The following is a 113,230-nucleotide window of genomic DNA, read 5'->3' on the forward strand; positions in this document are numbered from 1 at the left end:
GACCATCCGCGAAGGCGATTTTCTCAGCCTGCTCGGGCCGTCCGGTTGCGGCAAGTCGACGGCGCTCAGGCTGATCGCCGGCCTGTCGACGCCGACCTCAGGCGTGCTCGACTGGGGCGGTTCGATCGACCGCTCGAACATCGGCTTCGTCTTCCAGGAGCCGACGCTGCTGCCCTGGGCCAATGTCTTCGACAATGTCTGGCTGCCGCTCAGGCTGAAAGGCGTGTCGCGCACCAAGGCAGCCCCGGCGGTGACGGAGATGCTGGCGCGCGTGCATCTGACCGGCTTTGAAAACGCCGTGCCGCGAGAGCTTTCCGGCGGCATGAAGATGCGCGTCTCGATCGCGCGCGCCATGGTGACCAAGCCGCGCATCCTGTTGATGGACGAGCCGTTTGCCGCGCTCGACGAGATCACCCGCTTCAAGCTCAACAACGATCTGCTGGAGCTGTGGCAGGACGAGCGTTTTACCGTCGTGTTCGTCACGCACAGCGTCTTCGAGAGCGTGTTCCTGTCCAATCGCGTCGTCGTCATGGCGGCGCGGCCGGGACGCGTCCATGCCGAGTTGGCCATCGATGCCGCCTATCCGCGCGACGAGGTGTTTCGGACCTCGCCCGACTATGCCGCGCTCTGCCGCCAGGCCTCGGACATTCTGGTCAACGCCATCAACACATCAGCCGGACCCCACCATGACGGCCATTGAGCAGCCTTCGCTGACGCTCGATCCGGAGGAGGCGGGCCGTGTGCGCCAGGAGCGGCTGGAGCGGATCGGCCGGTGGGTGCTGCCGCTGGCGATCATGATCCTTGCGATCTGGTTCTGGGACCGTATCTGCGTCTGGAACGAGATCCCGAAATACATCCTGCCGCGCCCGGGCGTGGTGCTGCAAACACTCTATGACGATGCCGGACTGCTGTTCTCCTCGCTGCTGGTGACGCTCAGGATCACGTTCCTTAGCCTTCTGCTCGCGGTTATCGGCGGCGTCGGGCTGGCGGTGCTGTTTGCGCAATCGAAATGGGTGGAGATGTCGTTCTTCCCCTTCGCCATCGTGCTGCAGGTGACGCCGATCGTGGCGATCTTCCCGCTGATCAACATCTATGTGAACAACCAGACGGTGAAGCTGTTGCTGTGCGCCTGGATCGTCGCCTTCTTCCCGATCCTGTCCAACACCACGCTTGGCCTCAACTCGGTCGACCGCAATCTGCGTGACATGTTCAAGCTCAACGGCGCCACACGCTGGCAGCAATTGCGCTATCTCAGGCTGCCGGCGGCGATGCCCTATTTCCTCGGCGGCCTGAAGATCGCCGGCGGCTTGTCGCTGATCGGCGCTGTCGTGGCCGAGTTCGTCGCCGGCGCGCAGGGGCAATCATCGGGGCTGGCCTCGCGGATCATCGAGGCCGGCTACCGGCTCAACGCGCCGCGCCTGTTCGCCGCGCTGATCCTGATTTCGCTGACCGGCATTTTGATCTTCCTGGTGCTGTCGCTGGTGTCGCATCTCATCCTGCGCCGCTGGCACGAGAGCGCGCTGAAGCAGGAGCGGTAAGGGGTGATGTCAGCCATCAGCATTCCGCAGGACGGGTCCTATGTCCTGGCCAACGTTCGCCTTCACCGGTCGCTGACGCCCGGTCTGGCCGCGACTTACGACAGGGACGGCTTCGCGCTGGCCGACATTGCCGTCGCCGACGGCAAGATCTCCGGCATCGTCGCGCATAAGAAAACAAAAGCGCCGGCCGGCGCCATCGACCTCGCCGGCCGTATTATCCTGCCGTGTTTTGTCGATTGCCACACCCATATCGACAAGGGCCATATCTGGCCGCGCAAACCCAATCCCGACGGCAGCTTCATGGGCGCGCTCAATGCCACAGGCGCTGACCGCGCCGCGCGCTGGAGCGCCGAGGATGTGGCGCGGCGCATGGATTTCTCGCTGCGCTCGGCTTACGCGCACGGCACCAGGGCACTGCGCACGCATCTCGACAGCGTGCCGCCGCAGGAGGAGATCTCCTGGCCGGTGTTCGAGACCATGCGCGACAAATGGCGCGGCCGCATCGAGTTGCAGGCGGCCTGCCTGCTCGGCATCGAAGGCGTGCGCGACGCAAAATGGTTCGAGCGGCTGGCCAAGCGCGTGGCCGCGGCGAAGGGCGTGCTCGGCGTCGTCACCTATATGGTGCCGGACCTCGAAGAACTGCTCGACAAGGTGTTTTCCGAGGCGATCAAGCACGGGCTCGACCTCGATTTCCACGCCGACGAGACCGACGATGTCGCTGCGATCTCGCTGAAGAAGATCGCCGAGGCCTCGCTGTGGAACGGTTTTGAGGGCAACATCCTGGTCGGACATTGCTGCTCGCTGGCGCGCCAGCCGGACCTCGACGTGCTGGACACGCTGGACAAGGTGGCCAAGGCCGGGCTTGCGGTGGTGTCGCTGCCAATGTGCAATCTCTATCTGCAGGACCGGCGCGCCGACCAGACCACGCCACGCTGGCGCGGCGTGACCTTGCTGCATGAGATGAAGGCGAGGGGCATTGCGGTCGCTGTCGCCTCCGACAACACGCGCGACCCCTTCTACGCCTATGGCGATCTCGACATGCTGGAGGTCTATCGCATGGCGACGCGCATCCTGCATTTCGACCATCCGGTTGGCGACTGGCCGCAGACCGTGGCGGCGACGCCGGCCAAGGTGATGCGGCTCGATGGCGTCGGCACGCTCACCGCCGGCGGCAGCGCCGATTTCATTCTCTTCAAAGGGCGGAGCTGGACGGAATTGCTGTCGCGGCCCGAATCGGATCGCATCGTCGTGCGCGACGGCAAGCCGATCGACCGGCACTTGCCCGACTATGCAGAGCTCGACGAACTGATGGTGGACTGATGGATGTTTCGGCGCTCAAACGCGATCTCGACGGGATAAAGCTCGACGACAATYCGGCCATCGTCCAGCAGAAGAGCCGCGACTTCTACTGGTACAGCCCGGTGCTGAAGCAGCAGCTCGACCATGTCACCGGCGACCTGATCGTGACGCCGAAGAACGAGGCCGAACTGATCCGTGTGCTCGCCGCCTGCCACCGTCATGGCGTGCCGGTGACGCCGCGCGGCAGCGGCACCGGCAATTACGGCCAGGCGATGCCGCTGTCGGGCGGCGTGGTGCTCAACCTTGCCGAGATGAATGAGATCAAGGCCATCGCGCCGGGACGCGTGGTGACCGGCCCAGGCGCCATCCTCGCCGACATCGACAGAGCGACGCGCGCGCATTCCGGCCAGGAATTGAGGCTGTCGCCATCGACCTACAACACGGCGTCGATAGGCGGCTTCATCGCCGGCGGCTCCGGCGGCGTCGGCTCGATCAATTTCGGCGGCCTGCGCGATTTCGGCAATGTGCTGCGCCTGCGCGTCGTCACCATGGAGGCCGAGCCGAAGGCACTCGAGCTCACCGGTGAGGATCTGCACAAGGTCACGCATGCCTACGGCACCAACGGCATCATCACCGAGGTCGAGATGCCGCTGACGGCGGCCTATGACTGGATCGACGTCATCGTCGGCTTCGACGCTTTCATGCCGACCGCCCGCTACGGCAATGCGCTGGCCTGTCAGGACGGCATCCTGACCAAGCTGATCACGCCGATCGCCGCCCCGGTGCCGCAGCTCTATTTCAAGCGCCACCAGAAGTTTTTCAGGGAAGGGCAAAGCATCTGCGTCGTCATGGTCGCGCGGCATGGGCTCGACGCGTTTGTCGCCTTCACCCGCCGCGCCGGTGGCGAAATCATCTTCAATGCGGCGACGGCTACCGATGACGACAAGAAGGGTCTGCCACCGGGCTTCGAGCTGGCGTGGAATCACACGACGCTCAGGGCGCTACGCGTCGATCCCGCGATCACCTATCTGCAATCGCTCTATCCGTTTCCCAACCAGCTGGCGCTGGTCGAGAAGATGGACGCGATGTTCCCGGACGAGGTTTTTTCGCATCTCGAATTCGTCCGGCTCGACGGCAACATCACCTGCTTCGGCCTGCCGCTGGTGAAATTCACCACCGAGGCGCGGCTCGACGAAATCATCCGGCTGCATGAGCAGAATGGCTGCCCGATCTTCAACCCGCACCGCTACACGCTGGAAGAGGGCGGCATGAAGCAGACCGACGAAATCCAGCTCGCCTTCAAGCGCGAGACCGATCCGCAAGGCCTGCTCAATCCCGGCAAGATGATCGCCTGGGAAAATCCGGACTATGATTATCGCTCGGGACGGACTTTTTTGTTCAAGGGGCTGCAGAGGGCCGGGTGATGAGAGGTTTGCGCCTGGCCACCCCCCTCTGGCCTGCCGGCCATCTCCCCCTCAAGGGGGGAGATTATTCGCTCCACCGCTTTCACCTGGAAGAACAGGCGCGGCGTAAAGACTGCCAATCTCCCCCCTTGAGGGGGAGATGCCCGGCAGGGCAGAGGGGGGTGCCTCGCGCTGACCTCGGCGACACTTCCCTATGAAAGTCCTCGTCCTCCATGCACATCCGGTGGAGACCAGCTTCAACGCCGGGCTGCATCGGACGATCGTCGAACGGCTGACGGCGGCGGGCCATGAGGTCGATGACTGCGATCTCTGTGCCGAGGATTTCGATCCCAGGCTGACGCGTGGGGAGCGGCTCGCCTATCACAACCCACGCAGCCCCTCAGATCCGACCGCACCCTATGTCGAACGCCTGCTCAAGGCCGAAGCGGCGGTTCTGTCATACCCTGTCTGGAACTACGGTTTCCCGGCCATCCTGAAAGGCTTCTTCGACCGCGTCTTTCTGCCCGGCGTGTCGTTCAAGCTGGTCGACGGCAAGGTGCAGCCATCGCTGCACAACATCCGCAAGCTCGCCGCCATCACCACCTACGGCGGCAGCCGGTTTCGCGCCATGCTGATGGGCGATCCGCCGCGCCGGCTGGTCAAACGGATGCTGCGGGCGACGATCAAGCCCGGCGCCTCTGTGTCCTATCTCGCGCATTATTCGATGAACCTGTCGACCAACGAGACGCGGGCGGCCTTCCTCGCCAGGGTCGCGGCCAGCATGGATAGCTTCTGATGCGCGTGCTGGTGGTATATTGCCATCCGGTGCCCGAAAGTTTTTGCGCCGCCATCCGCGACACAGCGGTCGACGTGCTGGCGCACAGAGGCTGGGAGGTGCGGCTGCTCGACCTCTATGCCGAAAAATTCGATCCGGTGATGGGAAGCGACGAGCGGCGCGCTTACAATGACCGCGCGCCGGAGGATCCGGCGCTGAAGCCGCATTTCGAGCATCTCGCCTGGGCCGAGGCGATCCTGTTCATCTATCCGACCTGGTGGTACGGCCTGCCGGCCATGCTGAAGGGCTGGCTCGACCGGGTATGGGCGACCGACGTCGCCTTCAAGCTGGGAAAGGGGCGCATCGTCTCGCTGATGACGCATGTCACCAAGGTCGGCGTCATCACCACTTGCGGTGCGCCGACCTGGTGGAGCGTCGTCGTCGGCCAACCCGGCCGCAAGACCTTGCTGCGCGGCATGCGGGCGCTATGCGCTCGCCGCTGCCGGACGTTTTTCCTGGCGCATTATCTGATGGATGCCTCGACGCCGAAGAGCCGGGCGGCGTTTCTGGCGAAGGTGCGGGCGAAGCTGGAGCGGTTTTGAAGTTAGCCTTCTTCGCCCCGTTTTCGGGGAGAAGATGCCGGCAGGCAGATGAGGGGCAGAGCGAACTTTCGAATGCTAGCGCCGCCCCTCATCCGGCCCTATCGGGCCACCTTCTCCCCGTGAAACGGGGAGAAGGAAGAGGCGCTACATCTTCGTCCGTTCCGCCTTCGGATCGTACATCGGTTTCAGCGATGCTTCCGCCGCAAACCGTTCGCCGGCGATCTCGATCTCGTAGGATGAGGCCAGCACATCCGCCTCGCTTTCGCCTTGGCAAGGCACGTAGCCGAGCCCGATCGCGCCGCCAAGATGATGGCCGTAATTGCCCGAGGTAATCGGGCCGACGATCTTGCCATCGCGCAGGATCGCTTCGTTGTGGAAGAGCAGGGGCTCTGGGTCTTTCAGCCGGAACTGCACCAGCCGGCGCGACAGGCCGGCTTCCTTTTTCTTGAGCACGGCGTCGCGGCCGATGAAGTCGCCCTTGGCGGTCTTGACCGCAAAGCCGAGGCCGGCTTCCAGCACATTGTCCTCGTCGGTGATGTCGTGGCCGAAATGGCGGAAGGCCTTTTCGATGCGGCAGGAATCGAGCGTATGCAAGCCGCAGAGCTTCAGGCCGATATCCGCGCCGGCTTCATCGATCGCCTCGAAGACGTGCGCCGCCTGATCGGTCGAGACATAGAGCTCCCAACCGAGTTCGCCGACATAGGTGACGCGGTGGGCGCGGGCGAGGCCCATGCCGATCTCGATCTCCTGGAAGGTGCCGAACGGATTGTTCTCGTTGGAGAAATCGTTGGGGCTGACCTTCTGGATCAACTTGCGCGCATCCGGGCCCATCACGCAGAGCACGCTTTCAGCCGCCGTGACATCGGTGATGACGACGAATTCTTCGCCGACATGCCGGCGCAGCCAGGCGAGATCGCGCTGCAACGTGGCGCCCGGCACGACGAGGAAGTAGGCCGTCTCCGACAGCCGCGACACCGTCAGATCGCTCTCTATGCCGCCGCGCTGGTTGAGCATCTGGGTGTAGACGATCTTGCCTGGCGCAACGTCCATGTCGTTGGCGCACAGCCTTTGCAGGAACACACAGGCATCGCGGCCTTCGACGCGGATCTTGCCGAACGAGGTCATGTCGAACAGGCCGACCTTGTTGCGGACCGCAAGATGCTCCTCGCGCTGGTTGTCGAACCAGTTCTGCCGCTTCCAGGAATAGCGGTATTCGCGCTCCTGTCCCTCGCGCGCAAACCAGTTAGCGCGCTCCCAGCCGGCGACCTCGCCGAACACGGCGCCGCGCGCCTTCAGATGCTCATGCAGCGGCGAGCGCCTGACATTCCTCGACGTCGCCATCTGCCGGTAGGGAAAATGGTCGGCATAGAGGAGGCCGAGCGTTTCGGAGACGCGCTCCTTGAGATAGCGGCGGTTCCTCTGGAACGGTTGAGCGCGGCGGATGTCGACTTCCCAGAGGTCGAAAGGCGCTTCGCCGTCATTGATCCACTGCGCCAGCGCCATGCCGGCGCCCCCGGAAGAGACGATGCCGATCGAGTTGTAGCCGGTCGCCATCCAGTAACCCCGCAGCTCCGGCGCTTCGCCGAGATAATAGCGGTCGTCGGGGGTGAAACTTTCGGGGCCGTTGAAGAAGGTATGGATGCCGGCAGTCGCCAGCATCGGCATGCGGTTGACGCCCATTTCGAGGATCGGCTCGAAATGCTCCATATCCTCGGGCAGCTGGTCGAAGCAGAAATCCTCGCGGATGCCGTCCATGCCCCAGGGCTTTGCCACAGGCTCGAAAGCGCCGAGCATCATCTTGCCAGCGTCTTCCTTGTAGTAGGCGCATTCGTCGGGAACGCGCAGCACCGGCAGACGGCCGAGACCGGTGATCGGCTCGGTGACGAGATAGAAGTGCTCGCAGGCATGCAACGGGATGGTGACGCCGTTCTGGGCGCCGAGTTCACGCGCCCACATGCCGGCGCAGTTGACGACGATGTCTGCCTCGATGGTGCCCTGGTCTTCGCCTTGCGCCCAGGAGACGCCGGTGACGCGGCCGGCCTTGGTGTGGACCTTGGTGACCTTCACATTCTCGACGATGGTGGCGCCGCGTTGGCGCGCGCCCTTGGCCAGCGCCATGGCGATGTTGGCCGGATCGCACTGGCCGTCGAGCGGCAGGTGGACTGCGCCGACGACATCGGAAACGTTGAGATGCGGATACATCTCACTGACTTCTTTGGGCGAAATCTCGCGCACGTCGACGTCGAAGGCGCGGGCGAGCGAGGCCTGCCGGTAGATCTCGTGCTTGCGCTCCTCGGTCAGCGCCACGGTGATCGAGCCGACCTGACGCATGCCGGTCCCGACTTCGGTTTCGGCCTCCAGCTTGACGTAGAGGTCGGCCGAATATTTCGCCAAGCGCGTCATGTTCTGCGACCCGCGCAGCTGGCCGATCAGGCCGGCGGCGTGCCAGGTCGTGCCCGAGGTCAGCTGCTTGCGCTCGAGCAGCACGATGTCGGTCCAGCCGAGCTTGGCCAGATGATAGGCGACCGAACAGCCGGAGACGCCGCCGCCGATGATCACGGCGCGGGCCTTTTTGGGAATGCTCTTGGTCATGCGGCCTCGCGGCGATAGCTGGATGCGAAGCGGCGCAGGCGTTTTGCGGCTTCCTGAAGCACCGGTTCGGGCTGGCAGAGGCTGATGCGGATGTGGCCGGCGGCAGCATGGCCGAAGCTGGAGCCCGGCATGACACCGACATTCTCCGCGTCGAGGAAAGCCCAGGCGAATTTCTCGTCGTCCGGCTCGACGGCCGAGATGTCGAGCATGACATACATGCCGCCCTCGGAGCCGTGCACGGTGACATTGTTCATGCCGCGCACGGCGTCGAGCATCGCGGTGCGGCGCGCCGCGTAGCGCTCGGCGATCTCCTTGACGCCGTAACGGTTCTCCAGCGCCTCGGCGCAGGCGATCGAGATGAAGGCCGGCAGGCCGTAGGTCGTCACCAGATTGAGGTTGATCAACAACGTGATCATCTCGGCCGGTCCGGTCAGCCAGCCCATGCGCCAGCCGGTCATGCCATGGCTCTTGGACATCGAGTTGATCACCAAAGTGCGCTCGGCCATGCCGGGCAGGCCGCGCGGCGAGATGTGCTCGCCACCGCCGAGCGTCCAGTAGACCTCGTCCGACAGCAGCCAGAGATCGTGCTCGCGGCAGATCTCGGCCAGCTCTTCCAGCCGCTCGCGCGAATAGACCGCACCTGTCGGGTTGTTGGGCGTGTTGATCAGGATGGCGCGGGTGTTGGGCTTGAGTGCCGCGCGGATCCTGTCGGCGCGCGGCTGGAAACCGTCCTCGGCCGGCGTCTCGACCACGGTGAAACTGGCGCCGGCGGCGCTGAACGTGTTGGGGTAGGTGGCGTAATAGGGCGCTACCACGATGGCATGATCGCCCTGGTCGAGAACGGCCTGCACCGCCGCATACAGCGCCGCCTGGCCGCCTGGCGTGGGGATCACCTGACTGGGACTTGTCTCGATGCCGCTGCAGGCGGTCGATGCCGCCGCCATCGCCCTGCGCAGGCGCGGAACGCCGGAAAGCGGTGTGTAGTGGTGGTTGCTTCCGCGCACGGCGGTCACGCAGGCTTCGATCGTCTGCGATGGCGTATCGAAATCATGGTCGCCGACCGACAGCATGATGATGTCCTGGCCGGCCTCCTTGCGGGCCCAGGCTTCGGTGTGGACCTCCCAGCCATCCTTGCCCGAAGGCACGATGCCGGAAATGCGCTTTGACGGTCTGGGCATCATTGAACTCCCGAAATCTGATAGCCGGCCTGTTCGAGCCGATCACGCAAGGCAGCGATGTGGGCCGGGCCGACTTCGCAGCATCCGCCGACGATGGTGGCGCCGGCCTCGACCCAGCCGAGCGCCTGGTCGGCATAAGCATCAGGACCAAGGTCGTGACGAGCGTGCAGCACATCGACGGTGCCGCCGTGCTTGAGCGCTTCGGTGGAGGTGAAGCCGTTGGCATAGGCGCCGACCGGGCCGCCGAGATCGATCAGCTCGGGCAGTGCCGCGGCGATCGCTTCGGGCCGACAGCAATTGACCAGCCGTGCCGCGAGCTGCAGGCCGTCGAGTGCACGCGAGGCCGTGGCGATCGCTTCGCCGCTGCGCAGGCGCGGGGTACCGTGGTCAGCCAGCGTCCATGACACCCAGACCGGCTTGCCGCTTTCCGATGCCGCCGTGACGGCTGCGCGCGCTTCATCGGCGGAAGCCATGGTTTCGCACAGAAAGAGATCGACGCCGTCCGCCTGCTCGGCAACGATGCGGCGGTAGATGTCGAGTGTGTCCTGATAGGAAATGGTCAGTGCCGGCGCATAGCTGCCGAACAGGGGCGACAGGCAGCCGGCGATGGTTGCCTCTCCGGCTTGCTCGCAAGCTTGCCTTGCGAGCTCGATGCCGCGCTTCTGCAGCGGCTTGAACAGGTCTTCTGCTCCTTCCCGCGCGAGCCGCTCCGGCGTGGCCGAATAGGTGTTGATGGTGATGACGCGGGCGCCGGCACGGATGAATTCCGCATGCAGGTCGCGCACCAGATCCGGTTCGTCGATCAGCACCCTGGCAGACCACAGCGGCGTCGGCTCGGATTTGCTGCGGCGGACCAGCTCCTGGCCCATGCCGCCATCGGTGAGGATAACAGTCTTCACGCCCGCAGCCTCTCATTCCTGGGATCCCACAGCGGTTCGTCCTTCTGCACGACCGCCTTGAAGCGGTCGCCGAAGATTTCAATCTCGATGGCAGTATCCGGTTCAGCCAGATCTGCGCGCAGCATGCCGAGCGCGATCGACTTGTCGATGCGATGGCCCCAGCCGCCCGACGTCGTCTCGCCGACGATCTTGCCGTCGTGCCACAGCGTCGACACCGAAGGCGCATCGCAATCGCCGGGGTTTTCGACCACCAGCGTGACGAAGCGCTTCTTCACGCCTTGCTGCTTTTCGTTCTGCAGGGCTGCCTTGCCGCGGAAGTCGGGCTTGTCCCATTTGACGAAGCGCTCGAGCCCGCCCTGCAGGACCGTATAGTCGGTCGACAGGTCGCCCTTCCAGGTGCGATAGCCTTTTTCGAGGCGCAGCGAATCCAGCGCATACATGCCGAACGGCTTTAGGCCGTGTTTTTGTCCCGCCGCCCAGACGGCGTGGAAGATGGCGGCGGTGTCTCCCACCTTGGTGTGGATTTCCCAGCCGAGTTCGCCGGCGAAGGATACCCGCACCAGCTTCGCCCAGCGGCCGGCGATCGTGGTTTCCTGATGCGTCAGCCAGGGTAGCAAGAGATCCGCATCGCAGACCTCGGCCAGGATCTTGCGCGAATTGGGACCGGCGAGGATTTGCGTCGAATAGTCTTCGGTCTTGTCGGTGAGGGTGAAAGTTGCGTCCTTGGGCATGCGCGACTTCAGCCATTCGAAATCGTGCCACTGCGCTACCGCCGCGGTGATCAGCGTCATCTGCTCTTCGCCATGGCGCACCACCGACATCTCGGTGACGATGCGGCCCTTGTCGTCGGCAAAATAGACGAGGCCGATGCGGCCGGGCTTGGGCACCAGGCCGGTGACCTGCAGCGCCAGCCATTCGGCTGCGCCAGGGCCATCGAGGTTGAAGCGCGAGAAGCCAGGCAGGTCCAGAATGCCGGCGGCGTCGCGTACCGCCAGGCACTCTTCGCGCACGCGGTGGTGCCATGGCCCTTCGCGGCGGAAGGTGAGCGTCGCTTCTTCCGACGTGTCGTCACCGTCTTTCGCATACCAGGTGGCGCGCTCCCAGCCATTGTAGGCATCGAACTGGGCGCCGAGCGCCTTGATGCGATCATGGATCGGCGACAGCTTGCGGTCGCGCCCCGCGGGCCAGGCATGGCGCGGGAACTGGATGGCGTATTCGTTGCCGTAGATCTCCATGCCTTTGGCGACGCTATAGTCTTGTGCGGCGGCAAAGGAGGTGAAGCGGCGCGGATCGCAGGACCACATGTCCCATTCGGTCTGGCCCTCGGTGATCCACTCGGCCAGCACCTTGCCGGCGCCGCCGCCTTGCGCGATGCCGAAAGTGAAGACGCAGGCCTCGAAAGCATTGGGAACGCCGGGCATCGGGCCGATCAGCGGGTTGCCGTCCGGCGCATAGGGGATCGGCCCGTTGATGACCTTGGAGAGGCCGGCGGTGCCGAGGATCGGCACGCGGGCGACGGCGTCGGCCAGATAATGTTCGAGACGGTCGAGATCGTCGGGGAACAGCTGGAAGGAAAAATCCTCCGGCATCGAGTCGTTGTGAGTCGCCCAATGCGCGCGGCAATTGCGCTCATAGGGGCCGAGATTCATGCCGTTCTTTTCCTGGCGCAGATAGTAGGAGGTGTCGACGTCGCGCAGCAGCGGCAGTTTCTTGCCCTGTTCCTTCGACCAGGCCATCAGTTCGGGGATTTCCTCGAACAATATGTACTGATGGCTCATCACCATCATCGGGACGTCGCGGCCGAACATCTTGCCGACTTCGGCGGCTCGGTAGCCGGCGGCGTTGACGACGATCTCGCAGCGGATCTCGCCTTGCGGGGTTACAACCACCCATTCGTCGTTCTCGCGCCGAACTCCCGTCACCGGGCAGAAGCGGACGATCTTGGCACCCATGTCGCGCGCGCCCTTGGCCAGCGCCTGCGTCAGCTGCGCCGGGTCGATGTCGCCGTCGTTCGGGTCGTAGAGCGCGCCCTTGAGATCATGCGTCTCGATGAAGGGGTAGCGGCGCTTGATCTCGTCGGTGCCGACGATGTCGATGTCCATGCCCTGGTATCGGCCCATGCCCTTGGCGCGCTGGAATTCCTGCATGCGCTCCTTGGTATGCGCGAGGCGGAGCGAGCCGGTGACGTGATAGTTCATGGGGTAGTCGACCGCGTCGGCGAGGCCGCGATAGAGCTCGGTCGAATAGCGCTGCATGTTCATAAGCGACCAGGAGGACGAGAAGGTCGGCACATTGCCGGCGGCGTGCCAGGTCGAGCCCGATGTCAGCTCGTTCTTTTCCAGGAGCACGCAGTCGGTCCAGCCCGCCTTGCAAAGGTGGTAGAGCGAGGAGGTGCCGACGACACCGCCTCCGATGATCACCACGCGTGCCGTGGTCGGCAAACCGGCCATATTAGAAACCCCTCGTTCAATAGACAGGCGGCGAAACCACCCAGATGACAACGGCCGGCTCGGTGCCGGGATTGCGCCAGCGGTACGGCTTGCGCTCGAAGCGGAAGGAATCGCCTTCAACAAGACGGTGCCAGACACCCGCTATCTCGATCTCGAAAATGCCCGAAGCGATGTAGCCTGCTTCCTCGGTCGGCCGCAGCTGTTCGCTCTTCATCTCCGCGCCCGGCGCGAAGATCGAACGCACCATCTCGAAACTACCTCCGAGATCGGGCGACAGAAGCTCCTCCACCAGGCCTGATTCGCTTGTGCCAAGCGTGCGCCGACTGCCGGCGCGCACGATCACGCCGCGCTCCTTCTCGATCGGCACGTCATGGCTGAAGAACAGGCTGAGCGGCACGCCGAACAAATCGGCGAAGGCCCTGAGGTCGCCCAGCGAAGGGATCGACAGGCCGCGCTCGACCTGGCTGACCCAGCCGACGGAGCGGCCGAGCTTCAGGGCGATCTCGGCCAGCGTCAGCCCACGCGCCTTGCGCAGCGCACGGATGTCGCTCGCCAACAGGCGCTCGTCAGGTCCCTGCAATGTTTTGGCGGTAGCTGGGGGCAAAACGCTCACTTGATGAAAAATCCGGAGTGAATTTCATGAGAGCCCACGCCCGTGAAAAAATCAAGTGGATTTTCATGAGGCCACAAGATTTGCTTGCGCGATTTTGGCGGTTCATGCAAAGGCTCGGCCACGAACGGCTGACGTGGGGGCGCCGGGTCGGCGACCAAGGTTTGGAATCTGCGCAAGGTCTTCTCTGAACGCCGTTTCGGCTTTCCGGGTATGCGCAAAGGGACGGCCATGCTGGAAAAAAACGCCCAAATCGCGCAGGACGCGGCTGTTGTCGACGAGGCGATCCTGTCGCGCCGTTCGGTGCGCGCCTTCCTGCCCGACATGGTCGATGACGAGACGATCCGCGCCATTCTCTCGGTTGCCGCGCGCGCGCCTTCGGGCACCAACATGCAGCCCTGGCGGGTCTATGTCACCAAGGGCGAGATCAAGCAGCAGATTACCGATGCCATCCTCAATTCCGGCATCCGCGCCGAAAAGGCCGATTGGGACGAGTATCGTTATTACCCCACCCAGTTCTTCGAGCCGTATCTCACCCGCCGCCGCGCCAACGGTTTTGGGCTCTATGGCGCGCTCGGCATCGGCCGCCGCGAGGTCGACAAGATGCGCGCCCAGCACGACCGCAACTTCGTCTTCTTCGACGCTCCCGTCGGCATGATCTTCACCATCGACCGGCGGCTGAACCAGGGCTCGTGGATCGATTACGGCATGTTCCTGCAAAACATCATGGTGGCGGCGCGGGGCAGGGGTCTGCACACCTGCCCACAGGCAGCCTTTGCGCCCTATCACCGGCAGATCCGGCCTGTGCTCAACATTCCCGACGAGGAGATCGTCGTCTGCGGCATGGCGCTTGGCTTTGAGGATACCTCCAAGCCTGAAAACGATTTTCGAACCGACCGCGTGCCGCTGGAAGAGTGGGTGACGTTCAGCGAATAAAGCGGGCGTCGGCCAAAGGGCTCTATTCCACGCTCAATTGCGCGCCATGGCCGCTGACATGGGCGCCGTCTTGCGGTGTCAGCTTGAGGTAGGCGATCAGTGCGCACAGCGTGATGACGCCTTCGATCACGAACAGGATGCGGAAGTCGTTGGTCACGGCAGGCCCACCGCCGGCCAGGAATGACAGCAACGCGGCAGCCAGGCCGACGCTGATCGCCACCGCCAGCTGCCACAGAATGTAATAGAGCGCGCTGAAGCGGGCGAGTTGGTCGGGTGCGATGTCGGAATAGGCGAGATTGCCGGTCGATGCCCACTGCGCCGAGCGCAGGACACCGAAGGCGAAAATATAGGCGAGCACGATCCAGACCGGTGTTGTCGCCTCTATCAAGGCGAAGCCCGCGACCATGGCCGCGACGATCGGCGTGTTGACGACCAGCACACGGCGAAAGCCGAAGCGGTTGAGCAGGCGCGGCATGAAGACACGCATGATCAGCGATCCGACCGCAGCAACGAAGGTCAGCGAGCCCGCCTGCACCGCGCTCATGCCAAAACCGAGCTGGAACATCAGCGGCAGCAGGAAGACGACGGAGCTCAGGCCGATCGTGTCCAGCCCGCCGCCAGTGAGGAAGGAGATGCGGAAGGTGCGGATGCGCAGGAGTTTCAGGTCCAGCAAGGGGTTGCGGGCACGCAGGCAGTAGAAGGAGGCAACCGTCAGGATGACGATCGCCAGCGCCAGCTCGGCCGCGATCATGCTGCCGGCGGCATCCTTTGCGGCAAGCGAGTCCATGCCGAAGACCAGCAGCACCATGCCGCTGCCGACCAGCAGGAAGCCCGGAAAATCGAACGGTGTGCGCACCGGTTTGGTAACCGTCGGAAACAGCGAGGCGGCAAGAACGGCCGCGGCCAACGCAAACGGCACGTTGATGAAGAAGATCCAGCGCCACGAAATGTAGGTGGTCAGCGCGCCGCCGACGAGCGGGCCGACCAGCGGTCCGGACTGGCCGGCGAGCGAGATATACATGTTTATCTTCAGCGTGCGGCTGCGCGGGAAGGTCGACAGGATGACGACCTGGCCGAGCGTCCCCATCAGCGCGCCGCCAAACCCTTGCAGCGCGCGGGCGCCGACCAGTGTCCAGATGTCGTTGGACAGCCCGCACAGTGCCGATGACGCCGCGAACACCAGCAAGGCGAAGCAGTAGACGTTGCGCAGGCCGAAGCGGTCGGCGGCCCAGCCGCCGAGCGGCATCGAGATGATCAGGCTGGCGACATAGACGGTAATCAGCAGGCCGAGCTGGCTCGGCGGGCGGCCGAGGCTTTCGCTGATGCCGGGCAGGGCGGTGACCACGACGTTCTGGTCGAGGCTGGTCATGAACACGCCGCAGGCGACCGTCAGCGGCAGCAAGAGCAAGGCTCTGGCCGACACATCGGCGCGATCCGTGGCGCCGGCGGATAGTTCTGCAGTCATGGGGATGTTCGAACCAAACGACGATGCCGAGCCTGAGACGGGATCTTTTTGACCCCTTGGACCGGTTGGACGGCCACTTGTGCCATCATGGGCGTCTGCAGCAGGATTCTCTAGCGGCAGAACCGGTCGGCGTTGATGCCAGAAGCCGAGGGGAAACGGCCATTTGGCCGCTTCCTTTGGTTGACGCAATTCCTGACGGAAAACCGCTTCACACTTTTCCTGGAATTGCTCTACTGCACTTCGTAGCCGACTTCCTCGCTGGCGTGACAAAGCGCCTTCCAGAACGAGCGGGCGAAGGAGCGGAAGACGTAGATATCGAATTGATCGGCGCCGGTGCGCTGGATCTGGGCGAAGACGTCGTGATGGGTGGTGGAGCGGCCGGCGCCGACAGGGAAGGCGGGCAGCGCGAAGTCGATGGCGAAGAATTTCGCCAGCACCCATTCGGCCTTCGGCCCGGCGATGCGGATCGCGGTGCGGCCATGCGACAGGTCGGTGACCGTACCGATGGCCGGGGTGACGTCCCTGGTAACGGCCACCGCCAGACCCTCGGCTTCATCGACGACCGTGAACTTTCCCGGCGCAAAGCCGAACACAGCCTTGCCATCCTTGGCGACACCGCCGCCGGCCCCATCGGGCAGAGCGAGGCCGGTGACTTTGCGGATCGCCTCGATCAGCTGCTTTTCCGCGCCCGGCCATGCGGCAAGCTGCAGGATCGAGCCCGGCCGGGTCTCGGTCAGGATGACGTCCACGCCATGCTCGAAATTGCCGTGCGAACCCGGATGGAACACCGGCTCGAGCGGCGAGAGGCGCTCCGGTAGTTGGCTTTCACGTGATTGGCGCTCAGCCATGCATGCGGCTCCCGTCCGGGTCGTAGAAATGGTTGGAGACGATCTCGACCGGTCCGAACCGCTTGCGCAGCGGATCGGAGACGAACGCGCGACTGCCATGGCGCGCCTTGCCGCCCTCGACCAGGGCCAGGGCGATATGCTTGCCCAGCGCCGGCGAATAGCAGCAGGCGGTGATGTGGCCGAGCGAATCGTGCGGATTGGCCTCGTCCAGTTCCGTCACGATATGGGCGCCGCCGTTGAGCGGCAGGTTGTCGAGCGAGACCAGGCCGACCAGCTGCAGCCGGTCGGGCGCGATCAGGCCTTCACGGTCCATCATCGCCGAGCCGATGAACGGCTTTTTCTTCGACAGCATCCAGTCGAGATGCAGGTCGCGCGCTGTGGTGCGGCCGTCGATCTCGGCGCCGGTGACGTGGCCCTTTTCGATGCGCATCGTGCCCAGCGCCTCCAGCCCGTAGGTGACCAGGCCGAACGGCTTGCCGGCTTCGACCAGCGCTTCCCAGACATGGGTGCCGTGGCCGGCGCCGGAGTAGACCTCGAAGGCCATTTCGCCGGAGAAGGACAGCCGGCAAATCATCACCGGTACGCCGGCAATCTGGCCATGCACAATGCCCATGAAGGGCAGGGCGGCGTTGTCGACCGCAGTGCCGGTGACGCAAGCGGCCAGGATGGCGCGCGCCTTCGGCCCGCCGATGGCCGCGCCCGCCCATTCGTCGGTCACCGACGTGACGTGCACCTTGAGATCCGGCCAGATGACATCGAGGAAATACTCCAGATGCTGCATCACCTTGCCGGCGTTCGCCGTGGTGGTGGTCATCAGGAAATCCTGTTCGCCCAGCCGCCATGTGGTGCCGTCGTCGAAGGCCAGCCCGTCCTCGCGCAGCATCAGCCCGTAACGGGCCTTGCCGACGGCAAGCGTGGAAAACATGTTGGTGTAGACGCGGTCGAGGAATTCAGCCGCATCCGGTCCTTGCACGGCGATCTTGCCCAGGGTCGAGACGTCGACGATGCCGGCGCTTTCGCGCGTCGCCCTGGCTTCGCGGACATAGGCCTGCTCGACCGTCTCGCCTGAAAGCCCGTAGATCATCGGCCGAAACCAGAGGCCGGCTGAATACATGGTCGCGCCGTTGGCGAGGTGCCAGTCATGCATCGGCGTCAGCCGCTCGGGCTTCAGATCGCCGAAGCGCTCGGCGGCGAGCGAGCCGATCGACACCGCCGAATAGGGCGGACGGAAGCGCGTCGTGCCGACTTCGGGGATCGGCTTGCCCAGCGCCTCGGCCATGATGGCGAGGCCTGGCACGTTGGAGTTCTTGCCCTGGTCGGTCGCCATGCCGAGCGTGGTGTAGCGCTTTAGGTGCTCGACCGAGACAAAACCTTCGCGATGCGCCAGCCGCACGTCCTCGGCGGTCACATCATGCTGGAAGTCGACGAAGCTTTTGCCTTTCGCCTTGATCTCGAACACCGGCGCCGGATCGGGGCTGCCGGGCGCTGCCTCGACGTCCGGCAAGGCTGCAGGCGCAGTCGCTCCCCCGGCCGCGGACAGGCCGGCGGCGCGGCCCTCAACGATGGCTTCGGCGGTCGAAAAGCTGCCGTTGAACGCGCCCGCACCGATCCAGCGCTGCTGCGTCGGCTTCGGGGGCAGGAAGGCCTGGCGGGCAGGGTTCCATTCAGCCCTCGCGCCGGCCTGGCTGGCGAGATGGATGGTCGGCGACCAACCGCCCGACATCAGCAGGCAATCGGCGTGGATGCTGCGGGCGTCGCCGCTGAGCAGACCGGAGTTCATGTCGAAGCGCTGCACCTTGAGGCCGGTGAGCGCCTTGCCGCCTTCGGTGGCGACCACGGCATGGCCGGAGAGGATTTCGGCTTCGGCCTCGGTGGCCAGGCTGCGCATCTCGGACGACAGTTCGGGGCGCACATCGATGATGGCGACGATGGCTGCTCCAGCCTTTTTCAGCGCCAGCGCCGAGCGATAGGCGCTGTCATTGTTGGTGAACAGCGCGATCCGTTCGCCCGGCAGCACCCCATAATCATTGGCGTAGCGCTCGCCGGCATGCGCCAGCATGACGCCCGGCCGGTCATTGCCGGGGAACACCAGCGGCCGCTCGAAAGAGCCGGTGGCGAGCACCACCGTTTTGGCGCGGATCGCCCAATAGCGATGGCGCGGTTCGCCCTTGCCGGGCGTTTCCTTGTGGTCGGTGACGCGCTCGAGCGCGGCCAGCGTGTTGCCGTCATAATACCCCCACACCGTGGTGCGCGGCAAAAGGCGGACCGTGTCGTGACCTTCGAGCTGGCTGACGGTGCGCGCCGCCCAGTCGGCGGCCGGCGCGCCGTCGATGGTCTCGCCGGACCAATTGGCCGAGCCGCCGAAACGCGGCTCCAACTCGGCCAGAATGACGCGCGCGCCCTGGTCGGCAGCCGCCTTTGCGGCCGCCAGGCCGGCCGGGCCGGAGCCGACCACCAGCACGTCGCAAAATGCGTTCATGCGTTCGTAGCGCGAAGTGTCGGCGGCTATGCCGGCCTTGCCGAGACCGGCGGCGCGGCGGATGAAATGCTCGCAGAACATCCAGAAACGGGTGCCTTTCAGCGGACCGAAGACCGGACCCATGAAGGTCTTGTAGTAGAAGCCGGCGGCCAGGATCTTGCCGCCGAGCTGGTTGACGGCGTTGACGTCCCAGGCAAGCGAGGGAAAGCGGTTCTGGCTGACGGCCACCAGCCCGTCATAGATCTCGACCATGGTCGCGGCGACATTGGGCTCGCGCACCTCGCCGCGCAGCACGGTCACGAGCGCGTTCGGCTCCTCGACGCCGGCCGACAGCAGGCCGCGCGGGCGGTGGTATTTGAACGAACGCCCGAACAGCGTGACGCCATTGGCAAGCAACGCCGAGGCCAGCGTGTCGCCGGCATGGCCGGTGTAGGGCGTGCCGTCGAAGGTGAAGCGGATGGTGCGCAGCCGGTCGATGCTGCCGCCGGTCTCGATGCGGCGCGGGCTCACGACTTGCCTCCGGCCTTGTGACGGGCGGCGGCATTGTGGTCGCCGCGCGCGAAACCGGTGCTGGAAATCTCATGCGTTACCGTGTTGCGCACCATCCTCAGATGGGTGCGGCAACCGCCGGAATGCTGCCAGATCTCATTGTGGTCGCCGGCCGGATTCAGCCGGTCGTAGACATAGGCGTTCCAAGCGTCGAGGTCCTGCGAATTGGGCTGCGGGCGCTCGCGATTGCCATCACCCTGATAGGTGAACTCGATGACGTCGCGCGGGCCGCAATAGGGACAGGTGATAAGCATTTGTTTGAACCCTAATGCAGCCGGGGCGTTGCGCCCTGGCCCTTGTCGTCGATCACGAGACCACGATGGAAGCGGTCGAGTGTGAAGGGCGCGTTGAAGTCGTGCGGCTCGTCCTTGGCGATGGTATAGGCAAAGCACCAGCCCGAGGCCGGCGTCGCCTTGAAGCCGCCATAGCACCAGCCGCAATTGAGATACATGCCTGGTAGCGGCCCGGTGGTGATGATCGGCGAGCCGTCCATCGACATGTCGCAGACACCGCCCCAGGAGCGCAGCATGCGCACGCGGGCAAGGCCGGGAAACAGCGCCAGCATCTCGCTCATCACCTCGTCGACGATGGGCAGGTTGCCGCGCTGGGCGTAGCTGTTGTAGCCGTCAATGTCGCCGCCATAGACGAGGCCGCCCTTGTCGGACTGCGACATATAGAAATGGCCCATGCCGAAGGTCAGCACCGTGTCGATGAAGGGTTTTAGCGATTCGGTGACGAAGGCCTGCAGAACATGGCTCTCGATCGGCATTCTGTCGACGCCGGCAAGCTGCATCACCCGTCCGGTGCTGCCGGCCACGGCGACTGCAACCTTCTTGCCGCGGATTTCGCCGCGCGTCGTCTGCACGCCGGTAATGCGGTCGCCGTCGCGCAGGAAGCCGGTAACCTCGCAATTTTCGATGATGTCGACGCCGCGACGGTCTGCGCCGCGCGCATAGCCCCAGGCGACAGCGTCATGGCGGGCGGTGCCCGCGCGCGGCTGCATCAGCCCGCCGACGATCGGAAAGCGCGCCGAAGCCGACACGTCCAGCGCCGGCACCAGCCGCTTGATCTCGGCGGTGCTCATCAGTTCCGCATCGACGCCGAGATGGCGCATGGCGTTGCCGCGCCTGGCGTAATCGTCGAACTGGGCCGGCGTATGGGCCAGGTTCAGGCAGCCGCGCTGCGAGAACATGACGTTGTAGTTGAGGTCGTGCGACAGGTTCTCCCACATCTTCATCGAATGTTCGTAGAAGCGGGTGTTGGAGGGCAAGAGGTAGTTGGAGCGCACCGCCGTGGTGTTGCGGCCGACATTGCCGGAACCCAGCCAGCCCTTCTCCAGCACCGCGACATTGGTGATGCCATGCTCCTTGGCCAGATAGTAGGCCGTCGACAGGCCATGGCCGCCGCCGCCGATGATGATGACATCATAGGAGGCCTTGGGGTCGGGCTTGCGCCAGGCCGGCTTCCAGTCCTGATTTCCCTTGAGCGCGTTCGTGAGAAGCGAAAGGGCTGAATATTCCGCCATTCTTCATGCCATCCTTGGTGCGATGCGGCAGACTATAGAGCAGGCGGCGGGTGCAAAGCCAAGATTGCGCCATGGCTTTTCGACTGGCCGACTCCCGCAAGGCCGTCAACCGCCATGACCCGGCCATGACTTGCCCCTTGGGATGAGCGTCTTTATCAAGGATCGCTCTAGAAGCGGCCTTTGCCGCGCGATTGAGTCGCTAGCACTATGTTTTTTCGCCTGCTCCGCCTGCTCCTGATCCTAGCGCTGGTCGTGTCCGCGCCGTCTGTCGACGCGTTGGCCCAGGCGCTGGGCCAGGGTGCTGCCGGATTGGTCACCGACCAGCAGAAGGTCATCCAGGGCCTGACCGCCAAGACCGACGATCTCGAGAAGAAATTACAGCAGGACGGCCAGGACGATGCCTCCCTCGTCGATATCCGTCTGCAGCTGGAGGATCTGTCGCGGGCGGCACTGACCAGTGCGCTGGCGTTCCGTTCGCGGCTCACCGACATCAACAATCGCATCGAAGTGCTGGGTCCGCCGCCGGCTGCGGGCCAGCCGCAGGAGCCCGACATCGTGACCGGCGAGCGCCAGGCGCTGGCATCGGAAAAGGCCGAGATCAACGCGGTCGTCGCCAGCGCTCAGAACCTGTCGATCCGCATCAGCGGGCTGATCGACAAGATCGGCAATATGCGCAGCGAGCAGTTCCGCAACTTTTTGACCAAGCGCTACGCACTGTCCGAGGCGCTGAGCTCGCAGGTGTTCTCCGACGCAAGGGACGAATACACCAACCTTTTCAGGGCGGTATCGTCGTGGCTGAGCTTTGCCTTCAAGTTCAAGTTCCAGGCGATGCTTGCCGCGACTTTCATGTCGCTGGGGCTGGCGGCGGTGCTTCTCGTGGGGGGACGCCGTCTGTTCGGGCGTATCTTCGAAGCCGATCCTTCGGTCGAGGATCCGACTTATCTCAGCCGCCTGTCGGTGGCTTTCTGGTCGACCTTGCTGCCGACGCTGGCGGTCAGCGCCTTCCTCGCCTCGACGGTCTTTCTCTACAATTATTACAATGTGCTGCGCGGCGACATCGGCGTCTTCCTAAATGCGTTGGCCGCCGTCATCGCCATAGTGTTCTGCGTCAACCGCCTGACCAATGCTGCACTGGAGCCACGGATGCCGAACTGGCGCCTGATCCAGGTCGAGACCGGCCCGGCGCGCTGGCTGGTGCGGCTGACGACGGCCATGGCGGTCGTCATCGGCGTCAATAACTTCCTGTCGATCGTCAACGACAAGATGGGCTCGCCCTTGTCGCTGACGATCGCCAGAAGTTTTGTCGCCACTGTCATCGTCGGCGTCATCCTGATCCTGATGGCGTTGCTGAGGCCGTACAAGCGAGCCGACGGCAGCTGGCGCCCGTGGCCGGTCTGGCTGCGCTATACCTGTGTCGCGCTCGGTCTGTTCACCATCATGGCGGCCTTGTTCGGCTATATCGGCCTCGCCATCTTCGTCTCGCTGCAGGTCGTGGTCACCGGCACCATCCTGCTCACCGCCTATATCGGCTTCCTGTCGGCGCGCGAGATCGGCGAGGAAGGCGGTTTCGCCGGCACCTCGATCGGGCGCTGGCTGAAGACCAACTCCAGCTATGAGGATACTGCGCTAGACCAACTCGGCCTGGTGGTCAGCGTCGCCATCAATCTGATGATCGTGCTGGTGTTCCTGCCCCTGATCCTGTTGATGTGGGGGTTCCAGCCCGGTGACATCCAGGCCTGGGGCTACAAGCTGGCGACAGGCATCACCATCGGCTCGGTGACGATTTCGGTCACCGGCATCCTCAGCGGCATCATCGTCTTCATCATCGGGTATTTCCTGACCCGCTGGTTCCAGGGCTGGCTCGACGGCTCGGTGATGGCGCGCGGCAAGGTCGACACCGGCGTGCGCAACTCGATCCGGCTGGCAGTCGGTTATGCCGGCGTCGCCATCGCCGGCCTCGTCGGCATCTCGGCGGCGGGCATCGATCTTTCCAACCTGGCGCTGGTTGCCGGCGCGCTTTCACTGGGTATCGGTTTTGGCCTGCAGAATGTCGTCTCCAACTTCGTGTCCGGCCTGATCCTGCTCGCCGAACGGCCATTCAAGGTCGGTGACTGGATCGTCGCCGGCGACACCTCAGGCACGGTCAAGAAGATCAGCGTGCGCGCCACCGAGATCGAGACCTTCCAGCGGCAATCGGTGATCCTGCCCAACTCGAACCTGATCAACAACGCCGTCGGCAACTGGACGCACCGCAACAAGCTCGGCCGTGTGGAGATCAAGGTCGGCGTCGCTTATGGCAGCGACGTCAAGCGGGTGCATGCCATCCTTCTGGAGATCGCACGCAGCCATCCGCTGGTGCTGAAGAACCCGGAACCGTTCGTGCTGTTCACCAATTTCGGGCCGGCGGCGCTCGAGTTCGAGATCCGCGTGTTCCTGGCCGATGTGCTGAACGGCGCCATCGTGCAGAACGATATCCGCTTTGCCGTGCTCGATGCTTTCGAGAGCGAGCATATCGAGATCCCTTCGACGCCACGCGCCGAAATCAAGGTCAAGCAGACCGAGGCATGGCCGCTCGACGACGACAAGATCGAAGTCGAATTCGCCGAGAAGGAGCAGGCGGAGGCCGAAGCGGCGGCCGAGAAGGCGCGCCTGGCGAAATCGGGCCGCAAGGCGCGCAAACCCGACCCCAGCTAGGGCCGGCTCCAGCCAAGGCTGCGGTCCAGCTGATCGAGCCTGTCGGCGGGGTAAGTTCGCGACAGGTGATATCGGTTCTGCTCGTCGCTGTATCCGAGGAGCTTTCCCTGCAGCCATTCCAGCTGCGGGCACCAGGCGCCGCGGTGCAAAAGCTCGATAAGCAGGCAAGACGCCTCTACTCGCCATTCTTCGCCCAGGCGGGCATAAAAATAGTAGTCGATGTCGAGCTCGGTTCCGTTCGGGCCCTTTGCCTGGAAGGTCCTGACGTGTTCGGAGAGCGTTCCATTTGCAACATGTGTTGCGAAATCCTGGTTGGCCAGGACGTCGGACTTTTCATCTCCGTCGACGCGCTCGTGGGCGAACATTGCGAAGGGCTTTTCCCCGGCAAGCATCATCGCCAGCTCACGGTTGGTGTGCAGCGGGTAGGGGTAAGGCTCGTTGCGGTTCATCTGTCCATGCGCTCCCAAACCAATTGCGGCATGAATGCGGCATTCAGTTGCGGTTCAGCTTGCATCTCATATAAGCTCACATGCAAAGGCGATAATGCCTTGCGAAATGCAACAGAGGCGGTGTGGAAACACCGATATTGCAAAATGTGGAAGTCGCTCGTCGTCGCCATCGCTCTTACCGCAGCGAGTGGCTCGGCCTTTGCCGCCAGCGCGGTCAACAAGGACGCTGAGACCCGTACGCTGATCGTGACGGAAGGCGGCGGCAAGACGGAGCTGGCGCTGGCCGCCGGCGAGACCGTGGAATTCTGCCCCAACGGCTGTTTCGTCACCTTGCCCAATGGTGACCTCGAGGCCCTGACCGGCTCGGAAACGGTCGAAATTTCGGGCGGCGTCGCCCGCATCAAGTAACATTAGCGGTAGCTCTTGTAGAGGCCGGGCAATTGCCCGGCCTTTTATTGTTCGTGGTAGCAATTGCTTAACAATGACGCGGGAAATATCGTCGTGTCTACCGGCTGCAACCAGGCGTTTTAACGTTCACTACGCCGTTCCGCCGCTATACCCTTGCGAAGACGCCGAAACACGGCGCGACGGGTTTATGAGCAGGACAGGACAGACATGGATGCGCGGTCGGACAAGAACGCAATCCCGCTTGCGGTCGACCTCGACGGCACGCTGATTGCGACCGACCTTTTGTGGGAAGGCCTGTTCATCCTTCTCAAGAAGAATCCGCTCTATATCTTCCTGGTTCCGTTCTGGCTTGCCGCCGGCCCGGCGCGGCTGAAGCAAGCCATCGCCGACCGCATCGACATCGATCCGGCCTCGCTGCCCTATCGCGAAGCGCTGCTGCAGCGCATGCGCGCCGAGCATGCCGACGGCCGCAAGATCGTGCTGGCGACAGGTACGCCACGCAAGTTCGCCGAGGCGATCGCCGCCCATCTGGGCATCTTCGACTATGTGCTGGCGACCGACGGTCCGCACAACATGACCTCGGGCCGCAAGCGCGACGCGCTCATCGCCGCCTATGGCGATGGCGGGTTCGACTATGCCGGCAACAGCCGTCACGATCTCAAGGTATTCGATGCCGCGCGCGAGGCCATCGTCGTGGCGCCGGACCGCCATGCGAAGCGCTGGCAGGCCACGCATAGCGCCGAAGTGCTGCCGGCGCCGAAAAGGACATTGAAGACATTCGTCAAGATGCTGCGGATGCATCAGTGGCTGAAGAATTCGCTGATCGCGGTGCCAATGGTGCTGTCGCACGAATACTTCAACACCAACATGATCTGGCAATGCCTGCTGGCGTTCGTCTCCTTCAGCGCGGTGGCTTCCGCCATCTACATCCTCAACGATTTCTTCGACCTTGCGCTCGACCGCAAGCACCCGACCAAACGCAACCGGCCATTCGCCAGCGGCGCGCTGTCGATCCCCTTCGGTCTCGGCGCGATGGCCGCGCTGCTGGCGATCGGTGTTGCCGCGGGGCTGCTGTTGCCGATCGAGTTCCTGGGTGTGCTCGCCGGSTACATTGTGGTGACGACAGCCTATTCGCTGTCGTTCAAGCGCATGCTTCTGGTCGACGTGCTGACGCTGGCCGGCCTCTACACGGTGCGCGTGCTGGCGGGCGCTGCGGCGACCGGCGTCGAGGTCTCGTTCTGGCTGCTCGCCTTCTCGATTTTCTTCTTCCTGTCGCTGGCTCTGGTGAAGCGCTATGTCGAACTGCGCACCACAGCCATTCCGGTGGGCGAGCGCATTGCCGGCCGCGGCTACCGCATCGAAGACCAGGACATCGTCGCCCAGGCCGGCATGGCGTCGGCCTTCTCCTCGGCGCTGGTGCTGGCGCTCTACATGGACAGCGCCGCCGTGCGCGAACTCTATCCGCATCCCTGGCTGGTCTGGCCGCTGGCGCCGATCGTGCTGTATTTGACGATGCGCGTCTGGATCCTGGCGCGCCGCGACGAGATGAACGACGATCCGGTCGTCTTCATCATCCGCGACTGGCGCAGCCAGATCATCGTGGCTATCGGCGCAGCTCTGCTGGTCGTCGGAGGCTGGTAGAGGATGGCTGGCGAACGGTTCCAGAGTTTCGGCCGCGCCACGCCGGCTGCAAAGCGAACCATCGCCGCCGATACGGCTGTCGAGCTGATGAAGAGCGGCAAGGCGAAGGCAAACAGCCTGCTCGCCTACGGCAACGGTCGCTCCTACGGCGATTCCTGCCAGAACGAGGCGGGTGCGGTCGTCGACATGCGGCCGCTGAACCGTATCGGCGCCTTCAATGCCGAGACCGGCCTGCTCGAAGCGGAAGCCGGCGTGCTGCTGTCCGACATCATTGCGCACGTCGCACCCCACGGCTTCTTTCCGGCGGTGGTTCCAGGCACACAGTTCGTCACCCTTGGCGGCGCCATCGCTAACGACGTCCACGGCAAGAACCATCATCGGCGCGGCACCTTCGGCTGCCATGTCGAATCGCTGACGCTGCTGCGTTCGGACGGGCGCACCTACACCTGCTCGGCAACCGACAACGCCCGGCTGTTTGCGGCAACGATCGGCGGCATGGGGCTGACCGGCCTGATCCTGTCGGCCTCGATCCGGTTGATGCGGGTGCCTTCGCTCGACATCGTTGAGACGGCGACGCGGTTTGCCGATCTCGGTGAATTCTTCGAATTGGCCGAGGCCGCCGACCAGGACAATGAATATGCCGTGGCCTGGATCGACCAGCTTGCCGGCGGCCATGGCCGCGGACGCGGCCTGTTGTTGTCGGGCAATCACGCCGAGCACGGCTCGCATGCGGCGTCGCGCGCCGGCTCCCGCCTTTCGGTGCCGGTCCAGCCGCCATTCAACGTCCTCAACCGGCCGTTCCTGACGGCCTTCAACGCCGCCTATCGGTGGAAGAAAGGGCGCTCGGCAGAACCGCACCAAACCGGCTATCAGGGCTTCTTCTTTCCGCTGGACGGCGTCGGTGACTGGAACCGGCTCTATGGCCCCAAAGGTCTCTACCAGCACCAGAGCGTGGTCCCGGAACATGCCGCACGCCAGACCGTGCCGGCGCTGCTCGACGCGGCGCGTCGGGCGGGGCAGGGCTCTTTCCTCACCGTGCTCAAGCGCTTCGGGTCGATCCGCTCGCCGGGTCTGCTGTCATTTCCGCGGCCCGGCTTCACACTGACGCTCGATTTCCCCAATCGCGGCGGCAGGACACTGGCACTGCTTGGCGAACTCGACCGCATCACGGTCGCAGCCGGCGGCGCGGTCAATCCCTACAAGGATGCGCGCATGAGCGCGGAGACTTTCGCCGCCTCCTTCCCGGATTGGCAGCGGCTGGAAGCGCTGCGCGATCCGGCGTTCATGTCCAGTTTCTGGCTGCGGACGGCGAAAAAACTGGAGATGCCAAGGGGACGCGTCGAGGCAGCGGAATAGGTACAATTTGAATAAATCGTGGCAATAGACCGAAAGTTCGATGGTTTACTCAAACATTGTCGTGACTTCACGAAATGTTTGCAGATTAGCGGTAGGACCGTCGCGAGCGGCGGGTGGAAAACATGAAATATATCGTCTTCATTCTGTTCACAGTCATGACCAATGCCGCGGCGCAGCTGATGCTGAAGCAAGGCATGATGTCGCTCGGCCCGATTTCGTTCGAAGGCACCAACCCGCTTCTGAAGCTCCTGCAGATCGTCTTCAGCCCTTGGGTGTTCCTCGGCCTGTGCACCTTCGTCATTTCGATGGCCTCGCATCTCTATGTGCTGTCCAAGGTCGAGCTCAGCTTTGCCTATCCGTTCCTCAGCCTTGCCTATGTCGCGGTGGCGATCTTCGCCTATTTTATCTTCCGCGAGGACCTCAACGCCTGGCGTATCGCCGGCATCGCCTTCATCTGCGTCGGCACCGTGCTGATCGCGCAAAGTGGGCGCGGGCATGAGGACCAGACGGCTTCCATCAGCCCCGACAAGACAAGCAGCAGCGGGATCGTCCAATGAGACATGTGATTTTCGGCGGTGACGGCTTCGTCGGCCGTCATCTTGCCCCGAAGCTTGTGGCCGACGGTGAAGAGGTTGTCGTTGCCGACATCGTCAAGAGCGACCTGCCGCACTACCGTTCGGTCCGCTTCGTCACCTGCGATGTGACAGATCCGGCATCGGTGGCCAAAGTCGGATTGAAGGCCGACGACATGGTCTACAATCTGTCGGCCAAGATGCTGTCGCCGATCCAGGTGCGTGCCAAGCGCCACGATTTCTTCTTCCCGGTGAATTTCCACGGCACCGAACACATCATGCAGGCGATGGACAAGGCTGGCGCGCCGAAGCTGGTCCACTACACCACCGACATGATCTACGGCCACACGGTAACCCAGCCGATGACCGAGGAGCATCCGGTCGCGCCGCTAGGCGAATATGGCTGGTCGAAGCAGAAGACCGAGGAGCTCGCCGCCGAATGGCGCAAGCGCGGCATGTCGATCTCGCTGTTTCGGCCGCGCCTGATCATCGGCCCCGGCCGTCTCGGCATATTGGAAAAACTGTTCAAGCTGATCGACTGGAACCTTCCGGTGCCGATGATCGGTTCGGGCAAGAACCCATATCAGTTCATCTCGGTGTTCGACTGCGCCGAGGCCGCTCGCGCGGCCTGGAGGGCCGGCGTGCCCAATGAGGCCTATAATCTCGGCTCGCTCAATCCGCCGCCGGTCAGGAAATTGCTCGGCGACCTGATCAAGCATGCCGGCTCGAAATCGCTGCTGATCCCGACGCCGGGCTGGGCGGTCAAGCGCACGCTCGACCTGCTCGATCTCATGAACATGCCGATCATGGATCCCGAACAATATCTGATCGCCGATGAGGAGTGYGTGCTCGATGTGTCCAAGGCCGAGCGGCAGCTCGGCTGGGTGCCGCAATATCGCGACGAGGACATGCTGATCGCCGCCTACAGCGAATACCGCGCCAAGAAGGACGGCCTTGCCGTCCGCGCCAATCATGTCCCTGCCGAATAGAATGGGACGACCAGGAGAACTCCGAGATGACCGTCATGGCCAAGCCTGAGCAGACGAACGCACGCACCATGGTCAGCGCGCCGGCGCTGTCGCCCACCACTGTTGCCAAGCCCGAACTGATCAGCGTCGAGCAGGCGAAGTCGATGGATGTCGCCCGCATGACCGACCTGTTCAAGGCGCATCTCAACCCGGGCCAGCTGCATTTCATGAAGCTGCTCGGCTTCCACAAGATCAAGATCGAACGCGCCGAGGGCATGTTCTACATCGACCAGAACGGCCGCAAGATTCTCGACTTCTTCGGCGGCTTCGGTTCGCTGGCCTTTGGCCACAACCATCCGCGCATTCTCGAGGCGCGGAAGAAATTCCAGGAAGAAAAGCGCCAGGAGATCGCCATCGCCTTCATGTCGCAATATGCGGCAGCGCTGGCGCACAACATCGCCAAATGCTCGCCCGGCGATCTCGACATGGTGTTTCTGGGCTCGTCCGGGTCGGAAGCAATGGAAGCGGCGGTCAAGCTCGCCGAGCGCGCCGCCGGCCCGAAGCGGCCAAAAATCGTCTATGCCGAGAATTCCTTCCACGGCAAGACCAAGGGTGTGCTGGGCATCACCGACGGCCAGCTCTACCGTGCCGATTTCAAGATGGCTGAGAACACGGTGCGCATTCCCTTCGCCGACATCGAAGCGGTCGAGCGCCTGTTCCGCTCCGACCCGGAGGTCGGCGTCATCGTGCTCGAAACCATCCAGGGTGGCGGCGGCATCATCCAGGCGCCTGCCGAATACTGGCAGAAGCTGCGTGCGCTGTGCGACCAGTATGGCGTGCTGTGGGTGGCCGATGAAGTGCAGTGCGGCTACGGCCGTTCCGGCCGCTTCTATGCCTTCGAACACTACGGCGTGGTGCCCGATGTGACGGCGCTCGCCAAATCGCTCGGCGCCGGCAAGGCGGCGGTCGGCGCGATGATCGCGCGGCGCGAGGTCTACATGAAGGCCTATGGCACGCCGAAGACGGCCATGATCCACGCCATGGCCACCTTCGGCGGCATGGGCGAGGCCTGCGTCACCGCGATCGAAGGCATCAACGTGCTCTATGACGAGGGGCTGATCGACAATGCCGCCTCGACCGGCGAGTACCTGCTGCAGCGGCTGCAGGCGCTGAAGGAAAAATATCCGAAGATCATCAAGGACGTGCGCGGCAAAGGCTTCATGGTCGGGCTCGAGTTCCACGACTTCTCGCAGACCTTGCCGATGGTGCTGCGGCCGATCGTCAGCGTGCTCGACGACAAGCTGAAGGGCTCGCTGTCGGGCTTCGTCGGCGCGCTGTTGCTGCGCGACTATGACATGCTCGTCGCCTTCACCGAATACAATCGCAACGTCATCCGCCTCGAGCCGCCGCTGATCTGCCAGCGCGAGCATGTCGACCGTTTCGTCGATGCCTTCGACAGCCTGCTGTCGCGGGGCATCGTGTCGATCGTGAAGGATTTCGTCAAAAGCCAAGTCCGCTAAGTCCTGAGCCTGACAATGCTGAGCAAGCCCCCCGCCGCGCAAAACACACTCGACCGGCTGACCGCAGCCGTTCTGGCGTGGGGCGAGGGGACTTATGCGCGATGGGCAGCGCCGATCGGCGCGATCGCGTTTTCGCTCTACATCCTGGTCACGGCCTTTGCCGCCTGGACGATGCCCGACACCAATTGGGACATGCTGCCCTATCTCGCCATTGCCGAGGAGGGCGCTTATCCCGATGCGCAGGCGCTGCATGACTATGCCTACAGCACGGTTCAGGCCGGCGTGTCGGCCGCCGACTACAAGGCGCTGACCGACGATGGCGGCGGCTTTCGTAGCCACATGGCGCAAAATGCCGCCGACTTCCACTCGCTGCTCGGCATGTACCGGATCAAGTTCCTCTACGCCGAGGTCCTGTCGACGATGAGCGCGGTGATGTCGCCGGTCGAGGCGATGCGGCTGCTGCAGGTCGTCTCGGTGCTGCTGTTCGGGATGATCACGCTTCTGTGGCTTCGAACCGAGGGCGCGCTGGCGTTGGCTCCGGTGGCTGGCGCGGTGCTGATCATGGCCGATTTCGGCGATGCGGCACGCGCCTCGACGCCGGATCTGTTGTGTTCTTCGCTGTTCCTCGGCGGTCTGCTTGCCTATGTGCGCGGCCGCGAGGCGGCAACCGCTATCCTGCTCTTCCTCGCCTTCATGGCGCGGCCGGACAATATTGTTTTCCTTGCCATTTTCGCGGTGCTGCTGGTGGTTTTCCGGCAGCGGGCATGGGGCGCGCTGGCCGGCTTTGCCGCGTCCTTCGTTGCCTATTTCGCCATCTCGCACTGGGCCCAGCATCCCGGCTGGTGGCCGCATCTGTGGTTCTCCAGCATCGAACAGCACTACAATATGGATGGCTTCGAGCCGCCATTTTCGGTCGCCGCCTATCTCAAGGCGTTCGCCGCGTCCGTCCTTCGCGCCATTGGGCTCAACAGCTGGGTCGGCGTCTCGGTGCTGGCGCTGGCCGGGTGGTTTGCGCTGGCCCGTGCCGGCTTCCGGCTCGATCGCCGCGCCGGCATCCTGCTGGCCGCACTGGTGCTCGGCGTGCTGGCGAAGTTCACCGTCTTTCCGATCCATGACACCCGCATCTATTTTCCCAACCTTCTGCCGCCCTTCCTGCTGCTGGTGGGTCCGGTCATGGCGCTGTGGGCGTCGGCAAACCTGAGGCGGCCCATCGACTTGCACGCCCTTCCCGGAGATAAGCCATGAGTTCTGTATCCGGTCTGGCGCGCATTGCCCTTTCGCTCGGTCTGCCCGCCGGTCTGCTCGACCGCGGGCCGGCGCTGCATGGTACCAAATTCCTGGCCAAGGCGGCGCTGAAGGCGCGGTTTGGCGGCGGGCAACCGTTCCAGATGGTCAATGTCGGCGCCTGCGATGGCGCGCTGTTCGACGACGTCACGCCATGGCTGCATCGCATCCCGCGGGCGCGGGCCGTGCTGGTCGAGCCGATCCCGTACAATCAGAAACGGCTGCGCGCCAATTACCCCGACACGGAACGCTTTATCATCGAGCCGGTGGCGGTGACGAAAACCAAGGGTACGATCACCGTGCACACTTTCGATGCCGCCGCACTCGAGGCCGGCACGCTGCCGATCGAGTTCATCGGCTGCTCGTCGGTCACCGACACCAATCTGATGTCGGGCAAGAACGCCTGGGGCGAGGCCGACGCCAATTTCAACAAGTTCGCGCCGCATCTCAGGGACATCGAGGTGCCGTCGGAAACGCTGCAGACGCTGCTCGACCGCAACGGCGTAACCCATATCGACGCCTTCCTGGTCGATTGCGAGGGCGCCGACTGGATCGTCTTCGAACAGCTCGACCTCAACCGCTACCGTCCCGGCATGATCAAGGTCGAGGTCGGCGCACTGCCGGCAGCCGAGATCGGCCAGGTCGTGGTCAAGCTGAAGACCGCGGGCTACCAGGTCGGTTTCCAGGCCGAGGACATCTGGGCCTTCGCCTGAGCCGGCCGAGGGTGCTTGACAAAACGACGTCAGCCCGCTCAACTTGAGGCATTCACCAGGGGGGTCCCGACAAGGGGCTGAGATACTGCTGGCTTTCGCAGCGCAGTGACCCGTTGAACCTGATCCAGTTCATACTGGCGTAGGGACGGTGCAAGCGCTTTGCGGGATTCCATGCCCGAGGTCCTGTTTTCGAGCAGGGCAACCAAGGCGTCTTTTCATCCTTCCGGCACAGAACTGGGTCTCCAATGCACGAGCAAAGGAGCCTCACAATGAATGCCTTTACCCCCGCCGTTTCGACGGGACCGCTGCCTGCCTCCCGCAAGATCCACAAGCCCGGTATCCTGCATCCGCACATCGCAGTGCCGATGCGCGAAATCTCTGTTCATCCGACGGCCGGCGAGCCGCCGGTCACCGTCTACGATCCATCCGGCCCCTACACGGATACGGCTGTCGAAACCAGCATCGAAAAGGGCCTTGCCCGGCATCGCCACGAATGGATCACGGCGCGTGGCGACGTCGAAGCCTATGACGGCCGCCATGTGCTGCCGGAAGACAACGGATTTGCGACCGGCGAGCGCCTGACGCCGGAATTTCTGGTTCGCAACCGACCGCTCAAAGCCAAGGCAGGCAAGGCGGTGACGCAGCTTGCCTACGCACGCGCCGGCATCATCACGCCTGAGATGGAGTTCGTCGCCATCCGCGAGAATCTCGGCCGCGAGATGCTGCGCGGCCAGTTGCAGCGCGACGGCGAAAGTTTTGGCGCTGATATCCCCGACTTCGTCACCCCGGAGTTCGTGCGCGACGAGGTGGCGCGTGGGCGGGCCATTATCCCTGCCAACATCAATCATCCTGAAAGCGAGCCGATGATCATCGGCCGCAATTTCCTGGTGAAGATCAACGCCAATATCGGCAACTCGGCGGTCACCTCCTCGATGGCCGAAGAGGTGGAAAAGATGGTGTGGGCGATCCGCTGGGGCGCCGACACGGTGATGGACCTTTCGACCGGCCGCAACATCCACAACATCCGCGAATGGATCGTGCGCAATGCGCCGGTGCCGATCGGCACGGTGCCGCTCTATCAGGCGCTCGAAAAGGTCGGTGGCATCGCCGAAGACCTGACCTGGGAGGTTTATCGCGACACGCTGATCGAGCAGGCCGAGCAGGGCGTCGACTATTTTACCATCCATGCCGGCGTGCGGTTGCACTACATCCCGCTCACCGTGAACCGGGTCACCGGCATTGTCTCGCGCGGCGGCTCGATCATGGCCAAATGGTGCCTGCACCACCACCGCGAAAGCTTCCTCTACGAGCATTTTGCGGAGATCTGCGACATCTGCCGCGCCTACGATGTGTCCTTCTCGCTCGGCGACGGCCTTCGTCCGGGCTCGATCGCCGACGCCAACGATGCCGCGCAATTCGCCGAACTGGAAACGCTCGGCGAACTGACGCAGATCGCCTGGGCCAAGGACTGCCAGGTGATGATCGAAGGCCCCGGCCACGTGCCGATGCACAAGATCAAGCAGAATATGGACAAGCAGCTCGCCGTTTGCGGCGAGGCGCCGTTCTATACGCTGGGGCCGCTGACGACCGACATCGCGCCCGGCTACGACCACATCACGTCGGGCATCGGCGCGGCGATGATCGGTTGGTTCGGCACCGCCATGCTCTGCTACGTGACGCCGAAGGAACATCTCGGCCTGCCGGACCGCAACGACGTCAAGATCGGCGTGATCACCTACAAGATCGCGGCGCACGCCGCCGATCTGGCCAAGGGCCATCCGGCGGCGAAACTCAGGGACGATGCCCTTTCCCGGGCCCGGTTCGAGTTCCGCTGGGAGGACCAGTTCAACCTGTCGCTCGATCCCGAAACCGCGCGTTCCTTCCACGACCAGACCTTGCCCAAGGAGGCGCACAAGGTGGCACATTTCTGCTCGATGTGCGGGCCGAAATTCTGCTCCATGCGGATCTCTCACGACATCCGCGCCGAGGCGCAGAAGGAAGGCATGGCCGCCATGGCGGCGAAATATCGTGCCGGAGGCGACCTCTATATGCCTGCGGATGAGACCGGCTCACCGGCAATTCCGGCAGAGGCGCCGGCGCCGTGATGAGGGTGCTGGTCAAAGGGGCCGGCGTCGCCGGCCTCACCGCCGCCTTCGAGCTCGCCGGGCGGGGCGCCAGCGTGGTCGTTGCGGAGACAAGGCAAAGCCTTGGCGGCAATGCGTCGTGGTTTGCCGGCGGCATGCTGGCGCCCTGGTGCGAGCGTGAAAGCGCCGAGCAGCCGGTTCTGGACCTTGGACGCGGCGCGGCCGACTGGTGGGAGGCGGCAACACCTGGCCAGGTGACACGGGCTGGGACACTGGTCGTCGCGTCGCCAAGCGATGCAGGTGAACTCGACCGGTTTGCCAGCCGCACGTCGGGCTACCGGCGTGTCGACGAAGACGAAATAGCGCTTCTCGAGCCGGATCTCGCTGGCCGCTTTCGCCGCGGACTGTTCTTCCCCGGCGAGACCCATCTCGACCCGCGCCAGGCGATGGTGGCACTCCATGGAAAGCTCACAGCCATGGGCGTCGAATTCCGCTTCGGCACCGATGGCGATCAGCTTTCCGGTTTCGATCGCCAGATCGATTGCAAGGGAATGGCGGCGGTCAACGACGGGCTGCGCGGCGTTCGCGGCGAGATGCTGATCCTGCGTACGCCTGACATTTCGCTGTCGCGACCGGTCCGGCTGCTTCATCCTCGCTTTCCGCTCTATCTGGTGCCACGCGCCGACCAGCGTTTCATGGTCGGCGCGACGATGATCGAAAGCCGGTCCGAAGAACCGGTTTCAGTCCGTTCGATGATTGAGTTGCTCAGTTCTGCCTGCGCCCTGCATCCGGCATTCGGCGAGGCTGGCATCATCGAGACCGGCACCGGTCTTCGTCCAGCCTTTTCAGACAATCTTCCGCGCGTCGAGGTTTTTGGAAACGCGGTCGCGATCAACGGACTGTATCGCCATGGCTTTCTTCTCGCGCCCGCTATGGCGCGGCTGGCGGCCGAACGCGTCTTCAATGACGACAAGGAGCGTGCGCATGAAACTGACCGTCAACGGCGAAGTGCTTGAGTTCGCCACCACGACGTTGGCGGGCCTGCTCGCCGCGCTCGACTATGAAGGCGACTGGCTGGCGACCGCCGTCAACAGCGAAATCGTCCACAAAGCCAACAGGGCGCAGTTCCAGTTGAGCGACGGCGACCGGATCGAAATTCTTTCACCGATGCAAGGAGGCTAGAATGTTCGAGCTTTTCGGAACAACACTGTCGTCCCGGCTGCTTCTCGGCACGGCGCAATATCCTTCGCCCGCCATCCTTGCCGAGGCGGTCAAGGCATCGGGCACGTCGGTGGTGACCGTTTCGTTGCGGCGCGAGATGGCAGGCGGCAGGGCTGGCGAGAAATTCTGGTCCCTGATCGGCTCGCTCGGTGTGAAAGTCCTGCCCAACACGGCGGGCTGCCATTCCGCCAAGGAAGCCGTCACGACGGCCAGGATGGCGCGCGAGGTCTTCGGCACCTCCTGGATCAAGCTCGAAGTGATCGGCAACCACGATACGCTGCAGCCTGACGTGTTCGGCCTGGTCGAGGCCGCGCGCATCCTGGGCGACGACGGTTTTGCGGTGTTCCCCTATACGACCGATGACCTTGTCGTCGCCGAGCGTCTGCTCGAGGCGGGCTGCAAGGTGCTGATGCCGTGGTGCGCGCCGATCGGCTCAGCCCTTGGGCCGGTCAACATTGGGGCGCTGCGCTCGATGCGCGCGCATTTCCCCGATGTTCCGTTGATCGTCGATGCGGGGCTTGGACGGCCGTCGCATGCGGCAACCGTGATGGAACTCGGTTTCGACGCGGTGCTCCTGAACACCGCGGTTGCCAAGGCGGCCGACCCGGTGGGCATGGCGCGCGCCTTCGGCAAGGCAGTCGAAGCCGGCCGCGAAGCTTTCGGTTCGGGACTGCTCGAGCCGCGCAATGTCGCCATGCCATCGACGCCGACCTTCGGCAGGGCGATTTTCTCATGAAGCTCGATCCCTTCTACCTGATCGTCGACAGCGCTGCCTGGGTCGAGCGGCTGATACCGCTCGGCGTCAGGCTGGTGCAGCTTCGCATCAAGGACATGGACGGGGGCCTGCTGCGTGCGGAAATCCGCAAGGCCAAGGCCTTGTGCGCCCGACACAACTGCCAACTCATCATCAACGACCACTGGCGCCTGGCAATCGAGGAGGGTTGCGACTTCGTCCATCTCGGCCAGGAGGATCTGCAGTCCGCCGACCTCGCACAGATACGCGCGACAGGCACACGGCTCGGACTGAGCACGCATGATCACGCCGAACTGCAAATGGCGATGGCCGCCAAACCCGACTACATTGCGCTTGGCCCCGTCTATCCGACCATCCTGAAGAAGATGAAATGGGCGCCGCAGGGGCTTGAACGGATCGGCGAATGGAAGAGCCGGGTCGCGCCCACCCCATTGGTCGCCATTGGCGGCCTCAATCCTGACCGGCTCGGCGGCGTTTTCGATGCTGGCGCCGACAGCGCCGCGGTGGTCACGGACATTACGCTCAATCCAGATCCCGAAGCGCGCGCCGGGGAATGGATTGAAAAGACGAACCGATGGCGCTGAGGCAGGAACCGCATGTGCTTGTCGTCGGCGGATCGGATTCCAGCGGCGGCGCCGGACTTGCGCGCGACATAGAGACGGTATCTTCCGTCGGTCTGCGCACCTGCCTTGCCGTCACAGCGGTAACGGTGCAGACCCACGACGCTGTCAGCGACATCCTTCATCTGCAACCCGATCTCGTCGCCGATCAAATGCGGGCGGCGTTGCAAGCCAATGAAGTTGGGGCCATCAAGATCGGCATGCTGGCAACCGCGCCGATTACCGCTGCCGTCGCCGCCGTGCTGCGTGAAAATCCATCGATACCGGCAGTGCTCGATCCGGTGATGGCTTCCACGTCGGGCCGGGCGCTTCTGGCGGCCGATGCCGTCGCTGTCATGAAGCGCGATCTGATGCCGCTTTGTCGCCTGGTCACGCCAAATCTGCTCGAACTGGCGCTGCTGGTCGGCGCCGAGCCGGCGGCGGATGAGAACGGCCTCGTGAGACAGGGCCGGGAATTGCTGGCCGCCGCCAGCGCTCAGGCTCTGCTGATCAAGGGCGGGCATGCGAAAGGGAACAGGTCGACTGACATCCTGCTGATTCCGGGCAGGGAACCGGTCCGCTTCGACATGCCGCGCCTTGGTGTAACGATGCGCGGGACGGGCTGCATGCTGGCCAGCGCGATCGCGGCGCATCTGGCGAAGGCGAGGGCGCTGGAAGACAGCGTGCGCGACGGCAAGCAACTGGTCTTCCAGGAGCTTCTCAAGGCCGGCGTCGCTCACGCGTCGCCAGGCAATGCCGGCCCGCGCCGTTCGGCCATGTAGCGGCCCGGCGAGGTCCCGAGCGCCTTCCTGAACATGGTCACGAAACTGCCTGCGCGTTCATAGCCGGTCGAGCGCCACGCTCTGGATCGAAGCGCCGGTGGCCATGCGCTGCAGCGACGCCACCCTGGTCGCGCGTGTCGCTGGCGAAGCACATCTTGGCGCGGTTGCCGCCGAAATATCCTCCCTTGCCGCCGCCGGCGCGTATTTCGTGCTGACCGGCAAGGCGCAGTCGATCCAACATCTGAGCCGCGTTTTGAAAACCGCAGGCGTCGGCTCGTCGCGGATCAAAGCCAAGGCCTATTGGGCGCCTGATAAGACCGGGCTGATTGAGCCCGGCCAAGACATTCTGCCCCGTCGTCGCTCGGCTTTTTGCCGATGTCGCAAACAGGCTTCAATAGCCCTGCCGGTCCGCCCTATAGTCCGCCCGCTTTATTCCTTTGGAGTCGCGGGCAATGGCAGAGTTTCCGAAACAGGCGAAGGTCGTTATCGTCGGCCTGGGTGGTATTGTCGGCGCATCGATCGCCCATCACCTGATCGAACGCGGCTGGACCGATATTGTCGGCATCGACAAGTCGGGCATCCCGACCGATATCGGCTCGACCGCGCACGCCTCCGACTTCTGCTACACGACCAGCCACGACTATCTCTCGGTCTGGACGACCCAGTACTCCATCGATTTCTACGAGAAGATGGGTCACTACGCCCGCATCGGCGGTCTCGAAGTCGCGCGATCAGGCGACGACACCTGGATGGAAGAGATCAAGCGCAAGCTTTCCTCCGCCAAGGCGTTCGGCACCCGCGCGCATTACGTCTCGCCCGCCGAGATCAAGGCGATGTTCCCGCTGATCGAGGAAGATCAGGTGATGGGCGGTATGTTCGATCCCGACGCCGGCCTCGTCATCCCGCGCTCGCAGACGGTTGCCGGCAAGCTTGTCGATGCTGCCGAAAAGTCCGGCAAACTCCAGGTCTTCGGCAACACGCCGGCCACTTCGCTGATCGTCGAGGGCGGCCGCATCAAGGGCGTCGTCACCCATCGCGGCACCATCATGGCCGACCATGTCGTCGTCTGCGCCGGTATCTGGGGCCGCCTCATCGCCGAAATGGTCGGCGAAGACCTGCCTGTCATGCCGGTCGACCACCCACTGACCTTCTTCGGCCCGTACAACGAGTTCGAGGGCACCGGCAAGGAAATCGGCTTCCCGCTGCTGCGCGACCAGGGCAACTCGGCCTATATGCGCGACACTGGCGACCCCAAGACCACCGAGGGCGGCCAGATCGAGTGGGGCTACTACGAGCAGACCAACCCGCGCCTCTGCCACCCGCGCGAGCTCCTGGAAAAACATGAGGCGCGCCTGTCGCCGTCGCAGCGCGACCTTGACATGGAACAGATCATGGAGCCGCTCGAGCGCGCCATGGAGCTGACGCCAATCCTTGGCGAGATCGGTTTCAACGAGAGCCACTCCTTCAACGGCCTGCTGCAGGTTTCCGCTGCCGGTGGCGCCTCTTGCGGCGAAAGCCAGAAGGTGCGCGGCCTATGGTACTGCGTCGCCATCTGGGTCAAGGACGGCCCCGGTTACGGCAAGCTGATCGCCGACTGGATGACCGACGGCCGCACCGAGATCGACCATAACTCGATCGACTATGCCCGCTTCTACCCGCACCAACTGGAAGAGAAGTTCATCGAAGGCCGTACCTTCGAGGCGGCCCAGAAGATCTATTTCCCGGCCGTTCATACCCGCGAGCCCTATGCCACCGGCCGCAACGTCAAGCGCTCGCCGTTCTACGAGCGCGAGGTCGAGCTCGGTGGTTACTTCATGGAACTCGGCGGCTGGGAGCGCGCGCATGGCTACAAGGCCAACGAGCACCTGCTGGAAAAATACGGCAACCGCGTGCCGGTGCGCGAGAACGAGTGGGACTCCAGGCACTTCTGGCGCGTCTCCAACGCCGAGCATCTGGCGATGAGCGACGATTGCGGCATCGTCAACCTTAGCCACTTCCACATGGTCGACATCGAGGGACCCGACCATGTCGAGCTCCTGGAATGGCTCTGCGCCGCCAAGATCGGCGGCGATGGCAATATCGGCAAGGGCGTGTACACCCACTTCCTCGACGACGAGGGGATGGTGCGCGCCGACTTCACCGTCTTCCGCATGGCCGACCGCTGCCGCCTGGTGAACGGTGCCGATGCCGGCCCGCGCGACTTCCACTACATGAAGCGCGTCGCCGAGGATCGTGGCCTCGACGTCACCATCACCGATACCTCGGAGAAATTTGTCACCGTTGGCATCTGGGGCCCGAACGCCCGCGAGACGCTGAAGAAGGTGGTGGCGGACCCTGATGGGCTCGACATCGAGAATTTTGCCTTCGCCGCGATCAAGCAGATCGAGATCGCGGGCAAGCCGGTCACCGCTTTCCGCATCTCCTATGTCGGCGAGCAGGGCTGGGAACTGCACATGAAATACGAAGACGGCCTTGCCGTCTGGGATGCGCTGCGCTCGACCGGCGTTATGGCCTTCGGTGTCGAGACCTATGCCAATTCGCGCCGCATGGAAAAGAGCTTGCGCCTGCAGAACGCCGACCTGCTGACCCAGTACAACCTCATCGAGGCGGACCTTGCCCGCCCGAAGGTCAAGGACGTCGATTTTCGCGGCAAGGCCAAGCATCTCGAGTACAAGGCGCGCGTGCACCAGCCCGCCATGCTGTGCACGCTCGTCATGACTGAAAACACCGACAAATCAGGCGTGAAGCGCTACCCGGTCGGAACACTGCCGGTCATGGATCCGGAGACCGGTGAAGTGCTGGTCGACGAACTCGGTCGCCGCTCCTACACGACCTCCATCGCCTTCGGCCCGACCGTCGGCAAGAACATCGCGCTGGCGTATCTTCCTCACGCTTACTGCCAGCAAGGTCGAAAGCTGAACGTCGAGTATTTCGCCGAGACATATCCGGTCGAAGTCGTCGGCATTGGCTACAAGCCGCTCTACGACCCGGAGAACCTCAAGCCGAGAAGTTGAGCGGAAGCTGCAATCGCGGAAGTATGAATGCAAAGCCCGGCTCATGGCCGGGCTTTTTGCTTTGTCGGCCGCTGATTCTCGCTTACCTTGCGGCATGTCTGCTTTTTCGCGCGCAAGACATCTCCTCTCGGGCAGCGCCGCGCTGGCGCTGGGGCTCTGGCTGGCGTCAGCAGTTGATGCCGCCGAGCCGGTCGATGTCGAGCTGGTGCTGGCCGTCGACGTCTCGCTGTCGATGTCGCCGGCCGAACTCGAAATACAGCGTCACGGCTACGCCGCGGCGCTGACGCACGACAATGTGCTGCAGGCGATTGCCGATGGCGCCTATGGCAAGGTCGCCGTCACCTATGTCGAATGGGCGGGAGCGACCACGCAGGTGGTCGTCGTGCCGTGGACGGTGATCGCCAGCCGGGCCGATGCCGAGCGGGTTGCGGCGCAGCTTTCCGCTCATCCGCCGGCCAGCGCCCGGCGCACCTCGATTTCCGGCGCGCTCGAATTCGGCAGCGATCTCTTCGCCGAAAGCGGCTTTCGGGGGACGAAGCGCGTCATCGATATTTCCGGCGACGGACCCAACAATCAGGGCGCGCCCGTCGACATCACCCGCGATGCGGTGGTCAAGCAAGGCATCATCATCAACGGCTTGCCGCTGATGACGCGCGGCGGCGGGTTTGGCGGCTACGACGTCAACAATCTCGACCGCTACTACAGCGACTGCGTTATCGGCGGGCCTGGCGCCTTCATGATCCCGGTCAATGACTGGACGCAGTTTCCCGAAGCGATCCGCCGCAAGCTGGTGCTGGAACTGGCCGGCCCTGCTTCACCGCAATGGGCCCGGGAGGAAGCCGCTCACCCGCCGGTGGTGCTGGCGCAGAACCGGCCGACCGATTGCCTGGTCGGCGAAAAAATGTGGCGCGACCGCAGCTGGATGTTCGACGCTCACTAGGCTTCAGGACAATGCGTTGCGGATCAGGCGGTCCAATGCGTCCGCCATGCGCGGCGGGGACGCGACTTCCCCGGCGTCGAGCGGGATCCTGCCAGGCGTCTTGTTGGCGTCCATCAGGTAGGTCTTGCCGTCATGCACGGCGAAGTCGAACTTGCCATAGTCGAAGCCCAGCTCTTTGCGTCGACGGCGCAGGTCGTCGGGAACAGGACAGATTTCGCTGCGAAACACCGTCGCGCCCTTGATGATGCGGTCGCGTGAGACGAAGCGACCGCAAAAATCATAGTCGCCGCAGAAGACCCAGTAGCGCAGGCCGAACCCGTCCGGCTCGATTTCAGGCAGGAACCGTTCGACCAGCAGGGCCGGGTCATCGAAAGCTGCTGGCGGCACCAGCGACGGGCTCTCGAACACCTCATACTCCTTCATCACCAGGGCGTCGGGGAACGGTGCGGGCGTTCCCGCCCGCGCGGCGCGAGCGTTTATGCGTGCTTCCGGCAGGCCGCCGCAGTTCAGGTCGCCCTTGACGATGACCGGGCCTTTCCAGCCGTCACCTTGGATCACCCTGGCGACGCTGATACGACGTTTCGAGATATCGCTTACACCGACATTGAGGCAAAGCGGGAAGCGTTGGCCATATTCGCTGTAGGCCGGTTCGACCCGCGTAGCGTCGACGTGAAGAATAGCCGCATCGCCCCTCGCACGGCTCGATGGCCCCTGGGCGATCTCCCACGAATGGCCGTGCCGGCGCAGTTCCCCGAGGATGCCGTAGATCATGTAGCTGCTTTGCGCGCGTCGGAAAATCTTGCGCTCGAGCAAGCGGTCATGCTCGTGGGTGATCACCACGATGTGCGCCATTGTGGCCCCCCGGCCGCTTCCGTTTCAGCAAGTGGTAATATAAAGCCCTGTTCCGGGGAACTACAAAAGGGGGTGATCGGCATGTCCGACCTTTGGGCACAAATCGGCAGAACGTGGGATCTGTTCAAGCCGCCGATGCGGCCGCATGCCGATGTCGTCGGCGTGCTGAGACGCGAGCTCGATACCGATGCGGCCGACCTGGCATTGCTTGGCGTCACGCCGGAATTCGCCCGGCTCGGCAGGAGCCTGGTTGCCGTCGATGCCAACCCGCATATGATCGGCGCGCTGTGGATCGGCGACGACGCCTCCAGAAAAGCGGTTGCCGGCAACTGGCTGGACCTGCCTTTGCCGGACAAGAGCCTCGACGCCATTGTCGGCGACGGCTGCCTCTCGGCGGTGACGACCGAGGCGCAGCGGCTGAAGTGCCTCGAAGAGATGGCTCGTGTGCTACGGCCCGGCGGTCGCGCCGGCATCAGGCTGTTTGCGCGACCCAAGTCTGCGGAGCCCCTCGACGCCATCAAGGCCGATGCGCTTTCCGGTCGCGTCAAGGCGCTGGCCGAGATCGTTCTTCGCATTGCCTTGTCGCTGCCGGCTGCCGCGCCGGACTACGGCTTGAAGATGTCCGCCGTGTGGGACGCCATTGTCGACATGTTTGGCGACCGGACGGCCTTGATGGCGGCGGGCGGCTGGCAGCCGGACGATTTCGGCTTCATCAACCTCTACAAGGATTCCGACACGATCTGCTGCTGGCTGGGCGAGGATCTGCATGTGGCGGAAGCGTCGCGCTACTTCGAGGATGTCCGCCTCGTTGCCAGCGGCGATTATCCGGTGGCCGAGCGGTGTCCGGTCCTTGTCGTCAGGTCGCCACGCAAGTAGCTCGAACAGATCGAGGCGCGTCCGAGAGGACGCGCCATACTGAGAAGCTTCAAGCGGCCAAGAGCTGCTTGCGGTCGACGCGCTCCTGCTGCGGCGAGCGGGCGTAGAGCTCGCGGTAGCATTTGGAGAAATGCGAGGCCGAGACGAAGCCGCAGGCGACGGCCACCTCGACCACCGGCATCGACGACTGAATCAAGAGGTGCCGGGCGCGGTCGAGGCGGATCTCGAGATAGTAGCGGGCAGGGGACCTGCCCATCTCGGTGCGGAACAGGCGCTCGATCTGTCGGCGCGACAGGTCAACATGGTCGGCGATCTCGATCAGCGACAGCGGCTCGGAGAGGTTGCCTTCCATCAGCTCGATGATGGTTAGCACCTTGGAATTCTGCACGCCGAGGCGGGCGCGCAGCGGCAGGCGCTGGCGGTCGGTCGGGCTGCGCACGCGGTCGGTCAGCACCTGTTCGCAGACGCGGTTGACCAGATTGTCGTCGAAATCGTCACCGATCAGCTTCAGCATCATGTCGAGCGCGGCCGTGCCGCCGGCGCAGGTGTAGATGTTCTGGTCGATCTCGAAGAGGTCGGCGAAGACATTGGCCTTCGGAAAAGCCTCGGAAAAGCCCGGCAGGTTTTCCCAGTGGATGGCGCAGCGCTTGTTGGAGAGCAGGCCGGCGGCGGCAAGGATATGCGCGCCGGTGCACAGGCCCCCGACGGCGACGCCTCTGTTATACTCCTCGCGCAGCCAGGCGAAGGCCGATCTGTTCTGGTAGCGCTCGACATTCACGCCGCTGCAGACGATGGCCATGTTCGGCCGGTCCGGCCCGGCCATCTTCTTGCGTTCCTCCTCAAGCGAGGTGTTGACCGCGCATTCGACGCCGTTGGAGGCGCGCACCGGCTTGCCGTCGATGCTGGCGAGGCGCCAGCGATAGGCCTCATAGCCAAGCATGCGGTTGGCCGAGCGCAGCGGGTCGAGCGCCGTCGCAAAGGCGATCATGGTGAAGTCGGGGACGAGGAAGAATACAAACGATCGCTTGATCGGATGCTTTACGGCGTTCAAGGGAACCTCACGCAGCCATGGCGCGAACAGGATGTCGCGAACAGCATAGCGACATCAGGAAAAACCATTCCTGTCAATCGGCTAGGCGGCCAACCGGCAACTAAATTTGCGACATGGGTCGCAAATGGGCAATTGTCCGGGATGACGGGCAAAGGCTGCCGCCGGAATGAGCATCGCTATCCCGCAACATCGGCTTCAGAACGAGAAACGCCGCCTCGGTCAAACCGAAGCGGCGCTGTAATCGACTTGCCGCGGCGGCAGGGAGCGCTGCGCGGCAGTCGTGATCTCAGGCGACGAAGCCGAGGCGCACCGCATTCATGGCGCCGGTCTGGCCGGGCATGGTGTTGGCAAGGCGCTGGCGCTCGAGAGCGGTCGTCAGGTTCATTTCGCGGCGGGGGAAAAGGCGGGCAAAAAGCTTCATCATCATCTCCTATCGGTTGCTCAGACGGGTCGCCTTCGCTTGATGGAGTGGGGCAGCTCGTTTGCTGACGGTGATATAGGCGTGTGTGAGCAGAAACTAAATCGCAAATGCGAAGCGCTTGAATGGAAATGCGACATCGATTGCGACATTTCTGGGCATACTGCCTAAAATTTACGATTACTTACAACGTGTTAAGCGCGACATTTAGGCGTTATGCAACTTGCACATATGCGCCATGCAGTGGCAACATGGCTCTGAAATTCATTTGAGTGCAAATAAGTTAGGGAAGGCAAGCGGGGTAAAATAGAGAAGGCCTGCCGGGCTGGTCCGCGCGGCAGGCCTTCAGCACATGGTACACAATGGTTTACTTTGCTCCAGCCCAGGATCCGACGCCATGGCGTGCACCGGTCTTGGTGTCGGCAGCTTCAGGCCAGCCGATATCCTTCTGCAGTTCGATCGGCAGCGAGCGGATCGCACGTTCGGTCTGGAAGCGGGCGCGGGCCGCGCTGAACTCGGTCGCAAGCCGACCGATGGATGACAGGATAGACATTTCATTCTCCTTTGGTTGTGGCACGTCCCGCATGAACGCGTTTCGTCGCCGGGATATTCCGCACCGAATGCAATTTTGTGTCAGGAGCTTTTCGACCCAGGGCACGTCTTGCCTTCGATGGAGTTGACTATCCTCCCAATCTGATGTTCAATCAAACGAAATGGAATGATGCTTCACATCAGAAAAATTGAAGGTCGATCCCGATGAACGCCCCACTCAATCATCCGCTTCCGTTGCTCGATCTCGACGTCTTGCGCACCTTTGTGGCCATTGCCGAGACCGGCAGCTTCACCACCGCGGCCAATGCGGTGTTCCGCACGCCGTCGGCAGTCTCCATGCAGATCAAGAAGCTCGAGGACATTCTCGGCCGCTCGGTCTTCGCGCGCGATGCGCGCTCGGTGACGCTGACCACCGATGGCGAAATGCTGCTCGGCTATGCCCGCCGGCTTCTGTCGATCAACCGCGAGGTGGTGTCCAAGTTCATCATCCCCGAGATCGTCGGCGTGGTGCGGCTCGGTTCGCCGGACGACTATGGCGAGCGCGTGCTGCCGCATGTCTTGAAGCGCTTCGCGCAATCGCATCCGTCGATCGCGGTCGACGTCACCATCGACCAAAGCAGCAATCTGCGCCGCCGCATGGACGACCGGGCGCTCGACATCACGCTGTTGACCAATTCCTACAAGACCAGCGCGCTCGGCGCCGAGGTGCTGTTGACCGAGCCGATCGTCTGGGCCGGCGCCAAGGGCGGCAGCGCGCATCTGCGCGAGCCTTTGCCGGTGTCGCTGTGGGAAGAGGGCTGCGCCTGGCGGGCCGGCGCGCTCGATGCGTTGAGCCGTGAGGGCCGCAACTACCGCATCGCCTATATGAGCGCGCACACTGCCGGCCAGCGCGCCGCCATCATGTCGGATCTCGCGGTCGCGCCGCTACCGAAGTCGTTCCTTGGCAACGACATGGTCGAGCTCTGCCCGAAGGACGGCATGCCCGATATCGGCACCTACAATCTGGCGATGGTGGTGTCGCCGGACGCCAGCGCGCCGGTCAAGGCCGTCGCCGACCATATCCGTGCGACCTTCGAACTGTTCCGCGAAACCGGGAAGTTCTGATCTATTCCGCTGCTTCGGCAGGGCGCGCCGCGAAGGCGGTTCGCGCTCTGCGCCGGGCAGTTGCGCGCCGCCTGGTGGGCTCACCTTCAAGGAAGGTGACGATGCTGTCCCTGGCGCGACGCGCCTCCGGCATCTCGATCAGTGGCCAGACGTGGAACATGCCTTCCTCGTAGACGACGTCGATATCGACGCCGGCGGCACGCGCCTTCTCGGCAAAGATCAGATTGTCGGGGCTGAGCAGGTCGTGCGAGCCAGTCAGAAGCAGGGTCTGCGGCAGCACCGAGAGGTCGCCGTAGAGCGGGCTGATATGCCAGTCGCTGCGATCGATGCCGGCGCTGTACATGCGGATCGCTTCCAGGCCGCCTGATATACCCAGCCACGGATCGTTGCGTTCCGCCTCGAACACTTCCGGGTTGGACAGCGACATGTCGAGGCCGGGTGAAATCAGCACGTGGCGCGACGGCAAGGGCAGGCCTTCTTCGGCCGCCATCATGGTCAGCACCACGGCCATGTTGCCGCCGGCGGAATCGCCCATGAAGACGATGTCTTCGGCGTCCGTCTCATCCAGCATCTGCCGGTAGACGTCGCCGACCATGCCGAACATGGCGTGGAAATCGTGTTCGGGCGCGATCGGGTAGATCGGTATGGTGATGCCGAAACCCAGCCGTTCCGCCATCTCGGCGATCAGCCCCCAATGATAGGAGGTGATCTGGAAGACAAAGGCGCCGCCATGCATGTAGAGGATGCGCCTGCGCTCGCCGGCCTTCGGCGCGATCTCGTAGACAGGAAAACCATCGACGCTGCGCTCGGTGATATGGAGACGTTCACGCAGCAATGCTGAAGGATGATGATCCTCGGTCTTGCGTGCATACGCGATCCAGCGCTGCAGGTTCTCAGGGCTGGCAAACGCCTTCTTCCGGCTGTGCCGGAGGATGAACGAAACGATGTGGCTTTTGAAACTGGGCATTCGAATACACAAGCTCGACCGCAGCCGACTAAGAGAATTCCCCCACTATTTCGAACATCGTACCTCCAGCCGAAATGTCAAGATTTTGGCCCAACGCAAGAGGGTTGTTTGATCAACCGAGTTTGCGGTTTTCCCGCAAACGGCCTCAGCGTCGGGGCAGCAGCGCGGCACGCAGCTTGATGTCGGTCGCACCCGGGACCACGCGGCGGCCCCGGCGTTTGGTCAGCAATTTGCATTTGTCGGCGAAGGTCATCAGCGGCCCGAGCCCAGGATCAGGCGCGTCAGGTTGGCCTGGGCGTCGATGCGCGGCGACACGGGCCAGCCGAGGTCCTTCTGCACTTCAGGCGGCAGGCTGTTCATGGCACGGACGGACCGGGCATGCTTGATGGCCGCACGAAAACGGCCGAGGCTGTCGAACATCGTCATTCTCCTTTGAAGCGTTGTGACGGCGCAATAGTGCGGCCCGCCTTTCGATGTCCGTTAAATGCTTCACGTCTGTATCGGACGGATTGCGCGGACACAGCGCTTCGGTTTCCAGATCGAGGCGATCTGGAAACATTTGCATACAAACGAAATTGGGAGAATTGGCGGCCGGCCTAAAGCGCGTCGCGCCTGAACGGCCTCATGCGACGCGCTTTAGATTGTTGTTTCTATGCATGTCGTTATCCCAAAACCGCTGCGCACTTTTGGGCGACATGCATTACTCGCGGCTGCGTCTTGCCGCGTGGCCTTCGCGCGAACGTCGGCGCGGGGCGGCGTCGCCGGCGACGCCATCCTCGCTGACGGTCTTGCGTGGCGGCAATTTCACCGCCGCCGACAGTTTCGGGAACGGATCGACCTTGTTCGGCAGCGCCATGGCGTAGACGAAATGCTCCTGGAATTTCGGCTCCAGCGCGGTCTCGATCTTCTCGATGTGGCTGACCGTGTCCTCGATCTCGCGGCGATAGCCGCGATTGAGCAGCGCCATGCGCGCGCCCGCACCGGCGGCGTTGCCGACGGCTGACACCTTGTCGAGGTCGCAGTCGGGGATCAGGCCAAGCACCATGGCGTATTTCGGATCGATGAAGGAGCCAAAGGCACCGGCGAAATGGATGCGGTCGACATGCTCGGTGTTCTGCTTTTCCATCAGCAGCTTGGTGCCGGCATAGAGTGCCGCCTTGGCGAGCTGGATGGCGCGCACGTCGGTCTGCGTGATGGTGATCTTGGGTTCGCCTTCCTTCAGCACATAAGAGAAGGTGCGGCCGTTGGCGGTGACGCGCGGCGAACGCTCGGCCAACGACCCGTCGACGACGCCATCTTCGGAGATGATGCCGGCGAGATACATCTCGGCGACGATCTCGATGATGCCGGAGCCGCAAATGCCAGTGACGCCGGTCGCCTGCACGCTGTCGAGGAAGCCGGGTTCGTCGGACCACAGTTCCGAACCGATGACGCGGTATTTCGGTTCCAGCGTGTCCGGGTCGATGCGCACGCGCTCGATGGCGCCGGGCGCGGCGCGCTGGCCGCCGGAGATTTCGGCGCCCTCGAAGGCCGGGCCGGTCGGAGAAGAAGCAGCCACGACCCGCGCGCGGTTGCCGAGCACGATCTCGGCATTGGTGCCGACGTCGACGATCAGCATCATCTCGTCCTGACGGTGCGGGCCTTCCGACAGCGTGACTGCTGCTGCGTCGGCGCCGACATGGCCGGCGATGCAAGGCAGCATATAGAGACGGGCGCCCTGATTGAGCTTCAGGCCGATGTCGGAGGCCTTGATGCGCACGGCACCCGAGACGGCGAGCGCGAAGGGGGCGCCGCCGAGTTCGGTCGGATCGATGCCTAGGAACAGATGGTGCATGATCGGATTGCCGACGAAGACGGAATCCAGGATGTCATTGCGCTGGACATTGCCTTCGGCGCAGACCTTGTCGACGAGGCCTGAGATCGCCTCGCGCACGGCGACCGTCATGCCTTCGCGGCCGTCCGGGTTCATCATCACATAAGAGACGCGGCTCATCAGATCCTCGCCGAAGCGGATCTGTGGGTTCGACGTCCCGGACGAAGCAGCGACGCGGCCAGACAGCAGCGACACCAGATGCATGGCGATGGTGGTCGAGCCGATGTCGCAGGCCAGCCCATAGGCCTCGTTCTTGAGGCCGGGCCACAGCGCGATGACGCGGGCGATGTCGCTTTCTGCGTCCTTGTGGATGGCGGCGGTCGCGGTCCAGTTGCCCTTGCGCAGTATGCCTTGCACCTGCGGCATCAGGTAGAAATCGAATTCGAGGTTTTTTAAGCCCCAATCCTTCATCAAGGCGATCTTCAGGCGATCGAGATCGCCGAGCGGCTTGTGCATGTCGGGTTCTTCGATTTCGACATAGCACATGCGGATCGCCGCATCGCGGGCGATGATGCGGGTGTCGGCATCCTTGCGGATGGTCTGCGCGTTGATGACCGTGTCCTGCGGCACGTCGATGACGAGGTCGCCGAGGATCTGCGCCGAGCAAGAGAGGCGGCGCCGTTCGGGCAGGCCGCGCACGCGCTCGTAGCGCTCTTCCTTGGCGCCCTTCTGCGAAATGTGGTCGTTCGACGAGACGATCTTGTGCTTGGCGAAATTGCCTTCCTGCACCTCGATCTGGCAGCGACCGCAGGTGGCGCGGCCGCCGCAGACGCTTTCGACATAGACGCCGAGTTGGCGCGCGGCATCGAGCACCGATGTGCCAACGGGAAACCGCCCGCGCTTGCCTGACGGCATGAACAGCACGAGCGGATCGGTAATGTTTGCAGGCGAGTTCACGATTGCGCGCTTATCCTCGACCCATCCGGGCTTCACGACCGCCGCGGCGGCGGCCACCGGCAGCGGCATCACCCGGCGCGTTGACGGCGGTCGGTGCGGCTACCGCCTGGCCACCTTCGGCCGGCTTGTAGTCCTTGTAGGTCCTGATCCAGTTGGTGCAGTTTTCGTCGGTGCCGTTCAGCACATTGGCGCCGCGCACGGCTTCCATTTCCTGCGGCCGCACCGGGTTCATGATGGCGCTCGTCATGCCGGCGCCGATCACCATCGGGATGAAGGCGGCGTTGATGCCGTGGCGGTGCGGCAGGCCGAACGAGATGTTGGAGAGGCCGCAGGTGGTGTTGACCTTGAGCTCTTCGCGCAGGCGGCGCAGCAGCGCAAACACCTGTCGGCCGGCATCGCCCAGCGCGCCGATCGGCATCACCAGCGGGTCGACGACGACGTCATGCGCCGGAATGCCGAAATCGGCGCAGCGCTCGACGATCTTCTTGGCGACGGCGAAGCGCACGTCCGGATCCATCGAAATGCCGGTCTCGTCATTGGAGATGGCGACGACCGGGACGTTGTACTTCTTGACCAGCGGCAGGATGGCTTCGAGCTTTTCTTCCTCGCCGGTGACGGAGTTGACCAGCGGGCGGCCCTTGGCGACCTTGAGAGCGGCCTCGATGGCGGCGGTGACGGAGGAGTCGATCGACAGCGGCAGGTCGACCAGGCCCTGGACGATCTCCAGCGTCTGCACCAGCAGGCCCGGTTCAGTCTCGTTCGGGTTGACCGAGGTGACGCCGGCATTGACGTCGAGCATGGTGGCGCCGCAGGCGGCCTGTTCCAGCGCGTCCTTGATGACGGTCTCGAAATTGCCGGCGATCATCTCGGCGGCCAGCTTCTTGCGGCCGGTCGGGTTGATGCGCTCGCCGATGACGCAGAAGGGCTGGTCGAAGCCGATGATGATCTCGCGTGTCGCCGAGGCGACGATGGTCCGGGTCATGAAGTCTCTCCGCCTGATATAAAGTGCTCTTTATATCGTCTCTGGTTTCGTTCCAGGGTCTGGTGCTCGGCCGGGCTTAGTGCGCGGTCTTTACCATGTCCACCTGCGTTTCGGTAATCTCGTCATGCAATATGTGGTCGAGCCGGTCGGCGACCATCTGGTCGTCGCGGCGGATCTCGCGTTTCCATGGCTGGCGGCCCTTCAACACACCCGATTCATCGACGATCTCGGCGACATATTCCTCCTGGCGGTAGGCCATCACATGGATGCCGGCGACGCCTGGAATTTCCTTCACTTCGTTGATGATGTCGGTGCAGAGCTGCTTGCCTTCCTTTTTCTGGTCCTGCGCGCCTTCCAGCCGCTTGATGATGGTATCCGGGATGTGGATGCCCGGCACGTTGGAGCGGATCCATTTGGCCGTCTTGGCCGAGGCCAGCGGGCCGACGCCGCACAGGATGAAGACTTTTTCCGTATGCCCCAGGTCCCGCGCCTTCTGCATGAAGGTTTTGAACATCGGCACGTCGAAGCAGTATTGCGTCTGTACGAACTGCGCGCCGGCGGCGATCTTCTTGCCGAGATGGATCGGGCGGAAATCGAAGGGCGGCGCGAAGGGATTGACGGCAGCACCGAGAAAAATCTGCGGCGGCGTCGTCAGCTTGCGGCCGGACAGGAACTTGCCGTTGTCGCGCATGATGCGGCAGGTCTCGAGCAGCGACATGGAATCGAGATCGAAGACAGGCTTGGCGCCGGGCTGATCGCCGGCCTGCACGCCGTCGCCGGTCAGGCACAGCATGTTGGCGACGCCCATCGCAGCACCACCCAGCACATCGCCCTGGATGGCGATGCGGTTCTTGTCGCGGCAGGCGATCTGCATGATCGGGGCATAACCCATGCGGGTCAAAAGCGCACAGATGCCGACCGACGACATGTGGCAGTTGGCGCCGGAAGCGTCGACGGCATTGATGGCGTCGACCCAGCCGTCGAAGATTTTCGCCCTGTTGTAGACATCTTCGGGATCGGCGCTGTCGGGCGGGTTGAGCTCGGTGGTGACGGCGAACTCGCCGCGCCGCAGCACGCGCTCCAGCCGGCCGCGGGACGAGTGGCCGGGCAGGGGATCGAGCGGCAGATGGATGCCGGCCGGGTTTTCGTCGCGCTGGCGGGCGATCATGCGGCGGCTCCAGTCTTGGGCGCCTGGGCGGCTTCGCGGGCAGTTGCGGCCTGCGCGGTGACCCGCAGCCAGGCTGAGGTTTCGCGCAGCGACTGGTCGACGGGCTTCTGCACGGTCAGGATATTGTCGCCATGCACCATATTTTTGGAGCCTTCCCAGGCCTTGACCCAGACACAAGGCATGTCGGGCTCGACCTCGCAATTGCCATTGGCGCGCACGCCGCCGCACGGGCCGTTGCGCAGCTGCTTCGGGCAGTTCATCGGGCACGACATGCCGGTCGAAGACAACACGCACTGGCCGCACATGCGGCAGTCGAACATGAAGCCCTTGACGCGCTTTTCGACGAACTTGATCGGGGCTTCAACGCGGCCATACCCGATGCCCTTCCACAGCGGATGCAGCAGCAAGAACATGTCGGCAAACCGGGAATAGAACCATTCGAGCAGGCGCGAATGGCGGATCGACCACAGCCGGACCGCAAACGAGCGCTGCACGCGCCGCTGCGGCGACACGTCGGCCGGCTTATAGTCGGATTTCGGCGCTGCCTTCTTGACCAGGGTGGCCTGGGTAACCGCCGGATTCGTTTCAGACATTTTCTTTCCCGCCCGCCTTGACCAGAGCGACCAGCCGCTCGCGGTCGTATTTTGCGTCGATGTCGCTGAAAGCCTTCTCGACCTCGGCTTCGAGATCGTCGCCGACGGGAACCGGTTCGGCCTTGCGCCATTCGGCGAGATAATCGTCGGTGCCGCCGGCGCCGGTGCGCATGGCGCACATGTCGATCGCCTCGGTGAAGCGCAGCGGCAGTTCGCGCTTGGCGTTCTGCCGGCCCTTCTTGACGATCACCTGGGCGGGTATGTCGCGCCAGTAGACGACGATCAGATCGGCCATGAAATTCTCACTCCCTGCCGAGCGCTGTGCGTCCGCTTGGACGTACGAAGGACGCTCGACCACTCTATTCAGCAGGAGCGAGCATTGCCGGATGCGCAGTGGGGCTGCTTGTTATGGGACGACGCGCGCGCATTCAAAAGCGACGCTATTGGGAGTCGCAAAAAGAAAGCCGAGATTTCGGGGAATGACCGGCTACCAAACCCGCCTGGTGAGGCCGGTCCAGAGATAGAACCAGATCGTCGGGTGGTACCATTGTTTCGACGGCAGATCTGGCTTGATGGTGGCCAGTTTGCCGTCCAGCGCATCGCGGACCGCCTCGACGCAGATGTCGCGCGAGAATGCCGCCTGGCGCAGCGCATAGCTTGAAATAGTGTCGCCGGGCCCCGGCTTACCGCGCGCCTGTTTCAGCACGCCACCGGTGTCGACGCCGGCATCGACCAGATGCACCGTGGTGCCGAAATTCTGCGCGTCGTCAGAAGCCAGCGCCCAGTAGCCGCCATTCATGCCGCGGTATTTCGGCGCGATGCCGGCGTGATAGTTGAGCACCGGACTTGATATTTTCGCCAGCGTTTGCCGGGACAAGAGCCGGCAGCCGGCAAGCAGCACAACGCCCGGCCGGATATCGGCGATCGCCTGCAGGCAATCCGGCGCGTTGGCCGAAGACACGTGGATGATCTTTTGTCCCGGCTTCGGCTCGGTCTGCAATTTCTGTTCGGCAATCAGCCGTGCTGCATGGCCGGCGAAGAAGCGTTTGCCGAGCCTGGTCAGCACCATCGTGCCGAGCTGGCCGATGGCGGAAAGCCAGCCTTGGCGGCGGGCACGGCCGAGCAGCAATTGCTTTTTGGATTCAGGGCTTTCCAGGATGACGCTGACAGGGCCGAGCCGGTCGGCGATGGCGTTGACGATGGCCCAGATGTGCGGCCCGCCTTCGGTGACGACGACGATTGCAGCATTGTTCTTGTCGGCTGAAGCCATGGCGCGCCTTCTTACCGGCGCGCACCCATCTGACGTGTGTCGCCCGGCTGAACTTTGTGCCGACGCCGGTTAAATCTTGATGACCGCGCCCGTGAGAGGCCTGTGGATCAGCGCTTCAATTCCATGATGTCGAGATGCGATTCGTAATAAGGCGCCGGGAATTCGATGCGCCATGCAGTGGCGCTGTTGCGGAAGGCATAGCCGACCTGGTCGCTTTCCGGGCCGCTGCCATAGCGCTTCGGCTTGTTGTCGTTGACATAGCCGGAACCGAGATAGATCGAGCGCTTTTCGCCGTCATCGAAGAAACGGCCGGTGGTGCGCTGCGAGCCGCTGATCTTTTCCAGCCGCCAGCCGGAGCCATCGTCCGTGACCTTGCATTTGAACCAGCCATAGATGACCAGCGGGCTGATGCCACCGACCTTGATGGTGCGGCATTGCCAGTTACCGGTCAGATCCTTGTCGGAAAAGGCGACCAGCGGCTTGGCCAGAAGTGCGTTGAGCTCGCTAACCTCGGCCGGGTCGCCGGCCTTCGCCTCCTCGAGGGCAGCTTTCCGGGTCTCGCCATATTTGTCGAGCCGCACCTTGTCGGCCGGCGTGATGATCTTCTGCACCTCGCCGTCGGCGCGAGCGGGCAGGGCGAAACAGAGGAGGCCGAGGGCGGCGAGCAGCACGCGAGGGGTCATCGGGACGTTTCCATGTTCTGATGGCTGAATCAGCCTGTTTGCCTGGGCGCACAACTTACCCGTTCGCGGCGGTCTGTCATCCGTATTGACAGCATCGCGGGTCAAGAATCGCTTCAGGCGTGTGTGGCCACCCGCGCAAGTTCGCCTGTCAGGTCGCCATAGCCGGTGGCGCGGCGCTCATAGGCGAGGCCGAGCAGTTTGGCGGCCTTCTCGGCGACCTTGTCGAGCTCCGGATCGTCGGTCTGGGCGATGTAGACCAGTTTTTCGTAGTTGCCGAAATAGTCCTTGATCAGTTCGGGATGTTTGTCGAGGCCAAGCGGCTTCATGAAGAAGGCGTCGAACTGGCGGCAGAGGAAGTCGGTCATGTAGAACGACATCATGTCGTCGTCGGCGACCTTCGCGTAGGCCTCCATGCCCTGATAGAAGGCAAAGCAGTGCGGGCCGGCCATGCGCTCGACGCCGTGCTTCTCCAGCACCCGGTCGAGCAGGCCGCCGGTGCCGCAATCGGCATAGCCGACGAAGATATGCTCATAGCCGTCCGCCTTGGCCTTCTCGATCGCCTTGTCCATCGCCGGCGCGATGCGGTCGGGGTAGAAATGAAACTCCGCCGGCAGGCAGGTGAGGTCGAGATGGTCGAGCTTGAGCTGCTCCTTGACGGCCAAAACTTCGCGCGCGATCATTCCGCAGGCGATGACCAGCAGCCTGTCGTCTTTAGTCGGTTTCGTTTTTTGGTCTCTGGTCATGGAACCCGGTCTGAGCGGCCTTCGTTGCTGTGGGGCGAATCTATCGAGAGAGGGATAAACCATCTATGAAACTGTTACGCGTTGCGCCGATCGCAATCCTTGCCTGCGCCCTGGCGCTTACGGCCTGCGCCAACACCGTCCGCGGCGTCGGCCGGGATCTCAAATCGACCGCGAAAGCTATCGACGACACCGTCACCAAACCCTGACCCGCGGACCGTCTGTACCAACATCTGGTAACAAAAAAGCCGCGCTGCAAGGCGCGGCTTTGATTCTGGCCAGACGCCTTGCTGAAGAAAATCAGGCGGAAGCGCGCACGTTGTGCTTGCGCTTCATGAAGTCCTTGGCGGTCTCGACCGCCACCGCTGCGTCGCGGCAATAGGCGTCGGCGCCGACGGCCTTGCCGAATTCCTCATTGAGCGGCGCGCCGCCGACCAGCACGACATAGTCGTCGCGAATGCCCTTTTCCTTCATCGTGTCGATGACGACCTTCATGTAGGGCATGGTGGTGGTCAAAAGCGCCGACATGCCGATGATGTCGGGCTGGTGCTGCTCGATGGCGTCGAGGTATTTCTCGACCGCATTGTTGATGCCGAGGTCGATGACGTCGAAGCCGGCGCCTTCCATCATCATGCCGACGAGGTTCTTGCCGATGTCGTGAATGTCGCCCTTGACGGTGCCGATCACCATCTTGCCCTGCTTGGGCGCGCCGGTGGCGGCGAGCAGCGGCCGCAGGATGAACATGCCGGCCTTCATGGCGTTGGCCGACAGCAGCACTTCGGGGACGAACAGGATGCCGTCGCGAAAGTCTTCGCCGACGATGCGCATGCCTTCGACCAGCGCCTCGGTCAGCACCTTGTAAGGCGCCCAGCCGCGCTCGAGCAGGATGTTGGTGCCTTCCTCGATCTCCTCCTTCAGGCCGTCATAGAGATCGTCGTGCATCTGCTGCACCAACTCGTCGTCGGAAAGCTCGGAGAGGATGATCTCGTCGTCGGACATTTTTCTCAGGCTCCTTGCCGCGCGGGATGAGATCGCGGCGGCTCAAATTTATCGCGTCAATACCTAACCCGGCGGGGGCGTGTATCCATAGCTGATTTGCGACTTCCCGCAAAAGGAAAGCGACCGCAAATCTATTGGAATTCTTGTCGATTTTGCGACAGGCGTTGGCGCTGGCGGGCCGTTTCCAATAGGGTGCATGGCTACGATCCGGGCGAGAAGCCGCGATATGCGGCCGCAAACGGTTTTTTAGGGAAAACGATCATGAGTGAGAACGCGTCAGTCGACCAGGAAGCGTCCAATGCGCGACGCGGGCGTGCGGCCAGCGGCGGCGCGGCAGCAAGGCGCGCGGCGCGCTCGGGCGGCGGACCGGGCACCCAGCTGACCTACATCAAGCGCAAGATCAATATCTATGAGGTCCTTAACGAGGAGGGCCTGGCGATTATCGAAAACAACACCGACACGGTGCTGGAAGAGATCGGCATCATCTTTCGCGACGACGCCGAAGCGCTGCAGCTGTGGAAAGAGGCCGGCGCCGACGTCAAGGGCGAGCGCGTGCATTTTCCCAAGGGCCTGTGCCGCTCGCTGCTGAAGACCGCGCCGCCCATTTACACCCAGCATGCGCGCAATTCCGAGCGTTCGGTGCAGATCGGCGGCAACGCCACGGTCTTCGCGCCGGTCTACGGCCCGCCCTTCGTGCGCGATCTCGACGGTGTCAGGCGCTATGCGACGATCGAGGATTTCCAGAATTTCGTGAAGCTCGCCTATATGGCGCCGTCGATCCACCATTCGGGCGGCACGGTGTGCGAGCCGGTCGACGTGCCGGTCAACAAGCGCCATCTCGACATGGTCTATTCGCACATAAAGTATTCCGACAAGCCGTTCATGGGTTCGGTGACCGCGCCGGAGCGGGCCGAAGACACGGTCGCCATGGCCAAGATCGTGTTCGGCGACGACTTTGTCGAAAACAACACCGTGCTGACCAGCCTGATCAACGCCAACTCGCCGATGGTGTTCGACGAAACCATGCTGGGTGCGCTGAAAGTCTATTCGCGCCACAACCAGGCCTGCATCGTCACGCCGTTCATCCTGGCCGGCGCGATGAGCCCGGTGACGGTCGCCGGCACGCTGACGCAAGTTCTGGCCGAAGTGCTGGCCGGCGCGTCGTTCACGCAGCTGATCCGGCCCGGTGCGCCGGTGCTGTTCGGCACCTTCGCCTCGTCGATCTCGATGCAGTCAGGCGCGCCGACCTTCGGCACGCCGGAGCCGTCGCTGGTGTCCTATGGCGCGGCACAGCTCGCCCGCCGGCTCGGCCTGCCATTCCGCACCGGCGGTTCGCTCTGCGCCTCCAAGGTTCCGGACGCACAGGCAGCCTATGAAAGCGCCAACACGCTGAACTCGACCATTCTGGCCGGCACCAATTTCGTGCTGCATTCGGCCGGCTGGCTCGAGGGCGGGCTCGCCTCCTGCTACGAGAAATTCATGATGGACATCGACCAGCTCGGCATGCAGCAGAAGTTTGCCGAAGGCGTCGACCTGTCGGAAAATGGCCAGGCAATGGACGCCATCCGCCAGGTCGGTCCGGGCAGCCACTATCTCGGCTGCGACCACACCCAGGCGAATTTCCAGACCGCCTTCTATCGTTCCAGCATCGCCGATAACAATTCCTATGAGCAGTGGCTGGCCGAGGGCGAGAAGACCGCGCCGCAGCGCGCCAACGAACTCGCCCGCCGCTGGCTGGAAAGCTACGAGGCGCCGTATCTTGATCCGGGCATCGATGACGGGCTGAAGGACTACATCGCCACCAAGAAGGCGTCGATGGCTGACGCCTTCACTTGAAAGGAGCCCGAGTCAGGCGGGGCTAAAGTCGCCAACATCATCCACAAGGAAGTCTGGCGGAGCGCTTTCTCCGACCCGGACCCGAAGGGATGATTGCGCGCGGCATCGCTGACGAGATAGCGGCCGCGCTTTCCGCCAACGGCCTCATCCTTCGCGGTTGCGTCACGTTCGCCGAAGACGAGGAGGCACCATTCGGCCTGTCAGGTGCTTCCGCCAAATCGGCTCTGCTGGTCGGGCAGGCGGGTGTGGCGCCCTGGCCGCATTTCCTGCGCTGGCGCGAGCGGCAACCGCAAACTATTGCGAATCCTCTCGACACATGGTCGCGCGAAGTGATCGGCGCGGTGGCGGAAAAATTTGGGGCGCGCGCCGTGTCGCCATCCGACAAACCTTATCTGCCGTTCCAGCAATGGGCGATGCGGGCCGAAGGGCTGAAACCATCGCCGCTCGGCATTCTCATGCATCCGACGTATGGGCTCTGGCATGCCTATCGGGGCGCGCTGCTGTTCGAGGACGAGATTACGGTTCCGCAGGCTCACGCAGCGATTCACCTTTGCGACACATGCGTCGAAAAACCTTGCCTAAAATCCTGTCCGGTCGACGCCTATTCACCGGAGGGTTTTGCCTATCAGTCCTGCCTCGCGCATGTGCGAGGCGCAAACGGTTCGCCTTGCCGGACGGGCGGCTGCCTGGACCGCAACGCCTGTCCCTATGGCACGGCCTATCGCTATCCCGCTGATGTCCAGGCCTTTCACATGGCGGCGTTCATCCGCTGAGGCGGCCATCTTCGGCCAACGATACGCATTTGTGAACGCGGCGGGCCTTCGAGCGACTTGCCCAGCCGTCCGGCCCGGATATGTATCGCACCACCCTGAAACGGAGCGGGCCATGGCCAAGCGAGACATCGAGATCAAGACCAAGGACGGCGTGGCCAAAGCCGGGCTGTTTCGCCCGGCCGGCGCGGCCAAGGCCGCCGTGATCCTCTATATGGACGCCTTCGGGCCGCGTCCGGTTCTTGACGTGATGGCGGAACGGCTTGCGGGGCAGGGCTATGCCGTGCTGGTGCCGGACCTGTTCTACCGCAACGCGCCGTACGGACCGTTCGACGCCAAGACGGCATTTGCCGTCGAGGAGACGAAGGTGGCGCTGATGGCACTGGTTACCGGCACGACGCAGGAGATGACCATCCGCGACAGCGGCGCCTTCCTCGACGCGCTGGCATCGGAAGGCATCACCGGGCCGGTTGGCGTCGTCGGCTATTGCATGGGCGGCGGACGGGCGCTGAATGCAGCGGCCACCTATCCCGATCGCATCGTCGCCGTGGCGAGCTTCCATGGCGGCAATCTGGCGAGCGAGGCTCCCGACAGCCCGCACCGCAAGGCGGCTTCGATCAAGGCGCGCGTCTATGTCGGCACTGCCGGCGTCGACCGCTCCTTCCCGCCGGAGCAGTCGGCGCGGCTGGCCGAAGCGCTCAGGGTGGCCGAGGTCGATCACGTCATCGAGAACTATGTCCGCGTCGGTCATGGCTGGTGCGTAGCGGACCACGGCGTCTACGATGAAGCGGGCGCCGAGCGTCACTGGAAGCGGCTGCTGGCGTTCTTCGCCGAAACGCTGGCTTGACTTCTTGCCCTCGGTGACCTGCTAGAACGGCGCAGGTCGAGCGGGAACAGTTAGCCTGATGCAATCCTATGATGTCGTGGTGATCGGCGCCGGTGCGGCCGGAATGATGTGCGCCGTCGAGGCGGGCAAGCGCGGCCGCTCGGTGCTAGTGCTCGACCACGCGGCAAAGCCCGGCGAAAAGATACGCATCTCGGGTGGCGGCCGCTGCAATTTCACCAACATCCACACCAGCCCGAAGAATTTTCTCTCCGGCAATCCGCATTTCTGCATCTCGGCGCTCAGCCGCTACACGCAGCGCGATTTCATCGCGCTCGTCGAACGCCATGGCATCGCCTATCACGAGAAGACGCTGGGACAGCTGTTTTGCGATGGCTCGGCGCAGCAGATCATCGGCATGCTGGTTACGGAGATGCGGGACCGGGGTGCGGAACTGGCATTGTCGACCGAGGTCCGGGATGTCGCCAGGACCGCGGAAGGGTTTGTGCTTTCGCTCACCGGTGGAACGGTCGTCTGCCAATCGCTGGTCGTGGCTTGCGGCGGCAAGTCGATCCCCAAGATGGGGGCGACGGGTTTCGGCTACGAACTGGCGGCACAATTCGGCCTGGCGGTGGTCGAAACCCGCCCGGCTCTGGTGCCGCTGACCTTCGACGCCAGGACGCTTGAGCGGCTTGCGCCGCTGTCAGGCAACGCCGTCGACGCTGAGGTTGCTTGCGGCAAGACGCGGTTTTCGGAGGCGATGCTGTTTACCCATCGCGGTCTGAGCGGGCCGTCCATCCTGCAGATATCGTCCTACTGGCGCGAAGGCGACGAGATCCGCATCGCCATGCTGCCGGGAATGGATGTGGCCGAACAGCTGCGTGCCGCCCGACGCGTCAATGGCCGGCAAGCGGTGCAGACGGTGCTGGCAAACCATCTGCCGAAGCGCCTTGCGCAAGCGGTGGCCGAGCGTACGGGGATTGATGGCAATCTCGCCGATTTGACGGACCTGCAGATGAAAACCGTCGAAGCCGCCGTCAACGACTGGCGCATCAAGCCGGCCGGATCAGAGGGCTATCGTACCGCCGAAGTGACGCTTGGCGGCGTCGATACCAATGCGCTCGACCAGAAGACGATGCAGGCGAAATCCGTGCCGGGCCTGTTTTTCATCGGCGAAGTGGTCGATGTCACGGGTTGGTTGGGCGGCTATAATTTCCAATGGGCTTGGTCGTCCGGCTGGGTCGCAGGCCAGGTGTGTTGATATTCAGGTGAGGCCGGCCTGCAAACGAAGGCTTTCTGTGCTTCCGGTGCTCGCGTACCAAAAGTACGCTCCGCTCCGGTTCTCGAAAGCCACCGTTTTCGGCTCGGCCTGACCTGAATCTCCACACACCTGTCGCGCATGGCGCATCTGGAATCCGTTGCTCCGGAAAAAAATCTTTCCATAAGCCCAAGGATTGGCCATTAGCCTTCGTCCTACAGGCAAATGATGGCGATGATGCTGGATGAGAGCGAAGCCTCCGACGCCGAGTTGATCGGGCGGGCGAAGGGCGGAGACAGGGGTGCCTTCGGCAAATTGCTGGAGCGGCACTACGACTTCGTCTATCGCGCCGCCTATCGCTGGTGTGGGAAAAAGGCCGATGCCGAAGACATCGCCCAGGAAGTCTGCGTCCGCCTCGGCAAGGCGATCCGCGACTATCGCGGCGGCGGCGCGTTCACGACATGGCTTTATTCCGTGACGATGAACGCGGCGCGCGACATGATGCGCAAGACCACGCGCGAAAACGTCAAGACCGAGGCCTACGGCGCCTACAGCATGATTTCGGGCGAGGCGTCCGCCGAGCCGGAAGATCCCACGGAGGCGCTCTGGGCAGCGGTGCGGCAACTGCCGGACAAGCAGCGCGATGCAGTGCTTCTGGTCTATGGCGAAGGTTTGAGCCATGCGGCCGCCGCCGAGGCGATGGCAATCTCGGAGACGACGGTTTCCTGGCACATCCATGAAGCGAAGAAACGGCTGAAGACGTTGATGCGTTCAGCCGGGGAAGTGTGACCATGGTCGACGACAACGAACTCAACAGGCTGCGCGACGCAGCAATACCGGCGCCGGGCGAGAGCGCGAAGGCACGCGCCTTCGAAGCCGCCATGCGCGCCTATGATCAGGAAAATATTTCCGCCGTCACCCAAGGATCGGTTGGCGGGCTTCGTCTCACAGAGCGAGCACAAAAGCTCTGGAGCGAGATCATGCAAAAGAAACTCATTGCCACGCCGGCCATTGCCGGGCTCGTCGCCCTGCCGATCGCCGGATACGCCACCTTCCACATGTTGAGGGAACAGCCGTCGCCGTTCGGCGGCGACGAGAAGATCACCGAAACGCTGGCCGACAAGCCCGCGATCAATGCGCCGGCAAAAGACAAGCAGGCGCCCGAAGGCGACTTGAAGAAGGCCGATGCCGACGCCGAGGTGCGAAGCCGCGACGTCAACGATGCGCTTGTCACGCCGACCGCGCCCCCGAAGACCGAGGCTGCGGCGAAGGTGAACGAAGCCGAGTACGGCACTTTGCAGACTCAGCAGCAGGCGCCCGAGCCTGCGCCAAGCACCGAGGCCGCGCCGCCGTCCAACCGAGCGATGATGCGAATGGTGCCACAGGCGCCTGCGGCCGATGCCGCGCGCGCCAGCCGTGTCCAGGGGGCCGCCGAATCCAAGCTGATGGCGCCGCAGCAGCCTTCGACGCTGCCGGCCGACCAGATTGCGCCGCAGGAGCCAAACCGCGACCGCGTCGAGGATTTCAAGACCAATCCGGTGCATGCAGCCCTTCAGGATCCGGTCTCGACCTTCTCGATCGATGTCGACACCGCCTCCTATTCCTTCGTCCGCGGCTCGCTGAAGCAGGGTTATCTGCCGCAGGCCGATACGGTGCGCGTCGAGGAGATGGTCAATTACTTCCCCTATGACTGGAAGGGTCCGGATTCGGCATCGACGCCGTTCAACTCGACCGTCAGCGTGATGCCGACGCCGTGGAACGGTCACACCAAGCTGATGCATGTCGCCATCAAGGGTTTTGACATCAAGCCGGTCGAGCAGCCCAAGGCCAATCTGGTGTTCCTGATCGACGTGTCGGGTTCGATGGACGAGCCGGACAAGCTGCCGCTGCTCAAGTCGGCGTTCCGGCTGCTGGTCAGCAAGCTCAAGGCTGACGACACCATCTCGATCGTCACCTATGCTGGTGACGCCGGCACGGTGCTGATGCCGACCAAGGTCACCGAGAAGGACAAGATCCTCGCGGCAATCGACAATCTGACGCCCGGCGGCTCGACAGCCGGCGAGGCGGGCATCAAGGAAGCCTACAAGCTCGCCCAGCAGTCCTTCGTCAAGGACGGCATCAATCGTGTGATGCTGGCCACAGACGGCGACTTCAATGTCGGCCAGACGGATGACGAGGACCTGAAGCGGTTGATCGAGCAGGAGCGCAAGACGGGCGTCTTCCTGTCGGTGTTCGGCTTCGGCCGCGGCAATCTTAACGACCAGATGATGCAAACCATCGCCCAGAACGGCAACGGCACCGCCGCCTATATTGACACGTTGGCCGAGGCCGAGAAGGTCCTGGTCGAGGATGCTTCCTCGACACTGTTCACCATCGCCAAGGACGTCAAGATCCAGGTCGAGTTCAACCCGAACAAGGTCTCGGAATACCGGCTGATCGGCTACGAGACCCGCGCCTTGAACCGCGAGGATTTCAACAACGACCGCGTCGATGCCGGCGATATCGGCTCGGGCCATTCGGTCACCGCGATCTACGAGATCACGCCGAAGGGCAGTGGCGGCGAACAGATCGACCCGCTGCGCTACGGCCAGGCAACGGTCAACAATGGCGGTGTCGCCAATGCCGACGAATATGCCTTCGTGAAGATCCGCTACAAGCTGCCGAACGAAGACGTCTCGAAGCTGATCACCACGCCGGTGACGTCGGCCAACGAGGTCGACGCCTTCGACCAGGCCAGCACCGACCAGCGCTTCTCCGTCGCTGTCGCCGCCTTCGGCCAGAAGCTGCGTGACGAGGATGCGACCGCGAAGTTCGGTTACGACAAGATCATGGAGATTGCCACCGCCGCCCGAGGAGCCGACCCGTTTGGGTACAGGTCCGAGTTCCTTTCGCTTGTGCGCCTTGCCTCGGCGCTGGGCGGTAACCGGTAGTGGCAATACAGCCGGTTCCTTTCAGACGGGGGTCGTTCTGATACGGGGGAACCGGCTACGGGCGGGTGAGGCAGGCCGGCGAGGGATCTTTCCCTTGCCGGCCTTTTTTTCGGATCTGTTGATATTCAGGTGAGGCCGGCCTGACCTGAATCCCGTCAGATCCTGCGCGCCTCGAACAAAGGGGTGATGTGCCGGATCGTTAAATTGTGCGGCAATTCCGGAACGGGATCGCAATTTCCTCTTGTTACGAAGCGCTAATACAGGGCTTTGGGGGCCGAATTGCAGATCAGAGACATTGGGACTTCAATGCCGGCGGCAAGGGACGTTCAGTCGACCGCTTCGCAGGCGCCTTCGGCGGAATCTCGGCGCATCATGAATGATGTGGCCGCGGCCAGGACCACGGCGATGTCGGCGCTGAACAACGACCGCTTTCGCGTCATGCTGGAGCAGATCGGCAATCCGCAGTCATCGGGTGATCTGGTGACGATGGGTGGCAATAGCGACAGCACCGTCGTGGATTTCAAGACGGCGCTATCGCGCTACGCTGAAAACAGCGAATAACCTGACCGATATCAGGCCCGGCTGCGACGGCGTTCGCGGCGGGCTTCGCTGGTCTCGGCGGTGTTTTCCGTCGCAACCTTGTTGCGCATCGGACCGATGCGCTCGACGATCGCCGCGACCGTCGGACGTTCGGCTTTGGTGTGCGCGTCGAGCGCCTTGCGCATCGCGGCAAGGTGCTGGAACGAGGTGCCGCAGCAGCCGCCGATGATCTTCGCGCCGCCATCGACCGCCAGCCTGACATAGTCGGCCATCAGCTCCGGCGTGCCGGAGTAATGAATCTCGGTGCCACGAAATTCGGGAATGCCGCAATTGCCCTTGACGATTACCGTCGCTTCCGGCTTCGCCTCGGTCATGTCGAGCAGCGAGGCCAGGATGTCGGAGGCGCCGACACCGCAATTGGCGCCGACCCCGAGCGGTGTCTCTGAAAGTCCGTCGACCACGCCATGGATATCCCTGGGCAGCAGGCCCATCATGGTGCGGCCGGCGGTGTCGAAAGACCCGGTATAGGTGTAGGGCAGGCCGACACGGATGGCGGCTTCGGCGGCAGCGCGGATTTCGTCCGGGGCCGACATAGTCTCGATCCAGGCGACTTCGGCGCCACCTTCCTTCAGACCCTCGATCTGTTCGGCGAAGGCCTCGACCGCCTCGTCATAGGTCATGGCGCCAAGCGGCACCAGCAACTCGCCGGTCGGGCCGACCGAGCCGGCCACGATGACTTTCCTGCCGGCCTTGTCGGCGACAGCGCGGGCAATCTCGGCGGCGCGCTTGTTCAGCGCATGCACGCGGTCCTGCGCGTGGTGCAGCTTCAGCCGGTGGCGGGTGCCGCCGAAAGAGTTGGTAAGAATGATGTCGGCGCCGGCATCGACGAAATTCTGGTGCAGGCTGGTGATGGTATCAGGCGCTGTCTCGTTGAGCAGTTCGGGCGCTTCGCCGGCCTCGAGACCCATCGCGAACAGATTGGTGCCGGTGGCGCCGTCGGCGAGCAGCACACCCTTTTCGGCCAGCAATGCGTCGATGGGATTGGTTGCAGTCATCGGATCGGCTTTCAGATTTTCGAATGGAATAAGGATATAAAGAAGTCTTTATGTCCAGTCAATGTGTTTGCGGCCCGCGGTTGCCGCGCAACGCACCCTTTCGGGGTTGCTGGCGATCAGGCAGACCCTGATGGAAATGATGCGCCGGCCAGATTGCGCGCGAAGGCGGCTGCTTCGTGCGGGTTGACGTCGGCGGCGCGTATCAGATTGTCGAAGTGCTGGGTCAGCGCCTGGATCGGCTGGTTGGCGTTCAGCACCACATACATGTCGCCGACATAGATGGCGGCGCGGTAGGGACCGAAGATGGTCAGCGGGATCGAGTAGCGCATGCGGCCGTCATAGAGAAACAGCCGGAAGGTCGGGTAGAGATCGTCAAGCAGCGTCGCCATGTGGGCGAGCTGCTGCCGCCGATCGGCCTCGGGAAAACGATCCCAGACGCCGAGGCCGCGGGCAAAGATTTCCAGCGTGTGGCGCGGCATGCAGACCTCCATGTCGGTCTCGGGGCGCCGGTTGTATTCGATGCGGTACCGCGTCTCGCTGGCCTGCGCCGAACGGCTGCGGTTGGTGATGTTGGCTTCGTAGTCGACCAGCTGGTGGGTGCGCAGAAGGTCGGGAATGCCGGCCGGCACATAGCGGATTTTTGTGCCGGCAGCTTCCGCGAACCATTTGGCCAGCAGCGTGCGGTCGAAGCCGTCGGGCGCCTCCTCGATCTCCAGGCTTTCGCGGATTTCACCAGTGACGCCTTCGTCCTGGCTAAGGCCAAGCAGCCAATCCAGCGACACTTTGAATTCGGCGGCGATGTTGAGCAGCGTTTCGGCGCGCGGCAGGCGCGTCGAGGCGCCGGACATCAGTTGCGACAGCGCCGACCGATCGATGCCGACTGCTGACGCGAAGGCCGACTGGTTGAGGTCGGAGCGTGTCAGGAGCAGCTTCAGACGCTCCCGAAAGATGGCTGACAGGTCCCGTTTGTCCACTGTTCGTTCCTCGCGCTCTTTGAGGAAAAATTTGCGCCGGAGCCGCCGAATCAGCGCTTCATGCGTAAATGAATCCCTAAGGTTGTTTACAATATGTAACATGTGCGGTCAAAAATGCGCAAATGCAACATTTTGTACACTTTGTCTCGTTGAGTGGAATCGCTTCTCCTGACATTATGCTGTCAGGAACCAATTGGGGTTCCGGCGACTGAGGGACAGTGGTCGATAGCATGGCAGGCAAGAGCATCAAGCGACGCAACGCAGCGGCCATCGAATGGCCGACAGTGGTCCTCGCTTTCTTCTGTTACGGAACATGGCTCGCTGTCGGGCTCCTGCTTTGGCCCTCTTATCCAATCCCGGCTCTCATTCTCCTCGGCTTCATCCTGGCCTTGCAGTCGTCGATCATGCACGAAGTGCTGCATGGCCATCCGACGCGCAGCGCGCTGATCAATGAAGCCTTCGTCTTCCTTCCGATCGGCCTGGTCTGGCCGTTCCGTCGCTTCAAGACGCTTCATCTGCGCCACCACGCCGACGAGCGCCTGACCGATCCGCTCGACGATCCCGAGAGCTATTATCAGGCGCTGTGGATGCATGACGATCTGCCGCCGACGATGAAGTTCCTGCTCAAGATCAACAACACCATGGCCGGCCGGTTCTTCCTCGGCCCGTGGCTGTCCTGCATCGGTTTCTTCATTGACGACGCCAAGCACATGATTGCCGGCGACAAGGTGATCGGCAAGGCATGGCTGCTGCATGCGATCGGTCTCGCCGTCGTGCTGCCGGTCGTGCAGTTCGGCTTCGGCATCCCCGTATGGCTCTACATTCTGGCGCCGGTCTGGCTCGGCCAGTCGCTGATTGCCGTCCGCACTTTCGCCGAGCATCAGTGGTCCGAGCATCCCGAGGGGCGCACGGTGATCATCGAGCGTTCGCCGCTGTCGTACCTGTTCCTCAACAACAATCTGCACTTCGTCCACCACAAGACCCCGACGGTTGCCTGGTACAGACTGCCAAAACTGTTTCGCGACCGCCGCGACGAGTGGCTGCGGATGAACAATGGCTATGCCTATCCGAACTATTTCGCGCTGATCAAAGCCTACGCCTTCAAGGCCAAGGAGCCGATCGTGCACCCGGTGCTGCGCCGCCAGGCCGAGCCGGGCAGGGCGTTCAAGCCGCGCGTCAGGGCGCGCAGCGTCAGCGGGCTCGGCAGCGCGCCGGTTCCCGCCGAGCCGCCCAAGGAATAATTCCGGAGCATCGCTGAACCGGTGTCGGCCAATTCTGATTGGACGCCGCGTTTTTGCGATCCTTTCTCCAGACATGATGATTTGATATCGACATGAGTGAATTGATTGCGGCTTTGCCGATGTATGACTGGCCCGAAATGCGCGACGAGGTCGACGCGCAATGGGCAGGGTTGCGCGAGGCTTTCCGGCAAAAGGGCATCGATGCGCCGCAGGCCATCGTGCGCGGCAATGGCGACCTGCCGCCGGTGCCGGGCGGCATCCACGACGCCGAGGGCAGATTGATCGCGCCCGATCCGGCGACATTGCCGCCGAACGAACTCGACTATCACCAGCTTTGGCTGCATCCGGCGCTGCTGTTCGCGCAGACCTGCTGGGGGCCGATGGAGCTTGGCCTGTCCAAACAGGTGCAGGTGGTCGGGCAGCCGAGCTACGACGCTTATGAGGGCGGCCAGGGCGAACTCTATTCGAGCGCGCTGGTGATGCGGACAGGCGAGGGGCCGGAAGTGCGCTCGCCTGCGGACGGCAAGGCCTTGCTGCCGCTCGATCTCATGCGTCGCAAGCGCTTCACCTTCAACAGTCTCGATTCGATGTCGGGCGTCATAGCGCTGACGCGCGACCTGCAAGCAATCGGCGAAGGTCTCGATATCTTTTCGTCACGCAGCGAAAGCGGCGGCCATCGCGGTTCGATCGTTGCGGTTGCCGAGGGCAAGGCGGATATCGCCGCGATCGACTGCGAGAGCTGGGCGCTGGCGCAGCGTTTCGAGCCTGCCGCCCAAAAGGTGGCGGTCGTCGGCTGGACGGCACGGCGCAAGGGCCTGCCCTACATCACCGCCAGGACGACGCCAGACAAGACGCTCAAGGCATTGCGCGAAGCCCTCGCCAACCTAGCCGAGCAGCCGCGCATCCAACGGGTAGGTTGAAAGCTGCTGGTTGCCGGTCTCGGTGATCAGGATCTGTTCCTCGATCTTGACGCCCTCGTGCCCGCCTAGCCGGCCGATATAGCTCTCCACGCACAGCACCATGCCCGGCTCCAGCACACCGTCCGGCGTGTCCGGCGTCCAGTCGCTGGCATGCGGCAGGGTCGGATATTCGTCGGCCAGCCCGACGCCGTGATAGAGCACGCCGTATCGGGTCGGGAAGCAGTCTCCCGGCGGCACCACGGAGCGTTCGACCAGGTCACGGAAAGAGATGCCGGGCTGCATCAGTTGCGTGTTGTGGGCGATCTGGTCGGCGGCGACGCGGAAGAGGTCACGCTGCTCGTTCGACGGCCTTTCGTCGCCGCAAAGGAAGGTGCGCGAGAGATCGGCGCAGAAGCCGTACGGGCCGATCAGATCGGTGTCGAAGGCGACGAGGTCGCCTGCTTCGATGACCCGCGACGAGCATTCCTGGAACCACGGATTGGTGCGCGGCCCCGACGCCAGCAGCCGGGTTTCGATCCATTCGCCGCCGCGGGCAATGTTGCCGCGGTGGAGTTCGGCCCATAGCTCGTTTTCGGAAATGCCCGGCGTCAGCGCCGCTTCCATCTCGCCCATCGCCGCTTCGCAGGCGACGATGGCGCGACGCATCGCGAGGATCTCGTCGGGCGATTTGATCAGCCGCGCATTTTCCATCACCGCCTCGCCATTGCCGATCGAGATGCCGAGCCGGGCGAGTTCCTCGACGCCTTCGGGATTGATGTGATCGACGGCGATGCGGCTGTTGCCGCCGCCATGCTCCCTGACCAGATCCGCGATGCCGGCGGCCCAGCGGCGGACTTTCTGGTCGGTCAGCTCGCCGCCATAGAGATACATCCACGACACTGCCGGCCGCACCTCGTCGACGACGCCGGAATGGTCGGAGAGATGCTCGCAGGAGAAATAGTCGAACAGCACCACCGGGCCCTCAGTGGCGACGAAACAATGGCGGGTCGGGTTGTGCGCGACCCACAGCTGCATGTTGGTCGAATCGGTGGCGTAGCGGATGTTGACGGGGTCGTAGAGCAGGGCGCCGGCATAGTTTCGGCGCTTCAGCTCGGCGCGGATGCGCTCGAGCCGGTATTTGCGCATCGCGGCAAGGTCGGGCGCTGCGATGCCTGCCGCTTGCCATTCGGATTCAGCTTGCGCGCCATAGCCCAGCACGTGCTGGTTCAGCGACGCCGCCTTCTGGCGCGAGGCGTCGCGCAAAGCCTCGACCGAATCCGGCTCGAACGGCATGATCTTGCGGTGACGACCGAACCCTTGCTTCTCCACCCGAGGCCTCCCTGCCGATGCTATTGTGGTGCCGCGCCTGCCGCGGCCGCCACCTTCTTCAGCCGCGTGACCGTCACGATGCGGGTGGGCGGGTGGCTGCCGAACAGCTGCGGCACAGCAAGCTGCTGCGGCGGGCCGTCTGCCACATAGCCAGCCTGATCCAGCAGCTCGAGGACGGCGTTGACATCCTCCTTGTCGTTCGTCGTGACAAGCACTGCCGGCTCTTTCAGCAGATCGCTGAAGTCCGGCAATTCTTCATCGAGGACGATGAGGTCGGGATCGATGAGACGCAGATTTCCCAACCAGTGCCAGCTCGATACCGTTGTGCGGATCGGTCCGTTTGCCGTCAGCTGGGCGTAAAGCGCCTTGTAGTCCATGCGCACGATGCTGCCCCGGCTGTCGCCGCCATTGAGGTGCGCGTACCAGGTCACCGGCAGCACCAGGATGGCCAGCGTCGCGCCGACAAAGACGATTATGTCCTGCCACTTTCGGCCCCTGTCTCCCCGAGCGTCTATGCGCATGGCCAATGCAACTGGCAGCAGCACAAGCACGGGAAGCATCCAGCGGTCGCGAAATTCCGTCGCGCCGCTCGCCAGGACGAGCACGATGGTGATGGCAAGGGAAAAGGTTATGGTGCGCCATACCAGTTTTTCGGCCCACGGCGTCGGTTGCGGGTCCGGCGCGGGCCTCTTCCACGCGATGAGGAAAGCCACTGCGAAAATGCCCGCCGGCAGCAGGGCGAAAAACAGGATCGCACGGGCCAGTCCGCTCATTCCGTTGAATGCGGTCTGTATCGCGCCGCTTTCCCTGGCCGCGCCGAAGAAACCGCCACTGTGCGACAGCAACTGGTCGGTGTGCGTCAGGCTCCAATGGAGTGTCGGCAGGCAAAGCAGCACACCCACCGCCACGCTGATCAAAAACCGGCGGTTCAGCACGACGCCGCGTGTTTCGCGCAGCGAAAACGTCGACAGCACCAGCGCGCCGAGAAAAATCACATTGTTGTATTTCGACAGGATCGCGGCTGCGATCGCCACACCGAACAGCACATAGGCGGTGAGCGATCGCCGCTGCACCAGTTCGACGAGCGCAAGAAACAGCACCACTGAAAAACAGAAGGCGGCGATGGAGTGAGTGAGGGCATGCTGCATCTCCCACACCATCTGCGGAAACAACAACAGGCCGAACATGGCGGCGGCGCCCGCTCGGCTGGAATAGCCGAGACGGCGCACACCGATGAAAGCCGACGCCAACGCCACGCCGATCAGAAGATACTTCACGATCTTGAGCGCGAGGATGTTCGTTCCGACCACGCCGGCGATGAGGCGGGCAAGCCACGTGTACAGTGGCGGCTGCGAGCCGCCATAGCCGGCCCAGAGGTAATGCATGTACATCAGCTGTTCGGAATCGTCGACGCCGACGCCGGTTCCCACGATGTGGGACGACAGCGCCATCACCACGATCTGGACGATGCAATAGACCGCGAGACAGACCAGCGCGGCGTTGAAGGGACCGACTTTGCCTTCGCACAGCCAGTCCGTCCATTTCTCTAGATACTGCAAGGGGATCGTCTTCTCATCGAGGAATGCCTGCGGCCGATTGCCGAAGGCCCCTTAACACGATCTCGCAAACGCTGTCGCCTTTTAGGTCCGCATCTTCTCGCCGCTCGGATCGAAGGGCGCCTCGACATTGATGCGGGCCGAACGCCGATGCCCGAGGATCTCGATCTCGAACAGGCCGGCACTTTCGTCCTCGGCGAGCGCTGCCGGCACATAGCCTTGCGCCATCGACTTCTGCACGGAATGCGCATAGCCGCCCGAGGTCACCCAGCCGACCACGCGCCAGTCGCCATCGACGATGCCGCGTACGGCCGAAGCCCCTTGAGCAGCCTTGGAACCGCGGACTTCCTTGCCCGCTGTGTCGAAACGCGGCGCGCCGTAGCCATGCGGCTTTTCCACCGTGCCGTAGTCCTTGCTGACCTTGGCCCAGATCGGCTCGTCGCCCATCACGTCGGCATCGGCCGCATCGACGATGAAGGAGACACGGCGCAGTTTCGGTCCTTCCGCCTGTTCCTTGGCGGCGGCGTCGCGGCCAATGAAGTCGTTCTTCTCGAGCTTGATGAAGCGGTCCATCGAGCCTTCGAACGGCCCGTAGATCGGGCGCAGCTCGCGGAACCAGGTCGGGAAGTTCTTTTCAAGGCGCATGGAGAGCAGCGCGCGCATGCCGAAATCGACCAGGCCGAACTCCTCGCCGGCGTCCTTGATGGCCTTGTAGACCAGGCGCTGGTAGGCCGGCGCCATCCAGATCTCGTAGCCGAGATCGCCGGTGTAGGTGATGCGGTTGACCATGCAGGGCGCGCCGCCGACCGCCATTTCACGGAAGTCCATGAAGCGGAAGGCTTTTGTCGAGATGTCGACATCGACCAGCTTTTGCAGGAGGTCGCGCGATTTCGGCCCGGCGATGGAGAGACCGACCAGCGTCTGGTCGAAGCGGTGGATGCGCACCGAACCGTCCTTCGGCAGGTGCTTTTCGAACCAGCGCATGTGGTATTTCTGCGCGGCCGACGAACCCCAGATCATGAAGCGGTCTTCACCTGATTTGGCGATGGTGAAGTCGCCGATCAGCTTGCCGAATTCGTTGATCATCGGCGTCAGCACGATGCGGCCGATCTTCGGCATGCGGTTGGTCATCAGACGGTTGAGGAAATCCTCAGCTGCAGGTCCCGACACTTCGTATTTGGCGAAGTTGGCAATCTCGGTGACGCCGACCTTTTCGCGCGTGGCGCGGACTTCTTCGCCGATAGGCCCGAAATCGTTGGAGCGGTGGAACGAGACGATATCCCTGGGCTCCTTGCCCTTGGGCGCGAACCAGAGCGGCGTTTCCAGGCCCCAGCTGTCGCCCATCACGGCGTTGTTGGCGAGCATGGTGTCATAGAGCGGCGTCGTCTGCGCCGGGCGCGCGGCCGGCAACTCTTCGTTGGGGAAGCGGATGGAGAAGCGGCGCGAATAGTTTTCGCGCACCTTGGCGTTGGTGTAGCGGAGCCCAGCCCACTCGCCGAAGCGGGCGACATCCATACCCCAGACGTCAAAGCCCGGATCGCCATGCACCATCCAGTTGGACAGTGCGAGGCCGACGCCGCCGCCCTGGCTGAAGCCGGCCATGACGGCGCAGGCGCACCAGAAATTGGTCAGGCCCTGAACCGGGCCGACCAGCGGATTGCCGTCGAGCGCGAAGGTGAAGGGGCCGTTGATGATCTGCTTGATGCCGGCCTTCTCGATGCCGGGGAAATGCTTGAAGCCGATTTCCAGCGACGGCGCGATGCGGTCGAGATCCGGCGGCAGCAGTTCGTGGCCGAAATCCCACGGCGTGTTGACCGGCGACCACGGCTTGCAGGCCTTTTCATAGGTGCCGAGCAGGATGCCGTTGCGCTCCTGGCGGGTGTAGATCTCGCCCTTGAAGTCGAGCACGCCGATCATTTCGCGGCCGGTCGACTTGTTGAACTCCTCGACCTCCGGCATCGGCTCGGTGAGCAGGTACATGTGCTCCATCGCCAGCACCGGCAGTTCGACGCCGACCATGCGGCCGATCTCGCGCGCCCACAGGCCGCCGCAATTGACGACATGCTCGGCGTGGACCGTGCCTTGTTCGGTAACGACGTTCCAGGTGCCGTCAGGCTGCTGCGTCAGATCGACGACGCGGTTGCGCAGCACGATTTCGGCGCCGAGTTTCTTGGCCGCCTTGGAGTAGGCGATGGTGGTGCCGGAGGGGTCGAGATGGCCTTCGACCGGGTCCCACATGGCGCCGACGAAATTCGTCTCGTCCATCAGCGGGAACATCGCCTTGGCTTCGGACGGCGTGATCAGCTCGGTGTCCATGCCGAGATAGCGGCCCTTGGCGTGGGCCAGGCGCAGAAAATCCATGCGCTCGGGCGTATCGGCCATCATCACGCCGCCGGTCAGATGCAGCGAGCAGGACTGGCCGGAGATCTCCTCGATCTCCTTGTAGAGCTGGACCGTATAGGCCTGCAGCTTGGCGACGTTGGGGTCGCCGTTCAGCGTGTGGAAGCCGCCGGCGGCATGCCAGGACGAGCCGGAGGTGAGCTCCGAACGCTCGATCAGCATGATGTCGGTCCAGCCGGCCTTGGCCAGATGGTAGAGAACCGAGCAGCCAACGACGCCGCCGCCAATGACAACCGCTTTGACGTGAGATTTCATAAAGATGGGTCCGTTTTTGCGTAAATTGAATCAGGTGTTGGTCAGCGGCGAGACAGACGCTGTGCGATGTCGATCAGAAATCGGTCGGCGCGCCGCCTTCGGCGCGGCGCTTGTCGACAAAGTCGTTGAGTTCCTCGCGGATGGCCGGGTCCATATAGGGTTCCTCGTAGGACGCCAGCCGTTCCTTCCAGACCTTGTTGGCCTTTTCCAGCGCGGTCGGCGAGCCGGCTTCGGCCCAGGTTTCGAAATTGCGCCAGTCGGAAAGGACCGGCGAGTAAAAGGCGGTCTTATAGCGATCCTGCGTGTGCTGGGTGCCGAAGAAATGGCCGCCGGGGCCGACCGACTGGATAGCGTCGAAGCCGAGCGCCTCTTCGGAAAGGTCGAGCGGGGTGAGGAATTCGGCCACCATCTGCAACAGGTCGATGTCGAGGATGGTCTTCTCGTAGGAGCAGCGCAGGCCGCCCTCGAGCCAGCCGGCGCCGTGCATCATCAGATTGCCGCCGCCCTGGATGGCGCCCCACAGCGAGAACACACTTTCATAGGCGGCTTGCGCGTCGACGGTGTTGGCGGCGCAGGTGTTGGAGGTGCGGTAGGGGATCTTGTAGCGACGGGCAAGCTGGCCGCCGACCAGCTGCGCCTTCATGTATTCGGGCGTGCCGAAGGCCGGCGAGCCGGATTTCATGTCGACATTGGAGGTGAAGCCGCCATAGCCGACCGGCGCGCCCTTGCGCACCATCTGGGCAAAGGCGATGCCGGACAGCGCCTCGGCATTCTGCTGCACCAGCGCGCCGGCGATGGTGACGGGTGCCATGGCGCCCGACAGGGTGAAGGGCGTGACGACGACGACCTGGCCCTTGCTCGACATCTGGATGATGCCTTCCATCATCGGCACGTCGAGCTTCAGCGGCGAATTGGTGTTGATGATGGTGAAGACGGATGGCTCTTCCAGCATCTGCTCATGGCTGATGCCACGCGCGATGCGGGTGATCTCGATGCCGTCGACATTGCGTTCCTTGCCGAGCGAATAGATGTGGAACACCTTGTCGGTCAGCGTGGCGAGGTCGCGGATGCATTCGAGGTGGCGCACCGACGGATGGATGTCGGTCGGCTCGACCGGATAGCCGCCGGTGCAGTTCAGGATGTTGTGCATCTGCGCCAGCCGCAGGAAGTTGCGGTAGTCGGCCTGGTTGCCCGGGCGGCGGCCGCGGTCGAGGTCGGAACAGTTGGGCGCCGAGGCCATCATCGACAGGATCACATTGTTGCCGCCGAAGCGCACATTGTGCGCGGGGTTGCGGGCATGCAGCGTGAATTCCGACGGGCAGTTCGAGATGAGATCGAGGATCATGTCGCTGTCGAAGCGGACCCGCTCGCTGCCGGCGGTCACGTCGGCGCCGTGTTCCTTCATGATGCGGCGGGCTTCGTCATGCAGCACGTCGACGCCGATTTCCCTGAGCACGCGCAACGAGGCGAGGTGGATCGATTCCAGCTCGTCGTCGGAGACCAGCTTGGTCGGCGTCAGCGGGTTTCTCAGCTGCCGGAAGGCCGGCTGTTCGAAAGCGGCCGAGCCGCCGGCGCGCTTGCCCGCACGGCCGCCGCGACGGGCGCGGTCGGTGGCCAAAGGCGGTTCGGCTGGTTGCAGGGCAGCGGTCATGATGGTCCTCGTACGATGCGGGTAGCGGCCGGCATAATGGACCGGCTGACCTCCGGCCATTGCGGAGGCGGCGACCACTAGGACGAGGGAAGCGACATGCCGGAACGGCAGCTGGACGCTGACAGCTTGCGAGGAATTGGCGGAGAGGACGCGCCCACTGGGCCCTTGGCGCAAGGGGATTTCGGCGGCGGCCCTTCCTTTCGCTGAAACGAACCGCTAGCTCGGTGGTTTGCCGGTCGGCATAGCCGGCAACTCACTGGAAAAGACAGCATGGCCACGACCGGTTCGAGCGACAGCGAAGCCGCGACGCAGTGGGCAGCGCTTGCCGGCGTTACCGCGGCGCTTGCCATGTTCGGCGCGGCGCAAGGGCTGAGCTCGCCGCTGTTTACGCTGCTGATGCAGAAGCAGGGCATGTCGCCGGCGCTGATCGGCCTGTCGGCTGCGATGATGCCGCTCGGCCTGATCCTTTCGGCCTCGTTCGTGCCAGCAGCCGTCCGCATGGTTGGCGCACGCTCGCTGGCTGTCGGTTGCTCCTTGATCGGGGCGCTGTGCTTCCTCGGCATCGGCTATCTGCAGGACTGGGTGGGCTGGTTCGTCCTGCGTTTCATCATCGGCATCGTCATCAACCCGCTCTATATACTGGGCGAAGTATGGGCGCTGTCGCTGGCGCCGCCGTCGCGCCGCGGCAGGGTGATGGGGGCATTCAACACCGTGCTCGGCGCGGGCTATGCCGCAGGGCCTTTGGTCCTGACCGCGGTTGGCATATCGGGTTGGGTTCCTTTCCTGGTCGGGATGGCCGGCTTTGTGTTGTGTGCCGTGATCCTGCACGCGGTTTCGTCAAGCCTTGCCGGCTTCGAGGATGACGGCCAGTCGTCCGGCGGATTTTTCGGTTTCGCCAGGGTGGCGCCGGCGCTGTTGTTTGCCGTGCTGGTTTCGGCCGCGGTCCAGCAGGGCACCTATGCCTTGATGCCGGTCTTCGGTGCCGCCTATGGCCTGCCCGAAAGGACGCTTGCCGCCCTGGTGATGGCGCTGTCGCTGGGAAACATCTTCCTGCAAATCCCGCTCGGCCTGCTGGCCGAGCGCTTTGGCGGCCGGGCCATGATCATTTTTTGTGCCCTGGCGACAACGACCTGTGCGGTTTTGCTGCCGTTGCTGATCACGACGCCGGCGATCTGGCTCGTCCTTCTTGTCATGGGCGCTGTCGGCTACGGCGTCTACACCATGGCCCTGGTAGAGCTCGGCAGCCGCTTCAAGGGAACGGTGCTGGTCGCCGGCAACGCCGCTTTCGCGCTGATGTGGGGCGCGGGCGGCATTGTCGGCCCGCCCGGTGCCGGCGCCCTGATGCAGGCCATTGGTCCGCTCGGCCTGCCGGTGGTCATCRCCGGCCTCGACGCGCTGCTGGTCGGCTTCGCGCTCTACCGCTCCGTCAGCCGTAAAAACGCATGACGGGTTGAGCAGGCGCGGGAGGGCCCGCGTCACCATCTTGAATAAAACCGCCTGCGACGCGATGTAGGCAGGGCCGCCAGACAAAAGCTTGGAGACCACGCGTGACCCAATCGACGACAAAACGCCAGACCGAAGCCGCCGCCGAGGATAGATTCCTTTGGCTCGAAGATCGGACCAGCAAGGAATCGCTCGACTGGGTGCATCGCCAGAACGAGATCACGGTCGGCGAACTGCAAGGTGACCCGTCCTACCAGCCGGCGTTCGAGACGGCGCTTGACCTGATGACGGCCGAAGACAACATCGCGGTCGGTGCGGCGCTCAACGGCCATGTTTATAATTTCTGGCAGGACAAGACCAATGTGTTCGGCCTGTGGCGCCGCACGACGGTCGCCTCCTACAAGACCGAGAAGCCGGATTGGGAGGCGATCATCGACTTCGACGTGCTGTCGGCCAAGGAGGGCGTGAAGTGGGTGTTCAGCGGCGCCAGCCGCCTCTATCCCGATTTCAACCTCTGCCTGGTCGCGATGTCGCCGGATGGCGGCGACGCCAGCGAGATGCGCGAATTCGACATCGAAACCAAATCTTTCGTCGAGGGCGGTTTCAGCGCTCCCGCCTCGAAATCCGGCTTTTCCTGGCTGGACAAGGACACCGTCATTGTCTCGGCCGCCTTCGATGAAGACGACAAGACCCAGTCCGGCTATCCGCGCGTCGTCAAACTGTGGAAGCGCGGCACCCGGTTGGACGATGCGACGCCGATCTTCGAGGCGGAGAAGCAGGATCTCGCGGCCGGTGCCGGCGTCGAGCATGATAGCGGCAAGCAGTATCTGTTTCTGGCCCGCACGCTCGCCTTCTTTTCCTCGCACAGTTTTCTGCGCCTGCCATCGGGGGAAAACCGGCGCATTCCGCTGCCGGATGATGTCGCCGATACCGCACTCTTCAAGGGGCGGCTGGTGTTCGGCGTGCGTAGCCCGTGGACGGCGCCTGATGGCACCGAGTGCCAGCCCGACGGCCTCTATTCCCTGGATTTCGAGCGCTGGATCGACAGCGGCGAACTGGGCCCCGTCGAGACCATGCTCGAGCCGGCGCATCGCGTTTCGATCGCCGGCATTGCCCGCACGCAGGACCGGCTGTTCATCAATTTGATGGACAATGTGCGCGGCAAGGTCATCGTCGCCGAGCGCAGCGGCGACCACTGGTCGCTGAAGCCGGTGGCGCTGCCCGAAAACGGCAATGTCGGCATTGCGCATGCCGAGCATTTCGGCGCCAGCGTCTCCTTCTCCTTCACCGATTTCCTGACGCCGAGCTCGATCATCTGGTCGGATGACGACGGCGAGACGCTGGCGACCGTAAAATCGCAGCCGGCGCGTTTCGATGCCGCGCCGCTGGTCTCCGAACAGTTCGAGGCGCGGTCGAAGGATGGCACCATGATCCCGTATTTCGTCGTCAGGCGGCGCGACCAGAAAGGTCCGGTGCCGACGTTGCTCTACGGCTATGGCGGCTTTGAAATACCGCTGCTGCCCGGTTATGCCGGCGTGCGCGGCAGGCTGTGGCTGGAAAAGGGCAATGCCTATGTCCAGGCCTGCATCCGCGGCGGCGGCGAGTTCGGGCCGGCCTGGCACCAGGCGGCACTGAAGGGCAATCGCCAGACTGCCTTCGACGATTTCGCCGCGGTGGCGCAGGATGTCGTCAAACGCGGCATCGCCACGGCCGGCTCGCTCGGCATCCAGGGCGGTTCGAATGGCGGCCTGCTGACCGGCGTTTCGCTGACGCAGCATCCCGAACTGTTCGGCGCCGCCATCATCGAGGTGCCGTTGCTCGACATGCTGCGCTACACAGAATTGCCGCCGGGCGCCTCGTGGATGGCCGAGTATGGTGATCCGTCAAAGCCGGAAGACGCTAAATGGCTGGGGGCTTACTCGCCCTATCAGCACGTCTCCGCCGATGCAGCCTATCCGCCGGTGCTGCTGACGACATCGACCGCCGACGACCGCGTCCATCCCGGCCATGCCCGCAAGATGGCGGCGCGATTGCAGGAAGCCGGTCACGGCAAGACGCTGTTCTTCGAGGAGACCGAGGGCGGCCATGGCGGGCGCGGCGATCGCCGGCCACAGGCCGCGCAAACCGCAATGAAATACGTTTTCCTGCAAAGGGCGTTGTCCGCCAAGGCCTAGGCCCCTCTCGTGGGCCAAGCAAAGGGTGGTTCACCTCGACCAGCCTTTGCTCTAAGGTGCGGCCATGGCTCTTGTCAGGATCTTGGTCAGCGCCTTTGGGGCTCGCGTATTTCGGGTCGCGGTGACACCGTCGCCGCGCACGCTGCGTGCCGAGCTTTTGCGGCTGTGCGCCCGCATCGGCTATTCACCGCCTGCCGTCCTCTGACGAATTCGCCCCGGCATCGCCGGAATGATTTCAGAGGAAAGACCTTGACATGACCTATCAGAATTATTCGCTGAAGCAGCTTCAGCAGATCGACGCCGCGCATCATCTGCATCCCTTCACCGACCACAAGGAATTGCGCGAGGCCGGCTCGCGCATCATCACCCACGCCAACGGCCCGTTCATCTACGATGCCGACGGCACCGAGATCCTCGACGGCATGGCCGGGCTGTGGTGCGTCAATGTCGGCTATGGCCGTGACGAACTGGCCGACGCGGCCTACGCGCAGATGAAGGAATTGCCCTACTACAACTCCTTCTTCAAATGCTCGACGCCGACGCCGGTGCTGCTGTCGAAGAAGCTGGCGGAACTCGCGCCCAAGCACGTCAGCCAGGTCTTCTACGGCTCCTCCGGTTCGGAGGCCAATGACACGGCACTCAGGCTTGTCCGCCATTTCTGGGCGCTGGAAGGCAAGCCGGAGAAGAACCGCATCATCTCGCGCAAGTCGGCCTATCATGGCTCGACCGTCGCCGGCACGTCGCTCGGCGGCATGGATCTGATGCACAAGCAGCTCGGCGGCGCGGTGCCCAACATCGTCCATGTGATGATGCCCTATGCCTATGAGCTGGCGCTGCCCGGCGAAAGCGACCATGATTTCGGCCTGCGCGCGGCCAAGGCGGTCGAGGACGCCATTCTCGAAGCCGGCGCCGACAAGGTCGCGGCCTTCATCGGCGAGCCGGTAATGGGCGCGGGCGGGGTAAAAATCCCGCCGATGAGCTATTGGCCGGAAGTGCAGCGCATTTGCCGCAAATACGATGTGCTGCTGATGCTGGACGAGGTCATCACCGGCTATGGCCGCACCGGCGAGTGGTTCGCGGCGCAGACCTTCGGCATCGAGCCCGACACCATCACCACCGCCAAGGCGCTGACGTCAGGGTATCAGCCGCTTTCGGCGCTGCTGGTCGGCGACCGCATCGCGGCGACGCTGGTCGAGAAGGGCGGCGAGTTCTATCACGGCTATACCTATTCGGGTCACCCGGTGGCCTGCGCGGTGGCGCTGAAGAACATCGAGATCATGGAGCGCGAAGGGCTGGTCGACCGGGTCAAGAACGACACCGGACCTTACTTCGCCCAGGCGCTGCAGGAGCGCATTGCCGGCCACGAGCTGGTCGGCGAGGTGCGTTCGATTGGGCTGATGGGCGCGATCGAGATCGTCAAGGACAAGGCGACGAAGGAGCGTTTCCTGCCGGCCGGCAGTGCCGCCGTCACCGTCCGTGACCACGCCATCGCCCAAGGCATGATGCTGCGCGCCACCGGCGACACGATGATCCTGTCGCCGCCGCTGATCTGGACGCGCGAGACGATCGACATGGCTTGCGACCGCATCGCCAGGGCGCTCGATCTGGCGCAAGCGGATTTGCGCAAGAAGTAGGCGGAGCGATCGCCGGGGTGCGCTGCGATCAGGGCGCCCCGGCAACTTCGTGATGTCAGGGAACGATAGCCGCCGTCGTGCGTAGTGTCTGGCAGGATCGGCTGCAGTTGAGGGGTTCATGAAGAAGATTGCGAAGACACAGCGCACGCGGGGAGCGGGCGCCATAGGAGCCGACCTGATGCTGGCGCCGTTGGTGATGGCCATGCGCCTGCCGCTGATGGCAGCCGACGCACAAAACGGCAGAGGCCTTGGCTCCGAGACGGCACGCGCCATCAATGAGAAGACCACGGCGGTTGCCGAAGGCGCGTTTGCCGCGCAAATGGCGCTGTTCCAATCGGCGGCGCGCTTCTGGCCGGAGGTTTTTTCAGGCCGCACGCCGTCGCTGTTCAACGGCATAGCCGTGGAACGGTCGATCAGTGCGGCGCTGAAGCCCGCCAGCCGCGCGGTGAAGGCGAATTTCCGCCGGCTGTCGTCAAAGGACTGAGTGAAGCCTCGCGCCGACGACATCTTCTGCCCGACCTGATGGCGTTGAAAACCGGTTTCCGGTTTTATTGCGCCTGCGCTAGACTCCCGCGCGGCATATGCCGATGGGGGACATGATGGCCGTACAACCGCTCAACCAGCCCGCTGAAATTCCGCCCGAACTCGACCGTTGGAACTGGGGCGCGTTTTTCCTCAACTGGATCTGGGGTATCGCCAACAACACGTTCATCGCGCTGCTGATGTTCGTCCCGCTGGTCAACATCGTCATGATTTTCGTGCTGGGCGCCAAGGGCAGCCGCTGGGCGTGGCAGAATGTGTCCTGGCGCGATGCCGAGCATTTTCGAAGGGTGCAACGCAACTGGGCGATCGCCGGGTTCAGCCTGTTCGTGGTCTCGCTTCTCAGTATCGCCGCGGTGGTCGTCGTCGTTCCTCGCATGATGAAGAACAGCGACGCCTACCGGCTGACCATGGAGACGGTGCGCGCCGATGACCGCGTCACGGCCGTACTGGGTGAGGATATTGACGCCGGCTATTGGGTGGTCGGCAGCGTCCAGGTCGTCGGCGGCGGCTCGGGCGACGCCCAGCTCAGCATTCCCGTCCATGGCAGCCGTGGATGGGGCTGGGTGATGTCGCATGCCGTGCGCAGCGCGGGAAAATGGAACCTGCGCCTGCTTGTCGTTATGGCCGGAGGGGCGCCAATTGTGCTGATCGACGAGGATCACATCGGCAGTCCAGGTGCGGCAACCAAAATATAATCGGACGACGCAGCAATAGTTCCTAGAAACGCAAAAACCGCGCCCCATCGGGAACGCGGCTTTGCCAGATACGCATGGCGTTTCGCCAACAAAACACTTGCGAAACTTACGGGCTCCGGTACGCGAGACCTGATCCGGAGCGCCGGGCGGATGCGATATGTCCGCCTCGCTGTCCGTTGTATAGGCACATCGTTACCGCCGGGTTATCGAGAGCTTAAGCAAATCTAAATTTGCAATTTTTCCGCGCGATAAAAATCGAGAAAACTGCTGCAAAATTCGAAACTTATAGAGAATTGCCGCGAAGGAAATTTATGATGCCGGAGAAATCGGCGCCGCCATTTCCCTGGGCGTTGAACAGCGCATAGAGCTGGGCTGCTTCGGCCCCCATCGGCGTCACCGCGCCGGCACTTTGCGCGGCTTCCTGCGCCAGTTTCAGGTCCTTCAGCATCAGTGCGGCGGCAAAGCCCGGTTTGTAATCCCTGTTGGCCGGCGATGCCGGCACCGGACCGGGCACCGGGCAGTAGGTGGTCAGCGACCAGCACTGGCCCGACGAGGTCGAGGCGACGTCGAACAGCGCCTGATGCGAGAGGCCGAGCTTTTCCGCCAGCACGAAGGCCTCGGCGACGCCGATCATCGAAATGCCGAGCATCATGTTGTTGCAGATTTTTGCCGCCTGGCCGGCGCCGTCATCGCCGCAATGGACAATGCGGCCGGCCATCGGCTTGAGAATTGGTTCGGCCTTCGCGAAGGCATCCTTCGTGCCGCCGGCCATGAAGGTCAGCGTGCCGGCGGCAGCGCCGCCGGTGCCGCCGGAGACAGGGGCATCGATCGAATGCAGTCCGTGCTTCCTGGCGACGGCATGGGCTTTGCGGGCTGACTCGACATCGATGGTCGAGGAATCGATGAACAGAGTGCCCGGCTTGGCCTTGGGAGCGATGTCTTCGTAGACCGACAGCACGTGCTTGCCGGCCGGGAGCATGGTGATGACGACATCGGCGTCTTTCACCGCGGCAACGGCATTGGCCATGACAACAATGCCGTGCTCGCGCGCAACTGTCAGATTCTCCGGCATCAGGTCGAAGCCGTTCACAATATGCCCCGCCTTGACCAGATTGGCGGCCATTGGATTGCCCATATTGCCGAGGCCGATGAAGGCGACAGTGCTCATTGATTTCTCCTGAAATGTTGCCGTCAGCGGCCGATCAAGGCCCGCGCGATGATCACCCGCATGATCTCGTTGGTGCCTTCGAGGATCTGGTGGACTCGCAGGTCGCGCACCAGTTTTTCGATGCCGTAATCATGCAGATAGCCGTAGCCGCCATGCAGCTGCAGCGCCTCGTTGGCGACGTTGAAGCCGATGTCGGTGACGAAGCGCTTGGCCATGGCCGACCATTTGCCGGCGTCCGGCGCCTTGCGGTCGAGTTTTGCGGCGGCAGCGTAGAGGAAAATGCGCGCCGCCTGCAGCTCGGTTTCCATGTCGGCCAGCCTGAACTGCAGTGCCTGGAACTGGTTGATCTTCGAGCCGAAAGCCTTGCGTTCACCGGTATAGGCCAGCGCCTTGTCGAGCGCGGATTGCGCGCCGCCGAGCGAACAGGCGGCGATGTTGAGGCGGCCGCCGTCGAGCCCGGCCATGGCGATGCCGAAGCCGGCGCCTTCGCCCGACAGCAGGTTTGCCGCCGGCACCTTGCAGTCCTCGAAAATGACCTGGCGGGTCGACTGCATGTGCCAGCCCATCTTGTGCTCATTGGCGCCGAAGGAAAGGCCGGGCGCGTCCTTTGATACAACGAAGGTGGAAATGCCTTTGGGACCGTCGGCGCCGGTGCGCGCCATGACGACATAGAGGTCGCTGTCGCCGGCGCCGGAGATGAACTGCTTGGCGCCGTTCAGCACATAGTCGTCGCCGCTCTTCACCGCGCGTGTCTTCAGCGCAGCGGCGTCTGAACCCGAGCCGGGCTCGGTCAGGCAATAGCTTGCCAGCCATTCCATCGAGGTCAGCTTTGGAAGGAAGCGCTGGCGCTGCTCGTCGTCGCCGAAGCGGTCGATCATCGACGCCGCCATATTGTGGATCGAGATGAAGGAGGAGAAGGCCGGATCGGCGTGCGACAGCGCCTCGAAGATCAGCACGGCGTCGAGCCGGCCGAGCGCGGAGCCGCCGACATCGTCCCGGACATAGATGCCGCCGAGGCCAAGCGGGCCGGTCTCGCGGATCACATCGGCGGGAAAGTGTTTTTTCCGATCCCATTCAAGCGCGTTGGGCGCGACGCGATCGGCTGCGAAGGCCTGAGCCATCTCCTGGATGGCGCGCTGCTCCTCGTTGAGTTCGAACTGGCTGGTGCTCGCATCGACCGCGGCGTCCATGGCGTGCTCCCTGTGTTTCCCCAGCTGGGGGTTGGCTTGCTGGCCTGTTGTTTTTGGCTTTGCGCGCCGCCCAATCTAGACCAATGATGCCGCCGCGCAACCCGGCCTGCTGCGCAGCGGCTGTGCATGAATGGATCAACGGAGCATTGCGTGCCGACATATTTCGATGAGCTGCTTGACCGCTTCCATGCCTATCTCCGGGGCGTGGACGACGCGCTGGTGCGCGACGCTGTCGCCCGAATCGACTGGAATATGGCGGCGCGTGCACTCGAACCGCACCCGCTGCCTTGCGTTGATCAGCTCGACCGCATTGGCGAACTGGCGCCGCCGGATGCGCAGCCGCTGGTGCGGCTGCTGGCCGAGCGCCGCAATGATCTGCGCTGGGGGCAGACCTACAATGCGGGCGATTTCGGCACAGCGTTCCTGCAGAAATACGGCTGGCTGGAGGTTTTTGGGCTGCGCGGCCATTTCGCTAACGATGCGGTCGCGGCCGGATTGCTGATCCTTGGGCCCGATATAACCTATCCCGACCATCATCACATTGCCGAGGAGATTTACATTCCACTGACCGGCGGCACCGAGTGGCGCATGGGCGAGGGCGGCTTCCACGTCCGGCGGGCGGGTGAGGTGATCCATCACGCCTCCAATGTCAGCCATGCCATGCGCACCGGCGAAGGGCCGCTGCTGGCGCTCTACATCTGGCGTGGCGGGCCGTTGGCGCAGAAGTCGACCATTCCCGGCGCGCAGGGCAGGGGCTGAGCATGGCCAAAGCGATCATGCTGCAAGGTACGGGCTCGGATGTCGGCAAGACCGTGCTGGTGGCGGGGCTCTGCCGCGCCGCAAAAAAGCGCGGGCTGAAGGTCAGGCCGTTCAAGCCGCAGAACATGTCGAACAATGCCGCCGTCGCCGAGATTCCCGGAGAAAGGGGGCCCGGCGACAACAGCGCCGGCGGCGGCGAGATTGGCCGTGGGCAATGGCTGCAAGCGCTGGCCTGTGGTGTTCAGCCAACCGTGCATATGAATCCGGTGCTGCTCAAACCGCAGAGCGATATCGGCTCGCAGGTGATCGTGCAAGGCAAGGTGTTCGGCGAGGCGCGAGCGCGCGACTACCAGACGATGAAGGCAGGGCTGATGGATGCCGTGCTGGACTCCTGGGCCAAGGTCGGTGAGGGCGCCGATCTCGTCATCGTCGAGGGCGCCGGCTCGCCGGCCGAGATCAATCTGCGCAGCCGCGACATCGCCAATATGGGCTTCGCCACGCGCGCTGACGTGCCGGTCATCCTGGTCGGCGACATCGACCGCGGCGGCGTGATTGCATCGGTCGCCGGCACCCACCTGATCCTGCCGGAGGAAGACCGGCGCATGATCGTCGGCTACCTCATCAACAAGTTCCGCGGCGATGTCTCGCTGTTCGACGACGGCATCCGGTCGATCGAAAAATTCACCGGCTGGCGTTGCTTTGGCGTCGTGCCGTGGCTGAAGGCGGCGGCGCGATTGCCGTCGGAGGATTCGGTCGTGCTCGAACGTCTGGCGTCTGGCGAGAAACGGGCGCTGAAGGTCGCGGTGCCGATGCTTGGCCGCATCGCCAATTTCGACGATCTCGACCCGCTCAAGGCCGAACCGCAGGTCGAGGTGGTGTTCGTGCCGCCGGGCCAGCACCTGCCGGAAGATGCCGGGCTGGTGGTCATCCCCGGGTCGAAATCGACGATCGGCGATCTCCTGAAGTTCCGCGAGAATGGCTGGGATCGCGACCTTCTTGCCCACCGCAAACGCGGCGGTCACATCGTCGGCATCTGCGGCGGTTTCCAGATGCTCGGCCGCACGGTGCGGGATCCAGACGGTATCGAAGGCAGCGTCACCGAGGCCGAGGGCCTTGGCCTGCTCGACATAGAGACGGTGATGGAGCCGGAAAAGACGGTGCGCAATGTCAGCGCGCGCTCGGTGCCGTTCGGCCTGCCGCTCGAAGGCTACGAGATCCATCTCGGCCGCACCACCGGGCCGGACATGGCGCGACCATCCGCAGTCGTCAACGGGGCGGATGACGGCGCCGTCTCCGCCGACGGCAAGGTTTTCGGCACCTATCTGCACGGGCTGTTTTCGGCCGACGCCTTCCGAGCGAGGTTCCTGGAAAGCCTCGGCGTCAAAGGCGGCGGTATCGACTACCGGGCCGAGGTGGAAAAGGCGCTGGACGAGATCGCAGCCGAGCTGGAGACCCATCTCGACTGTGATGCGATTTTTGGGTTGGCGAGGTAGGTTCGCCTATCGAAGGACATCCATTGGTGGTTAGCGAAAAACACCCATCGGATCGTCATCCTCGGGTCTGCGCCCCGCTTCGCGTCGCTACGCCCGTGGATGACGAAGTCGAGGATGCTCCTCATCAACGTCGAACGTTGGCGATTCCTCACCCCTTTTCCCCCGCCTTCGGCCAATACGTCCCGAACGACCAGACATTGCCTTCCGGGTCGCGGCAGATGAATTCGCGGCTGCCATAGTCGCGGTCGGTCAATTCCTGGATGATCGTGGCGCCGGCCTTTTTGGCCCGGGCATGGGCGGCGTCGGCGTCGTCGACGGCGACGTAGATCGACTTGCCGCCGCCGGAACCGGGCTCGCCGACCATCTTGCCGTAGTCGTCGCTGCGCGCTGTACCCAGCATGATCATCGAGGAGCCGAACACCAGTTCGGCATGGTGCACGACGTCGCCGTCGCCATAACGGGCACGGACCTCAAAGCCGAAGGCCTCGCACAGCCAGTCGATCATTTTTCCTGCATTTTTGTAGCGCAGCGCGGGGTAGAGCCGGGGTGCTTCATTGGTGGCTGGCATGCAAATCTCCTTCAATCGGGTTGGTCGATAACCCACTCTGTTCGAAGGCCGCTCGCCCGTCTTGAAGAAATGTTACCTCAGCGCCGTTGGCGGATCGCCGGCGAGTTGGCGGAACTCGCGGACCAGATGCGCCTGGTCGGCATAGCCGCAATCGGCGGCGATATCGGCCCAGTCGCTTTGGTCTTGCCGCGACAGGCCGAGCGCCCGGTTGAAGCGGACGATACGCGACAGCGTCTTCGGCCCGATGCCGGTCGCATCGGAGAATTTGCCGGCAAGATGTTTGCGGCTCCAGCCCAGTTTCTCGGCGATGGTTGAAATGCGGGTCCGGCCGCCGGATGCGACGATGCGGTCGTAGGCCCAGACGATTTCCGGCGACGTAGCGGCGGCATGCCCGAGACGGGTGGCGACGAAGGTTTCGGCAAGGTCGAAACGCGCTGCCCAGTCCGGCGCATTGCCAAGCCGTTCGCGCAGCGCCATGCCCTCGGCGCCAAGCACATCGTCGAGCACCACCATGCTGTCGGTCAGCTCGCTCATCGGCATGCCGAAGAAGCGGCGGGCGCCGAGCGGGGTGAAGTTGATCTGCACGCAGCAGCAGGCGCCGAAGGATTCGATCATCACCGGGCCGGCAAACAGGCCGGCGGCGAAACTGGCGAAACGGTCATTGTCGCCGGGGGCCTTGCCGAGGCCGATGGCGAACGGCTCGGCGAAGCTGATCACCAGCGGCACGGTCAGCGAGGCATATTCGATGTTGCGGAAATGGCCGACTGCTGTTTCGCGATAACCGCAAATGTCGGACACGATGCCCGCGAGCGCGGGCGGCGGAGCCCGCCGGCGCATCTCGAACCGCCCGGCGATGGAGCGGTCCTGTTCCTTGCGGCGCTGCATCTCGATCGGCATCGGCCATCCTTTGCCGGTCAAATCTAACAGAGCCCCTGATCTGAATCAAAAACGGGGTCGGAATCAAAAGCGCCCGGCTTTTGGCCGGGCGCTTCGGTTACCTGAGAGCTGGATGCTTAGGCGCCGCGCATCATGCAGCCGGCGGCAAGCACGATGTAGGCGATGAGCATGATCCAGACCGATGCCAAGGGAATAAACGCAAGAACGCCAAGCGCGGCGAGCACGCCGATGATGGCGATGACAAGGGAAATAATGAAAATAAGCTGAGTAGGCGCACTAAGATTCATGTGTGGCTCCTCCAACATGATTCGTACAACCGCATTCTATCAGGCGTGGGGCTCATACACCAATTAGCTGGCGCAGTGGGTTGGCCGGGTCGGCCAGCAGCTTGATCGCCAGCGCCAGGCAGATGATCACCAGCAGCGGCTTGATCAGCCGGGCGCCGATGCGGATGGCAAGGCTGGCGCCGAGACGCGCGCCGAGGAACTGGGCGACGCCCATCATCAGCCCGATCTTCCAGTAGACGACGCCGGCGACGGCAAAGACGATGAAGCCGCCGATGTTGGAGGCGAAGTTGAGCAGCTTGGTATGTGCCGTCGCCTTGAGCACACCGAAGCCGGCGAGGCTGACGAAGGCCAGCATGTAGAAGGAGCCGGCTCCCGGTCCGAACAGGCCGTCATAGAAGCCGACCAAAGGGGCGATGATCAGCCCGAACAGGAAGGGTGACGGGCGCTCGGCGCGGTCGACATCATTCATGTTGGGTTTTGCGGCAAAGTAGATGGCGATGGCGATCAAGAGCAGTGGCAGCAGCGCCCGCAGGAGATCGCCAGGCACGAAGGCCGCCAGCAAGGCGCCGACGGCACTGCCGGCAAGCGCCAGCAGCGCCGACGGCAACTGGCGGCGCAGATCGACATGGCCATTCATGGCGTAGTGGATGGTCGCCGACGCCGTTCCGAAGATGCCTTGCAGCTTGTTGGTTCCGAGTGCCGCGACCGGCGGGAAACCGGCAAGCAGTAAAGCCGGAATGGTGATCAGGCCGCCGCCGCCGGCTATCGAATCGACAAAGCCGGCTGCAAAGGCGGCGAAGGCGAGCATGACAACGGTCTGGGTAGCGAGGTCGATCATCGGGATTTTCTGAGCATTCCGGCGGGAAAGGTGGCGCCGCGCCTTCGACCATGGCGACTCGGTTTGCGCAAGGCCGAATCCGCGCTACCCCTGTCCAAGCACGTTGCGCTTGGATTTCCGGTGGTGCATGTCATTATCCCAAAGCCGCTGCGCAGTTTTGGGTAATATGCGCCGGCGTGGGCTCGGGAAAAGGGACGTTTGTAGCGATGGCATTGCTCGACCAGATACGTTCGATCTTCGATGGCGACCCCGGCGTGCGCAAGGTGGCCGATGACCCGGTGCTGTCGGCGGAACTCTTGATGCTGTTTCGCATGATCCTGGCCGACGGCTCGGTTTCGGAGAGCGAGATGGTCGCCTTCCGGCGCATCTGCAAGGATGCTTTCGGCATCCCGGAAACCAGCATCGACGCGGTCATCGAATATCTCAACGAGTTCGGCTACGAGACCAACGGCTCGCAGGCCATCGCGCTGTTTCGCGATCTCGATGTCGAGCGGCGCAAGCTTCTGGCGCGCCATATGGCGGAGATCGCCAAGGCCGATTCAAAACTGGCCGAAAGCGAGGTGCGGCTGTTGCGCCGCACGCTCGACCTGCTCGACATCAGCCCGGTCGATGTGGTGAAGCCAGAGGAGTAAGGGCACTCCGGCCGGGTCCCCGCTGCTTCGCAGCGTCCCAGCGTTCGCTGGCCTTTCATCGTGCCACTGGCACGATGAATTCGCTTCGCGAACCGGCCGCTCACCCCTGTTCCTGCATCCTGCGCGCGATCGCGCGGTGCAAATCCGGTGCTGCCGCCACCAGCGCCTTGGCCGCCTCCGACTGCGGATGATCGAGCACGTCGCTCGTCTTGCCGCGCTCGACGATCCTGCCGTCATGCATCACCAGCACCTCGTCGGTGATGGCGCGGGCGACGGTCAGATCGTGGGTGATGAAGAGATAGGCGATGCCGAGCTTCTGGTTTAGCTCAGCGAACAGATCGAGGATCTGGGCGCGGATCGAGACGTCGAGCGCCGAGACCGGCTCGTCGGCCACGACCAGCTTCGGGCGAGTGATGATGGCGCGGGCGATCGACAGGCGCTGGCGCTGGCCGCCGGAAAACTCATGCGGATATTTGTCCATGTCGCTGGTGCCGAGGCCGACCTCGTGCAGCGCATGCGCCACCATCTCGCGCCGCTCGGCTTGTGTCGGTTTCTTCTCCAGCACATGCAGCGGTTCGGCGACCAGTTTTTCGACTTTCTGGCGCGGGTCGAACGAGCCGTAAGGATCCTGGAACACCACCTGCATGTCCCGGCGCGCCGCTTTCAGCTCCGCCTCGCTCTTGCCAGTGATGGTCTCGCCGCGAAAGCGGATCGTTCCCGAGGTGGATTTGTCGAGCGCCAGGATCATGCGGGCAAGCGTGGACTTGCCGCAGCCGGAGCGGCCGACCAGCGCCACAGATTGACCGGGCGCCAGCGACAGGGACACATCGTCGACGGCGCGGATCGGCGCTGCCGGCTTGAACAGGGAGGTGCGTCGGCCGGGATAGTCGCGCGTCACGCCTTCAACCTGGAGCAGCGGTTTGCCCTGGCCGATGGCATGCGTCCTGGGGCGCGCCGGCACATGCATCGAGGCCAGCGCCAGCTGGCGCGTGTAGGGGTGAAGCTGTTCCGACAGGGTGCGTGCGGTGTCGCCGGCCTCCATCACCTCGCCATGGCGCAGGATGGTGATGCGGTCGGCCATCTCGGTCACGACCGCGAGGTCGTGCGAGATCAACAGCAGGCCCATGCGGTTTTCGCTGACAAGGCCGCGCAAGAGGTCGAGGATCTGCGCCTGCAGCACGACGTCGAGCGCTGTTGTCGGCTCGTCGGCGATCAACAGTTTTGGCTTCAGCGCGCAGGCAATGGCGATGACGACGCGCTGGCGCTGACCGCCGGACAGTTCGTGCGGATAGCGCGACAGCGGGAATTTCGCTTCGGGCAGGCCGACGCGGTCGAGCATTTTGCGCGCCCGGTCTTCAGCGTCTGCACGGCTCGCTTTGGTGTGCCAGCGTATACCTTCGGCGACCTGCTCGCCGATGGTTTTCACCGGATTGAGCGCCGTCATCGGCTCCTGAAAAACCATGCCGATGTCGTCGCCGCGCAGCGCGCACATCTGGTCCTCGGTGGCCGCCAGGATGTCGATGCCGTCGAAGCTGACGCGGCCGCTGGCGCGCGCCGCATGTGGCAGAAGCTGCATGATGGTCAGCGCCGTCATCGACTTGCCGGAGCCGGATTCGCCGACCAGGCCCATCACCTCGCCGGGCGCGACGGAGAGTTCGACCGCCTTCAGGATCGGCGTGTCGCCGATGGCCAGCGACAGGTTCTCGATCTCCAGCAGGCTCATCGCTGCCGCCGCGATTTCGGGTCGAGGATGTCGGCGATGCCGTCGCCGAGCAGATTGAGCCCGAGCACGGTGATGACGATGGCCATGCCTGGGAAGATCGCCATCCACGGCGCCACCACCATGCGCGTCTGGGCGTCGAACAGCATGCGGCCCCAGCTCGGCATCGGCGGCTGGGCGCCGAGGCCAACATAAGACAGCCCGGCTTCGGCGAGGATGCCGAGCGCGAACTGGATGGTGCCTTGCACCAGAAGCAGCGTCGCGATGTTGGGCAGCACGTGTTCGATGCTGATCTGGGTCTTGCTCTTGCCGGCAGCACGCGCGGCGAGGATGTATTCGCGCGGCCAGATCGCCAGCGCGCCGGCGCGGGCGACGCGGGCAAACACCGGAATGTTGAAGATGCCGATGGCGATGATGGCGTTGACGGCGCCCGGTCCGAAGATGGCGGTGATCATGATCGCCGACAGCAGCGCCGGGAAGGCGAAGACGAGGTCGTTCAGCCGCATCAGCGCCTCGTCGACAAGGCCGCCACGCGCCGCCGCAAAGGCGCCGAGCGGCACGCCGACGCCCATGCCGATGCCGACAGCGACCAGTGCCACGGCGATCGAATTGCGGGCGCCGATCATGATCATCGACAGGATGTCGCGGCCGAAATGATCGGTGCCGAACCAGTGCGCCGAAGAGGGCGCGAGCGTCTTGTCCGAGATCACCAGCTTCGTCACGTCGTAAGGCGTCCAGACATAGGAGATGAGCGCCATTGCCGCCACCAGTACGGTGATGGCGAAGCCGATGAGGAAGGAGCGGTTGCGGAAGGCCTTGGCCAGGATGCTGCCCAACGTCTCCTCTGGGATGTCGATATGCAGCGTCATTGTCGACCTCGCAGGCGCGGATCGACGATCGCATAGGAGACATCGACGACGAGGTTGACGGCAATGACGGCGACGACCAGCAGCATGACGATGCTTTCGACGACGATCAGGTCGCGCTGGGTGATCGCCTGGAACACCAGCCGTCCGAGGCCGGGCAGATAGAAGACGTTTTCGATGATGATGGTGCCGGCGAGCAGGAAGGCGAATTGCAGGCCCAGAATGGTCAGCACCGGGATCATCGCATTGCGCAGCGCGTGCCTCCACAGGACAGTGCGGTAGGGTAGGCCCTTGGCGCGGGCGGTACGGATATAGTCCTCGTTCAGCACCTCGATCAACGCCGAGCGGGCAACGCGCGCCAGGATCGCGGCCTGCGGCAGAGCGAGGGCGACGGCCGGCAACAGCAGCGATTTCAGCGCCGGCCAGGCGCCGGCACTCCAGCCGGGAAAGCCGCCGGCCGGCACCAGCCGCAGCCAGACGGCGAAGAGATAGATCAGCATCAGCGCAAACCAGAAGTTCGGGATGGCGACGCCGAGTTGGGCCGCGCCCATGGCGATGGTGTCGCCGGCCCGGCCGCGCCGGCTGGCCGAAAAGAGCCCGACCGGAATGGCAATGATGGTCGACAGCGCCAGCGCGATCAGCGCCAGCGGCAGGGAAACCGCCATGCGCTCGCGCACGAGGTCGATGACCGGCACCGAATAGGTGTAGGAGCGGCCGAAATCGAGGCTGAGCAGGCCGCCCACCCAGTGGAGGTAGCGCAAGACCAGCGGCGCGTTGAGACCCATCTGGTTGCGCAGCTGCTCGACCTGGTCGGCGCTGGCGTTGAGGCCAAGCATCAACCGGGCCGGGTCGCCCGGCAGGATCTCCAGCACGGCGAACACCACCATCGAGGCCAGGATCAGCGTGGCGATGGCGATGGCGAGGCGTTTGAGGAGGTAGGCGGTCAATCCGTCCACTTCACCTTGGTCAAATCATTCGCCTGGATCGGGGCGTTCTCCCACAGGCCCTGCAGTTTGGCGTCCCACACGCCGACCTTGGGCAGTTCGTAGAGGAAGCCGACCACGGCGTCGTCGGCCAGGATCTTCTGGGCTTCGCCGAGCAGAGTGTTGCGCTTGGCGTCGTCGGAGGTGAGGTTCAGCTCGGCGATGATCTTGTCGAAGGCCGGATTGTCGTAATTGAAGTAATAATCCTTGCGCGAATAGATATCGATGTCGTTGGGCTCGGTGTGGGAGACGATGGTCAGGTCGTAGTCCTTCTTGGTGAACACCTGATCCAGCCATTGCGCCCATTCGACCGGAATGATTTCGAGATCGATGCCGACGTCGCGAAGCTGCGAGGCGATGATCTCGCCGCCGAGCCGGGCATAGGACGGCGGGGGGAGTTTCAGCGTCGCCTTGAAGCCGTTCTCAAGGCCGGCCTGTTTCAGCAGTTCCTTCGCCTTGTCGACATTGTGCGGATAGAGGCCGGTGAGGTCGACATAGGCCTTGCTGGCGGGCGACATATGCGAGCCGATCGGCACGCCGAGCCCGGCCGAGGCGCCATCGATGATCGCCTTGCGGTCGAGCGCGAAGGCAATCGCCTGCCGCACCTCGAGCTTGTCGAAAGGCGGCTTCTTGTTGTTGATCGCCAGGATGGTTTCGCCCTCGGTCGAGCCGATCACCACCTTGAAACGCGGGTCATCCTTGACCTGCGCGACGCTGTCGGGATCGAAGAAGGGGAAGGCCTGGATATCGCCGGAGAGCAGCGCCGGCACGGCCGCCGCGGCGTCGGGAACAATGCGGAACTCGGCCTTATCGAGGAACACCGGGGCGCCGCAATAATTGTCCGATTTGACCAGCGTGATCGACGAGCCCTTGGCCCAGCTCTGGAATTTGAACGGACCGGTGCCGATGGGCTTTTGCTTGTTGGTGTCGGCGCTTTCCGGCGCGACGATCACTGCGTCGCCCCAGCCCATATTGTAGAGGAACGAGCCTTGCGGGTTCTTCAGCGTGACCTTGACCGTCGCCGGATCGACGACCTCGACCGCGTCGATGGCGGCGAACAGGCCCTTTTGCGCGTTGACGGAATTGTCGGCGCGGGCGCGGTCGAGCGAGAATTTCACGTCGCTGGCGTCGAAATCCGTGCCGTCATGGAATTTGACGCCGGTGTGCAGCTTGAAGGTGTAGACCTTGCCGTCGTCGGAAATGGCCCAGCTCTCGGCGAGATCGGGCAGCACTTCGCCATTCGGGCCGATGCGGGTCAGGCCTTCGAAGACATTGGCGTAAAGCACCTCGTCGATTGCCGCGGCGGCACCTGCGGTCGGATCAAGATGCGGCGGTTCGAGCGGAATGCCGATGACCAGGTCGGTGCGCGCGGCAAATGCTTGGCCGCCGGCGGCGATCGCCAACACTGCCGCGGCAAGAATGGTTTTCCACAATTTCATCGTGCAACTCCCAAATGCTCAAACCGTCAGGATAGAAGCGTGATTTCGAGATGGAGTAAATTGCGTTTCGTTCTTTGCGGCGCCGGCGGGAGGAATGTTTTTTCAGCAAAGCCGATGGTTCACCCTGCGGCCGTGCCCCTGAGCAGCACATTCAGCCCGATCGCCATCACCTTGGCCGATTCCACCATGTCCGAGATACCGACCCATTCGTCGGGCCGGTGGGCGAGGTCCAAAATGCCCGGACCGTAGGCGATGCAATCATAGAGGTGGCCGATACGGGCAATGTGCTTCTGGTCGTAAGTGCCGGGCGAAATGACATAGTCCGGTTCGCGGTCGAAGATCGCCATGATGCCTTGCGCTACCGCCTTGACCACCGGCGCATCGCGCTCCGTCATCAGCGGCAGCACCTCCATCAGGTCGCGGATTTCGTAATCGAATTTTTTGCGCTCGCGCTTCAGCCGGTCGAGGATGTCGGTGACCTCGCTTTTGACCGTGGCCAGGTCTTCCTCGAGCAGGAAGCGGCGGTCGATGGTCAGCCGGCAGGCATCCGGTACGTTGGGCGAGGGCAGGCCGGGCCGGAAATCCTCGGTCTGGCCGCCATGGATCGAGTTGATGTTCATGGTCGAGCGCTTTGCCCCTTCGGGCACGACCGGCATGCGCGTCACCTTGCGGTCGAGAGCCGGAAACAGTTCGTCCTCGAAGGCCTGCAGCACGGCGCCCATGTGGCGCACCGCGTTGTCGCCGAGGAACGGCATTGAGCCATGCGCGATCTCGCCCTTGGTCTCGATCTCCGCCCACCAGACACCACGATGGCCAAGGCAGATGCGGTCCTTGTTCAGCGGCTCGGGGATAATGACGTGATCGACCTTGGGTTTCGAGAAATAGCCGAGTTTGGCCAGATGGGCGACGCCACCAAAGCCGCCGGACTCCTCGTCCACGGTGCCCGAGATTTCGATAGCGCCGGGAAAGTCGGGGAAAACCTCCATGAAGGCTTCGACCGCAATGATCGAGGCGGCCAGCCCGCCCTTCATGTCGCAGGCGCCGCGCCCGTAGACCTTGCCGTCCTTCACCACGCCGGCAAAGGGATCGACACTCCAGCCTTCGCCGGCTTCAACGACATCGATATGCGAGTTGAAATGGACGCAGGCGCCGGGCGAGCGGCCGTCGAAGCGGGCGACGACATTGACGCGCGGATAGCGGTCGGTATCGCCCGGCGTGCCCTCGGCGCGGATGAATTCGGTTTCGAAGCCAAGTTTCCTTAGCCGGGCGGCGATATATTCGGCGCAGGGGCGATAGGCTTCACCAGGCGGGTTGATGGTCGGGAAGCGGATCAGGTCGGCGGTGAGCTCGACCAGTTCGTCGGAACGGTCGTCGATCGCTTTGAAGAGTCGTTCATTCATTCCCGGATTTGAGCAGGCAAGGGGATGGTTTTGCAAGCGTCACGCCAATGGCGCCCAAACTACGTGTCGCGGCGGCAACTATAGCGGGAAAATCGTTCAAATTCGCTGCTTTAGATTGGCGATTTCATCAAGGAGTGTGTGTTACTTCATTCACCTGCCGTTAAAAAGGTGAAAAACCGCGTGATAACAGAGCAGGCAAGGGGCATCAAAGGGGTTTGATCTCATGACTAAAATCGTTCTCATGGCGGCAGCTTTTGCTGCGATGCTGTTCGGTACGTCCATCGAAAGCCGGGCGGCTTCGCTGGTGGCCAACATCGACGTCTCGTCGCAGACCATGACCGTCAGCCAGTATGGTCAGGTGCTTTATCGCTGGAGCGTGTCGACCGCGCGCCGCGGCTACTTCACGCCGCCCGGCACCTATCGGCCGCAACGGACGGCGCGGATGTGGTATTCGAAGAAATACCACATGTCGCCAATGCCTTATTCGGTGTTCTTCCATGGCGGCTACGCCATCCACGGCACCAATGCGGTGAGGCAGCTTGGGCGTCCGGCCTCGCATGGCTGCGTGCGGCTGCACACGGCCAATGCCGCGGTCTTCTATTCGATGGTCCGTGAAGTCGGCTTCGGCAACACCCGGATCGTGGTGACGAACTGACGACGACCTAGGATTGACGCTGCCGCTGGCCGGCAGCGTCCTTGGACTGTCCGCGGCGGCGGCGACGCCGGCCTGAGATTTCCCACCTTTTGTGGAACCACATCCACTGTCCCGGGTCCTCGCGAACCCAGCGCTCCACAACGTCGGCGAGCAGTTGCGTGGTGGCGGGGACGTCGACGCTGCCGGTCGCATTGCGCGGCAGCGTGAGCTTGTCTTCGATCTCGAGGCGGAAGCGGTTGCCCGGCAAGCGGACGCAGCGCGCCGGATAGACATCGCAATCATAGTGGCGGGCGAGCATGCCGAGCACCGGATTGCTCTGGCACGGGCGGCCAAAGAAGGTCGTCTCCAGCCCGCTGGAGAACTTCTGGTCGACCAGAACGCCGATATTGCCGCCTTGCTCCAGGATCGACGCCAGCGCGAAGGAGGCGCCGGTGGAGGAGGGCAACAGAGCGCCCATGCTCGAACGGCGGGTCGAGTGGATGTAGTCGGCGAGGTACGGATTGTTGGGCGGACGAAACAGCGCCGTGATCTTCATGCCGAAGGTGGCGGCCGCCACCGGCAAAAGCTCGAAATTGCCGAGATGGCCGGTGAACAGGATGTGCGGCTTTTCCTCGCCGGCAATCTCATGGAAATGCTCGACGCCGCGGACCTCGACCCGGCCGGGCGTGGTTGCCTTCGGATCGTAGTCGAAAAGCGCATCGAGGAAGATGTATTCGGCGGCGAGCCGGGCCATGTTGCCCCACATGTCGAGCGCGATGGCTTCGATCTCGGTGTCGCTCTTTTCGGGATAGGCAAGGCGCAGATTGTTGACAGCGACGCGGTGGCGCCCGACCCGCGGGCCGATACGGCGGGCTACACGGTCGGCAAAGTTGAGCGCCTTGTCGGCCGGCAGCAACCTCAACAGCGAGATGATGATCATCGCGGCCCGCGCCGTCAGCCAGTGGTCCAACTGGCGCAGTCTTCGGCCATAGCGGAACATGAAGTCCCGGCGGGCTTTCTTGAACACCTTGCCGACCATAATACTAGGAAACGCGCAGGATGATCTTGCCGAACACGTCGCGGCCTTCCATGCGCTTCAAGGCGGCGTCGATGCCGTCGAAGTCGACTTCGGTGTCGATGACCGGCGCCACCTGTCCGGCCGCCATTTTTTGCATGGCGTTGGCCATGTTCTCCATGCGGCAGCCGAAGGAGCCGAGCAGCTTGAGCTGCTGCTGGAAGAGCTGCATCAGATTGATCTGCGTCGACACGCCCGAGGTCGAGCCGCAAGTGACCAGGCGGCCGCCACGCTTCAGGCACAGCATCGAGGCGGCAAAGGTGTCGGCGCCGACATGCTCGAAGACGACATCGACGCCCTTCTTCTTGGTCAGCTTGCGCACCACGCCCTCGAAGCGGTCGTCGCGATAGTTGATGACATGGTCGGCGCCGAGCACCTTGGCCTTGTCGATCTTGTCGTTGGAGCCGACCGTGGTGATGATGGTGCAGCCCATGCGTTTGGCGAGCTGGATCGCCGCCGAGCCGATGCCGGAACCGCCGGCATGGATGAGGATCGTCTCGCCGGGTTGCAGCTTTGCATTGTCGAACAGCATGTGCTCGACCGTGCCGAAGGTGACGGGCGCGACAGCGGCGCCGATATCGGTCACGCCGGGCGGGGCGGGGACCAGCAGGCGCGCCGGCAGGTTGATCTTCTCCTGGGCGAAACCGTCGAGATGGAAGCCGTGCACGCCCGAGACATGTTCACAGAGATTGTCGCGGCCTTCGCGGCAGGCGCGGCAGAGGCCGCAGGTGCGGGCGCCGTAGATCGACACCAATTGTCCCGGCAGCAGGCTGGAAACGCCCGGACCGACGGCTTCGACCTCGCCGGACGCTTCGGCGCCGACGACCAGCGGCAGCTTGCGCTTGGCGAAGGCCATGCCGCGCCAGCCCCAGACGTCGATATGGTTCAGCGCCACCGCCTTGATGCGCAGCGTCACCTCGCCAAGCGCGGGGGGCGGCGGGGGCGGCAGGTCCACCGTTTCAAGACGGCGGTCCTCGATAAGTTGCAGTGCGCGCATAAGGCCTGTCGGTTCTGTTCCGAAGCGCTTCGCGCTTCAGTTCTTTGTTTTATGCATGTCGTTGTCGCAAAACCGATGTCACTTTTGCGCGACATGCATTGGGGAAAGCGCTCGCTTAGACCGGTTCCCGCGCCATGACAAGGCAGGTGTTCTGGCCGCCGAAGCCGAAGGAGTTCGACAAAACGCTGCGAACCTCGGCATTGCGCTTCTTGTTCGGCACCACGTCGAGCACGATAGCCGGGTCGGGATTGTCGTAGTTGATGGTCGGCGGAATGACGCTTTCGCGCATGGTCATCAGCGAAAATGCCGCCTCGACGGCGCCCGCTGCCGACAGCGTATGGCCAATCATCGACTTGTTCGACGAGATCGGCATCGAGCCGATGCGCTCGCCGAACACGGTCGACAGCGACAAATGCTCCATCTTGTCGTTTTCCGGCGTCGAGGTGCCATGGGCGTTGACGTAGTCGATCTCGTCTTCGCTGAGGCCCGCATCGGCAAGGGCGGCGCGCACGGCTGCGATCGCCGGTGAACCGTCGGGCTTGGAGCGGGTGCGGTGGAAATCGTCGGCCTTCTCGCCGCAGCCGCGCAGGATGCCGAGAACGCTGGCGCCACGGGCCAAGGCTGCCTCAAGCGACTCCAACACCAACGCGCCGGAGCCTTCCGCCAGCACAAACCCGTCGCGGTCCTTGGAAAAGGGTTTCGAGGCCTTTTCCGGTATGTCGTTGTGGGTCGACAGCGCCGACAGCAGCGAGAAGCGGATCAACGCCTCGGCGGTTGCCGAGCCGTCGGCGCCGATCGACAGCGCCCGGTCGCATTCGCCGCGGCGGATCGCCTCGACGCCGAGCTGAATGGCGGTGGCGCCGGAAGCACATGCGGTCGACAGGGTGATCGGCAGGCCGCGCGTGCCAAACCGGTCGGCCAGCCGGTCGGCGATCGAGCCGAACTGCGTGGTCTCGAAGATGTCGAGTTCCTTCAGCCCGCGCGCCACCCTGAGCAGTCGTTCGGCGCCGGCGTCCTTGTCGTCGGAATTGTAGAGCGAGAAGCGGTCGTGCCAGTCGAGCTCGACCGGCGGTGAGGCGAGGAAGAGCGGGCCGCCGAAATCGGAGGAATCGAGACCGGATTCGGCCACGGCTTCATTCGCTGCGGTTTCGGCCAGCTCATAGGTCAGCAGGCTGGCGCCCTTCGAGCTTGAATCGAGGAAGTCGACCATGCCGGAAATGCGGGTGTTGAGATGGTCGACGGGAAAGCGGGTGATCGGGTGGATGCCCGATTTGCCGGAGGTGAGCGCTGCCCAATTGTCTGCCTTGCCGACGCCGAGCGAAGTCACCACGCCGATGCCGGTGACGGCGACGATCGGCCTGCCCATGTGATCTCTGAGATTGGCCATCCGGAACCTCTTAACTTTGCAGCATGATCGCGCAGCGCTGCTTCAAGCAGCGTTGACCAGCGCCATGCCCTCGAATTGGTGATAGCCGATCGCCGTTGCAAGAACGGTTTCGGGGATGCCTTCGAACGGCTTCTCGGCCGCGGCGTCGAAAACGGGGTAGGCGGCCTTACGGTCGACGGCCAATGCGGCGAGCGCCACGGCAAAGGGAAACTGCGCTTCCTTCATGTGACCGGTCAGCGTCGCGAAGCCGCGCGCCGATATCGCCGGATTGGCGTCAAGCGCTGCCTTTTCGGATGACGTTGCCGTATGCGCGCCGGATGCGCCGGACATGGCAAGCAGCTTGCCGTTGGGGAGCGCCGCCTGTTTGAGCAATGCCGCGATCTCGGCGTCGAGTTCGCCGCGCGAGCGCCTGGCGCGGCCGGAGACGACCGGTCCGAGTTCGGCATAGATCTTGCGACCGCGGCTTTGCGCGTGTTCGCGCTGCTCCAGCACCAGGAAGGCGCCGCCAGAGCCGGAGACCAGGCCGCCGCCCTCGGCGCCTTGTCGTTGCCAGACCGGCTTCCACGGGCCGCGATGCAGATAGCCGGCCAGTTCATAGCCAAGCAGCATGTCGGAATGTTCGGTCTGGAAGGCGCCGCCGACCAGAATATGCGTCGACTGGCCCGAGCGGATGCGCGCGGCGGCCGTCTCGACCGCGGCGACGCCGGCCCCTTCCTCGCCCATGAAGGTCCTCGACGATCCGGTCACCTTGTGGACGATGGAGATGTTGCCCGCGAGCAAATTGGAAAGCTGGGCCAAAAACAGCGTCGGCCGCAATTCGGTGGTCAGCTTCTCGTTGAGCAGCACATCGCGGTCGTTGCGGCTTTCGGAAGCGGCGAGGATGGCGGCGTCGACCGCCTCGTCGCGCTCACCGCCACCGGCAGCGACAACCATGTCCATGGTCGTGCAGAGCTCGTCATTGCCCTTGATGCCGGCGTCGTCCAGCGCCAGGCCCGCGGCATAGGTGCCGAGCCGCTGCCAGGTTTCCATCTGGCGCTGGTCGCCGCGCTTGGCGATCTGCAGGTTCCAGTCGATCTCGGGCAGCGGATGCACGGTGTAGGGCGCAAAGCGCGCGGCCTCGAGCACCGGCTGCAGGCCGGGCTGCGCCAGCTTCTGCCAGTGGGCGTCAGGGCCTTCTCCCAGCGAGGAGACAAGGCCAATGCCGGTGATGACGACGTCGCGGGGGCTGCTCATGAGCGGCTTTGTGGGTCAGGCGGCGCAGCCCGTCAAGGCCGCGCGCCAGCCGATATCAGGCGTTCTTGGCGGCGACCAGCGCGTCGATCTTGGCGCACAGGTTCTTCATGACGAAGTAATCGTCGGTCGAAGCCTTGCCGTCATTGACTTCCTGGGTCCACTTTTCCAGCGGCACCTTGATGCCGAATTCCTTGTCGATGGCAAAGACGATGTCGAGGAAATCGAGGCTGTCGATGCCGAGATCGTCGATCGTGTGGCTCTCGGGGGTGATGGTGTCGATATCGATCTCGCTGGTGTCGGCAATGATCTTGGCGACTTTGTCGAACGTGGTGGACAAGGGCTCTTCCTTCGGTTGCGGGCGGAATCTGTCCGCATCTGGTTTGGGCGCTGTCTAATCGGTTTTTCCCGGCAGGAAAAGGCCTGATGCGCCGGGCGCAGATGGGGAGGGGTCTCAAGAAACGCAAGAAGGGCCGCCGGCTAACCCGGCGGCCCTTCCCGTTGACGCAACGTCAGCTCAGCTCTCGCGGAGCTTGACGATGTCGTTGAGCAGTCCGCCCGTTCCGTTGTGGACGGTCAGCCGCTCGACCTTTCCGGCGATGGTTTCCAGAGCCTCGAGCTCCTTCAACCGCAGCATCACCGGGTTTTCGGCCATCACCCGGGCCGTGTTGAGCAGCGAACGCGTGGCGTTCGTCTCCTCGCGGCGGCGGATGACGTTGGCCTCGGCCTGCTTTTCGGCCGAAACCACCTGGTTGAGGATTTCGCGCATCTCGCCCGGCAGGATGACATCCTTGAGGGCGATATCGCTGACCTCGATCCCGATCGCGGCCATATCGGCACGGACCTTGGCCGCCGCCTCCTCATCGACCGTCACCTTCTTTTCAAGGATCTGGTCGAGCGTCAGCGCGCCAAGCGTCTTGCGGAAGGCGTACTGCAGGGCGCGGTAGAGGGCTTCTGAGAAGTCCTTCACCATGCTCACCGCCTTGACCGGGTCGACGACCTGGTATTCGGCGGCGATGTTGACGCGGATCGTCACACGATCCTTGGTCAGCACTTCCTGCCCGGCGACATCGAGCGACTGGCGCTTGAGGTCGACCACCTTCACCTGCACCATGCGTCCGACATTCCAGAACGCATGCACGCCCGCAGTCAGCGTGCGCACCAGCACACCGTCGACGAACAGCAGTCCGGCCTGACCGTCGATGACCGGATGGACGGACATCAATTCCGTCTTCCGGGCCTGGCCGAGCCGGCGCATCAGCGCCGGGTCGATGGCGAGATCGACTGCGGTGTCGACCAGCGTCACCTTCCACGGTCCGGCATCCGTCCACAGCACCAGCTTGCGGTCCGGTGCGAGCACGGCATGCAGGTTGCCGTCACGCTCGATGACGGCGACATCCGTGCGCCCGGTGCGAACGACGGTGAAATGACGCGCGGCCATATCCGGGAGCTTGTCGAACAACGCCTTCTCGTACGCCGAAACGAATTCCGGGTTCCTCAGATCGTGCCGCGACACTTCAAGGTTGCCGCGCCGGTTGACGAGCGAATGCTCACCCGGCAGCAGGACAGCCTTGATCTCCCCCTTGTAGAGGGTGAGGGCACGTTCGTTTTCCTTTACGAGGACGCGCTCGCGTCCAAGAACCTTGTCGAGAATAGTCGTCATTGTCTTACTCCTGTCGGGCATGGCCCCATGCGAGGCGTCACGTCATGCGTCGATCTTCCTTTTCATTTCTCGTTTCACTTCGTCGTACTTCATGTCCCGGGGCACGAATGATCCGGGGACCGGTGGCATCAAACCGCGGCGGGCCTTCGGGAGCGGATCGCGGGGCAGCGAAGCGAGCGCCGGAGGCCGAAGCCTCCCTTGCCGGCGACACTGCGCCTTGACCATCACCGCGGGCCTGGCCGCGAGCCGATGGCGTCGGACCTTTCGATCTGCCTTGGCCCGTGGGCTTCGGCGGCTCGCCAGGTCTTCAGCATTCCGGTCCCCGGACCGTTTTGGATAACACCTGCTGGGTGTTGGCTTTTCAGGCCAATGGAGAAGGAATCGAACCTTCGACAATCAGATTAATAGTCTGATGCTCTAACCAAACTGAGCTATCCGTGGTGCAAACGGCAGGACTCGAACCTGCGACCTCCGGATCCAAATCCGGCGCTCTCCCTCTGAGCTACATCCGCGATCCCAACCCCCGAAGCGGCGCCGTATACAGGGCGGCAGAGCCGTCTGCACGGGCGGAGACGAAAGCTCCAACCGTTGTGCTCGCTTCGGTTTTCGTGACCGGGAGCGCGCCTATAGACCCTGCGACGGGTTGTCGCAAGCGGCATTGTGGCGGCGAATTTGCGGCTTCTTTCGGCGGTGGTATTTCGGCAACAGTGCGCAGGGCTGACGGGCGGCTCAGAAGGTGACGCGGCCAAGCACGCGCAGGCCGTCGCCTTGCGGCTCGACCACCACCGCTTCGCCTTCGCGCGGCGACACGCCGGTCAGCGCCTGGATGTTTTCCAGATGGGTGACCATGACCAGATTGTCGGAACCGGTATAGGCGCGGATTTCCTTCATGACTGCGTCGAGTTGCGCCGCCTTCTCGGTCGGATCGCTCTTGAGGAGGTCGAGTGGCGCAAAAAGTTCCGGCTCAGCCTCGAAGGCGATGCGGGCGGTGTCGAGGCAGCGGCAATAGCGGCTGGACAATACGCGCTCCACCGGCGCGGAACGAGCGCCGAACAAGGCGCCAATCTTGTTTGCTTGCTGCTTCCCGCGTGCCGACAGATTGACCTGCGTCGCACAGTTGCCGATGTCGAAATTGGCGGGGTCGGTGGTGCCGGTGACCAGCGCATGGCGAAGCAGCACGACACGGCCGCCGTCGCGCAGCAATGCCCAGCCGGCGTCCGTCGCATGGGCAACCGCCGGAACGGCAAGCAGGAACAGCGCCAGCACAAATCGAATCATCGAAACCTTTCCGGGAGCCAATGTCGGCTCCGATCATCCTGATATAGGGATCGGAAAGCCGGCACAAAGACAAGCGACAGGCTGACGGTAGGCCCGCAGCCTCACATTTTCGCCATCTGTTTCTTCACAAGATCGATCTTCTTGTCGGTCAGCGGGATGGCCATGGTGACGCCGCCTTCGGTATAGCCCTGCTTGGCATTTTCGAAGAAGGCGATCGCCTTTTGAAAATCGGCCTTGCCACCGCCATAGGTGCCGCGGCTCCAGTAGACGTCGCCTAAATTGTTCTGCTGGCCGGCCCATTGCAGCGGCAGGCTCTCGCGGGTGAACACTTTCAGCGTCGCCGTGAAGGCCGCCTCGGCGTCATCCAGATATTTGCCGGTTCGTTCGAGATTGCCGAGATTGAGCAGGGTCGTGCCGATGCCGCTCTGGGCGTTCGCCCAGTCGACGGGGGCTGTTTCAGCGGTCAGCACTTCGAGCGCTGCCCTGCGCGCGGCGATCGAATCGGTGAGGTCTTTGGCACCGCCACCGTTCAGCCCGTGCCAGTTCAGCGCCGAACCGAGCCCGGCCTGGCTCATTGCCCATTGCCGCGGAACCGTCTCGCGCTTGTGCTCGCGCAAGGCGTCGCGAAAGGCCCCGACGGCCTGGTCGTAATAGTCCGGTTTATCGGAGAGCACGCCGAGCAGCATCAGCGTGTTGCCGAGATTGTAGTAGCAGTTTGCCCAGTCGAGGGGGAATTTCCGCCTGACATAGACCTGCCGCGCGGCCTGGAACGCGGCGACCGATTGTTCAAGCCTGGCCACATCCTGGGTGCGCTGGCCAAGCGTCTGGTAGATCGAGCCGAGATTGTTCTGCGCCGAGGCCCAGTCCATCGGGAAGCGGCGGCGGGTAAACACCGTCAGCGCATCGTCATAGGCGGCGGCCGCCTCTTCCAACGCGCCCGTGCCGATCTCGAAGCGGGCGGCGCCGCTCAGTGCATTGCCGAGGTTGAGGCGGCTGGTCGCCCAGGAAATCGGGAAGGTTTCGCGGGTTCGCACCTCGAGCGCGGCGCGGAAAGCAGCTGCCGCCGCGTCGATCTTGGCCTTGTCATTCAGCTGGATGCCTTGAGTGACCAACGTGTTGCCGAGATTGTTCTGGACCATTGCCCACTGCACCGGGGTCTTTTCGCGCGTGTATTCCTCCAGCGCCAGCCGGTAGGCGGCCTCGGCTTCCGCAAGACGCTCGCCGCCCGGTTCGCGCTCGGACAACGCGTAGAGCGCGATGCCGAGATTCATCTGCGCCGAGGCCCAGTCCAATGGCAGCTTGTCGCGCGGGCGCTTCTCCAGCGTGGCGCGCATCGCCGCCACGGCCTCGTTGAGACGCTTCGGGTCGCTCTCGCGTTCGCCGATCTTCAACAGGACACTGCCGAGATTGCCTTGCGCGGCAGCCCAGTTGGTATCGTCCTTCTCGCGTTCGAACACGGCGAGCGAATCGCGAAAGATCTGTGCGGCTTCATCGAGATGCGCGGTATCGGTCTCGCGCTCTCCGATGGTCCACAGCACGGCCGCCTTGTTGTTGCGGGTGATCGCCCAGTCGCGATTGTGTTCGCCATTGGGGATGTAGCCGAGGATCACATCATAGGCCTTGAGGGAACGCTGCAGCGCATCGAGATCGCCGGTCGCGTCGCCATGGGCGCCGAGCGCCTCGGCCTCCTGGTTCTTGTAGTTCCAGCGCAGTTTCTCGTCCCATTTCTCGACCAGCGAGAATGCCTTGGCGTAGTCGGCGGCGGCGGATTTGTAGTCGAAGACCAGCGCCGAAGCGTCGGCGCGTTTGGCATAGATGGCGGCATCGGCGATGCGCTTCTTCCGCAGCAGATCTTCGGCCTCGTCGACCGCACCGCTGTTTTCCTCGACCCGGCCGACCGCGTCATCGAGGAATTTGCGCGCCGTCATCATGGCGCCCTGGCCGATGGCCTTGTCGGCGGACGCGACGAGGCGCGAGATTTCGGGATCGTCGGTGCGCAGCGCCGCCCGCTCGGCCATCATCTTCTTCAGGCGCTCGGCCTGGCCATCCAGCACCTTTTGCAGGTCGGTCGGGTCTTCCGGGATCTTTTCCGTGCCGAGCGCCTTGAGCACGCCGTAGAGCGCGTCGAGTGGCACGCCGTCCTGCAGCGAGGCCAGTTCCACCTGCGCCCGCTTGGGGTCGGGCAGGTCGGATATGGTCAGCAGCAATTGCCGCCGCTCGCCGGTGATCAGCCCGTCATCGCCCGTCAGCTCGGGTGGCGCGACGCCGAAATAGAGCAGTCGGCGCAGGCTCTCATTGACCCAGGGGCGCTGCTTGGCCTTGGTGTCGAGATAGACCTCTTCGGTCACCATGCGCATGACCGAGCCGAACTCCGTACCCTTCATCGCGGTGAGATGGCGCAGCAAGGCGGCGGCGTATGGGCTGTTTTCGCCGGCGGCGCCATCGAGCGCCGGGCGCCCGGGCTCGGCGGCAAAGCCGACCACCGTGCCGAGGCTGGCATCCTCCGCCGAGGCGTTGCCGAGCGCCTTGGCGCCACGCACCGGTTCAAGTCCGCCGGCGCCAATGGGCTCGGCGGATGCCGTCGGCGCCCGGCGCACGACCGCGTCGGCCGGAAACGGGTTGGTGCGGCAGGCATCGAGCAGCACGATCGTCACCGGCACGGTCTTCTTCAATTCGTCCATGACGGCCGAAATCGGCACCAGCGCCTCACCGGCATTTTTCAGCGAGGAGACGTCGGCGTCGACCGGCACCAGATAGTTCTCGCCGCCGGCCTCGATGCCGTGGCCGGAATAGTAGATGAAGGCGACGTCGGCGCCTTCGGCGTCCTCTGTAAACCGCTCGAGGTCGCGCTTCAGCTTGGCGGCATTGCGATCGGTGACGTTGCGGGCGTCGAAGCCGAGGTCGGTCAGCATCTTGGCCATGTCGCGGGCATCGTTGGCCGGATTGGCGAGGGCGGCGATATGGTCGTATTTCGACTGGCCGATGATCAGCGCCACGCCCTTGAGGCTTCTGGTCTCGGCGGCCTGAGCCACCGATACGGCAAGGCAAAGCAGCACGGCGACGAAAGCCGTCAGCCGCCGGACAAGATTGCCTTTCGAGATACCGACAAAGGCCATTTGCCGTTTCGTCCGCCCAATGATCCAAACCCTCTATAAGCCTGCCGGCCAACGATGATCAAATTCGGGCGCGATTGCGCCGCGAGCATGGCTCGCTTATCCCTCGAAAAATGTCCGCGCTCATCGAAACCGTCCTCTTTGTCTTCAGCCTTGTCGCGCTCGGCTATATCGCCGGGTGGACCGGCTATCTCAGGCCGGCGAGCGGCGAGGGCATCGCCGAATTCGCCGTCAACGTGGCGATGCCGCTGCTGCTGTTCCAGACGATGGTGAAGTCCGATTTTCATGGCGTTGCGCCATGGTCGCTGTGGGGCGCTTACTTCGCGGCCGTCGCCATCACCTGGGCCGCCGGCCATCTGGTCACCACCCGTGTCTTCGGCAGGGATTCCCGTGCCGGTGTCGTCGGCGGCGTGTCGTCGGCGTTTTCAAATGTCGTGCTGCTCGGCATTCCCTTCATCCTCGGCATATTCGGAACGGAAGGCTTCGAGGTGCTGTCCCTGCTGGTCTCGGTGCATCTGCCGACCATGCTGATGGCCTCGATCGTGCTGTTCGAAGTGTTCGGCCGCGGCAGCGGCGAACCCGTGCATCCCTGGCGCGTTATCCGCAGATTTCTCAGGCGGGTGTTCACGAATCCGCTGATCATCGGCATTCTGGCGGGGCTTGCATGGCGAATAACCGGTGCGCCGCTGCCTGACGTCGCCATGCGCCTGGTGGATGCGCTGGCCGCTACGGCGGGGCCGGTGGCGTTGTTCGCCATGGGGCTCAGCCTGCGCCGCTTCGGCATATCGGGCAATGTCAGGCCGGCGCTGGTCCTGTCAGCCCTCAAACTGTTCCTGATGCCGGCGCTGGTCCTGGTCTTCGTCTGGTTGCTCGGCCTGCCGCCCCTGACGGCCAAAGTGGCGGTGATGGTTGCCGCCATGCCATCCGGCGTCAATTCCTATCTGATCGCCGTGCAGTTCAACACCGGCCAGGCGCTGGCGTCGAACCAGATGACCATCGCCACGGCCCTGGCCGCGCTTACCACGACGTTCTGGCTTACGGTGGTGGTTCACGTCCTTGGGTAGGCTTGGACTTGAAACTAGTTTACATGTGAATTTTCTCTGGCGTTTGGCTGGCCCAAAGCCTATATGCCATCTTGCAATTGCTTGCGGGGCTTGCCCTAGGTAAAGAGCAGTGGCTTTCAGCGTGCCGGGTATCCACGCCATCGTGCACGCTCATCGAAGACATTCACAGACCGGCCCGTCAGTGCGCCGAACGGAGGCTACACCATGCTTCAGAAAACCAGCCATTTCATGCGCCAGGCCAATCTTATCAATGGCGAATGGGTGCAGGCCGACAGCGGCCAGACCGTCGACGTCAACAACCCGGCCACCGGCTTGAAGATCGGCACCGTGCCGAAATCAGGCAAGGCCGAAACCCGCCGCGCCATCGAAGCCGCCAGCGAAGCCTTCAAGAGCTGGCGCAAGACGACTGCGCTGGAGCGCTCGAAGCTCTTGCGCAAGCTGCATGACGCGATGATGGACAATCAGGACGTGCTGGCCGAGCTGCTCACCATCGAGCAGGGCAAGTCGCTCGCCGAATCCAAGGGCGAGATCGGCTCGGCCGCAGCCTATATCATGTGGTTCGCTGAGGAAGGCCGCCGCACCTATGGCGATGTCGTGCCGTCGCCGTGGGGCGATCGCCGCATCCTGGTGACCAAGGAGCCGGTCGGCGTCATCGCCGCGATTACGCCGTGGAATTTTCCGTCCTCGATGCTGGCCCGCAAGCTCGGCCCGGCGCTCGCGGCCGGCTGCACCGCCGTGGTCAAGCCGGCCTCGCAGACGCCGTATTCCGGTCTTGCCTGGGGCGCGCTCGCTGAAGAAGTCGGCTTCCCCAAAGGCGTCGTCAACATCCTGACCGGCTCGGCCGCTGAAATCGGCGATGAGATCTGCGCCAACCCGCTGATTTCGAAGATCACCTTCACCGGCTCGACCGAGATCGGCAAGCTTCTGATCCAGAAGTCGTCAGTGACCGTCAAGAAAGTGTCGATGGAACTCGGCGGCAACGCGCCGTTCCTGGTCTTCGACGACGCCGACCTCGATCGCGCCGTCGCCGGCGCCATCACGGCGAAGTACCGCAATTCCGGCCAGACCTGCGTTTGCACCAATCGCTTCCTGGTTCAGGCCGGCATCTACGACAAGTTTGTCGAGAAGCTGGTCGTCGCCAGCAATGGCCTGAAGGTTGGCTCGGGCCTCGAAGAGGGCGTGCAGCAGGGGCCGCTGATCGACGTGAAGGCGGTTGAGAAGGTCGAGGAGTTCATCGCCGACGCCACCTCCAAGGGCGGCAAGGTTGTCGCCGGCGGGAAGCGCCACGCGCTTGGCGGCTCGTTCTTCCAGCCGACCGTCATCGCCAATGCCAAGCCTGACATGCGCTTCATGAAGGAAGAAATCTTTGGCCCGATCGCCCCCGTGTTCAAGTTCGAGACCGAGGAAGAGGCCATCGCGCTCGCCAATGACACCGAGTTCGGCCTTGCCGCCTATTTCTACACCGGCGATCTCGGCCGCGCCTTCCGCGTTATGGAAGGGCTGAAATATGGCATGGTCGGCGTCAATGAAGGCCTGATCACCACGCCTGAAGCGCCGTTCGGTGGCGTCAAGGAATCGGGCCTCGGCAAGGAAGGCGGACATCAGGGCATCGAGGACTACCTCGACACCAAATATGTCTGCATCGGCGGCCTCGGCCTCTGAAGCATTGACGGGCAGGGCAGGCCTCGTGCCTGCCCTTGCCAGACGACCGCCAGCCAGACCAGAGCGGTTCAGCGGAAACGCCGAACCGCTCTATCTTTTTGTTTTTCGCAATTCCGGACGGAAAACCGTTTCACACTTTTCCTGGAATTGCTCTAAGTCCATGGATCAACGAATTAGCATTTGGGCATAGCGATGAAGGACGGCGAGGTCTTCGGCACGACGCAGGCGGGCGAACCGGTGCGCCGTTTCACCATCCGCGGCGGCGGCATCAGCGCCAACATCATCGGGCTCGGCGCAATCATCCAGGATCTGCGGCTCGCCGGTCACGATGCGCCGCTGGTGCTGGGCTATGACCGCTTCGAGCCTTACGAAACCGACCGGGCCTTCTTCGGCGCGGTCGTCGGCCGCTATGCCAACCGCATCCGCGACGGCCGCTTCACTATCGCCGGCCAGCGTTACCAGACGGAGCGCAACTTCCTCGGCAAACACACGCTGCATGGCGGTTCGCGGGGTTTTTTCCACCGGCCATGGACGGTTTCGCTGCACGGCAGGGATTTTGTCACGCTCACCCTGCACGATCCCGACGGCACGATGGGTTTTCCCGGCGCGCTCGACGTCACCTGCACCTACCGGCTGAAGATCCCCGGCACGCTCTCCATGGAGCTGACCGCCACCTGCGAGGAGCCGACGCTGTGCAATCTGGCGCAGCATTCCTATTTCAATCTCGACGATGGCGGCAGCAGTGACATCCTCGACCACCGGTTGATGCTGAATGCCGGCGCCTACACCCCGGTCGATGCCGAGATGATCCCGACCGGCGTGGTCAAGCCTGTCGACGGCACGCCTTTCGACTTCCGCCAGGCGCGGCCGCTGCGCATGGAAACGGAAGGCGAGCAGCTCCCCTACGACGTCAATTTCTGCCTGGCGTCCAGCCCTGGTCCGCTTCACCAGGTGGCGTGGGCGCAAGGCGCCAGTTCAGGCGTCGAGATGGAAGTCTGGACCACCGAGCCCGGCCTGCAGCTTTACACCGGCCAGTACGTCGCGCCGACCTCGGGCGGCCTGGACGGGCGGCGCTACAAGGCATTTTCGGGCTTTTGTCTCGAAGCGCAGGCATGGCCCGACGCGCCGAACCGGCCCTATTTTCCGCAGGCGACGCTGTGGCCGGGCCAGATTTATCATCAGGTTACGGAATATCGCTTCCGTCTCCCTTGAGGAATTCTCAGCTTTCGAACGCTGTCCTCAGCACTTCGAACGGCGCCAGCGCGCCGCGCACCTGCACGACGGCGGCGGCAACGCGATGCGCGCGTTGCACGGCGTCCGCCGGCGCATGGCCGACAAGCCGGGCGGCGAGATAGCCGCCATTGAAGGAATCGCCGGCGCCGGTGGTGTCGACGGGGACAGCGACATGCTGGGCCGGAACCGGCTGCAGCGTCCCGCCGGCGGCGATCAGCGCCGGCTCCTCGCCATTCTTGACGACGACTTCGCCGACCAGTTTTCCCAACCGTTCGGCGGTCATTTGGGGCGCCGTATCGCCAAACAGCATCTGCTCGTCGGGAAAGGTCGGCAGCGCGATGTCGGTGACGGCAAGCGCGTCGAGGATTGCGGCTTGCGCCTCCTCGCGGCTCTGCCACAGGCGCGGCCGGTAGTTGGGGTCGAAGGCGACAAGCGAACCGGCAGCGCGCGCCTTGGCCACTTCTGCCAGCAGCGTC

At 63.6% G+C, this 113,230-nt stretch carries 101 protein-coding genes, 2 tRNA genes, 1 pseudogene and 1 riboswitch (2 of these 105 only partly in view); of the genes and pseudogenes, 49 read left to right on the forward strand and 55 right to left on the reverse strand.

Going from position 1 to position 113,230, the window contains the following annotated elements; genetic code table 11:
- The 6 genes from AC1DYJ_RS11020 to AC1DYJ_RS11045 form a co-directional block, all read left to right on the forward strand.
- Positions 1-700 carry the 3' portion of an ABC transporter ATP-binding protein gene (locus AC1DYJ_RS11020; RefSeq protein ID WP_477281717.1) on the forward strand. 110 nt of this gene lie to the left of the window's left edge, so 700 of the gene's 810 nt are visible here — the last part of the coding sequence; the start codon falls outside the window, past its left edge; the stop codon is at positions 698-700.
- A complete protein-coding gene (locus AC1DYJ_RS11025) occupies positions 687-1,538 on the forward strand; it encodes an ABC transporter permease (RefSeq protein ID WP_477280710.1) in 852 nt (283 codons plus the stop codon). The genes AC1DYJ_RS11020 and AC1DYJ_RS11025 overlap by 14 nt, the downstream gene beginning before the upstream one ends.
- A 6-nt stretch (positions 1,539-1,544) precedes the next feature.
- Complete coding sequence (locus AC1DYJ_RS11030) at positions 1,545-2,858, forward strand: cytosine deaminase (protein WP_477280712.1); 1,314 nt, start codon at positions 1,545-1,547, stop codon at positions 2,856-2,858.
- Entirely contained in the window at positions 2,858-4,261 is a 1,404-nt protein-coding gene (locus tag AC1DYJ_RS11035; protein ID WP_477426065.1) for an FAD-binding oxidoreductase, read from the forward strand. Before AC1DYJ_RS11030 ends, AC1DYJ_RS11035 begins: the two co-directional genes overlap by 1 nt.
- Positions 4,262-4,454: 193 nt before the next feature.
- Positions 4,455-5,036, forward strand: coding sequence for an NAD(P)H-dependent oxidoreductase (locus tag AC1DYJ_RS11040; RefSeq protein ID WP_477280715.1), 582 nt, complete (start codon positions 4,455-4,457; stop codon positions 5,034-5,036).
- Positions 5,036-5,617 (forward strand): NAD(P)H-dependent oxidoreductase, encoded by a 582-nt coding sequence (locus AC1DYJ_RS11045; RefSeq protein ID WP_477280717.1) that lies wholly within the window; start codon positions 5,036-5,038, stop codon positions 5,615-5,617. The genes AC1DYJ_RS11040 and AC1DYJ_RS11045 overlap by 1 nt, the downstream gene beginning before the upstream one ends.
- A gap of 144 nt (positions 5,618-5,761) precedes the next feature.
- Here the strand turns inward: AC1DYJ_RS11045 and AC1DYJ_RS11050 are convergent, their stop codons facing one another.
- The 5 genes from AC1DYJ_RS11050 to AC1DYJ_RS11070 are packed head-to-tail and all read right to left on the reverse strand — an operon-like array spanning position 5,762 to position 13,295.
- Positions 5,762-8,209 (reverse strand): GcvT family protein, encoded by a 2,448-nt coding sequence (locus tag AC1DYJ_RS11050; protein ID WP_477280719.1) that lies wholly within the window; start codon positions 8,207-8,209, stop codon positions 5,762-5,764.
- Positions 8,206-9,387 carry a pyridoxal phosphate-dependent aminotransferase gene (locus AC1DYJ_RS11055; protein WP_477280720.1) on the reverse strand — a complete coding sequence of 394 codons (1,182 nt, stop codon included), beginning with the start codon at positions 9,385-9,387 and terminating at the stop codon, positions 8,206-8,208. The genes AC1DYJ_RS11050 and AC1DYJ_RS11055 overlap by 4 nt, the downstream gene beginning before the upstream one ends.
- Positions 9,387-10,286, reverse strand: coding sequence for a homocysteine S-methyltransferase family protein (locus AC1DYJ_RS11060; RefSeq protein WP_477280722.1), 900 nt, complete (start codon positions 10,284-10,286; stop codon positions 9,387-9,389). The genes AC1DYJ_RS11055 and AC1DYJ_RS11060 overlap by 1 nt, the downstream gene beginning before the upstream one ends.
- Positions 10,283-12,736: a GcvT family protein gene (locus AC1DYJ_RS11065; protein ID WP_477280724.1), complete on the reverse strand. Its 2,454-nt coding sequence runs from the start codon at positions 12,734-12,736 to the stop codon at positions 10,283-10,285. The genes AC1DYJ_RS11060 and AC1DYJ_RS11065 overlap by 4 nt, the downstream gene beginning before the upstream one ends.
- A gap of 16 nt (positions 12,737-12,752) precedes the next feature.
- Positions 12,753-13,295 carry a helix-turn-helix domain-containing protein gene (locus tag AC1DYJ_RS11070; RefSeq protein WP_477281719.1) on the reverse strand — a complete coding sequence of 181 codons (543 nt, stop codon included), beginning with the start codon at positions 13,293-13,295 and terminating at the stop codon, positions 12,753-12,755.
- A gap of 282 nt (positions 13,296-13,577) precedes the next feature.
- On the opposite strand from AC1DYJ_RS11070, the gene AC1DYJ_RS11075 reads away from it, so the two are divergent.
- Positions 13,578-14,282, forward strand: coding sequence for a nitroreductase (locus AC1DYJ_RS11075; RefSeq protein ID WP_477280726.1), 705 nt, complete (start codon positions 13,578-13,580; stop codon positions 14,280-14,282).
- Positions 14,283-14,304: 22 nt separating this feature from the next.
- Here the strand turns inward: AC1DYJ_RS11075 and AC1DYJ_RS11080 are convergent, their stop codons facing one another.
- From AC1DYJ_RS11080 to AC1DYJ_RS11100, 5 genes are all read right to left on the reverse strand, one after another.
- Positions 14,305-15,747: an MFS transporter gene (locus tag AC1DYJ_RS11080; RefSeq protein ID WP_477280728.1), complete on the reverse strand. Its 1,443-nt coding sequence runs from the start codon at positions 15,745-15,747 to the stop codon at positions 14,305-14,307.
- Positions 15,748-15,977: 230 nt separating this feature from the next.
- Positions 15,978-16,595, reverse strand: coding sequence for a sarcosine oxidase subunit gamma (locus AC1DYJ_RS11085; RefSeq protein ID WP_477280730.1), 618 nt, complete (start codon positions 16,593-16,595; stop codon positions 15,978-15,980).
- On the reverse strand, positions 16,588-19,584 hold the full coding sequence (locus AC1DYJ_RS11090) for a sarcosine oxidase subunit alpha (protein ID WP_477280732.1): 2,997 nt from the start codon (positions 19,582-19,584) through the stop codon (positions 16,588-16,590). The genes AC1DYJ_RS11085 and AC1DYJ_RS11090 overlap by 8 nt, the downstream gene beginning before the upstream one ends.
- On the reverse strand, positions 19,581-19,877 hold the full coding sequence (locus AC1DYJ_RS11095; protein ID WP_023670367.1) for a sarcosine oxidase subunit delta: 297 nt from the start codon (positions 19,875-19,877) through the stop codon (positions 19,581-19,583). The genes AC1DYJ_RS11090 and AC1DYJ_RS11095 overlap by 4 nt, the downstream gene beginning before the upstream one ends.
- 11 nt (positions 19,878-19,888) lie before the next feature.
- Positions 19,889-21,148: a sarcosine oxidase subunit beta gene (locus tag AC1DYJ_RS11100; RefSeq protein ID WP_477280734.1), complete on the reverse strand. Its 1,260-nt coding sequence runs from the start codon at positions 21,146-21,148 to the stop codon at positions 19,889-19,891.
- A gap of 207 nt (positions 21,149-21,355) precedes the next feature.
- On the opposite strand from AC1DYJ_RS11100, the gene AC1DYJ_RS11105 reads away from it, so the two are divergent.
- On the forward strand, positions 21,356-23,842 hold the full coding sequence (locus AC1DYJ_RS11105; RefSeq protein WP_477280736.1) for a mechanosensitive ion channel family protein: 2,487 nt from the start codon (positions 21,356-21,358) through the stop codon (positions 23,840-23,842).
- Here the strand turns inward: AC1DYJ_RS11105 and AC1DYJ_RS11110 are convergent.
- The gene (locus tag AC1DYJ_RS11110) at positions 23,839-24,291 is read right to left on the reverse strand and encodes a hypothetical protein (protein ID WP_477280737.1); all 453 of its coding nucleotides are present in this window, start codon (positions 24,289-24,291) and stop codon (positions 23,839-23,841) included. The genes AC1DYJ_RS11105 and AC1DYJ_RS11110 overlap by 4 nt on opposite strands.
- A 144-nt stretch (positions 24,292-24,435) precedes the next feature.
- Here AC1DYJ_RS11110 and AC1DYJ_RS11115 point away from each other — a divergent pair, with 144 nt between their 5' ends.
- The 14 genes from AC1DYJ_RS11115 to AC1DYJ_RS11180 all read left to right on the forward strand — a co-directional run bounded on the left by AC1DYJ_RS11115 (position 24,436) and on the right by AC1DYJ_RS11180 (position 38,193).
- Positions 24,436-24,699 carry a hypothetical protein gene (locus AC1DYJ_RS11115; protein WP_023670370.1) on the forward strand — a complete coding sequence of 88 codons (264 nt, stop codon included), beginning with the start codon at positions 24,436-24,438 and terminating at the stop codon, positions 24,697-24,699.
- A gap of 207 nt (positions 24,700-24,906) precedes the next feature.
- The gene (locus AC1DYJ_RS11120) at positions 24,907-26,340 is read left to right on the forward strand and encodes a UbiA family prenyltransferase (protein ID WP_477280739.1); all 1,434 of its coding nucleotides are present in this window, start codon (positions 24,907-24,909) and stop codon (positions 26,338-26,340) included.
- Positions 26,341-26,343: 3 nt separating this feature from the next.
- Positions 26,344-27,696: an FAD-binding oxidoreductase gene (locus AC1DYJ_RS11125; protein ID WP_477280741.1), complete on the forward strand. Its 1,353-nt coding sequence runs from the start codon at positions 26,344-26,346 to the stop codon at positions 27,694-27,696.
- 122 nt (positions 27,697-27,818) lie between these two features.
- The gene (locus AC1DYJ_RS11130) at positions 27,819-28,253 is read left to right on the forward strand and encodes an EamA family transporter (protein ID WP_454587856.1); all 435 of its coding nucleotides are present in this window, start codon (positions 27,819-27,821) and stop codon (positions 28,251-28,253) included.
- A complete protein-coding gene (locus AC1DYJ_RS11135; protein WP_477280743.1) occupies positions 28,250-29,257 on the forward strand; it encodes an NAD-dependent epimerase/dehydratase family protein in 1,008 nt (335 codons plus the stop codon). The genes AC1DYJ_RS11130 and AC1DYJ_RS11135 overlap by 4 nt, the downstream gene beginning before the upstream one ends.
- Before the next feature lie 68 nt (positions 29,258-29,325).
- Positions 29,326-30,756 (forward strand): aspartate aminotransferase family protein, encoded by a 1,431-nt coding sequence (locus AC1DYJ_RS11140; RefSeq protein WP_477281721.1) that lies wholly within the window; start codon positions 29,326-29,328, stop codon positions 30,754-30,756.
- Positions 30,757-30,771: 15 nt separating this feature from the next.
- Positions 30,772-32,001: a hypothetical protein gene (locus tag AC1DYJ_RS11145; protein WP_477280745.1), complete on the forward strand. Its 1,230-nt coding sequence runs from the start codon at positions 30,772-30,774 to the stop codon at positions 31,999-32,001.
- Positions 31,998-32,753 carry an FkbM family methyltransferase gene (locus AC1DYJ_RS11150; RefSeq protein WP_477280746.1) on the forward strand — a complete coding sequence of 252 codons (756 nt, stop codon included), beginning with the start codon at positions 31,998-32,000 and terminating at the stop codon, positions 32,751-32,753. Before AC1DYJ_RS11145 ends, AC1DYJ_RS11150 begins: the two co-directional genes overlap by 4 nt.
- Before the next feature lie 47 nt (positions 32,754-32,800).
- Positions 32,801-32,917, forward strand: a riboswitch (TPP riboswitch).
- 105 nt (positions 32,918-33,022) lie between these two features.
- Positions 33,023-34,858, forward strand: a complete 1,836-nt coding sequence (gene thiC, locus AC1DYJ_RS11155) for a phosphomethylpyrimidine synthase ThiC (RefSeq protein ID WP_477280748.1) — start codon at positions 33,023-33,025, stop codon at positions 34,856-34,858.
- Entirely contained in the window at positions 34,858-35,853 is a 996-nt protein-coding gene (gene thiO, locus AC1DYJ_RS11160; protein WP_477281723.1) for a glycine oxidase ThiO, read from the forward strand. The genes thiC and thiO overlap by 1 nt, the downstream gene beginning before the upstream one ends.
- Positions 35,822-36,019 carry a sulfur carrier protein ThiS gene (gene thiS, locus AC1DYJ_RS11165; protein WP_477280750.1) on the forward strand — a complete coding sequence of 66 codons (198 nt, stop codon included), beginning with the start codon at positions 35,822-35,824 and terminating at the stop codon, positions 36,017-36,019. The genes thiO and thiS overlap by 32 nt, the downstream gene beginning before the upstream one ends.
- A 1-nt stretch (position 36,020) precedes the next feature.
- Positions 36,021-36,794 (forward strand): thiazole synthase, encoded by a 774-nt coding sequence (locus AC1DYJ_RS11170; RefSeq protein ID WP_477280752.1) that lies wholly within the window; start codon positions 36,021-36,023, stop codon positions 36,792-36,794.
- Entirely contained in the window at positions 36,791-37,396 is a 606-nt protein-coding gene (locus tag AC1DYJ_RS11175) for a thiamine phosphate synthase (RefSeq protein WP_477280754.1), read from the forward strand. Before AC1DYJ_RS11170 ends, AC1DYJ_RS11175 begins: the two co-directional genes overlap by 4 nt.
- Positions 37,387-38,193 (forward strand): hydroxymethylpyrimidine/phosphomethylpyrimidine kinase, encoded by an 807-nt coding sequence (locus AC1DYJ_RS11180; protein WP_477280756.1) that lies wholly within the window; start codon positions 37,387-37,389, stop codon positions 38,191-38,193. The genes AC1DYJ_RS11175 and AC1DYJ_RS11180 overlap by 10 nt, the downstream gene beginning before the upstream one ends.
- Here AC1DYJ_RS11180 and AC1DYJ_RS11185 read toward each other — a convergent pair.
- A pseudogene (locus tag AC1DYJ_RS11185) lies at positions 38,148-38,298 on the reverse strand (helix-turn-helix domain-containing protein); the annotation flags it as partial. The gene AC1DYJ_RS11180 and the pseudogene AC1DYJ_RS11185 sit on opposite strands and share 46 nt — an antisense overlap.
- Before the next feature lie 347 nt (positions 38,299-38,645).
- Here AC1DYJ_RS11185 and AC1DYJ_RS11190 point away from each other — a divergent pair.
- Positions 38,646-41,207: a GcvT family protein gene (locus tag AC1DYJ_RS11190; RefSeq protein ID WP_477426067.1), complete on the forward strand. Its 2,562-nt coding sequence runs from the start codon at positions 38,646-38,648 to the stop codon at positions 41,205-41,207.
- Positions 41,208-41,301: 94 nt separating this feature from the next.
- Complete coding sequence (locus AC1DYJ_RS11195; protein ID WP_477280759.1) at positions 41,302-42,147, forward strand: DUF1194 domain-containing protein; 846 nt, start codon at positions 41,302-41,304, stop codon at positions 42,145-42,147.
- Between the two features lie 3 nt (positions 42,148-42,150).
- Here the strand turns inward: AC1DYJ_RS11195 and AC1DYJ_RS11200 are convergent, their stop codons facing one another.
- Positions 42,151-42,999: a hypothetical protein gene (locus AC1DYJ_RS11200; RefSeq protein ID WP_477280761.1), complete on the reverse strand. Its 849-nt coding sequence runs from the start codon at positions 42,997-42,999 to the stop codon at positions 42,151-42,153.
- 81 nt (positions 43,000-43,080) lie between these two features.
- Between AC1DYJ_RS11200 and AC1DYJ_RS11205 the strand changes: the two genes are divergently transcribed.
- Complete coding sequence (locus tag AC1DYJ_RS11205; protein ID WP_477280763.1) at positions 43,081-43,875, forward strand: class I SAM-dependent methyltransferase; 795 nt, start codon at positions 43,081-43,083, stop codon at positions 43,873-43,875.
- A 49-nt stretch (positions 43,876-43,924) separates the two neighbouring features.
- Here AC1DYJ_RS11205 and AC1DYJ_RS11210 read toward each other — a convergent pair whose 3' ends face one another.
- The 3 genes from AC1DYJ_RS11210 to AC1DYJ_RS11220 all read right to left on the reverse strand — a co-directional run bounded on the left by AC1DYJ_RS11210 (position 43,925) and on the right by AC1DYJ_RS11220 (position 45,897).
- Entirely contained in the window at positions 43,925-44,863 is a 939-nt protein-coding gene (locus AC1DYJ_RS11210) for a GlxA family transcriptional regulator (protein ID WP_352560327.1), read from the reverse strand.
- A 349-nt stretch (positions 44,864-45,212) separates the two neighbouring features.
- On the reverse strand, positions 45,213-45,347 hold the full coding sequence (locus AC1DYJ_RS11215) for a hypothetical protein (protein ID WP_112565447.1): 135 nt from the start codon (positions 45,345-45,347) through the stop codon (positions 45,213-45,215).
- Between the two features lie 364 nt (positions 45,348-45,711).
- The gene (locus tag AC1DYJ_RS11220) at positions 45,712-45,897 is read right to left on the reverse strand and encodes a hypothetical protein (protein WP_023700331.1); all 186 of its coding nucleotides are present in this window, start codon (positions 45,895-45,897) and stop codon (positions 45,712-45,714) included.
- A 203-nt stretch (positions 45,898-46,100) separates the two neighbouring features.
- Between AC1DYJ_RS11220 and AC1DYJ_RS11225 the strand changes: the two genes are divergently transcribed.
- Positions 46,101-47,000, forward strand: coding sequence for a LysR substrate-binding domain-containing protein (locus tag AC1DYJ_RS11225; protein ID WP_023670389.1), 900 nt, complete (start codon positions 46,101-46,103; stop codon positions 46,998-47,000).
- 1 nt (position 47,001) lies between these two features.
- On the opposite strand, the gene AC1DYJ_RS11230 is transcribed toward AC1DYJ_RS11225, so the two are convergent.
- The 10 genes from AC1DYJ_RS11230 to AC1DYJ_RS11275 form a co-directional block, all read right to left on the reverse strand.
- Complete coding sequence (locus AC1DYJ_RS11230; RefSeq protein WP_477280765.1) at positions 47,002-47,967, reverse strand: alpha/beta hydrolase; 966 nt, start codon at positions 47,965-47,967, stop codon at positions 47,002-47,004.
- A 252-nt stretch (positions 47,968-48,219) separates the two neighbouring features.
- Positions 48,220-48,387 carry a hypothetical protein gene (locus tag AC1DYJ_RS11235; protein ID WP_477280767.1) on the reverse strand — a complete coding sequence of 56 codons (168 nt, stop codon included), beginning with the start codon at positions 48,385-48,387 and terminating at the stop codon, positions 48,220-48,222.
- Between the two features lie 280 nt (positions 48,388-48,667).
- The gene (locus AC1DYJ_RS11240; RefSeq protein ID WP_477280768.1) at positions 48,668-50,737 is read right to left on the reverse strand and encodes an ASKHA domain-containing protein; all 2,070 of its coding nucleotides are present in this window, start codon (positions 50,735-50,737) and stop codon (positions 48,668-48,670) included.
- A 10-nt stretch (positions 50,738-50,747) separates the two neighbouring features.
- Positions 50,748-51,719: a methyltetrahydrofolate cobalamin methyltransferase gene (locus AC1DYJ_RS11245; protein ID WP_477280770.1), complete on the reverse strand. Its 972-nt coding sequence runs from the start codon at positions 51,717-51,719 to the stop codon at positions 50,748-50,750.
- 76 nt (positions 51,720-51,795) lie between these two features.
- Entirely contained in the window at positions 51,796-52,887 is a 1,092-nt protein-coding gene (locus AC1DYJ_RS11250) for a methylenetetrahydrofolate reductase (protein WP_477280772.1), read from the reverse strand.
- Complete coding sequence (locus tag AC1DYJ_RS11255; protein WP_477280774.1) at positions 52,884-53,480, reverse strand: methylenetetrahydrofolate reductase C-terminal domain-containing protein; 597 nt, start codon at positions 53,478-53,480, stop codon at positions 52,884-52,886. The genes AC1DYJ_RS11250 and AC1DYJ_RS11255 overlap by 4 nt, the downstream gene beginning before the upstream one ends.
- A complete protein-coding gene (locus AC1DYJ_RS11260; RefSeq protein WP_181055962.1) occupies positions 53,473-53,775 on the reverse strand; it encodes a virulence factor in 303 nt (100 codons plus the stop codon). Before AC1DYJ_RS11260 ends, AC1DYJ_RS11255 begins: the two co-directional genes overlap by 8 nt.
- A 192-nt stretch (positions 53,776-53,967) precedes the next feature.
- Positions 53,968-54,750 carry a formyl transferase gene (locus tag AC1DYJ_RS11265; RefSeq protein ID WP_477280775.1) on the reverse strand — a complete coding sequence of 261 codons (783 nt, stop codon included), beginning with the start codon at positions 54,748-54,750 and terminating at the stop codon, positions 53,968-53,970.
- Positions 54,751-54,857: 107 nt separating this feature from the next.
- Positions 54,858-55,433 (reverse strand): DUF4893 domain-containing protein, encoded by a 576-nt coding sequence (locus AC1DYJ_RS11270; RefSeq protein ID WP_477280777.1) that lies wholly within the window; start codon positions 55,431-55,433, stop codon positions 54,858-54,860.
- Between the two features lie 113 nt (positions 55,434-55,546).
- On the reverse strand, positions 55,547-56,176 hold the full coding sequence (locus AC1DYJ_RS11275; protein WP_477280779.1) for a DUF1638 domain-containing protein: 630 nt from the start codon (positions 56,174-56,176) through the stop codon (positions 55,547-55,549).
- Positions 56,177-56,241: 65 nt separating this feature from the next.
- On the opposite strand from AC1DYJ_RS11275, the gene AC1DYJ_RS11280 reads away from it, so the two are divergent.
- On the forward strand, positions 56,242-56,382 hold the full coding sequence (locus AC1DYJ_RS11280) for an entericidin A/B family lipoprotein (protein WP_112565267.1): 141 nt from the start codon (positions 56,242-56,244) through the stop codon (positions 56,380-56,382).
- Positions 56,383-56,473: 91 nt separating this feature from the next.
- On the opposite strand, the gene AC1DYJ_RS11285 is transcribed toward AC1DYJ_RS11280, so the two are convergent.
- Positions 56,474-57,172 carry a corrinoid protein gene (locus AC1DYJ_RS11285; protein ID WP_013531175.1) on the reverse strand — a complete coding sequence of 233 codons (699 nt, stop codon included), beginning with the start codon at positions 57,170-57,172 and terminating at the stop codon, positions 56,474-56,476.
- A 261-nt stretch (positions 57,173-57,433) separates the two neighbouring features.
- Here AC1DYJ_RS11285 and AC1DYJ_RS11290 point away from each other — a divergent pair, with 261 nt between their 5' ends.
- The 7 genes from AC1DYJ_RS11290 (at position 57,434) to AC1DYJ_RS11320 (ending at position 65,350) form a co-directional block, all read left to right on the forward strand.
- Positions 57,434-59,008 carry a trimethylamine methyltransferase family protein gene (locus AC1DYJ_RS11290; RefSeq protein WP_477280781.1) on the forward strand — a complete coding sequence of 525 codons (1,575 nt, stop codon included), beginning with the start codon at positions 57,434-57,436 and terminating at the stop codon, positions 59,006-59,008.
- An 89-nt stretch (positions 59,009-59,097) separates the two neighbouring features.
- On the forward strand, positions 59,098-59,781 hold the full coding sequence (locus tag AC1DYJ_RS11295; protein ID WP_477280783.1) for a hypothetical protein: 684 nt from the start codon (positions 59,098-59,100) through the stop codon (positions 59,779-59,781).
- A 112-nt stretch (positions 59,782-59,893) separates the two neighbouring features.
- Positions 59,894-60,625, forward strand: coding sequence for a dienelactone hydrolase family protein (locus tag AC1DYJ_RS11300; RefSeq protein WP_477280785.1), 732 nt, complete (start codon positions 59,894-59,896; stop codon positions 60,623-60,625).
- A gap of 58 nt (positions 60,626-60,683) precedes the next feature.
- Complete coding sequence (locus AC1DYJ_RS11305; RefSeq protein WP_477280786.1) at positions 60,684-61,862, forward strand: BaiN/RdsA family NAD(P)/FAD-dependent oxidoreductase; 1,179 nt, start codon at positions 60,684-60,686, stop codon at positions 61,860-61,862.
- A gap of 225 nt (positions 61,863-62,087) precedes the next feature.
- Entirely contained in the window at positions 62,088-62,648 is a 561-nt protein-coding gene (locus tag AC1DYJ_RS11310) for an RNA polymerase sigma factor (RefSeq protein ID WP_112565450.1), read from the forward strand.
- Between the two features lie 2 nt (positions 62,649-62,650).
- A complete protein-coding gene (locus AC1DYJ_RS11315) occupies positions 62,651-64,789 on the forward strand; it encodes a vWA domain-containing protein (protein WP_477280788.1) in 2,139 nt (712 codons plus the stop codon).
- A 372-nt stretch (positions 64,790-65,161) separates the two neighbouring features.
- On the forward strand, positions 65,162-65,350 hold the full coding sequence (locus AC1DYJ_RS11320; RefSeq protein WP_477280790.1) for a hypothetical protein: 189 nt from the start codon (positions 65,162-65,164) through the stop codon (positions 65,348-65,350).
- Between the two features lie 11 nt (positions 65,351-65,361).
- On the opposite strand, the gene bmt is transcribed toward AC1DYJ_RS11320, so the two are convergent.
- Positions 65,362-66,384, reverse strand: coding sequence for a betaine--homocysteine S-methyltransferase (gene bmt / locus AC1DYJ_RS11325; RefSeq protein ID WP_477280791.1), 1,023 nt, complete (start codon positions 66,382-66,384; stop codon positions 65,362-65,364).
- Positions 66,385-66,500: 116 nt separating this feature from the next.
- Positions 66,501-67,358 (reverse strand): helix-turn-helix domain-containing protein, encoded by an 858-nt coding sequence (locus AC1DYJ_RS11330; protein ID WP_477280793.1) that lies wholly within the window; start codon positions 67,356-67,358, stop codon positions 66,501-66,503.
- A gap of 230 nt (positions 67,359-67,588) precedes the next feature.
- Between AC1DYJ_RS11330 and AC1DYJ_RS11335 the strand changes: the two genes are divergently transcribed.
- Positions 67,589-68,599 (forward strand): fatty acid desaturase, encoded by a 1,011-nt coding sequence (locus AC1DYJ_RS11335; protein ID WP_477280795.1) that lies wholly within the window; start codon positions 67,589-67,591, stop codon positions 68,597-68,599.
- A gap of 92 nt (positions 68,600-68,691) precedes the next feature.
- A complete protein-coding gene (locus AC1DYJ_RS11340) occupies positions 68,692-69,519 on the forward strand; it encodes a phosphate/phosphite/phosphonate ABC transporter substrate-binding protein (RefSeq protein ID WP_477280797.1) in 828 nt (275 codons plus the stop codon).
- Here the strand turns inward: AC1DYJ_RS11340 and AC1DYJ_RS11345 are convergent.
- The 4 genes from AC1DYJ_RS11345 to AC1DYJ_RS11360 all read right to left on the reverse strand — a co-directional run bounded on the left by AC1DYJ_RS11345 (position 69,484) and on the right by AC1DYJ_RS11360 (position 76,689).
- A complete protein-coding gene (locus tag AC1DYJ_RS11345; protein ID WP_477281725.1) occupies positions 69,484-70,791 on the reverse strand; it encodes a M24 family metallopeptidase in 1,308 nt (435 codons plus the stop codon). The two genes, AC1DYJ_RS11340 and AC1DYJ_RS11345, sit on opposite strands and share 36 nt — an antisense overlap.
- 56 nt (positions 70,792-70,847) lie before the next feature.
- Positions 70,848-72,278, reverse strand: a complete 1,431-nt coding sequence (locus tag AC1DYJ_RS11350; protein ID WP_477280798.1) for an ArnT family glycosyltransferase — start codon at positions 72,276-72,278, stop codon at positions 70,848-70,850.
- Positions 72,279-72,467: 189 nt separating this feature from the next.
- Complete coding sequence (locus tag AC1DYJ_RS11355; protein ID WP_477280800.1) at positions 72,468-75,038, reverse strand: GcvT family protein; 2,571 nt, start codon at positions 75,036-75,038, stop codon at positions 72,468-72,470.
- 73 nt (positions 75,039-75,111) lie between these two features.
- The gene (locus AC1DYJ_RS11360; protein WP_477280802.1) at positions 75,112-76,689 is read right to left on the reverse strand and encodes a trimethylamine methyltransferase family protein; all 1,578 of its coding nucleotides are present in this window, start codon (positions 76,687-76,689) and stop codon (positions 75,112-75,114) included.
- Between the two features lie 270 nt (positions 76,690-76,959).
- Here AC1DYJ_RS11360 and AC1DYJ_RS11365 point away from each other — a divergent pair, with 270 nt between their 5' ends.
- The 6 genes from AC1DYJ_RS11365 to AC1DYJ_RS11390 all read left to right on the forward strand — a co-directional run bounded on the left by AC1DYJ_RS11365 (position 76,960) and on the right by AC1DYJ_RS11390 (position 83,178).
- Entirely contained in the window at positions 76,960-78,135 is a 1,176-nt protein-coding gene (locus AC1DYJ_RS11365; protein ID WP_477426069.1) for an MFS transporter, read from the forward strand.
- Positions 78,136-78,236: 101 nt separating this feature from the next.
- Entirely contained in the window at positions 78,237-80,306 is a 2,070-nt protein-coding gene (locus tag AC1DYJ_RS11370) for a prolyl oligopeptidase family serine peptidase (protein WP_477280805.1), read from the forward strand.
- 64 nt (positions 80,307-80,370) lie between these two features.
- A complete protein-coding gene (locus AC1DYJ_RS11375) occupies positions 80,371-80,511 on the forward strand; it encodes a capsid protein (protein WP_112565294.1) in 141 nt (46 codons plus the stop codon).
- 49 nt (positions 80,512-80,560) lie between these two features.
- Positions 80,561-81,940, forward strand: coding sequence for an aspartate aminotransferase family protein (locus AC1DYJ_RS11380; protein ID WP_477280807.1), 1,380 nt, complete (start codon positions 80,561-80,563; stop codon positions 81,938-81,940).
- 118 nt (positions 81,941-82,058) lie between these two features.
- Positions 82,059-82,424, forward strand: a complete 366-nt coding sequence (locus AC1DYJ_RS11385; RefSeq protein ID WP_477280809.1) for a hypothetical protein — start codon at positions 82,059-82,061, stop codon at positions 82,422-82,424.
- 112 nt (positions 82,425-82,536) lie between these two features.
- Positions 82,537-83,178, forward strand: coding sequence for a cytochrome c oxidase assembly factor Coa1 family protein (locus tag AC1DYJ_RS11390; RefSeq protein ID WP_477280811.1), 642 nt, complete (start codon positions 82,537-82,539; stop codon positions 83,176-83,178).
- Between the two features lie 283 nt (positions 83,179-83,461).
- Here AC1DYJ_RS11390 and mmsB read toward each other — a convergent pair whose 3' ends face one another.
- Both mmsB and AC1DYJ_RS11400 read right to left on the reverse strand, forming a co-directional pair.
- Positions 83,462-84,346, reverse strand: coding sequence for a 3-hydroxyisobutyrate dehydrogenase (mmsB, locus tag AC1DYJ_RS11395; protein ID WP_477280812.1), 885 nt, complete (start codon positions 84,344-84,346; stop codon positions 83,462-83,464).
- Positions 84,347-84,369: 23 nt separating this feature from the next.
- Positions 84,370-85,536 carry an isobutyryl-CoA dehydrogenase gene (locus AC1DYJ_RS11400; protein ID WP_477280814.1) on the reverse strand — a complete coding sequence of 389 codons (1,167 nt, stop codon included), beginning with the start codon at positions 85,534-85,536 and terminating at the stop codon, positions 84,370-84,372.
- Between the two features lie 150 nt (positions 85,537-85,686).
- Here AC1DYJ_RS11400 and AC1DYJ_RS11405 point away from each other — a divergent pair, with 150 nt between their 5' ends.
- A complete protein-coding gene (locus tag AC1DYJ_RS11405; protein ID WP_477280816.1) occupies positions 85,687-86,295 on the forward strand; it encodes a dimethylsulfonioproprionate lyase family protein in 609 nt (202 codons plus the stop codon).
- 2 nt (positions 86,296-86,297) lie between these two features.
- Positions 86,298-87,788: a cobyric acid synthase gene (locus AC1DYJ_RS11410; protein WP_477280818.1), complete on the forward strand. Its 1,491-nt coding sequence runs from the start codon at positions 86,298-86,300 to the stop codon at positions 87,786-87,788.
- A 148-nt stretch (positions 87,789-87,936) separates the two neighbouring features.
- Here AC1DYJ_RS11410 and AC1DYJ_RS11415 read toward each other — a convergent pair whose 3' ends face one another.
- The 4 genes from AC1DYJ_RS11415 to AC1DYJ_RS11430 all read right to left on the reverse strand — a co-directional run bounded on the left by AC1DYJ_RS11415 (position 87,937) and on the right by AC1DYJ_RS11430 (position 90,378).
- Positions 87,937-88,356 carry a VOC family protein gene (locus AC1DYJ_RS11415; RefSeq protein WP_477280820.1) on the reverse strand — a complete coding sequence of 140 codons (420 nt, stop codon included), beginning with the start codon at positions 88,354-88,356 and terminating at the stop codon, positions 87,937-87,939.
- A gap of 72 nt (positions 88,357-88,428) precedes the next feature.
- The gene (locus tag AC1DYJ_RS11420; protein WP_477280822.1) at positions 88,429-89,253 is read right to left on the reverse strand and encodes a helix-turn-helix domain-containing protein; all 825 of its coding nucleotides are present in this window, start codon (positions 89,251-89,253) and stop codon (positions 88,429-88,431) included.
- Between the two features lie 116 nt (positions 89,254-89,369).
- Positions 89,370-89,540 (reverse strand): hypothetical protein, encoded by a 171-nt coding sequence (locus tag AC1DYJ_RS11425; RefSeq protein WP_112565466.1) that lies wholly within the window; start codon positions 89,538-89,540, stop codon positions 89,370-89,372.
- Positions 89,541-89,592: 52 nt separating this feature from the next.
- Positions 89,593-90,378, reverse strand: coding sequence for a TSUP family transporter (locus AC1DYJ_RS11430; protein WP_477280823.1), 786 nt, complete (start codon positions 90,376-90,378; stop codon positions 89,593-89,595).
- Between the two features lie 206 nt (positions 90,379-90,584).
- Here AC1DYJ_RS11430 and AC1DYJ_RS11435 point away from each other — a divergent pair, with 206 nt between their 5' ends.
- Positions 90,585-91,010 (forward strand): TerB family tellurite resistance protein, encoded by a 426-nt coding sequence (locus AC1DYJ_RS11435; RefSeq protein WP_477280825.1) that lies wholly within the window; start codon positions 90,585-90,587, stop codon positions 91,008-91,010.
- A gap of 100 nt (positions 91,011-91,110) precedes the next feature.
- Here the strand turns inward: AC1DYJ_RS11435 and AC1DYJ_RS11440 are convergent, their stop codons facing one another.
- From AC1DYJ_RS11440 to AC1DYJ_RS11460, 5 genes are all read right to left on the reverse strand, one after another.
- Positions 91,111-92,733, reverse strand: coding sequence for an ABC transporter ATP-binding protein (locus AC1DYJ_RS11440; protein ID WP_477280827.1), 1,623 nt, complete (start codon positions 92,731-92,733; stop codon positions 91,111-91,113).
- The gene (locus AC1DYJ_RS11445; RefSeq protein WP_477280829.1) at positions 92,730-93,599 is read right to left on the reverse strand and encodes an ABC transporter permease; all 870 of its coding nucleotides are present in this window, start codon (positions 93,597-93,599) and stop codon (positions 92,730-92,732) included. Before AC1DYJ_RS11445 ends, AC1DYJ_RS11440 begins: the two co-directional genes overlap by 4 nt.
- Positions 93,596-94,543, reverse strand: coding sequence for an ABC transporter permease (locus AC1DYJ_RS11450; protein WP_477280830.1), 948 nt, complete (start codon positions 94,541-94,543; stop codon positions 93,596-93,598). Before AC1DYJ_RS11450 ends, AC1DYJ_RS11445 begins: the two co-directional genes overlap by 4 nt.
- Positions 94,540-96,018 (reverse strand): ABC transporter substrate-binding protein, encoded by a 1,479-nt coding sequence (locus AC1DYJ_RS11455; RefSeq protein ID WP_477280832.1) that lies wholly within the window; start codon positions 96,016-96,018, stop codon positions 94,540-94,542. The genes AC1DYJ_RS11450 and AC1DYJ_RS11455 overlap by 4 nt, the downstream gene beginning before the upstream one ends.
- A 119-nt stretch (positions 96,019-96,137) precedes the next feature.
- Positions 96,138-97,418, reverse strand: a complete 1,281-nt coding sequence (locus tag AC1DYJ_RS11460) for an acetylornithine deacetylase/succinyl-diaminopimelate desuccinylase family protein (protein WP_477280834.1) — start codon at positions 97,416-97,418, stop codon at positions 96,138-96,140.
- A 223-nt stretch (positions 97,419-97,641) separates the two neighbouring features.
- On the opposite strand from AC1DYJ_RS11460, the gene AC1DYJ_RS11465 reads away from it, so the two are divergent.
- Entirely contained in the window at positions 97,642-98,073 is a 432-nt protein-coding gene (locus AC1DYJ_RS11465) for a L,D-transpeptidase (RefSeq protein WP_477280836.1), read from the forward strand.
- A 7-nt stretch (positions 98,074-98,080) separates the two neighbouring features.
- Here AC1DYJ_RS11465 and AC1DYJ_RS11470 read toward each other — a convergent pair whose 3' ends face one another.
- The 10 genes from AC1DYJ_RS11470 to AC1DYJ_RS11515 all read right to left on the reverse strand — a co-directional run bounded on the left by AC1DYJ_RS11470 (position 98,081) and on the right by AC1DYJ_RS11515 (position 108,798).
- Positions 98,081-99,091: a lipid A biosynthesis lauroyl acyltransferase gene (locus AC1DYJ_RS11470; RefSeq protein ID WP_477280838.1), complete on the reverse strand. Its 1,011-nt coding sequence runs from the start codon at positions 99,089-99,091 to the stop codon at positions 98,081-98,083.
- A 4-nt stretch (positions 99,092-99,095) separates the two neighbouring features.
- Entirely contained in the window at positions 99,096-100,124 is a 1,029-nt protein-coding gene (locus AC1DYJ_RS11475; RefSeq protein WP_477280840.1) for a zinc-binding dehydrogenase, read from the reverse strand.
- A gap of 115 nt (positions 100,125-100,239) precedes the next feature.
- A complete protein-coding gene (locus AC1DYJ_RS11480) occupies positions 100,240-101,511 on the reverse strand; it encodes a beta-ketoacyl-ACP synthase (RefSeq protein WP_477280842.1) in 1,272 nt (423 codons plus the stop codon).
- A gap of 42 nt (positions 101,512-101,553) precedes the next feature.
- Positions 101,554-102,744 carry a beta-ketoacyl-ACP synthase gene (locus tag AC1DYJ_RS11485; RefSeq protein WP_477280844.1) on the reverse strand — a complete coding sequence of 397 codons (1,191 nt, stop codon included), beginning with the start codon at positions 102,742-102,744 and terminating at the stop codon, positions 101,554-101,556.
- A 55-nt stretch (positions 102,745-102,799) separates the two neighbouring features.
- Positions 102,800-103,081 (reverse strand): acyl carrier protein, encoded by a 282-nt coding sequence (locus AC1DYJ_RS11490; protein WP_006335407.1) that lies wholly within the window; start codon positions 103,079-103,081, stop codon positions 102,800-102,802.
- A 177-nt stretch (positions 103,082-103,258) separates the two neighbouring features.
- Positions 103,259-104,404, reverse strand: a complete 1,146-nt coding sequence (locus AC1DYJ_RS11495) for a slipin family protein (RefSeq protein WP_477280846.1) — start codon at positions 104,402-104,404, stop codon at positions 103,259-103,261.
- A 366-nt stretch (positions 104,405-104,770) separates the two neighbouring features.
- Positions 104,771-104,840: transfer RNA gene (locus AC1DYJ_RS11500), tRNA-Asn, on the reverse strand.
- A gap of 2 nt (positions 104,841-104,842) precedes the next feature.
- Positions 104,843-104,916, reverse strand: a tRNA-OTHER gene (locus AC1DYJ_RS11505).
- A 217-nt stretch (positions 104,917-105,133) separates the two neighbouring features.
- Complete coding sequence (locus AC1DYJ_RS11510; RefSeq protein WP_477280847.1) at positions 105,134-105,682, reverse strand: histidine phosphatase family protein; 549 nt, start codon at positions 105,680-105,682, stop codon at positions 105,134-105,136.
- Positions 105,683-105,783: 101 nt separating this feature from the next.
- Entirely contained in the window at positions 105,784-108,798 is a 3,015-nt protein-coding gene (locus AC1DYJ_RS11515) for a caspase family protein (RefSeq protein ID WP_477280849.1), read from the reverse strand.
- Between the two features lie 110 nt (positions 108,799-108,908).
- On the opposite strand from AC1DYJ_RS11515, the gene AC1DYJ_RS11520 reads away from it, so the two are divergent.
- From AC1DYJ_RS11520 to AC1DYJ_RS11530, 3 genes are all read left to right on the forward strand, one after another.
- Positions 108,909-109,859: an AEC family transporter gene (locus AC1DYJ_RS11520; protein ID WP_477280851.1), complete on the forward strand. Its 951-nt coding sequence runs from the start codon at positions 108,909-108,911 to the stop codon at positions 109,857-109,859.
- 204 nt (positions 109,860-110,063) lie between these two features.
- Positions 110,064-111,521 carry an NAD-dependent succinate-semialdehyde dehydrogenase gene (locus AC1DYJ_RS11525; protein ID WP_477280853.1) on the forward strand — a complete coding sequence of 486 codons (1,458 nt, stop codon included), beginning with the start codon at positions 110,064-110,066 and terminating at the stop codon, positions 111,519-111,521.
- 186 nt (positions 111,522-111,707) lie between these two features.
- Positions 111,708-112,733, forward strand: coding sequence for an aldose epimerase family protein (locus AC1DYJ_RS11530; RefSeq protein ID WP_477281727.1), 1,026 nt, complete (start codon positions 111,708-111,710; stop codon positions 112,731-112,733).
- 7 nt (positions 112,734-112,740) lie between these two features.
- Here AC1DYJ_RS11530 and AC1DYJ_RS11535 read toward each other — a convergent pair whose 3' ends face one another.
- Positions 112,741-113,230: the 3' portion of a sugar kinase gene (locus AC1DYJ_RS11535; protein WP_477280855.1), read on the reverse strand. Its footprint extends 431 nt past the window's final position; only the last 490 of its 921 coding nucleotides appear in the window; the start codon falls outside the window, past its right edge; it ends in the stop codon at positions 112,741-112,743.

It is taken from the genome of Mesorhizobium sp. P2_B11 (genome assembly GCF_056404855.1).

Bases quoted from the DNA above. Each gene is read 5' to 3' on its own strand.
- AC1DYJ_RS11385 (WP_477280809.1), top strand. From the start codon at position 82,059: ATGAAGAAGATTGCGAAGACACAGCGCACGCGGGGAGCGGGCGCCATA.
- AC1DYJ_RS11465 (WP_477280836.1), top strand. From the start codon at position 97,642: ATGACTAAAATCGTTCTCATGGCGGCAGCTTTTGCTGCGATGCTGTTC.
- AC1DYJ_RS11045 (WP_477280717.1), top strand. From the start codon at position 5,036: ATGCGCGTGCTGGTGGTATATTGCCATCCGGTGCCCGAAAGTTTTTGC.
- AC1DYJ_RS11430 (WP_477280823.1), bottom strand. From the start codon at position 90,378: ATGATCGACCTCGCTACCCAGACCGTTGTCATGCTCGCCTTCGCCGCC.
- AC1DYJ_RS11380 (WP_477280807.1), top strand. From the start codon at position 80,561: ATGACCTATCAGAATTATTCGCTGAAGCAGCTTCAGCAGATCGACGCC.
- AC1DYJ_RS11425 (WP_112565466.1), bottom strand. From the start codon at position 89,540: ATGAATCTTAGTGCGCCTACTCAGCTTATTTTCATTATTTCCCTTGTC.
- AC1DYJ_RS11150 (WP_477280746.1), top strand. From the start codon at position 31,998: ATGAGTTCTGTATCCGGTCTGGCGCGCATTGCCCTTTCGCTCGGTCTG.
- AC1DYJ_RS11215 (WP_112565447.1), bottom strand. From the start codon at position 45,347: ATGAAGCTTTTTGCCCGCCTTTTCCCCCGCCGCGAAATGAACCTGACG.
- AC1DYJ_RS11175 (WP_477280754.1), top strand. From the start codon at position 36,791: ATGAAGCTCGATCCCTTCTACCTGATCGTCGACAGCGCTGCCTGGGTC.
- AC1DYJ_RS11350 (WP_477280798.1), bottom strand. From the start codon at position 72,278: ATGGCGCTGTCGTCCCACATCGTGGGAACCGGCGTCGGCGTCGACGAT.
- AC1DYJ_RS11295 (WP_477280783.1), top strand. From the start codon at position 59,098: ATGATTGCGCGCGGCATCGCTGACGAGATAGCGGCCGCGCTTTCCGCC.
- AC1DYJ_RS11300 (WP_477280785.1), top strand. From the start codon at position 59,894: ATGGCCAAGCGAGACATCGAGATCAAGACCAAGGACGGCGTGGCCAAA.
- AC1DYJ_RS11145 (WP_477280745.1), top strand. From the start codon at position 30,772: ATGCTGAGCAAGCCCCCCGCCGCGCAAAACACACTCGACCGGCTGACC.
- AC1DYJ_RS11510 (WP_477280847.1), bottom strand. From the start codon at position 105,682: ATGATTCGATTTGTGCTGGCGCTGTTCCTGCTTGCCGTTCCGGCGGTT.
- AC1DYJ_RS11225 (WP_023670389.1), top strand. From the start codon at position 46,101: ATGAACGCCCCACTCAATCATCCGCTTCCGTTGCTCGATCTCGACGTC.
- AC1DYJ_RS11235 (WP_477280767.1), bottom strand. From the start codon at position 48,387: ATGTTCGACAGCCTCGGCCGTTTTCGTGCGGCCATCAAGCATGCCCGG.
- AC1DYJ_RS11400 (WP_477280814.1), bottom strand. From the start codon at position 85,536: ATGGACGCCGCGGTCGATGCGAGCACCAGCCAGTTCGAACTCAACGAG.
- AC1DYJ_RS11210 (WP_352560327.1), bottom strand. From the start codon at position 44,863: ATGATCGCCTTTGCGACGGCGCTCGACCCGCTGCGCTCGGCCAACCGC.
- AC1DYJ_RS11055 (WP_477280720.1), bottom strand. From the start codon at position 9,387: ATGCCCAGACCGTCAAAGCGCATTTCCGGCATCGTGCCTTCGGGCAAG.
- AC1DYJ_RS11105 (WP_477280736.1), top strand. From the start codon at position 21,356: ATGTTTTTTCGCCTGCTCCGCCTGCTCCTGATCCTAGCGCTGGTCGTG.
- AC1DYJ_RS11495 (WP_477280846.1), bottom strand. From the start codon at position 104,404: ATGACGACTATTCTCGACAAGGTTCTTGGACGCGAGCGCGTCCTCGTA.
- AC1DYJ_RS11170 (WP_477280752.1), top strand. From the start codon at position 36,021: ATGTTCGAGCTTTTCGGAACAACACTGTCGTCCCGGCTGCTTCTCGGC.
- AC1DYJ_RS11180 (WP_477280756.1), top strand. From the start codon at position 37,387: ATGGCGCTGAGGCAGGAACCGCATGTGCTTGTCGTCGGCGGATCGGAT.
- AC1DYJ_RS11100 (WP_477280734.1), bottom strand. From the start codon at position 21,148: ATGGCGGAATATTCAGCCCTTTCGCTTCTCACGAACGCGCTCAAGGGA.
- AC1DYJ_RS11205 (WP_477280763.1), top strand. From the start codon at position 43,081: ATGTCCGACCTTTGGGCACAAATCGGCAGAACGTGGGATCTGTTCAAG.
- AC1DYJ_RS11030 (WP_477280712.1), top strand. From the start codon at position 1,545: ATGTCAGCCATCAGCATTCCGCAGGACGGGTCCTATGTCCTGGCCAAC.
- AC1DYJ_RS11065 (WP_477280724.1), bottom strand. From the start codon at position 12,736: ATGGCCGGTTTGCCGACCACGGCACGCGTGGTGATCATCGGAGGCGGT.
- AC1DYJ_RS11410 (WP_477280818.1), top strand. From the start codon at position 86,298: ATGGCCAAAGCGATCATGCTGCAAGGTACGGGCTCGGATGTCGGCAAG.
- mmsB (WP_477280812.1), bottom strand. From the start codon at position 84,346: ATGAGCACTGTCGCCTTCATCGGCCTCGGCAATATGGGCAATCCAATG.
- AC1DYJ_RS11080 (WP_477280728.1), bottom strand. From the start codon at position 15,747: ATGACTGCAGAACTATCCGCCGGCGCCACGGATCGCGCCGATGTGTCG.
- AC1DYJ_RS11445 (WP_477280829.1), bottom strand. From the start codon at position 93,599: ATGACGCTGCATATCGACATCCCAGAGGAGACGTTGGGCAGCATCCTG.
- AC1DYJ_RS11415 (WP_477280820.1), bottom strand. From the start codon at position 88,356: ATGCCAGCCACCAATGAAGCACCCCGGCTCTACCCCGCGCTGCGCTAC.
- thiO (WP_477281723.1), top strand. From the start codon at position 34,858: ATGAGGGTGCTGGTCAAAGGGGCCGGCGTCGCCGGCCTCACCGCCGCC.
- AC1DYJ_RS11095 (WP_023670367.1), bottom strand. From the start codon at position 19,877: ATGCTTATCACCTGTCCCTATTGCGGCCCGCGCGACGTCATCGAGTTC.
- AC1DYJ_RS11115 (WP_023670370.1), top strand. From the start codon at position 24,436: ATGTGGAAGTCGCTCGTCGTCGCCATCGCTCTTACCGCAGCGAGTGGC.
- AC1DYJ_RS11130 (WP_454587856.1), top strand. From the start codon at position 27,819: ATGAAATATATCGTCTTCATTCTGTTCACAGTCATGACCAATGCCGCG.
- AC1DYJ_RS11345 (WP_477281725.1), bottom strand. From the start codon at position 70,791: ATGCCGTTCGAGCCGGATTCGGTCGAGGCTTTGCGCGACGCCTCGCGC.
- AC1DYJ_RS11275 (WP_477280779.1), bottom strand. From the start codon at position 56,176: ATGACCAGAGACCAAAAAACGAAACCGACTAAAGACGACAGGCTGCTG.
- AC1DYJ_RS11190 (WP_477426067.1), top strand. From the start codon at position 38,646: ATGGCAGAGTTTCCGAAACAGGCGAAGGTCGTTATCGTCGGCCTGGGT.
- AC1DYJ_RS11285 (WP_013531175.1), bottom strand. From the start codon at position 57,172: ATGTCCGACGACGAGATCATCCTCTCCGAGCTTTCCGACGACGAGTTG.
- AC1DYJ_RS11260 (WP_181055962.1), bottom strand. From the start codon at position 53,775: ATGGCCGATCTGATCGTCGTCTACTGGCGCGACATACCCGCCCAGGTG.
- AC1DYJ_RS11355 (WP_477280800.1), bottom strand. From the start codon at position 75,038: ATGAAATCTCACGTCAAAGCGGTTGTCATTGGCGGCGGCGTCGTTGGC.
- AC1DYJ_RS11050 (WP_477280719.1), bottom strand. From the start codon at position 8,209: ATGACCAAGAGCATTCCCAAAAAGGCCCGCGCCGTGATCATCGGCGGC.
- AC1DYJ_RS11270 (WP_477280777.1), bottom strand. From the start codon at position 55,433: ATGACCCCTCGCGTGCTGCTCGCCGCCCTCGGCCTCCTCTGTTTCGCC.
- AC1DYJ_RS11435 (WP_477280825.1), top strand. From the start codon at position 90,585: ATGGCATTGCTCGACCAGATACGTTCGATCTTCGATGGCGACCCCGGC.
- AC1DYJ_RS11335 (WP_477280795.1), top strand. From the start codon at position 67,589: ATGGCAGGCAAGAGCATCAAGCGACGCAACGCAGCGGCCATCGAATGG.
- AC1DYJ_RS11525 (WP_477280853.1), top strand. From the start codon at position 110,064: ATGCTTCAGAAAACCAGCCATTTCATGCGCCAGGCCAATCTTATCAAT.
- AC1DYJ_RS11460 (WP_477280834.1), bottom strand. From the start codon at position 97,418: ATGAATGAACGACTCTTCAAAGCGATCGACGACCGTTCCGACGAACTG.
- AC1DYJ_RS11195 (WP_477280759.1), top strand. From the start codon at position 41,302: ATGTCTGCTTTTTCGCGCGCAAGACATCTCCTCTCGGGCAGCGCCGCG.
- AC1DYJ_RS11455 (WP_477280832.1), bottom strand. From the start codon at position 96,018: ATGAAATTGTGGAAAACCATTCTTGCCGCGGCAGTGTTGGCGATCGCC.
- AC1DYJ_RS11360 (WP_477280802.1), bottom strand. From the start codon at position 76,689: ATGACCGCTGCCCTGCAACCAGCCGAACCGCCTTTGGCCACCGACCGC.
- AC1DYJ_RS11475 (WP_477280840.1), bottom strand. From the start codon at position 100,124: ATGCGCGCACTGCAACTTATCGAGGACCGCCGTCTTGAAACGGTGGAC.
- AC1DYJ_RS11485 (WP_477280844.1), bottom strand. From the start codon at position 102,744: ATGAGCAGCCCCCGCGACGTCGTCATCACCGGCATTGGCCTTGTCTCC.
- bmt (WP_477280791.1), bottom strand. From the start codon at position 66,384: ATGACTGCAACCAATCCCATCGACGCATTGCTGGCCGAAAAGGGTGTG.
- AC1DYJ_RS11390 (WP_477280811.1), top strand. From the start codon at position 82,537: ATGATGGCCGTACAACCGCTCAACCAGCCCGCTGAAATTCCGCCCGAA.
- AC1DYJ_RS11265 (WP_477280775.1), bottom strand. From the start codon at position 54,750: ATGGCTTCAGCCGACAAGAACAATGCTGCAATCGTCGTCGTCACCGAA.
- AC1DYJ_RS11290 (WP_477280781.1), top strand. From the start codon at position 57,434: ATGAGTGAGAACGCGTCAGTCGACCAGGAAGCGTCCAATGCGCGACGC.
- AC1DYJ_RS11140 (WP_477281721.1), top strand. From the start codon at position 29,326: ATGGTCAGCGCGCCGGCGCTGTCGCCCACCACTGTTGCCAAGCCCGAA.
- AC1DYJ_RS11280 (WP_112565267.1), top strand. From the start codon at position 56,242: ATGAAACTGTTACGCGTTGCGCCGATCGCAATCCTTGCCTGCGCCCTG.
- AC1DYJ_RS11245 (WP_477280770.1), bottom strand. From the start codon at position 51,719: ATGACCCGGACCATCGTCGCCTCGGCGACACGCGAGATCATCATCGGC.
- AC1DYJ_RS11220 (WP_023700331.1), bottom strand. From the start codon at position 45,897: ATGTCTATCCTGTCATCCATCGGTCGGCTTGCGACCGAGTTCAGCGCG.
- AC1DYJ_RS11515 (WP_477280849.1), bottom strand. From the start codon at position 108,798: ATGGCCTTTGTCGGTATCTCGAAAGGCAATCTTGTCCGGCGGCTGACG.
- AC1DYJ_RS11085 (WP_477280730.1), bottom strand. From the start codon at position 16,595: ATGGCTGAGCGCCAATCACGTGAAAGCCAACTACCGGAGCGCCTCTCG.
- AC1DYJ_RS11340 (WP_477280797.1), top strand. From the start codon at position 68,692: ATGAGTGAATTGATTGCGGCTTTGCCGATGTATGACTGGCCCGAAATG.
- AC1DYJ_RS11025 (WP_477280710.1), top strand. From the start codon at position 687: ATGACGGCCATTGAGCAGCCTTCGCTGACGCTCGATCCGGAGGAGGCG.
- AC1DYJ_RS11440 (WP_477280827.1), bottom strand. From the start codon at position 92,733: ATGAGCCTGCTGGAGATCGAGAACCTGTCGCTGGCCATCGGCGACACG.
- AC1DYJ_RS11315 (WP_477280788.1), top strand. From the start codon at position 62,651: ATGGTCGACGACAACGAACTCAACAGGCTGCGCGACGCAGCAATACCG.
- AC1DYJ_RS11520 (WP_477280851.1), top strand. From the start codon at position 108,909: ATGTCCGCGCTCATCGAAACCGTCCTCTTTGTCTTCAGCCTTGTCGCG.
- AC1DYJ_RS11420 (WP_477280822.1), bottom strand. From the start codon at position 89,253: ATGCCGATCGAGATGCAGCGCCGCAAGGAACAGGACCGCTCCATCGCC.
- AC1DYJ_RS11310 (WP_112565450.1), top strand. From the start codon at position 62,088: ATGGCGATGATGCTGGATGAGAGCGAAGCCTCCGACGCCGAGTTGATC.
- AC1DYJ_RS11075 (WP_477280726.1), top strand. From the start codon at position 13,578: ATGCTGGAAAAAAACGCCCAAATCGCGCAGGACGCGGCTGTTGTCGAC.
- AC1DYJ_RS11305 (WP_477280786.1), top strand. From the start codon at position 60,684: ATGCAATCCTATGATGTCGTGGTGATCGGCGCCGGTGCGGCCGGAATG.
- AC1DYJ_RS11230 (WP_477280765.1), bottom strand. From the start codon at position 47,967: ATGCCCAGTTTCAAAAGCCACATCGTTTCGTTCATCCTCCGGCACAGC.
- AC1DYJ_RS11250 (WP_477280772.1), bottom strand. From the start codon at position 52,887: ATGATCGCCCGCCAGCGCGACGAAAACCCGGCCGGCATCCATCTGCCG.
- AC1DYJ_RS11320 (WP_477280790.1), top strand. From the start codon at position 65,162: ATGAATGATGTGGCCGCGGCCAGGACCACGGCGATGTCGGCGCTGAAC.
- AC1DYJ_RS11200 (WP_477280761.1), bottom strand. From the start codon at position 42,999: ATGGCGCACATCGTGGTGATCACCCACGAGCATGACCGCTTGCTCGAG.
- AC1DYJ_RS11470 (WP_477280838.1), bottom strand. From the start codon at position 99,091: ATGGTCGGCAAGGTGTTCAAGAAAGCCCGCCGGGACTTCATGTTCCGC.
- thiS (WP_477280750.1), top strand. From the start codon at position 35,822: ATGAAACTGACCGTCAACGGCGAAGTGCTTGAGTTCGCCACCACGACG.
- AC1DYJ_RS11480 (WP_477280842.1), bottom strand. From the start codon at position 101,511: ATGGCCAATCTCAGAGATCACATGGGCAGGCCGATCGTCGCCGTCACC.
- AC1DYJ_RS11110 (WP_477280737.1), bottom strand. From the start codon at position 24,291: ATGAACCGCAACGAGCCTTACCCCTACCCGCTGCACACCAACCGTGAG.
- AC1DYJ_RS11040 (WP_477280715.1), top strand. From the start codon at position 4,455: ATGAAAGTCCTCGTCCTCCATGCACATCCGGTGGAGACCAGCTTCAAC.
- AC1DYJ_RS11255 (WP_477280774.1), bottom strand. From the start codon at position 53,480: ATGTCTGAAACGAATCCGGCGGTTACCCAGGCCACCCTGGTCAAGAAG.
- AC1DYJ_RS11375 (WP_112565294.1), top strand. From the start codon at position 80,371: ATGGCTCTTGTCAGGATCTTGGTCAGCGCCTTTGGGGCTCGCGTATTT.
- AC1DYJ_RS11125 (WP_477280741.1), top strand. From the start codon at position 26,344: ATGGCTGGCGAACGGTTCCAGAGTTTCGGCCGCGCCACGCCGGCTGCA.
- thiC (WP_477280748.1), top strand. From the start codon at position 33,023: ATGAATGCCTTTACCCCCGCCGTTTCGACGGGACCGCTGCCTGCCTCC.